Annotated in this window: 102 protein-coding genes and 4 pseudogenes (1 of these 106 running past the window's edge); 74 read left to right on the forward strand and 32 right to left on the reverse strand. The window is 66.3% G+C overall.

Annotation, left to right across the window (positions count from 1 at the left end; translation table 11 throughout):
* The first annotated feature begins 46 nt into the window (after positions 1 to 46).
* From A9W99_RS12060 to A9W99_RS12115, 13 genes and pseudogenes are all read left to right on the forward strand, one after another.
* Positions 47 to 454, forward strand: coding sequence for an antitermination protein NusB (locus A9W99_RS12060; protein ID WP_067236213.1), 408 nt, complete (start codon positions 47 to 49; stop codon positions 452 to 454).
* Positions 455 to 484: 30 nt separating this feature from the next.
* Positions 485 to 1993: a CdaR family transcriptional regulator gene (locus tag A9W99_RS12065; RefSeq protein WP_067377505.1), complete on the forward strand. Its 1509-nt coding sequence runs from the start codon at positions 485 to 487 to the stop codon at positions 1991 to 1993.
* 117 nt (positions 1994 to 2110) lie between these two features.
* Positions 2111 to 2758: a hypothetical protein gene (locus A9W99_RS12070; protein ID WP_082929965.1), complete on the forward strand. Its 648-nt coding sequence runs from the start codon at positions 2111 to 2113 to the stop codon at positions 2756 to 2758.
* A 266-nt stretch (positions 2759 to 3024) separates the two neighbouring features.
* Complete coding sequence (locus A9W99_RS12075; protein ID WP_082929966.1) at positions 3025 to 3339, forward strand: GreA/GreB family elongation factor; 315 nt, start codon at positions 3025 to 3027, stop codon at positions 3337 to 3339.
* Positions 3340 to 3694: 355 nt separating this feature from the next.
* Complete coding sequence (locus tag A9W99_RS12080) at positions 3695 to 6532, forward strand: aminotransferase class I/II-fold pyridoxal phosphate-dependent enzyme (RefSeq protein WP_067377511.1); 2838 nt, start codon at positions 3695 to 3697, stop codon at positions 6530 to 6532.
* 97 nt (positions 6533 to 6629) lie between these two features.
* Positions 6630 to 7205: pseudogene (locus A9W99_RS27760) on the forward strand (AAA family ATPase); the annotation flags it as partial.
* A 177-nt stretch (positions 7206 to 7382) separates the two neighbouring features.
* Positions 7383 to 7913: pseudogene (locus A9W99_RS27765) on the forward strand (AAA family ATPase); the annotation flags it as partial.
* 242 nt (positions 7914 to 8155) lie between these two features.
* Positions 8156 to 8833, forward strand: coding sequence for a GntR family transcriptional regulator (locus A9W99_RS12090; protein WP_371514954.1), 678 nt, complete (start codon positions 8156 to 8158; stop codon positions 8831 to 8833).
* Positions 8830 to 9057, forward strand: a complete 228-nt coding sequence (locus tag A9W99_RS12095; RefSeq protein WP_067377518.1) for a ferredoxin family protein — start codon at positions 8830 to 8832, stop codon at positions 9055 to 9057. Before A9W99_RS12090 ends, A9W99_RS12095 begins: the two co-directional genes overlap by 4 nt.
* A 25-nt stretch (positions 9058 to 9082) precedes the next feature.
* A complete protein-coding gene (locus A9W99_RS12100; RefSeq protein ID WP_067377521.1) occupies positions 9083 to 10474 on the forward strand; it encodes an ABC transporter substrate-binding protein in 1392 nt (463 codons plus the stop codon).
* On the forward strand, positions 10471 to 11328 hold the full coding sequence (locus A9W99_RS12105) for an ABC transporter permease (RefSeq protein WP_067377524.1): 858 nt from the start codon (positions 10471 to 10473) through the stop codon (positions 11326 to 11328). Before A9W99_RS12100 ends, A9W99_RS12105 begins: the two co-directional genes overlap by 4 nt.
* Complete coding sequence (locus tag A9W99_RS12110) at positions 11325 to 12065, forward strand: ABC transporter ATP-binding protein (protein WP_067377527.1); 741 nt, start codon at positions 11325 to 11327, stop codon at positions 12063 to 12065. The genes A9W99_RS12105 and A9W99_RS12110 overlap by 4 nt, the downstream gene beginning before the upstream one ends.
* Positions 12062 to 14749 (forward strand): fumarate reductase/succinate dehydrogenase flavoprotein subunit, encoded by a 2688-nt coding sequence (locus A9W99_RS12115; protein WP_067377531.1) that lies wholly within the window; start codon positions 12062 to 12064, stop codon positions 14747 to 14749. The genes A9W99_RS12110 and A9W99_RS12115 overlap by 4 nt, the downstream gene beginning before the upstream one ends.
* Positions 14750 to 14932: 183 nt before the next feature.
* Here the strand turns inward: A9W99_RS12115 and A9W99_RS12120 are convergent, their stop codons facing one another.
* Positions 14933 to 15472 (reverse strand): GNAT family N-acetyltransferase, encoded by a 540-nt coding sequence (locus tag A9W99_RS12120; RefSeq protein WP_067377535.1) that lies wholly within the window; start codon positions 15470 to 15472, stop codon positions 14933 to 14935.
* Between the two features lie 10 nt (positions 15473 to 15482).
* On the reverse strand, positions 15483 to 16688 hold the full coding sequence (locus A9W99_RS12125) for a serine hydrolase (protein ID WP_067377803.1): 1206 nt from the start codon (positions 16686 to 16688) through the stop codon (positions 15483 to 15485).
* A 389-nt stretch (positions 16689 to 17077) separates the two neighbouring features.
* Here A9W99_RS12125 and A9W99_RS12130 point away from each other — a divergent pair, with 389 nt between their 5' ends.
* The 12 genes from A9W99_RS12130 to pyrF all read left to right on the forward strand — a co-directional run bounded on the left by A9W99_RS12130 (position 17078) and on the right by pyrF (position 31649).
* On the forward strand, positions 17078 to 17941 hold the full coding sequence (locus tag A9W99_RS12130) for an LppX_LprAFG lipoprotein (RefSeq protein WP_067377538.1): 864 nt from the start codon (positions 17078 to 17080) through the stop codon (positions 17939 to 17941).
* A 124-nt stretch (positions 17942 to 18065) separates the two neighbouring features.
* Positions 18066 to 19523, forward strand: coding sequence for a cytochrome b5 domain-containing protein (locus A9W99_RS12135; protein WP_156623072.1), 1458 nt, complete (start codon positions 18066 to 18068; stop codon positions 19521 to 19523).
* Complete coding sequence (locus A9W99_RS12140; RefSeq protein ID WP_067377541.1) at positions 19520 to 20701, forward strand: type III polyketide synthase; 1182 nt, start codon at positions 19520 to 19522, stop codon at positions 20699 to 20701. Before A9W99_RS12135 ends, A9W99_RS12140 begins: the two co-directional genes overlap by 4 nt.
* Positions 20701 to 21624, forward strand: a complete 924-nt coding sequence (locus A9W99_RS12145) for a sulfotransferase domain-containing protein (RefSeq protein ID WP_067377544.1) — start codon at positions 20701 to 20703, stop codon at positions 21622 to 21624. Before A9W99_RS12140 ends, A9W99_RS12145 begins: the two co-directional genes overlap by 1 nt.
* Positions 21624 to 22640, forward strand: a complete 1017-nt coding sequence (locus A9W99_RS12150; RefSeq protein ID WP_067377547.1) for a sulfotransferase domain-containing protein — start codon at positions 21624 to 21626, stop codon at positions 22638 to 22640. Before A9W99_RS12145 ends, A9W99_RS12150 begins: the two co-directional genes overlap by 1 nt.
* Positions 22641 to 22844: 204 nt before the next feature.
* Positions 22845 to 23420, forward strand: coding sequence for a bifunctional pyr operon transcriptional regulator/uracil phosphoribosyltransferase PyrR (gene pyrR, locus A9W99_RS12155; RefSeq protein WP_067377551.1), 576 nt, complete (start codon positions 22845 to 22847; stop codon positions 23418 to 23420).
* Positions 23421 to 23424: 4 nt separating this feature from the next.
* Positions 23425 to 24396, forward strand: a complete 972-nt coding sequence (locus A9W99_RS12160) for an aspartate carbamoyltransferase catalytic subunit (protein WP_156623073.1) — start codon at positions 23425 to 23427, stop codon at positions 24394 to 24396.
* Positions 24393 to 25697, forward strand: a complete 1305-nt coding sequence (locus A9W99_RS12165; RefSeq protein WP_067377557.1) for a dihydroorotase — start codon at positions 24393 to 24395, stop codon at positions 25695 to 25697. The genes A9W99_RS12160 and A9W99_RS12165 overlap by 4 nt, the downstream gene beginning before the upstream one ends.
* Positions 25694 to 26200: a transporter gene (locus A9W99_RS12170; protein WP_067377560.1), complete on the forward strand. Its 507-nt coding sequence runs from the start codon at positions 25694 to 25696 to the stop codon at positions 26198 to 26200. Before A9W99_RS12165 ends, A9W99_RS12170 begins: the two co-directional genes overlap by 4 nt.
* A 61-nt stretch (positions 26201 to 26261) precedes the next feature.
* The gene (gene carA / locus A9W99_RS12175; protein ID WP_067377563.1) at positions 26262 to 27380 is read left to right on the forward strand and encodes a glutamine-hydrolyzing carbamoyl-phosphate synthase small subunit; all 1119 of its coding nucleotides are present in this window, start codon (positions 26262 to 26264) and stop codon (positions 27378 to 27380) included.
* Between the two features lie 82 nt (positions 27381 to 27462).
* On the forward strand, positions 27463 to 30816 hold the full coding sequence (gene carB, locus A9W99_RS12180; protein ID WP_067377566.1) for a carbamoyl-phosphate synthase large subunit: 3354 nt from the start codon (positions 27463 to 27465) through the stop codon (positions 30814 to 30816).
* On the forward strand, positions 30813 to 31649 hold the full coding sequence (pyrF, locus tag A9W99_RS12185) for an orotidine-5'-phosphate decarboxylase (protein WP_067377569.1): 837 nt from the start codon (positions 30813 to 30815) through the stop codon (positions 31647 to 31649). Before carB ends, pyrF begins: the two co-directional genes overlap by 4 nt.
* 145 nt (positions 31650 to 31794) lie before the next feature.
* On the opposite strand, the gene A9W99_RS12190 is transcribed toward pyrF, so the two are convergent.
* A complete protein-coding gene (locus A9W99_RS12190) occupies positions 31795 to 32214 on the reverse strand; it encodes a molybdopterin-binding protein (protein ID WP_067377572.1) in 420 nt (139 codons plus the stop codon).
* A 428-nt stretch (positions 32215 to 32642) separates the two neighbouring features.
* Between A9W99_RS12190 and mihF the strand changes: the two genes are divergently transcribed.
* The 5 genes from mihF (at position 32643) to metK (ending at position 36712) form a co-directional block, all read left to right on the forward strand.
* Positions 32643 to 32960 (forward strand): integration host factor, actinobacterial type, encoded by a 318-nt coding sequence (mihF, locus tag A9W99_RS12195; protein ID WP_003407240.1) that lies wholly within the window; start codon positions 32643 to 32645, stop codon positions 32958 to 32960.
* A 217-nt stretch (positions 32961 to 33177) separates the two neighbouring features.
* Entirely contained in the window at positions 33178 to 33741 is a 564-nt protein-coding gene (gene gmk / locus A9W99_RS12200) for a guanylate kinase (protein WP_067377575.1), read from the forward strand.
* 49 nt (positions 33742 to 33790) lie between these two features.
* The gene (gene rpoZ, locus A9W99_RS12205; RefSeq protein WP_067236127.1) at positions 33791 to 34123 is read left to right on the forward strand and encodes a DNA-directed RNA polymerase subunit omega; all 333 of its coding nucleotides are present in this window, start codon (positions 33791 to 33793) and stop codon (positions 34121 to 34123) included.
* Between the two features lie 18 nt (positions 34124 to 34141).
* The gene (gene coaBC, locus A9W99_RS12210; protein WP_067377578.1) at positions 34142 to 35407 is read left to right on the forward strand and encodes a bifunctional phosphopantothenoylcysteine decarboxylase/phosphopantothenate--cysteine ligase CoaBC; all 1266 of its coding nucleotides are present in this window, start codon (positions 34142 to 34144) and stop codon (positions 35405 to 35407) included.
* A 93-nt stretch (positions 35408 to 35500) separates the two neighbouring features.
* Positions 35501 to 36712: a methionine adenosyltransferase gene (gene metK / locus A9W99_RS12215; protein ID WP_067377582.1), complete on the forward strand. Its 1212-nt coding sequence runs from the start codon at positions 35501 to 35503 to the stop codon at positions 36710 to 36712.
* Positions 36713 to 36773: 61 nt separating this feature from the next.
* Here the strand turns inward: metK and A9W99_RS12220 are convergent, their stop codons facing one another.
* Together A9W99_RS12220 and A9W99_RS12225 are read right to left on the reverse strand one after the other, a co-directional pair.
* The gene (locus A9W99_RS12220) at positions 36774 to 37346 is read right to left on the reverse strand and encodes a pyridoxamine 5'-phosphate oxidase family protein (protein ID WP_067377586.1); all 573 of its coding nucleotides are present in this window, start codon (positions 37344 to 37346) and stop codon (positions 36774 to 36776) included.
* Positions 37347 to 37378: 32 nt separating this feature from the next.
* Entirely contained in the window at positions 37379 to 38515 is a 1137-nt protein-coding gene (locus A9W99_RS12225; RefSeq protein WP_067377589.1) for an alkane 1-monooxygenase, read from the reverse strand.
* A gap of 219 nt (positions 38516 to 38734) precedes the next feature.
* On the opposite strand from A9W99_RS12225, the gene A9W99_RS12230 reads away from it, so the two are divergent.
* Entirely contained in the window at positions 38735 to 40354 is a 1620-nt protein-coding gene (locus A9W99_RS12230) for a GMC oxidoreductase (protein WP_067377592.1), read from the forward strand.
* Between the two features lie 18 nt (positions 40355 to 40372).
* On the opposite strand, the gene A9W99_RS12235 is transcribed toward A9W99_RS12230, so the two are convergent.
* From A9W99_RS12235 to A9W99_RS12245, 3 genes are all read right to left on the reverse strand, one after another.
* Positions 40373 to 41860 (reverse strand): NAD(P)/FAD-dependent oxidoreductase, encoded by a 1488-nt coding sequence (locus A9W99_RS12235; RefSeq protein ID WP_067377595.1) that lies wholly within the window; start codon positions 41858 to 41860, stop codon positions 40373 to 40375.
* 72 nt (positions 41861 to 41932) lie between these two features.
* Positions 41933 to 42907: an alpha/beta hydrolase gene (locus A9W99_RS12240; protein ID WP_067377598.1), complete on the reverse strand. Its 975-nt coding sequence runs from the start codon at positions 42905 to 42907 to the stop codon at positions 41933 to 41935.
* A gap of 57 nt (positions 42908 to 42964) precedes the next feature.
* Positions 42965 to 43930, reverse strand: coding sequence for an alpha/beta hydrolase (locus A9W99_RS12245; protein ID WP_067377600.1), 966 nt, complete (start codon positions 43928 to 43930; stop codon positions 42965 to 42967).
* On the opposite strand from A9W99_RS12245, the gene A9W99_RS12250 reads away from it, so the two are divergent.
* Positions 43929 to 44687 carry a lysoplasmalogenase gene (locus A9W99_RS12250; RefSeq protein ID WP_067377603.1) on the forward strand — a complete coding sequence of 253 codons (759 nt, stop codon included), beginning with the start codon at positions 43929 to 43931 and terminating at the stop codon, positions 44685 to 44687. The genes A9W99_RS12245 and A9W99_RS12250 overlap by 2 nt on opposite strands.
* 134 nt (positions 44688 to 44821) lie before the next feature.
* Positions 44822 to 46780, forward strand: a complete 1959-nt coding sequence (locus tag A9W99_RS12255; protein WP_067377811.1) for a primosomal protein N' — start codon at positions 44822 to 44824, stop codon at positions 46778 to 46780.
* A gap of 119 nt (positions 46781 to 46899) precedes the next feature.
* Here A9W99_RS12255 and A9W99_RS12260 read toward each other — a convergent pair whose 3' ends face one another.
* Positions 46900 to 47724 (reverse strand): class I SAM-dependent methyltransferase, encoded by an 825-nt coding sequence (locus A9W99_RS12260; protein ID WP_067377607.1) that lies wholly within the window; start codon positions 47722 to 47724, stop codon positions 46900 to 46902.
* A gap of 177 nt (positions 47725 to 47901) precedes the next feature.
* Here A9W99_RS12260 and A9W99_RS12265 point away from each other — a divergent pair, with 177 nt between their 5' ends.
* Genes A9W99_RS12265 through ribD form a run of 5 tightly spaced genes read left to right on the forward strand, consistent with a single transcriptional unit; the run spans position 47902 to position 52503 of the window.
* Positions 47902 to 48384 carry a MarR family winged helix-turn-helix transcriptional regulator gene (locus A9W99_RS12265; RefSeq protein ID WP_067377610.1) on the forward strand — a complete coding sequence of 161 codons (483 nt, stop codon included), beginning with the start codon at positions 47902 to 47904 and terminating at the stop codon, positions 48382 to 48384.
* 46 nt (positions 48385 to 48430) lie between these two features.
* Complete coding sequence (gene fmt / locus A9W99_RS12270) at positions 48431 to 49360, forward strand: methionyl-tRNA formyltransferase (RefSeq protein WP_067377613.1); 930 nt, start codon at positions 48431 to 48433, stop codon at positions 49358 to 49360.
* Positions 49357 to 50754, forward strand: coding sequence for an RsmB/NOP family class I SAM-dependent RNA methyltransferase (locus tag A9W99_RS12275; RefSeq protein ID WP_067377617.1), 1398 nt, complete (start codon positions 49357 to 49359; stop codon positions 50752 to 50754). The genes fmt and A9W99_RS12275 overlap by 4 nt, the downstream gene beginning before the upstream one ends.
* Positions 50755 to 50768: 14 nt before the next feature.
* Positions 50769 to 51458 (forward strand): ribulose-phosphate 3-epimerase, encoded by a 690-nt coding sequence (gene rpe / locus A9W99_RS12280; RefSeq protein WP_067377620.1) that lies wholly within the window; start codon positions 50769 to 50771, stop codon positions 51456 to 51458.
* A 19-nt stretch (positions 51459 to 51477) separates the two neighbouring features.
* The gene (gene ribD, locus A9W99_RS12285; protein ID WP_067377622.1) at positions 51478 to 52503 is read left to right on the forward strand and encodes a bifunctional diaminohydroxyphosphoribosylaminopyrimidine deaminase/5-amino-6-(5-phosphoribosylamino)uracil reductase RibD; all 1026 of its coding nucleotides are present in this window, start codon (positions 51478 to 51480) and stop codon (positions 52501 to 52503) included.
* A gap of 10 nt (positions 52504 to 52513) precedes the next feature.
* Here ribD and A9W99_RS12290 read toward each other — a convergent pair whose 3' ends face one another.
* Both A9W99_RS12290 and A9W99_RS12295 read right to left on the reverse strand, forming a co-directional pair.
* The gene (locus A9W99_RS12290) at positions 52514 to 54070 is read right to left on the reverse strand and encodes an MFS transporter (protein WP_156623075.1); all 1557 of its coding nucleotides are present in this window, start codon (positions 54068 to 54070) and stop codon (positions 52514 to 52516) included.
* 5 nt (positions 54071 to 54075) lie between these two features.
* The gene (locus tag A9W99_RS12295; RefSeq protein ID WP_067377817.1) at positions 54076 to 54846 is read right to left on the reverse strand and encodes an LppX_LprAFG lipoprotein; all 771 of its coding nucleotides are present in this window, start codon (positions 54844 to 54846) and stop codon (positions 54076 to 54078) included.
* 246 nt (positions 54847 to 55092) lie between these two features.
* Here A9W99_RS12295 and A9W99_RS12300 point away from each other — a divergent pair, with 246 nt between their 5' ends.
* From A9W99_RS12300 to A9W99_RS12325, 6 genes are all read left to right on the forward strand, one after another.
* On the forward strand, positions 55093 to 55728 hold the full coding sequence (locus tag A9W99_RS12300; protein WP_067377624.1) for a riboflavin synthase: 636 nt from the start codon (positions 55093 to 55095) through the stop codon (positions 55726 to 55728).
* Positions 55729 to 55740: 12 nt separating this feature from the next.
* Positions 55741 to 56274, forward strand: a complete 534-nt coding sequence (locus tag A9W99_RS12305; protein WP_067377626.1) for a hypothetical protein — start codon at positions 55741 to 55743, stop codon at positions 56272 to 56274.
* Positions 56275 to 56383: 109 nt separating this feature from the next.
* Entirely contained in the window at positions 56384 to 57661 is a 1278-nt protein-coding gene (locus tag A9W99_RS12310) for a bifunctional 3,4-dihydroxy-2-butanone-4-phosphate synthase/GTP cyclohydrolase II (RefSeq protein ID WP_067236073.1), read from the forward strand.
* Positions 57662 to 57755: 94 nt separating this feature from the next.
* Positions 57756 to 58238 carry a 6,7-dimethyl-8-ribityllumazine synthase gene (ribH, locus tag A9W99_RS12315; protein ID WP_067377629.1) on the forward strand — a complete coding sequence of 161 codons (483 nt, stop codon included), beginning with the start codon at positions 57756 to 57758 and terminating at the stop codon, positions 58236 to 58238.
* A complete protein-coding gene (locus A9W99_RS12320; RefSeq protein ID WP_067377631.1) occupies positions 58235 to 58699 on the forward strand; it encodes a PH domain-containing protein in 465 nt (154 codons plus the stop codon). Before ribH ends, A9W99_RS12320 begins: the two co-directional genes overlap by 4 nt.
* Positions 58696 to 59349 carry a hypothetical protein gene (locus A9W99_RS12325; protein ID WP_067377633.1) on the forward strand — a complete coding sequence of 218 codons (654 nt, stop codon included), beginning with the start codon at positions 58696 to 58698 and terminating at the stop codon, positions 59347 to 59349. The genes A9W99_RS12320 and A9W99_RS12325 overlap by 4 nt, the downstream gene beginning before the upstream one ends.
* Positions 59350 to 59373: 24 nt before the next feature.
* Here the strand turns inward: A9W99_RS12325 and zwf (A9W99_RS12330) are convergent, their stop codons facing one another.
* Entirely contained in the window at positions 59374 to 60870 is a 1497-nt protein-coding gene (gene zwf / locus A9W99_RS12330; protein WP_067377637.1) for a glucose-6-phosphate dehydrogenase, read from the reverse strand.
* 130 nt (positions 60871 to 61000) lie between these two features.
* Here zwf (A9W99_RS12330) and uvrC point away from each other — a divergent pair, with 130 nt between their 5' ends.
* The 5 genes and pseudogenes from uvrC (at position 61001) to A9W99_RS12355 (ending at position 67398) form a co-directional block, all read left to right on the forward strand.
* The gene (gene uvrC / locus A9W99_RS12335; RefSeq protein ID WP_067377821.1) at positions 61001 to 62944 is read left to right on the forward strand and encodes an excinuclease ABC subunit UvrC; all 1944 of its coding nucleotides are present in this window, start codon (positions 61001 to 61003) and stop codon (positions 62942 to 62944) included.
* Positions 62941 to 63825 carry an RNase adapter RapZ gene (gene rapZ, locus A9W99_RS12340; RefSeq protein WP_067377640.1) on the forward strand — a complete coding sequence of 295 codons (885 nt, stop codon included), beginning with the start codon at positions 62941 to 62943 and terminating at the stop codon, positions 63823 to 63825. The genes uvrC and rapZ overlap by 4 nt, the downstream gene beginning before the upstream one ends.
* Positions 63822 to 64908 (forward strand): annotated as a pseudogene (gene yvcK / locus A9W99_RS12345) (uridine diphosphate-N-acetylglucosamine-binding protein YvcK). The gene rapZ and the pseudogene yvcK overlap by 4 nt, the downstream one beginning before the upstream one ends.
* Positions 64905 to 65882: a DNA-binding protein WhiA gene (gene whiA, locus A9W99_RS12350; protein ID WP_067377646.1), complete on the forward strand. Its 978-nt coding sequence runs from the start codon at positions 64905 to 64907 to the stop codon at positions 65880 to 65882. Before yvcK ends, whiA begins: the two are co-directional and overlap by 4 nt.
* A 121-nt stretch (positions 65883 to 66003) precedes the next feature.
* The gene (locus A9W99_RS12355) at positions 66004 to 67398 is read left to right on the forward strand and encodes a wax ester/triacylglycerol synthase family O-acyltransferase (RefSeq protein WP_067377649.1); all 1395 of its coding nucleotides are present in this window, start codon (positions 66004 to 66006) and stop codon (positions 67396 to 67398) included.
* A gap of 104 nt (positions 67399 to 67502) precedes the next feature.
* Here the strand turns inward: A9W99_RS12355 and A9W99_RS12360 are convergent, their stop codons facing one another.
* Genes A9W99_RS12360 through A9W99_RS12370 form a run of 3 tightly spaced genes read right to left on the reverse strand, consistent with a single transcriptional unit; the run spans position 67503 to position 71152 of the window.
* Positions 67503 to 68774: an alpha/beta hydrolase gene (locus tag A9W99_RS12360; protein ID WP_253869792.1), complete on the reverse strand. Its 1272-nt coding sequence runs from the start codon at positions 68772 to 68774 to the stop codon at positions 67503 to 67505.
* 11 nt (positions 68775 to 68785) lie between these two features.
* Positions 68786 to 70408 carry an acyl-CoA ligase FadD12 gene (gene fadD12, locus A9W99_RS12365; RefSeq protein ID WP_067377655.1) on the reverse strand — a complete coding sequence of 541 codons (1623 nt, stop codon included), beginning with the start codon at positions 70406 to 70408 and terminating at the stop codon, positions 68786 to 68788.
* A gap of 3 nt (positions 70409 to 70411) precedes the next feature.
* Positions 70412 to 71152 carry a lysophospholipid acyltransferase family protein gene (locus A9W99_RS12370; RefSeq protein WP_082929971.1) on the reverse strand — a complete coding sequence of 247 codons (741 nt, stop codon included), beginning with the start codon at positions 71150 to 71152 and terminating at the stop codon, positions 70412 to 70414.
* 201 nt (positions 71153 to 71353) lie between these two features.
* Between A9W99_RS12370 and A9W99_RS12375 the strand changes: the two genes are divergently transcribed.
* The 3 genes from A9W99_RS12375 (at position 71354) to A9W99_RS12385 (ending at position 74950) form a co-directional block, all read left to right on the forward strand.
* Positions 71354 to 72634 carry a CdaR family transcriptional regulator gene (locus A9W99_RS12375; protein WP_067377824.1) on the forward strand — a complete coding sequence of 427 codons (1281 nt, stop codon included), beginning with the start codon at positions 71354 to 71356 and terminating at the stop codon, positions 72632 to 72634.
* 123 nt (positions 72635 to 72757) lie between these two features.
* Positions 72758 to 73114, forward strand: coding sequence for a hypothetical protein (locus tag A9W99_RS12380; RefSeq protein WP_067377659.1), 357 nt, complete (start codon positions 72758 to 72760; stop codon positions 73112 to 73114).
* Positions 73115 to 73186: 72 nt separating this feature from the next.
* Positions 73187 to 74950, forward strand: a complete 1764-nt coding sequence (locus A9W99_RS12385; protein ID WP_067377662.1) for a DUF3556 domain-containing protein — start codon at positions 73187 to 73189, stop codon at positions 74948 to 74950.
* Here the strand turns inward: A9W99_RS12385 and A9W99_RS12390 are convergent.
* Positions 74924 to 75541, reverse strand: a complete 618-nt coding sequence (locus A9W99_RS12390) for a QsdR family transcriptional regulator (RefSeq protein ID WP_253869779.1) — start codon at positions 75539 to 75541, stop codon at positions 74924 to 74926. The two genes, A9W99_RS12385 and A9W99_RS12390, sit on opposite strands and share 27 nt — an antisense overlap.
* A 170-nt stretch (positions 75542 to 75711) precedes the next feature.
* Between A9W99_RS12390 and A9W99_RS12395 the strand changes: the two genes are divergently transcribed.
* The 7 genes from A9W99_RS12395 to tpiA all read left to right on the forward strand — a co-directional run bounded on the left by A9W99_RS12395 (position 75712) and on the right by tpiA (position 83321).
* A complete protein-coding gene (locus A9W99_RS12395) occupies positions 75712 to 76476 on the forward strand; it encodes an SDR family NAD(P)-dependent oxidoreductase (protein WP_067377831.1) in 765 nt (254 codons plus the stop codon).
* 25 nt (positions 76477 to 76501) lie between these two features.
* A complete protein-coding gene (locus tag A9W99_RS12400; protein ID WP_067377663.1) occupies positions 76502 to 78046 on the forward strand; it encodes a long-chain fatty acid--CoA ligase in 1545 nt (514 codons plus the stop codon).
* 14 nt (positions 78047 to 78060) lie between these two features.
* Entirely contained in the window at positions 78061 to 79614 is a 1554-nt protein-coding gene (locus tag A9W99_RS12405) for a wax ester/triacylglycerol synthase family O-acyltransferase (RefSeq protein WP_067377666.1), read from the forward strand.
* Positions 79615 to 79741: 127 nt separating this feature from the next.
* Positions 79742 to 80173 (forward strand): type II toxin-antitoxin system VapC family toxin, encoded by a 432-nt coding sequence (locus A9W99_RS12410; protein ID WP_067377669.1) that lies wholly within the window; start codon positions 79742 to 79744, stop codon positions 80171 to 80173.
* Between the two features lie 87 nt (positions 80174 to 80260).
* On the forward strand, positions 80261 to 81277 hold the full coding sequence (gene gap / locus A9W99_RS12415) for a type I glyceraldehyde-3-phosphate dehydrogenase (protein ID WP_067377672.1): 1017 nt from the start codon (positions 80261 to 80263) through the stop codon (positions 81275 to 81277).
* 2 nt (positions 81278 to 81279) lie between these two features.
* A complete protein-coding gene (gene pgk / locus A9W99_RS12420) occupies positions 81280 to 82539 on the forward strand; it encodes a phosphoglycerate kinase (protein ID WP_067377675.1) in 1260 nt (419 codons plus the stop codon).
* The gene (gene tpiA / locus A9W99_RS12425; RefSeq protein WP_067377678.1) at positions 82536 to 83321 is read left to right on the forward strand and encodes a triose-phosphate isomerase; all 786 of its coding nucleotides are present in this window, start codon (positions 82536 to 82538) and stop codon (positions 83319 to 83321) included. The genes pgk and tpiA overlap by 4 nt, the downstream gene beginning before the upstream one ends.
* Before the next feature lie 25 nt (positions 83322 to 83346).
* Here the strand turns inward: tpiA and A9W99_RS27225 are convergent, their stop codons facing one another.
* Complete coding sequence (locus A9W99_RS27225; RefSeq protein ID WP_253869782.1) at positions 83347 to 83964, reverse strand: hypothetical protein; 618 nt, start codon at positions 83962 to 83964, stop codon at positions 83347 to 83349.
* A 10-nt stretch (positions 83965 to 83974) separates the two neighbouring features.
* On the reverse strand, positions 83975 to 84214 hold the full coding sequence (gene secG / locus A9W99_RS12435) for a preprotein translocase subunit SecG (RefSeq protein ID WP_067236004.1): 240 nt from the start codon (positions 84212 to 84214) through the stop codon (positions 83975 to 83977).
* 178 nt (positions 84215 to 84392) lie between these two features.
* Here secG and ppc point away from each other — a divergent pair, with 178 nt between their 5' ends.
* Complete coding sequence (ppc, locus tag A9W99_RS12440) at positions 84393 to 87194, forward strand: phosphoenolpyruvate carboxylase (RefSeq protein ID WP_067377681.1); 2802 nt, start codon at positions 84393 to 84395, stop codon at positions 87192 to 87194.
* A gap of 16 nt (positions 87195 to 87210) precedes the next feature.
* On the forward strand, positions 87211 to 88023 hold the full coding sequence (locus A9W99_RS12445) for a DUF1206 domain-containing protein (protein ID WP_067377685.1): 813 nt from the start codon (positions 87211 to 87213) through the stop codon (positions 88021 to 88023).
* Between the two features lie 78 nt (positions 88024 to 88101).
* Here the strand turns inward: A9W99_RS12445 and A9W99_RS12450 are convergent, their stop codons facing one another.
* From A9W99_RS12450 to tkt, 6 genes are all read right to left on the reverse strand, one after another.
* Positions 88102 to 88500, reverse strand: coding sequence for an ATPase (locus A9W99_RS12450; RefSeq protein ID WP_067377689.1), 399 nt, complete (start codon positions 88498 to 88500; stop codon positions 88102 to 88104).
* A gap of 16 nt (positions 88501 to 88516) precedes the next feature.
* Complete coding sequence (pgl, locus tag A9W99_RS12455; protein ID WP_067377692.1) at positions 88517 to 89260, reverse strand: 6-phosphogluconolactonase; 744 nt, start codon at positions 89258 to 89260, stop codon at positions 88517 to 88519.
* On the reverse strand, positions 89257 to 90168 hold the full coding sequence (gene opcA, locus A9W99_RS12460; RefSeq protein ID WP_067377695.1) for a glucose-6-phosphate dehydrogenase assembly protein OpcA: 912 nt from the start codon (positions 90166 to 90168) through the stop codon (positions 89257 to 89259). The genes pgl and opcA overlap by 4 nt, the downstream gene beginning before the upstream one ends.
* A gap of 115 nt (positions 90169 to 90283) precedes the next feature.
* The gene (gene zwf / locus A9W99_RS12465; protein WP_067377698.1) at positions 90284 to 91825 is read right to left on the reverse strand and encodes a glucose-6-phosphate dehydrogenase; all 1542 of its coding nucleotides are present in this window, start codon (positions 91823 to 91825) and stop codon (positions 90284 to 90286) included.
* Positions 91822 to 92943, reverse strand: a complete 1122-nt coding sequence (gene tal / locus A9W99_RS12470) for a transaldolase (RefSeq protein ID WP_067377701.1) — start codon at positions 92941 to 92943, stop codon at positions 91822 to 91824. The genes zwf (A9W99_RS12465) and tal overlap by 4 nt, the downstream gene beginning before the upstream one ends.
* Positions 92944 to 92958: 15 nt before the next feature.
* Positions 92959 to 95049 (reverse strand): transketolase, encoded by a 2091-nt coding sequence (gene tkt, locus A9W99_RS12475; RefSeq protein WP_067377704.1) that lies wholly within the window; start codon positions 95047 to 95049, stop codon positions 92959 to 92961.
* Between the two features lie 269 nt (positions 95050 to 95318).
* On the opposite strand from tkt, the gene A9W99_RS12480 reads away from it, so the two are divergent.
* Positions 95319 to 96290, forward strand: coding sequence for a heme o synthase (locus A9W99_RS12480; protein WP_172828861.1), 972 nt, complete (start codon positions 95319 to 95321; stop codon positions 96288 to 96290).
* Positions 96291 to 96403: 113 nt separating this feature from the next.
* Here A9W99_RS12480 and A9W99_RS12485 read toward each other — a convergent pair whose 3' ends face one another.
* Positions 96404 to 97384: a quinone oxidoreductase gene (locus A9W99_RS12485; protein ID WP_067377709.1), complete on the reverse strand. Its 981-nt coding sequence runs from the start codon at positions 97382 to 97384 to the stop codon at positions 96404 to 96406.
* A gap of 19 nt (positions 97385 to 97403) precedes the next feature.
* Between A9W99_RS12485 and A9W99_RS12490 the strand changes: the two genes are divergently transcribed.
* Positions 97404 to 98273, forward strand: a complete 870-nt coding sequence (locus A9W99_RS12490; protein WP_067377712.1) for a hypothetical protein — start codon at positions 97404 to 97406, stop codon at positions 98271 to 98273.
* Here the strand turns inward: A9W99_RS12490 and A9W99_RS12495 are convergent.
* The 4 genes from A9W99_RS12495 to mptB form a co-directional block, all read right to left on the reverse strand.
* On the reverse strand, positions 98220 to 99188 hold the full coding sequence (locus A9W99_RS12495; protein WP_067377715.1) for a heme A synthase: 969 nt from the start codon (positions 99186 to 99188) through the stop codon (positions 98220 to 98222). The genes A9W99_RS12490 and A9W99_RS12495 overlap by 54 nt on opposite strands.
* A 110-nt stretch (positions 99189 to 99298) precedes the next feature.
* Positions 99299 to 100084, reverse strand: a complete 786-nt coding sequence (locus tag A9W99_RS12500) for an ABC transporter permease (RefSeq protein ID WP_067377718.1) — start codon at positions 100082 to 100084, stop codon at positions 99299 to 99301.
* Entirely contained in the window at positions 100081 to 101034 is a 954-nt protein-coding gene (locus A9W99_RS12505; RefSeq protein ID WP_067377720.1) for an ABC transporter ATP-binding protein, read from the reverse strand. The genes A9W99_RS12500 and A9W99_RS12505 overlap by 4 nt, the downstream gene beginning before the upstream one ends.
* Positions 101031 to 102749 (reverse strand): polyprenol phosphomannose-dependent alpha 1,6 mannosyltransferase MptB, encoded by a 1719-nt coding sequence (mptB, locus tag A9W99_RS12510; RefSeq protein WP_067377724.1) that lies wholly within the window; start codon positions 102747 to 102749, stop codon positions 101031 to 101033. Before mptB ends, A9W99_RS12505 begins: the two co-directional genes overlap by 4 nt.
* A gap of 62 nt (positions 102750 to 102811) precedes the next feature.
* Here mptB and A9W99_RS12515 point away from each other — a divergent pair.
* The 7 genes and pseudogenes from A9W99_RS12515 (at position 102812) to A9W99_RS12545 (ending at position 109167) form a co-directional block, all read left to right on the forward strand.
* A pseudogene (locus tag A9W99_RS12515) lies at positions 102812 to 103649 on the forward strand (helix-turn-helix transcriptional regulator).
* Positions 103646 to 105094, forward strand: a complete 1449-nt coding sequence (gene sufB, locus A9W99_RS12520) for a Fe-S cluster assembly protein SufB (protein ID WP_067377731.1) — start codon at positions 103646 to 103648, stop codon at positions 105092 to 105094. The pseudogene A9W99_RS12515 and the gene sufB overlap by 4 nt, the downstream one beginning before the upstream one ends.
* On the forward strand, positions 105094 to 106275 hold the full coding sequence (sufD, locus tag A9W99_RS12525) for a Fe-S cluster assembly protein SufD (protein WP_067377734.1): 1182 nt from the start codon (positions 105094 to 105096) through the stop codon (positions 106273 to 106275). Before sufB ends, sufD begins: the two co-directional genes overlap by 1 nt.
* Positions 106272 to 107105: a Fe-S cluster assembly ATPase SufC gene (gene sufC, locus A9W99_RS12530; RefSeq protein WP_253869786.1), complete on the forward strand. Its 834-nt coding sequence runs from the start codon at positions 106272 to 106274 to the stop codon at positions 107103 to 107105. The genes sufD and sufC overlap by 4 nt, the downstream gene beginning before the upstream one ends.
* Positions 107106 to 107107: 2 nt before the next feature.
* Positions 107108 to 108361: a cysteine desulfurase gene (locus A9W99_RS12535; RefSeq protein WP_067377736.1), complete on the forward strand. Its 1254-nt coding sequence runs from the start codon at positions 107108 to 107110 to the stop codon at positions 108359 to 108361.
* Between the two features lie 16 nt (positions 108362 to 108377).
* On the forward strand, positions 108378 to 108845 hold the full coding sequence (gene sufU / locus A9W99_RS12540; protein ID WP_082929972.1) for a Fe-S cluster assembly sulfur transfer protein SufU: 468 nt from the start codon (positions 108378 to 108380) through the stop codon (positions 108843 to 108845).
* Positions 108820 to 109167 (forward strand): metal-sulfur cluster assembly factor, encoded by a 348-nt coding sequence (locus A9W99_RS12545; protein WP_067377741.1) that lies wholly within the window; start codon positions 108820 to 108822, stop codon positions 109165 to 109167. The genes sufU and A9W99_RS12545 overlap by 26 nt, the downstream gene beginning before the upstream one ends.
* 11 nt (positions 109168 to 109178) lie before the next feature.
* Here the strand turns inward: A9W99_RS12545 and A9W99_RS12550 are convergent, their stop codons facing one another.
* Positions 109179 to 109961, reverse strand: a complete 783-nt coding sequence (locus tag A9W99_RS12550; protein WP_172828863.1) for a DUF5666 domain-containing protein — start codon at positions 109959 to 109961, stop codon at positions 109179 to 109181.
* Positions 109962 to 110032: 71 nt separating this feature from the next.
* The gene (locus tag A9W99_RS12560) at positions 110033 to 111862 is read right to left on the reverse strand and encodes an acyl-CoA dehydrogenase (protein ID WP_067377747.1); all 1830 of its coding nucleotides are present in this window, start codon (positions 111860 to 111862) and stop codon (positions 110033 to 110035) included.
* A gap of 180 nt (positions 111863 to 112042) precedes the next feature.
* Between A9W99_RS12560 and trxA the strand changes: the two genes are divergently transcribed.
* The 4 genes from trxA to A9W99_RS12580 all read left to right on the forward strand — a co-directional run bounded on the left by trxA (position 112043) and on the right by A9W99_RS12580 (position 115236).
* Entirely contained in the window at positions 112043 to 112402 is a 360-nt protein-coding gene (gene trxA / locus A9W99_RS12565) for a thioredoxin (protein WP_067377750.1), read from the forward strand.
* A gap of 36 nt (positions 112403 to 112438) precedes the next feature.
* Positions 112439 to 113248, forward strand: a complete 810-nt coding sequence (locus A9W99_RS12570) for an enoyl-CoA hydratase (protein WP_067377753.1) — start codon at positions 112439 to 112441, stop codon at positions 113246 to 113248.
* Between the two features lie 17 nt (positions 113249 to 113265).
* Entirely contained in the window at positions 113266 to 114894 is a 1629-nt protein-coding gene (locus A9W99_RS12575; RefSeq protein ID WP_067377755.1) for an ABC-F family ATP-binding cassette domain-containing protein, read from the forward strand.
* 105 nt (positions 114895 to 114999) lie between these two features.
* A complete protein-coding gene (locus A9W99_RS12580; RefSeq protein ID WP_067377758.1) occupies positions 115000 to 115236 on the forward strand; it encodes a helix-turn-helix domain-containing protein in 237 nt (78 codons plus the stop codon).
* Positions 115237 to 115280: 44 nt separating this feature from the next.
* Here A9W99_RS12580 and A9W99_RS12585 read toward each other — a convergent pair whose 3' ends face one another.
* Positions 115281 to 115343, reverse strand: the final stretch of a protein-coding gene (locus A9W99_RS12585; RefSeq protein ID WP_067377762.1) for a TetR/AcrR family transcriptional regulator. It continues 501 nt past the right edge of the window; the window shows 63 of its 564 coding nt (coding positions 502-564); the start codon falls outside the window, past its right edge; its stop codon occupies positions 115281 to 115283.

Below are 115343 nucleotides of genomic sequence, written 5' to 3' on the forward strand. Positions count from 1 at the left end.
GAGGTGTATACGAGACCGCCCTGGGGGGGACGGAGAACCCGAGCTGATGAACCGGCTGGAGTTGCGTGTCGTGGCCGCCGGTTTCCTGGCGGCGACGGTGGTGTTGGGTGCCGTCGTATGTGCCGCATTCGGGCAGGCCGTCGTGGCGTCGGTGCTGTCGATCTATGCGCTGGCCGTCGGCGCTTGGCTGTATCACTCGATCGAGCGGCTGCTGGTGGCACGCCGGATCAGCACGGTTCGTCAGGCCGCCAAGCCGCTGCAGCCGCTGCTGCCGGTGATGGCGGCCATCATGGGCCTGTCGCAGGCCGTGGTGCGCTCGCTGAGCGATGTCACCGAACTGCCGGCGCGTGGCCTGGAGCTGCCGATGCTGCGGTGGTTGGAGAACCCCTGGGGCAGTCGGCGCAATCAGCGGATCATCGAGAGCGACGAAAGCGACGACGAGCCGGATCGCTGATCGCTGCGGCCCGGGATTGGGAGTGGTTTCTTGATCACTTTCGACCGCTTGATCAACGTGCTGGGCGGTTACGGCGTCCGGTTGCTTTGGTCCGCGGTGCCCAGGTCGACCGAACTGCGCAGCGTGGTGATTCACGAACCGGGGGCGCCGACCGGCGACGTGTTGCTGGCCGTCGGCGCCGGCTCTGTGCAAGAAGCGCTGGGGTGGGCGGAGGCGGCGCGTGCCGTGGTGGTGTTGACGCGCCACGCGGAGCCCACGACGTTCGACCATGAGACGCAGGGCGCGGTGATGACGCTCGATGGGGCCGTCTCGTGGAGCGAGGTTGCCGCGGTAGTCTACGGACTGGTGCTGGAGGGCCGGGAGACCGAATCCGGTCGTGGCCCAACGGATTTGTTCGCGCTGGCCGACAGCCTCGCCGAGTCGACCGGTGGCGCGGTGACAATCGAGGACAAGCTGTTGCGGGTACTGGCCTATTCGCGGCTGCAGCAGCACGCCGACCCGGCGCGGGTGGCGACCATCTTGGGCCGTCAGACGCCGGAGGCGCTGCGCGCGCTGTTCGAGTCGCGCGGCGTATTCGCGCATTTGGCGGCTTCGGACGACCCGTTGTTCGTCGCGGCCGATGACGAGCACGGCATCACCGGTCGCATGGTCGTGGCCGTGCGTTCGGGGCGTGAGATCGTCGGGTCGGTGTGGGTGACCTGCGAGGCACCGCTGGCGGGCGCCGAGCGCGAGGCCCTCACGGACGGTGCGCACACGGTCGCGCTGCATCTGCTGCGGTCACGCGCCAGCGCGGATCTGGAGCGCCAGGTGGAATCCGAGCTGGTGATCCAATTGCTCGAGGGCACTCTCGATGCCATCACGCCGGCCAGCAGGCTGGGCCTCTCGCACACCGCGCTGCGGGTCATCGCGCTGCAAGCATCCATCGGGGACGAACGCGATGCCGCTCTGCTGTTGGCCTTCGACCGCGCAACCACGGGTTTCGGCTGGTCCCGGGCGGGTCGAAGCGCACTGGCGGGTAACACCGTCTACACGCTGCTGCCCAGCGCGGAAGCGGACCCGGCACGGCGCTGGGTGAATGGTCTGCGAGCCGCCCTGCCCGAGCAGGTCAGGGTGGTGGCCGGGATCAGCGCGGCGGCCGAGGTGGCTGACCTGCCCGCGGCGCGGCAGGAAGCCGACGAGTGCCTGGCGCTCTGCGATGTGTCGCCGCAGAGCGATACGCCGGCCTACGACGAGTCGTGGGACGACATCCTGTTGCAGCGGTTGCGCCGCGCGGCGCGGTCCGGGCGGACTCCGGATCGCGGACCGGTGGCCGAGTTGCGTCGCCACGACCGCGACAACGCGACAGAGTATGTGGCCACGCTGCGGGCCTGGCTGGAGGAGCAGGGCGACCCGGCGCGCGCCGGCGATCGGTTGGGCGTGCACGAGAACACCGTGCGTTACCGGCTGCGCAAGATGGCCGAGATAACCAACCTGCCGCTGGACGATCCCAAGAAGCGGCTGGCCATGACGATCGAGCTGGCGGCCACCGACACCGACTGACTGTTCGTGCTGTCCGGGTGCGACAACCCGCGCCCGCGGATTTGTCCTGCTGGGTCAACGCCGGCGGGCGCCGTCGCCACCATCATTGAAGGTGCCCCCGTGAACAGGAAACATACGATGAGCACCTCGTTGCCCGATCAACCGCCTGCCGGCCGGCGGCCGGACGGTGTTTTCTCTGACGCCGTGGACACGTTCACCGTGAACTTGCCACGAAAGACGTTGGCCCGGTTGTTCGGTCGTAACCCGCTCACGCGGCCCAGCGACCGATTGCAGGCATTGCTCCTGGTGTTCGCGGTCGCCGTGTCGCTGATCTCCGTGCCCATCGCCGCCGCTGTGGGCACGGCCGTGCACGATTCTCGCAGCCGCGTCTACGCCGAGCAGGCTGACAAGTACCGGACGGTCACTGCGACGGTGATCGGCCCCGGCAACTCCCGCCAAAACCTCGAACGCCCGACCGTCAGGGTTCCCGCCCGATGGTTTGTTGCCGGGGCCGAACACACCGGCGACGTCGTCGCGCCGCGCACCGCCGAGGTGGGCGACACGGTCGAGGTCTGGCTGGACGACCAAGGCGCGCCGGTGGACCGGCCGAGCACCACCGCCGGCGACGAGGCGGTGGCCGCCGCGTTCGCCGTCTGGCTCGGCACGACCTTGTCGGCGATCACCCTCTACCTGGTCGCCCGGACGGCGCTGGACCGGGCACGCCACGCCGCATGGCAACGGGACTTCGACGATTTGCTCGGGCACGACCTGCCCGGGCAACGGTAATTCAGGGTCTTCGGGAAACGCTCGCCTGCGCTGCGAAAGGCCGCAAAGGGCTGCAAAGGGCATTGTCGGATCCGGACAACCGGCCAATCCCCGGTTGTCGGCTTCGCGCAAGCGTCAGCGCATCCGTCCGCACCACCATGGGATCAACAGCGGAGTTTCCGCGCCTCGAACCTTCCCCCTGAGGGCGCCGAGTCGTCAGGGGCGGCTGCTCTACGCGGGCCCGCCCCTGGCGGCAACCCTCTGCCGACGAAAGGAAAACACAGAAAATGACTGACAGACGACGCATTTGGATGGCACGGCACGACCCGCACGCCGGAGACGGCCGCGGAGCCGTCCCGATCGCCCAAGCCGGCATGCTGCTCACCATCGGCTACGAGACCGGGGAGACCGAGACGTTTCTGCTGGGCAGGCGCGCCGGAAAGGACGCCGGCGTGAAGGTGTATTCGACGCTGTCGCCGCTGGGCCACGCAATTGCCGGAGCGAAGGTCGGCGAGCAGCGCGTCTATTCGATGCCGCAGGGACCAGAGCACCGGGTGACTTTGATAGACGCGGTGCCCTACACAGCGCGGCTCACCGCATGATCAACCCCGAATCATCAGCAGCGCACGCGATTACGAGTACGGTCCCGCAGCGGGCGCGATGCGCCGCCCACTGCGGGCGGAGGTGATCGCATGTTGTTCGACCTGATCGACCCCGTGGCCCTGTTGTTCCTGCTGCTGGCGGTGCTGGGACTCATGCTGGCCGTCGTCTACGGAAAGGATGGTCGCTGACGACAGCGAAGTCGTAACCTCGGGGCATGCGCAACCACCCGGCCCGGCGCGGTGGGGAATCCGGTGATAGCGGTTTTGGTCACTATTCCCGTCTCGCGCGCCATAATTGTGACTTGCACTGGCTGGGACCGTTGGGGGCAGCCCGCGCCAGAAGGCAGGTGACGATATGACGCGAGACAGTGCCCAGCAGCGGCGACTTCGGGTGTCCGCGCTGGCGGCGGTGGCCAATCCGTCGTACACGCGCATCGACACCTGGAACCAGCTCGACGATGCGTGCCGCCACCTGGCCGAGGTCGATCTGGCCGGACTGGGCATCGCCCACGACGTGGCGAGGGTGAAGCGCCTGATGGATCGCATCGGCGCCTACGAGCGGTACTGGCTGTATCCCGGTGCCGAAAACCTGGCGACTTTCCGGGCACACCTGGAGAGTCTTTCCACGGTGCGGCTCAGTGAGGAAGTGTCGCTCGCTGTACGCTTGCTGTCCGAATATGGCGACCGCACAGCGCTTTTCGACACGTCCGCGCCGCTGGCCGATCAAGAGCTGGTGGCCAAGGCCAAACAGCAGCAGTTTTACACCGTCTTGCTGGCCGACGACGCTCCGCCCACCGCGCCCGAGAGTCTCGTCGAGTGCCTGCGGGCGCTGCGCAATCCGTCCGAAGACGTGCAGTTCGAGATTCTGGTGGCTCCCAGCGTGGAAGACGCCATCACCGCGGTGGCGTTGAATGGGGAGATCCAGGCTGCGATCATCCGCCATGACCTGCCGTTGCGGTCGCGCGACCGGGTGCCGCTGATGAACACGTTGCTAGGCGCCAACGACGACATGCCGGTTTCCGATCGCGCGCACGACTCGATCGAATGCGGCGAGTGGATCCGGGAGCTGCGGCCTCATATCGATCTGTATCTGCTCACCGACGAGTCGATTGCGGCAGGCAGTGACACCGAGCCGGACCTCTACGACCGCACCTTTTATCGTCTCAACGACGTCACAGACCTGCACAGCACGGTGATCGCCGGCTTGCGAAACCGTTTCTCCACACCGTTTTTCGACGCGTTGCGGGCCTATGCGCAGGCTCCGGTCGGTCAGTTCCACGCGCTTCCCGTCGCGCGCGGCGCCAGCATCTTCAACTCGAAGTCGCTGGAGGACATGGGCGAGTTCTACGGCCGCAACATCTTCATGGCAGAGACCTCGACCACCTCGGGTGGGTTGGACTCCCTGCTGGACCCGCACGGCAACATCAAAAAGGCCATGGACAAGGCCGCCGTCACGTGGGAAGCCCAACATACCTACTTCGTCACCAACGGGACGTCCACCGCGAACAAGATCGTCGTGCAGTCACTGACCCGGCCCGGCGACATCGTTCTCATCGACCGCAACTGCCACAAGTCGCACCACTACGGCCTGGTGCTGGCCGGCGCCTACCCGCTCTACCTGGAGTCCTATGCGCTACCGCAGTTCGCGATCTACGGGGCGGTGCCGCTGCGCACCATCAAGAAGGAGCTGTTGGACCTCGAGGCGGCCGGGCAGCTGGACAAGGTCCGCATGCTGTTGCTCACCAACTGCATCTTCGACGGCGTCGTCTATAACCCCCGCCGGGTGATGGAGGAGGTGCTGGCTATCAAGCCGGACATCTGCTTCCTATGGGACGAGGCGTGGTACGCGTTTGCCACCGCCGTTCCATGGGCCCGGCAGCGCACCGCCATGGTTTCGGCGCACCGCCTCAAGCGCAGGCTCGCGTCGAAGGAGTACGCGGAGGAGTACCGGAATTGGTTGGCCTCGATGGAGGGGATCCCGCGCTCGGAGTGGGTTGACCACGAGCTGCTGCCCGACCCCAGCCAGGCGCGGGTCCGGGTGTACGCGACGCACTCCACCCACAAGTCGCTGTCCGCGTTTCGGCAGGCGTCGATGATCCACATCCGCGACCAGGATTTCAACGCCCGGGCCCGAGATGCGTTCGGTGAGGCATTCTTGACCCACACGTCGACGTCGCCGAACCAGCAGCTGCTCGCGTCGTTGGATCTAGCGCGCCGGCAGGTCGACATCGAAGGATTCCAGCTGGTCCGGCAGGTCTATGACATGGCGCTGGTATTCCGGCACCGGGTGCGCAAAGACCGGCTGATCAGCAAGTGGTTCCGCATCCTCGATGAGTCCGACCTGGTCCCAGAAGAGTTCCGGGCATCTCACGTCAGCTCCTACCGCGAAGTCAGGCAGGGTGCCCTGGATGAGTGGAACGAGGCGTGGCGATCCGATCAGTTCGTCCTGGACCCGACGCGGGTCACGCTGTTCCTCGGCAACACCGGAATGAACGGCTACGACTTCCGCGAGAAGATCCTGATGGACCGGTTCGGCATACAGATCAACAAAACGTCGATCAACAGCGTGCTGTTGATCTTCACCATCGGGGTCACCTGGTCGAGCGTGCACCATCTGCTCGACGTGCTGCGCCGGGTGGCCTACGACTTCGACAAGGAGAAGGCGGCGGCCAGCAGCGCCGACTGGGCGCTGCACCAGCGCCGTGTCGAGGAGATCACCCAGGACCTGCCGCACCTGCCGGACTTCAGCAGGTTCGATGAAGCGTTCCGTCCCAATGACGCCTGCAAGTTCGGCGACACGCGGACGGCTTTCTATGCCGGCTACGAAGAATCCGACCGTGAGTACGTGTTGATCGGCGCGGCCGGACGGCGGCTTGCCGAGGGGAAGACGCTGGTGTCGACGACGTTCGTGGTGCCCTACCCGCCGGGCTTCCCGGTCCTGGTCCCGGGGCAGGTGGTCTCCAAGGAGATCATCTGGTTCCTCGCCCAGCTCGACGTCAAGGAAATCCACGGCTACAACCCCGAACTCGGTCTGTCCGTGTTCACCCAGACCGCGCTGAAACGGATGGAGGCGCAACGGAATGCGGCGATGGCCGCGGTCGGTGATGCGGCCGCGGTGTTCGAGATCCCGGCCGATGCTTCCGGTCTCAACGGCGAGGGCTCCGTAGCGCGAGCAGACGCTAAAGCACCCTGATCGGGCCCGAATCAGGGGCTTTTGCGTCTGCTCGGCAAGCGGGCGGTACACCCAGCTCGGTGCGGTCCTGTCACCCTCCGACAGTAGTGTCGGGCCCGTGCTGCAGACGGTCGCCATCCGCGGATACCGCTCGCTGCGCGAGGTGATACTGCCACTGGGCCGGTTGACCGTGGTCACGGGGGCCAACGGCTCGGGAAAGTCGTCGCTGTACCGCGCCTTGCGGCTGTTGGCCGACTGCGGCCGCGGCGAGGTGGTCGGTTCGCTGGCTCGCGAGGGCGGACTCGAGTCGGTGCTGTGGGCCGGCCCCGAGCAGCTCGGCGGGGCGCGACGAACCGGAAAAGCCGAAGGCACCGTGCGTAATCGTCCGGTCTCACTCGAAATGGGCTTTGCCGCAGACGATTTCGGCTATCTCGTCGACCTCGGCATTCCGCAGTCCGCCGGGCCGGGGTCGGCCTTTGCCCGAGACCCGGAGATCAAGCGCGAAGCGTTGTTCGCCGGCCCGGAGCTGCGCACCGCAGCGACCCTGGTACGGCGGGTGCGAGACTTCGCCGAGGTGAGCGCCGAGTCGGGCAGTGGCTTTGACGAACTTTCCCGTTCGTTGCCGACCTACCGCAGCGTGCTGGCCGAGTATGCCCATCCACATGCACTTCCCGAACTCGCGGCGGTGCGCAGCTCCGGGCCGGCGAACAACGCTTCGCGCTTGATCTCCGGGTCTCGGGCAAAGGCCGACCCCGGCCCGGCGGACTGCGGAATGCCGAGGTCGACGAGATAGCCGAAATCGTCTGCGGCAAAGCCCATTTCGAGTGAGACCGGACGATTACGCACGGTGCCTTCGGCTTTTCCGGTTCGCCGCACCCCGGTACTCAGCGACGACGGCAGCGACCTCGCGGCTGCGATTCAGACCGTCATCGAGGCGGGTTTCGGCGACCTGGACCGCATCGTGGCCGATGCGTTCGACGGTGCCACTATCGCGGTGGCCGTCCACGACGGGCTGTTCGACCTTCAGCTTCGGCAGCGCGGCATGCTGCGTCCGTTGCGGGCGGCCGAATTGTCGGACGGTACGTTGCGGTTCCTGCTCTGGGCCGCCGCGCTGCTGAGCCCACAGGCGCCCTCGCTGATGGTGCTCAACGAACCGGAAACCTCACTGCATCCGAGCCTGGTCGAGCCGCTGGCCTCGTTGATCCGCGCCGCGGCGTCGAAAACTCAGGTGGTGGTCGTCACCCATTCGCGCCTGCTGCTGGACTCCCTTGACACGGTTCCCGTCGCCGAGACCGGCACCGACGCCGCCGTTGAGATAGAGCTGTACAAGGAATGGGGCGAGACCCGGATCAAAGGACAAGGCCTGCTGACCACGCCGCAATGGCACTGGGGCAAGCGCTGACAGGTTGCGCTCACCGGGATCGAAACTTCGGCGGCTCGTCGCAGGTGGCGCAATAGCCCGCCAAGCCGGGGTTTTGACTGGTCGCTGCGGAATCGGAACCGGCGCAATAGGTCAACCGGCTTCTCCTCGCGCCGGTCGGTCACCCAAAACACGCCCCTGAGCTGCATTAGCGTGACGGCGTGGCCGCAGCGGAGTCGTCAGTGCCGATCAACCGGGCCGACCGGGCCCGGCGGGCTGCCGACGTGCTGCGCCAGCAGATCCACGCAGGCGCCTATCCCGACGGGCTGCCCGCCGAAAATGACTTGGCGGCTGAATTCCTCGTCTCGCGAAACACCATCCGCGAAGCGCTCACCGTGCTGAAGAACGAAGGACTGATCGAGCGCGGGCCCAAAGTCGGCACCCACGTCGCGCAGCGCAAATACCACCACGGGCTGGATGCGCTGCTCGGGCTCAAGGAAACGTTCAAAGACTTCGGGGAAGTCCGCAACGAGGTGCGGGCCGCGATGCCGGTGACCGCGCCGCCCGCGGTGGCAGCTCGGCTGCAGCTGGAACCCGGCGAGCAAGCGGTGTTCATCGAAAGGCTGCGTTTTCTCGGTGACCTCCCGCTCAGTCTCGACCTGACCTACCTCACAGCCGAGATTGGAACCCAGATTCTGGACTTCCCGCTGGAAACTAACGACCTGTTCGCGCTTATCGAGCGGGTCAGCGGACACCGGCTGGGCTCGGCGTCGCTGGCGTTGGAAGCCATTCCCGCCGACGCGCACTCGGCGGCCACACTGCAGGTGCCCGACGGCGCGGCGCTGCTGATGCTGGAGCGGCTCACCAGCCTCGACGACGGCAGACCCGTAGACCTGGAGTACATCCGGATGCGCGGCGATCGAATCACCATGCGCGGCAGTCTGATTAGGAGCAACCCATGACGCTGGTAAACAACAGGGCCGACGTGCCGGTGACCATCGACGAGTCGTTGTGCATCGACGGCTGCACCCTTTGCGTCGAAATTTGTCCACTCGATGCCCTTGCCATCAACCCGGAAACCGGCAAAGCGTTCATGCACGTCGACGAATGCTGGTACTGCGGCCCCTGCGCGGCCCGCTGCCCGACCGGCGCCGTCACGGTAAACATGCCTTACCTCATACGCTGAATTACCTTACTTCCCAGGACTTTCCATGAAGCGACCCATCGCGCGGCTGGTGTCGATCGTATGCACGGCCGCCGTCACCGCCGGCTGTTCGCTGGAATCGCTGGCGCAGTCCTCCGGTGTGGTCAATGTCGTCGTCGGCTATCAGTCCAAGACCATCAACACCGTGACCGCGGGCACCTTGCTGCGGGCGCAGGGCTATCTGGAGCGCCGGCTGGCCGATATCACCGCACGCACCGGCGTCAAATACGCGGTGAGATGGCAGGATTACGACACCGGCGCCCCGATCACCGCGCAGATGCTGGCCGAGAAGATCGACATCGGCTCGATGGGGGACTACCCCATGTTGATCAACGGCTCCAAGACGCAGGCCAATCCGCGGGCCCGCACCGAAATGGTTTCGGTCACCGGCTACAACCCCAAGGGCGCACTGAACATGGTTGTGGTGACGCCGAATTCATCGGCGACCGTTTTGAGCGACCTCGCCGGCAAGAAAGTGTCCGCCAGCGTCGGCTCGGCGGGCCACGGCACGCTGGTACGTGCTCTGGACAGGGCGGGCATCGATCCCGCCGGTGTCGAAGTGCTCAACCAGCAGCCCCAGGTCGGCGCTTCCGCGCTGGAATCCGGGCAAGTGCAAGGACTTTCGCAGTTCGTCGCGTGGCCTGGGCTGTTGGTCTACCAGGGCAAGGCCAAACTGCTCTACGACGGCGCCGAGTTGAACCTGCCCACCCTGCACGGCGTGGTCGTCCGTCGCGCGTACGCGGCCAGCCACCCGGAAGTGCTAGCGGCCTTCCTGCAGGCGCAACTTGACGCGACCGACTTCCTGAACGAAAAGCCGCTGCAGGCAGCCCGTATCGTCGCCCAGGCCAGCGGGCTGCCGCAAGAAGTCGTATACCTGTACAACGGGCCGGGCGGCACCTCGTTCGACACCACGCTCAAGCCGTCCCTGGTCAGTGCGCTGAAAAGCGATGTGCCCTACCTCAAGTCGATCGGCGAGTTCGCCGACCTGGACGTCCCCGGGTTTGTGCAGGACGAACCGCTGCGCGCGGTGTACGGTGCGCGCGGTCGCGACTACAACGCGGCCCGGGCCGCCACCGCCAACCCGTCGGTACTCGGAGGCGACCCGGCCCAGGCCAGCGAGCTGTGGCTGGACGGATCCGATGCGACCCAGACGGTCGTCAGCCCCACCGCGCTGCTGCAGGCGATTCGGGACGCGAACGCTCGCGGCACCAAGGTCCGCGCGGCCTATGTCCCCGACACCGAGTTGGGCACCCGGTGGTTCGCCGACAAGGCGGTGTGGGTGCGTGAGGGCCAGACCTATCATCCGTTCGGCACCGCGGCCGGCGCACGGCGGTATATCGCCGTACACCCGGGCAGCGTTGCCGTGGATTACCAACAGGCACTGGGAGGTTCGCTATGACCGCGCAAGTAGTGGCCGGCCAAGTCTTCGAGGCGGTCTCGGCACCCGCGGCGGACCCGCCGCGCCGCCCCGCTTCGCCGTGGCGTTCGAGACTGCTGCGGCTGTCGGCCGTGGCTGTCGCGATCGGGCTTTGGCAGTTGCTCACCGCCGGCAAAGTACGGCTTTGGCTGCGCTTCGACACGCTGCCGACCGTGACCGAGATCGCGCATGCCCTGACTCAGCGGCTGGGGAAGTTCGACTACTGGCTCGACTTGGCGCAGTCATTGCTGCGCATTCTCACCGGATTCGGGCTGGCCGCGGCCGTCGGCGTCGCGACGGGTGTGCTGCTTGGCCGCTCCCGGCTGTTCGCCGACCTGTTCGGCCCGCTGGCCGAGCTGGCCCGGCCCATCCCCGCCATCGCGATGGTGCCGGTGGCGATCCTGCTGTTCCCCACCGACGAGGCCGGCATCGTGTTCATCACCTTCCTGGCGGCCTATTTCCCGATCATGGTCAGCACCCGGCATGCGGTGCGGGCACTGCCCACGCTATGGGAGGACTCCGTGCGCACGCTGGGAGGCGGCCGGTGGGTGGTGCTGAGCCAGGTGGTGCTGCCGGGCATCCTGCCCGGAGTGTTCGGCGGACTGTCGGTCGGCATGGGTGTGGCGTGGATCTGCGTGATCTCCGCGGAGATGATCTCCGGGCGCCTGGGCGTCGGGTACCGCACCTGGCAGGACTACACCGTGCTTGCCTACCCGCAGGTGTTCGTCGGGATCCTCACCATCGGCGTACTCGGATTCGCGACTTCTGCGGCGGTCGAAGTGGTGGGCCGGCGCGTCACCCACTGGCTGCCGAGAGCACAGGAGAACCTGCGATGAGCAAGGGAATGAGCCTGGCGCTGGACCGGATTCGGCTGTCCTACACCGGTATTGCGGTGATCGACGGGTTGAGCCTGACGGTGCGTCCCGAGGAGATCCTGGTGCTCACCGGGCCGTCGGGCTGCGGCAAGTCGACGGTGCTGCGCGCCCTGGCCGGACTGCTGCCTCCCGACGACGGCCGGGTGCTGGCCGACGGCGTCGAAGTCACCACCACGTCGGGGAACCGCGGGATGGTCTTCCAGGACAACGCGTTATTGCCGTGGCGCACCGTGCGGTCCAACATCGAACTGGCACTGCGGTTGCGCGGCGAACCGCGGGCCACGCGGCGCGCGCAGGCCGAGCGCTGGATAGCCGAAGTCGGGCTGACCGGCTTCGGCCACTACCTGCCCAAGAGTCTGTCCGGTGGCATGCGCCAGCGGGTTCAGTTGGCGCGGGGCCTGGCCGGGGCGCCGCGCGCGGTCATGATGGACGAGCCGTTCGGGGCCCTGGACACCCAAACCCGGGCAGCCATGCAGCGGTTGCTGATTGACACCTGGCGCGCGCATCCGACCACCATCGTCTTCGTCACGCACGACGTCGACGAGGCCCTGCTGCTGGGCGATCGCATTGCGGTGCTGGGCCGGGCCGGTCAGCCGCTGCGCGCGCTGCTCGACGTGCCCGACCCCCGGCAAGCTGTGCCGCGTGCCGAGCTGCGCGCTGAAATGATTGCCGCACTGTACCATTCGGAGGCAGCATGATGCAGATTCCCGACCGCGTCCCGGCTCGCCTGGACTGCGACGTCCTGGTCATCGGCGGCGGCACCGCGGGCACCCTGGCAGCGCTGAGCGCCGCCGAGCACGGCGCCCAGGTGCTGTTGCTGGAGAAGGCTCACGTGCGGCATTCCGGTGCGCTGGCGATGGGCATGGACGGGGTGAACAACGCCGTCATTCCCGGCAAGGCCGAACCGGAGGACTACGTCGCCGAGATCACCCGCGCCAACGACGGAATCGTCAACCAGCGCACCGTGTATCAGACCGCGACCCGAGGGTTCGCGATGGTGCAGCGGCTGGAGCGCTACGGAGTGAAGTTCGAGAAGGACGAACACGGCGAGTACGCGGTGCGCAGGGTGCACCGGTCAGGCTCCTACGTGCTGCCGATGCCAGAAGGCAAGGACGTCAAGAAGGCGCTGTACCGGGTGCTGCGGCAGCGGTCGATGCGCGAGAAGATTCAGATCGAGAACCGGCTGATGCCGGTGCGGGTGCTCGTCCAAGACGGCCGGGCCGTCGGTGCCGCCGCATTGCACACCCGCACCGGGGAATTCGTCGCCGTCGGAGCCAAGGCGGTGATCCTGGCCACCGGGGCCTGCGGGCGCCTCGGCTTGCCGGCGTCGGGGTACTTGTACGGCACCTACGAGAACCCGACCAACGCCGGAGACGGGTACTCGATGGCCTACCACGCGGGAGCCGAACTCTCCGGCATCGAATGCTTCCAAGTCAATCCGTTGATCAAGGATTACAACGGCCCGGCATGCGCCTACGTCGCCAACCCGTTCGGCGGCTACCAGGTCAACTCACACGGCGAGCGGTTCGTCGACTCCGACTACTGGTCGGGGCAGATGATGGCCGAAGTCAAAAGCGAAATCGACTCGGCCCGCGGACCGATCTATCTCAAGGTGTCGCACCTGTCCGACGAGACGCTCACCACGCTGGAGAACATCCTGCACACCACCGAGCGACCCACCCGCGGCACCTTCCATGCCAACCGCGGCCACGACTACCGCACCCACGACGTCGAGATGCACATCTCCGAAATCGGTTTGTGCAGTGGACATTCCGCCTCCGGCGTGTGGGTCGACGAGCACGCCCGCACCACGGTGCCCGGACTGTATGCGGCCGGCGACCTGGCCTGTGTGCCGCACAATTACATGATCGGCGCGTTCGTCTTCGGCGATCTCGCCGGCACCCACGCGGCATCAACCCTGGCCGAAGTTGCGGCGCCGCAAGAACTTCCGCAAGACCAGCTGGACGAGGCCCACGAGCTGATCTACCGCCCGCTGAAGCATCCCGACGGCCCGCCGCAGCCGCAGGTCGAATACAAGCTGCGACGGTTCGTCAACGACTATGTGGCGCCACCGAAGAGCGCGGCCAAGCTGTCCATCGCGGTGCGCACCTTCGACCGGATGCGCGACGAGATCGGCGGCATGGGCGCCCGAAACCCGCACGAGCTGATGCGCGCCGTGGAGGTGTCGTTCATTCGCGACTGCGCCGAGATGGCCGCCCGGTCCTCACTCACCCGAACCGAATCGCGCTGGGGCCTCTACCACGACCGGGCCGACCTGCCCGTCCGTGACGACAGCCAGTGGGGCTATCACCTGAACCTGCGCAAGGGCCCCGGCGGCGACATGCTCTTCCTGAAACGCCCGGTGGCCCCGTATTTCGTCCCGGTGCCGGAGTTGGACGGCCTGCCGCCGGCCGACCAGACGGTGCATGAGGTGGAGCAACCGCCGCTGGTCGGCGGCCAGGCCCCCGCTACCGCTCGGTCCCGGATCGCCTCGGCCACAACCGCATTCGAGCCACCCTCGCCGCGTATCGCCGCGGTGCTCGCGCTCGAGGAGCCTACGGTCGACGATTTGGTCCCGTATCTGTCCGACGCCGATCCGGTAGTGCGCCGAACCGCGGTGGCCACGCTCACCGAGCACATCCCCGACGGATACGGCCCCGCCCTGTTCGCCGCGCTGGACGACGCGGACGGCGCGGTTCGCCGCACCGGCGCCGACGGCGTCCGCGAACTCGTCGAGGTGCTGCCGGATCCGGCCGCCGCGAGAGCTTATCTGCGCTCCCGCGACACGGTGGTGCGTGCGGCGGCCATCTACGTGCTCGCCGCACGCCGGTGTGGTGATGCCGCCGAATTCCGCCGTGGGCTGCAGGATCCCGATCACCGGGTGCGGATCGAGGCGGTGCGGGCGCTGGTTTCGGTCGACGACATAGCCGGGGTGGTGTCCGCCGGCGGCGACGAGAACCGGGAGGTCCGCATTGCGGCCGCCGCCGGCCTGGCCACCCTGCGGGCCGGCGCCGATACCGTCAGCGTGCTGGTCGGCGACCCCGATCCGCTGGTACGCGCCGCCGCGCTGGCCGCGCTGGGTGAATTAGGTTGCGATGCGGTAGATTTCGCTGTCGTCGAGCGTGCGTTGCAGGCACCGGCATGGCAGGTGCGAGAGGGCGCGGCCCGTGCCATGTCGGGCGCGGCGCCCGAGCAGGCAATACCCCGGCTGGCCCAGGCGCTCGGCGACCCGCATCTCGACGTGCGCAAGGCGGCCGTGCTCAGCCTGACGCGATGGGCCGGCGAACCCGCGGCTGCGGATGCTCTGCGCATCGCGCTCAAGGACAGCGATGCCGATGTGCGGGCGTACGCGCGCCACGCGCTGGACCGCGGCGTCGCCTAATCCGGCGCGTCGAACGTGGGGGATATGGACGCAATTTGATCGCTTTTCGTCCATATCCCCCACGTTCGGCGAGTGATCCGAGCACAGGAGCGTCGAGTCTGCATCGATGGCATCGAAACTGGGCTCAGCGCTGCGTTTTTCCCCGGAACGCGCCCTCACCGCAGTCTTGGCGGACGCCAAGCGTCAGCGCAGCGCCTTGGCGTAGAGCAGGCTGTCGCACGGTTCGGGCCCGATGGTCGGATAGACGGCATGGCGCGCCAGCCGGCCCTCCAGCACGAACCCGGCACGCTCCAGCAGTCGCGCCGACCGATCGTTGTCGACGTTGCACGTGGCCCACACGCGATACACATCCGGGTCGGCTTCCAGCGCGGCGAGCAGCATCGCTAACGCCTCCGACATCAAACCCTTGCCCCACCAACGCCGGCCGATGCAGTAACCGATTTCGACGGAGTGCCGCACCGGGCGCCGGCAACTGGTCAGGCCGATCAGCTCGTCGCTATGCCGCAGCGCGATGGCCCAGGTCCGCTCGTCGTCGCCGGCGTTGAGTTTCTCGGTGATCACCCGCCGTGTCGCTGCCACGTCGGGGTGCGGGCTCCACAACAGGTATCTGGTCACCTCGGGATCGCGGGCGACGCGCTGGAACAACGCGCCGGCATCGTCGGGCACCGGCAGGCGCAGCAGCAGCCGCGCTCCGGCGATGCGGTCAGGCGGGTAGTCGGCCATCGGGTTTCCGCTACAGACCCAGCGCGCGATACGTCTCGCGGACGAAGCGCGGTTGCACCGTCCGCAGCTTGGCCAGCGACGTGTTGCCGGCCACGGCAGTGGCCGCATCGACGGAGATGTCGGGGCAATTCTGAATGAGGTACAGCAGGATCAGGTCCGCAGTCGGATCGGCCTGCCACCACGTCCCGTACGCGCCGGGCCAGCTGAACGTCCCGGCGCCGCCGGGCCCGAACAGTGGCACCGACTTCGCCGGATCGGTCACCAACGACAGGTTGAAACCGAACCCGCGCCCAATCCAGAACGGAGCGCCCAGGAAGTTGTGCCGCTTCTGCTCGTCGGTGAGCCAGTCGGTGCGCATCAGGCGCACTGACTCCGGCGAGAGCACCTGGACACCGTCGACCGAACCCTCGCCGAGCAGCATCCGCACGAACCGCAGGTAGTCGTCGGCGCTCGACCAGAGCCCGCCGCCCGCGTTGCAGAACGACGGCGGCTTGACGTGCGGCGGCCCCATCACGTCGTGGCGCAGCTGTCCCTGGTCGTCGAGGCGATACATGGTTGCGGCACGTCTTCGCGCTTCCATTGACACGAAGAATCCGGTGTCAGTCATGCCCGCCGGACCCAGGATCCGCTCGTCGAGCACCTGGTGAAACGGTTTGCCCGCGGCGCGGGCGATGATCACACCCAGCACATCGGTGGCATGGCTGTAGGTCACCCGATCACCGGGCTGATGCACCAGCGGCAGCCCGGCCAGTTCGGCCAGCCAGGTGTCGGAACCCTGGTCGAAAGGCAACCGCATGTAGGCCTGGGAGAGCGGTCCGGACACCGAGAAGCTGTAGGCCAGGCCGCTGGTGTGGGTCAGCAGGTCGGCGAGCACGATGGGGCGCCGCGCGGGATGCGTCCGGTCCAGCGAGCCCCTGGGGTCGTCGAGCACGCGAACACCGGCCAGCTCCGGCGTCCAGCGTGCGATCGGCTCGTCCAGGGCAAGCGTGCCCGCATCGACCATGCTCATCGCCGCCGCGACCGTGACCGGCTTGGTCATCGACGCGATGCGAAACAGGGTGTCCTTCTGCATCGGCAGACCCGCATCCACATCGCGGTAGCCGATCTCGTTGATCTGCAGCACTTCTCCCCGCTGCCAGACAACCGTGACCGCACCGGCGAGCAGACCGGCATCGCAGACCTCCCGAATCGAGACCTGATTGGCGTCGAGAGTCACCGGTCGAGGGTAAAGCGTCGGCGGAAGCGGCGTGCGCCGAGGCCGCAGGAACTTGCTGGCAACCCATTCTGCCGGCTGGGCGACCCGCTGGACTCGGGATTCAGCGCGTCCCGTCCGATTGCTGCTTTGCCGAAACCGCTCGTCGCGCACCCCGCAGCATGCTAATCTCGCTGCTCTCCGGCCGATGCGATCTGGTGAACAAGCTGGGAGGGCGGCGCATGTCTCGAAAGACGTTGGCGCTGCCGGTGAGCCAGGGTGCGGGTATGCAGTCACCAAGACCCGGAATCTCCGGCGAGAGCTCAGACTGTGAGGACCTCGTCCGTACTGCACGCGAGCGTAGCGAATCGCTGCTCATTCCCACCGATTAGATAACTCAGCAAAGGCTGCCAATGATGGGCTTGACCGACCAAGCGCAAACCTCGTTTCGACGAGCTGACCATCGACCTTCCCGCCCGAGATCTCTTACGATCGTGGCCGCAGTGGCACTGATCGCGGCCGTGCTGGCGGGCTGCGGGAATAAGTCGTCGACGTCTCAGACTTCCGGATCCCAAACTCCTGGTACGTCCGGGACATCCAGTGGTACATCGGGTGCGGCCTCGCCGTCCGGGGGAACGTCTGTGGCGCCGTCACCTCAAGCCGCGCAACTCGTCCAGGACGCTTCCAAGGCGACCACGGCCCTGCGTTCGCTCCACATTATCCTGGCGACCACCAACCTCACGACGCTGCCGATGGAGAGCGTCGACGCCGACGTGACCAACCAGCCCCAGGGCAACGGTCAGGCGATCGGCCACGCGAATATCCGGCTGCAACCGCAGGCGCCGGCCGTCGGCAAGGACTTCCTGGTCACCAACAAGACCATGTACACGAAGAACGAGACCGGAAAGTACACCTCGGTGGGACCGGCGGTGAAGATCTACGACCCGGGCATCATCCTGGACAAGGACAAAGGTCTGGGCAGCGCCATCGGCAAGGTCCAGAACCCGCAGATCGCCGGTAACGAGAACATCAACGGCGTGCCCACCGTCAAGGTGACCGGAACCATCGACGCGGCGGTGATCGACCCGATCATTCCGCAGATTGCCAAGGACGCGACCGCGCCCCTGCCGATCACGCTGTACATCACCGACGTGAAAGCGACGCCGGGAACCACCGCGAATCTGGTGCGGATGGTGGTGGACAAGGGCCAGGGCAACGTCAGCATCACCCTGTCGGCGTGGGGTCAGCCGGTCAACATCCCCAACCCCACGGGATAGCCGGCGACAGCCACCGCGTGAATCCAGATGTGGGAGCCGGCCCGAAATACTGGGCCGGTTTTCCCGCCCCGATACCCCTGATAACCCTGGTACCTCCACCGACGGCAGAGCTGGAGGAATGCGAATGACCAACGACCTCCCAGAAGTACGGGAGCGTGACGCTTCGCCAAGCGCCGCTGCCCCGCCGGGCGGGCCAAGGCTGTCAGACGTATGGGTTTACGACGGGCGCGCCTACGACCTGAGTGACTGGATCGCCAAGCATCCCGGCGGCGCCTTTTTCATCGGGCGGACCAAGAACCGTGACATCACCGCCATCGTCGCCGCCTACCACCGTGATCCGGCAAAGGTGGAACGAATCATGCAGCGGCGGTACGCCTTAGGCCGCGATGCCACGCCGCAGGACATCCACCCGAAGCACAATGCGCCGGCATTCCTGTTCGACGAGGAATTCAACAGCTGGCGGGACACCCCGAAGTACCGATTCGACGACGACGATCTGCTGCACAGAGTCAAAGCCCGGCTGAACGAGCCAGCCCTCGCCGCCCGGATCAAGCGTATGGACACGTATTTCAACATCGTGGCGGTGCTGCTGGTCGTCGCCTATTTCGCCGTGCAGGCGCTGCGGCTGACCGAACCTCAGTGGATGCCATTGCCGCTCTTCGTGATTGCGATGGTGTTGCTGCGCAGTTCGCTGACCGGGTTCGGTCATTACGCGCTGCACCGCGCACAGCGGGGCATGACCCGGGTCTTCGGCAACGCCTTCGACATGAACTACGTCGCGCTGTCTTTGGTCACCGCCGACGGACACACCCTGCTGCACCACCCGTACACCCAGAGCGGGGTGGACATCAAGAAGAACGTGTTCGCGATGATGATGCGGCTGCCCCGGCTGTATCGGGTGCCGGTGCACACCATCCATAAGTTCGGGCATCTGCTGACCGGCATGGCCGTCCGGATAGCCGACGTCTGGCGTATCACGTGGAAAGTCGGCGTACACGAGTCGTATGGAAGCTGGAGCCGGGCGCTCCCGCATTTCCTCGGATCCTCGGCGGTGCGGCTGCTGCTCGTCGGCGAACTGGTGGTGTTCGCCGCGGCCGGCGACTTCTGGGCCTGGGCATTGCAATTCGTCGCGACGTTGTGGATCAGCACCTTCCTTGTGGTCGCCAGCCATGATTTCGAACATGGTGGGCGCAGCGGTGAGCAGGATTGGGGACGGGATCAACTCGAGCATGCCGACGACCTGAAGGTGGTCGGGAATCGCTACGTCGACTGCTTCCTCTCGGCCGGCCTGAGCTCGCACCGCGTCCATCATGTGCTGCCGTTTCAGCGCAGCGGATTCGCCAACATCGCCACCGAGGACGTGCTGGCCGAAGAAGCGGCCAGATTCGGCATCGAGTGGGTTCCGGCGAAAAGCTTTGTCACCGATAGGCTTCCCAAGCTGTGCCGGACGTACCTGTGGGCACCCTCCCGGCAGGCAGGCGAGCTGAATTGGGGCTTCCTGCGCGAGCATTGCTCGCCCTCGGCCTTAAAAGCAAGCGCAGACTACGTGATTCAGGGCTTCGTCGGAATCGGCTCGGTATGAGCGTCTCGAAGGGCGGTGCCCCCCAACCGGAAAGCTGTGAGCAGCAAGGCCATAGCCTGGCCGAGTTGCCACCGTCCCCGCCAACCACGGTGGCGGTGATCGAAAGCATCGCGACCGGCACCCCGCAGCGGCTGGTGAATCAGTGCGAGGCGGCCGACCGGGTGGGCGGCCTGTTCAACGACCCGGTGCAGCGGGACCGAATCCGTCGCGTGTACGCGAAGACCAAGGTCGTAACCCGCCGTATGGCGGTGGACCCGCTCGATGCCGAGTTCGAGTCGTTTCGGCGGAATCCCGCGACGATCCGGGACCGCATGGACCTGTTCCACCGGCACGCGGTTCCCCTGGCCGTGGAGGTAGGCGGGCGGGCGCTGGGCGCCCTTCCCTATGCGACAGACGAAGTCGGTCTGCTGGTGTTCGTGACCAGCACCGGATTCATCGCGCCGGGGGTGGATGTCGCGATCGTCAGGGAACTCGGTCTGTCCAGGTCGGTTTCGCGGGTGGTGGTGAACTTCATGGGCTGCGCGGCCGCGATGAACGCCGTTCGCATCGCCGCCAGTTACGTTCGCGCACACCCGGACCTGAAGGCCATGGTGGTGTGCGTCGAATTGTGTTCGGTTAACGCGGTTTTCGCCGATGATGTCAACGACGTGGTGACGCACAGCCTGTTCGGCGACGGATGCGCGGCGCTGGTGATCGGCGCGAGCCAGGTGCACGAGAGACTCGAGCCGGGCAAGGTGGTGATTCGCACCAGCTTCAGCCGGCTCCTCGACGGCGCATCCGACGGCATCGTGCTCGGCGTCAACCCCAACGGCATCACTTGTGAACTGTCCGAGAGCCTGCCCGACTACATCTATGCCGGCGTTGCTCCGGTGGTGGCAGAGATGTTGGCAGACAACGGATTACAGAAGTCCGACATCGACCTGTGGGCTATTCACCCGGGTGGTCCCCGGATCATCGAGGAGTCGGTGCGCTCGCTGGCGATCCCGCCGGAGCGGGCGGCGCCTAGCTGGGATGCGCTGGCTGGGTTCGGCAACATGCTGAGCGTGTCACTGATCTTCGTGCTCGAAACGATGGTGCGGCAGCCCGAGTCGGGCAAGGAAATCTCGACTGGGGTGGCGCTGGCGTTCGCCCCCGGGGTCACGGTCGAGGGAATGCTGTTCGACATCATTCGCCGCTGATGCCGGAGCGGGTGATGTATCGCTCGTGGATGAGCGACAACCTGCGGTGGGACGCCCTGCGGCTGCGCGAGGGCGACATCGTGATCTCCGCACCACCCAAGTGCGGCACGACCTGGACGCAGCGGCTGGTGTCGTTGCTCGTGTTCGACGGGCCGCACCTGCCGGGGCCGCTGCCGCTGGTCTCGCCATGGTTCGACCTGACCGTTCAGCCGGTGGAAAAGGTCGTCGCGGCCCTCGACGCGCAGGACCACCGGCGTTTCATCAAAACCCACACGCCGCTGGACGGGCTCCTGCTCGACGACCGCGTCACCTACCTCGGGGTGGGGCGCGACCCGCGCGATGCCGCGGTTTCGATGCTGATGGACCACGACCGGATGCGCGCCCTGCGCCTTGCCGAGGGACCGCCCGGGGAGCCGTTCCCACCGATCCGCCGGGACTTCGGAGGCGAGTTCAGCCGACTGGACGTGCTGCGCGCCTGGATGGAGCAGCCCGTCGCCCCCACCGAGGGGATCGCGTCGCTGGCGACCGTCCTGCACCACTTCGACTCGGTTTGGTCCCGGCGTCACCTGCCCAACGTGGCGTTGTTCCACTATGCCGACTATCAGGCGAACCTGGTGGGCGAGCTGGTGCGGCTGGCTGCGGTCCTGGGTACCGGGCTGGATCGCGATCGTGCGGCGGAGCTGGCGCGGCACGCCACGCTGGACGCCATGCGCGCTCGCGATTCGGAGCTCGCCCCCAAGGCCACCGACGGCGGGTGGCAAAGGAACGAGCCGTTCTTCCGGGCCGGCGGGCGAGGAGAGTGGCGGGAGATCTTCACCGAAGCTGAGCACCGGCGCTATCACGAGCGCGCGGGTGAATTGGCCGGGGCGGACCTGCTGGCCTGGGCTCATGAGGGCCGCAGGGGTTGGGACCCCGATAAGTGATGGCCGGCCGAGTCGTCTACCGCTCGTGGCTGAGCGACAACCTGCGTTGGGACGCGCTGAAGCTGCGCGAGGGCGACATCGTCATCTCCGCGCCGTCGAAGTGCGGCATGACCTGGACCCAACGGCTGGTGTCACTGCTCGTCTTCGACGGACCGGAGCTGCCCGGGCCACTGTCGACGGTGTCGCCGTGGGTCGACTTGAACATCCGGCCGGTCGACGAGGTCGTCGCCGCCCTCGATGCGCAAGATCACCGTCGGTTCCTAAAGACCCACACGCCGCTGGACGGACTGGTGCTCGACGACCGCGTCACCTACCTCGGGGTCGGCCGCGATCCGCGCGACGCAGCGGTGTCGGAATTGCGGCAATGGGACAACATGAACGTCAAGCGCCTGCGGCGGCTGCAAGGCGGATCGCCGGGGCACCCGGTACCGCCGCCCCCTTCTGCCGCCGGAGTTCCCAGCCCGGTGCAGGCGTTCCGGGACTGGATGGAAGGACCGATCATGCCTCCCGAGGGGATGGGCAACCGGCCCCCGAAGGGGATGGGGTTCGTGCCGCCAGAAGGCTTCGGGCCCACCGGAATCGGGCCCAAACCCCCCGTGCAGGGCATGGGCTCGCTCGCCAACGTGCTGCACCATTTTGCGTCGTTGTGGGACCGCCGCCACCTGCCCAATGTGGCCCTCTTCCACTACGCCGACTACCAGCGGGACCTGGTCGGCGAATTCATCCACCTCGGCCTAACGCTCGGGTACCCGCTCGGGCGGGACCGAGCCGAGGAGCTGGTGGAGCATGCCACGCTGGAAGCCATGCGCGCCCGCGCCGACGAGTTCGCCCCCGACTCCACCGAAGGCGTTTGGCACAGCAACGAGCGGTTCTTCCGGGCCGGCGGCAGCGGTGAATGGCGGGACTTCTTCACCGAACACGCGTTTCGGCGCTATAACGACCGCGCCGGCCAGCTCGCGGCTCCGGACCTGCTCGCGTGGGCGCATGACGGTCGCCGCGGTCACGATCCCGGCTGAGCGGTTCACGTCAGTTCATACCAAAAGCGCCCGCCGCCAGAGGCCACTGTGGCGCATGTGACAAGAGGTTTCGCGACGATGCCGCCACGCGGCCCGCGTCCTGGCGGACGGCGCACGCAATGCTAGGCTGCCCGGCAGTCGACATCCTTTAACGATCCGTCCGGAGAGGCGGAGAAGGAGGTCTGAAAGAAAATCATGTCTCGTATGGGTGCAGCGGGTGACGCCGCCACCGGCAGGGAACTGATGTCCGCGGCCGACGTCGGTCGAACCATTTCCCGTATCGCGCATCAGATCATCGAAAAGACCGCGCTGGACAGTCCTGACGGGCCACATGTGGTGCTGCTGGGCATCCCGACCCGCGGCGTCATCCTGGCCATGCGTCTGGCCTCCCACATCCGCGAATTCAGCGGCGTCGAGGTCGGTCACGGCGCACTGGACATCACCTTGTATCGCGACGATCTGATGACCAAGCCGCCGCGGCCGCTGGAGGCGACGTCGATTCCGGCCGGGGGCGTCGACGACGCGCTGGTGATCTTCGTCGACGACGTGCTGTACTCCGGCCGTTCGGTGCGCTCGGCCCTGGACGCGCTGCGCGATGTGGGGCGCCCGCGAATCGTGCAGTTGGCTGTGCTGGTCGACCGCGGCCATCGCGAACTGCCGGTGCGCGCCGACTACGTCGGCAAGAACGTCCCTACCTCGCGCAGCGAAAGCGTGCACGTACTGCTCAGCGAGCACGACGGCCGAGACGGCGTGGTGATCGCGAGGGACCCCGAAGGATGACAGCCTGATGAGTCGCCACTTACTTGCCGCCGGTGACCTCAGCCGTGAGGATGCCACGGCGATTCTCGACGACGCGGACCGGTTCGCGCAGGCACTGGTCGGCCGTGAGATCAAGAAGCTGCCGACGCTGCGCGGACGCACGGTGGTCACGATGTTCTACGAGAACTCGACCCGCACCCGGGTGTCGTTCGAGGTGGCCGGCAAGTGGATGAGCGCCGACGTGATCAACGTCAGCGCGGCCGGCTCGTCGGTGGGCAAGGGCGAGTCCCTGCGCGACACGGCGCTGACCTTGCGCGCGGCCGGTGCGGACGCGTTGATCATCCGGCATCCGGCGTCGGGGGCGGCGCATCTGCTGGCCGAATGGACTTCGGCGGCAACGACTTCCGATGGCTCTGGCCCGTCGGTGATCAACGCCGGTGACGGCACCCACGAGCATCCGACCCAGGCGCTGCTGGACGCATTGACCATCCGGCAGCGGCTCGGCGGTATCGAAGGCCGGCGCATCGTGATCGTCGGCGACGTCCTGCACAGCCGGGTCGCCCGTTCCAACGTCATGCTGCTGCACACGCTGGGGGCGGAGGTGGTGCTGGTGGCCCCGCCCACCTTGCTGCCGGTCGGGGTGGACGGGTGGCCGGTGACCGTTTCCTTCGACTTCGACGCGGAACTGCCCGCCGCCGATGCCGTGCTGATGCTGCGAGTGCAGGCCGAGCGGATGAATGGCGGCTTCTTCCCGTCGGTGCGCGAGTACTCGGTGCGGTACGGGCTTTCCTCGCGACGTCAGGCGATGCTGCCCGGGCACGCCGTGGTGCTGCACCCGGGGCCGATGGTGCGCGGCATGGAGATCTCCTCTTCGGTAGCTGATTCGTCGCAATCAGCTGTGCTGCAACAGGTTTCCAACGGTGTGCATGTGCGCATGGCGGTGCTGTTCCACGTGCTGGTCGGAACCGAAACGCGGGAAAAAGAAGGTGCCGCATGAGTGTGCTGCTGCGCGGTGTCCGGTTGTACGGCGAGGGCGAGCGCGTCGATGTGCTCATCGGCAGCCCGGGCTACGATGGCCAGATCGCCGAGATCGGTGCCGGACTGCCTATTCCGGACACGGCCGACGTCGTGGACGCCACCGATCACGTACTCCTGCCCGGATTCGTCGACCTGCACACACACCTGCGCGAACCCGGCCGCGAATACGCCGAGGACATCGAAACCGGTTCGGCGGCAGCGGCTCTCGGCGGCTATACCGCGGTTTTCGCGATGGCCAACACTCATCCGGTGGCGGACAGCCCGGTGGTCACCGACCATGTCTGGCACCGCGGTCAGCAGGTCGGCCTGGTCGACGTGCATCCCGTCGGCGCGGTCACCGTCGGACTTGCCGGCACGGTGCTGACCGAGATGGGGATGATGGCGGCCGGAGCTGCCCAGGTGCGCATGTTCTCCGACGACGGCAACTGCGTACACGACCCGCTGGTGATGCGCCGCGCCCTGGAATACGCGACCGGTCTTGGGGTGCTGGTCGCCCAGCATGCCGAGGAGCCCAGGCTGACCGTCGGTGCCGTCGCGCACGAGGGACCCACGGCCGCCAGGCTGGGACTGTCCGGATGGCCCCGTGCCGCCGAGGAAGCGATCGTCGCGCGCGACGCACTGTTGGCCCGCGACGCCGGCGCGCGGGTGCACATCTGCCACGCCTCCACCGCGGGCACCGTCGAGATCCTGAAATGGGCCAAGCAGCAGGGCATTTCGATCACGGCCGAGGTCACGCCGCACCACCTGCTGCTTGACGACGGCAGGCTGGCCAGCTACGACGGCGTGAACCGCGTCAATCCGCCGCTACGCGAGGCGGCCGACGCGATGGCGCTGCGGCACGCGCTTGCCGAGGGCATCATCGACTGTGTGGCCACCGACCACGCGCCGCATGCCGAGCACGAGAAATGCGTCGAGTTCTCCGCAGCACGCCCCGGCATGCTGGGGTTGCAGACCGCGCTGTCGGTGGTGGTGCGGACGATGGTGCAGCCCGGCCTGTTGACGTGGCGCGAGGTCGGCCGGGTGATGAGTGAGAATCCCGCGCGCATCGTCGGGTTACCTGATCACGGCCGACCGCTGGAGGTGGGGGAGCCGGCCAACCTCACCGTCGTCGACCCCGACGCCACCTGGACCGTCACCGGGGGCGACTTGGTCAGCCGATCGGCCAACACACCGTATGAGTCGATGACGTTGCCCGCGACCGTCACCGCGACCCTGTTGCGCGGGAAGGTCACCGCACGGGATGGGAAGTGCCCCGCATGAACTCGGGCACGCTGGTCGGGTCGCTGATCTTCGCTGCGGTGCTGGTGGTGGTGATCGCCTTCGTGATCCAGCTGATGATGCGCGGCTGGCGAAGTCGCGCGCAGCGCCAGGCGGAGTTGCTGGGCGCACTGCCCGAGCTGCCCGACCGTGTCGGCTCGGCGACCATCACCACCCGCGGCCACTATTGCGGATGCACGCTCGCCCCGAACTGGAACGACCGGGTCGCCGTCGGCGATTTGGGGTACCGGACCAAGGCGGTGATGAGCCGTCACCCCGAGGGCATTCTGATCGAACGCATCCGTGCCCGCCCGATTTGGATTCCGGGGGAGGCGATTTCGGCGATCCGCACCGAACGCGGCATGGCGGGCAAGGTCGGTTCTCGGGCCGGAATATTGGCGATTCGCTGGCGGCTACCCTCGGGCGTGGAAATGGACACCGGCTTTCGCGCGAGAAGCCGCGACGATTACACCGACTGGGTCGACGGCTGGCAGGAGGCCGCGTGAGTTTCGCCGGCGACCCGACCGTGCGCCGCGTGAGCGGCGCCGATGAAGAGGGGCGGCGCTCGTGAGTAAGGCGCTATTGGTACTCGAGGACGGCCGCGTCTTCACGGGGCGACCGTTCGGCGACATCGGCCAAACGCTGGGCGAAGCCGTGTTCAGCACCGGCATGTCCGGCTATCAGGAGACGCTGACCGACCCCAGTTATCACCGGCAGATCGTCGTTGCCACCGCGCCGCAGATCGGCAACACCGGCTGGAACGACGAAGACGCCGAGAGCCGCGGCGACAAGATCTGGGTCGCCGGATACGCGGTGCGTGACCCGTCACCGCGCGCGTCCAACTGGCGTGCCAGCCGGACCCTGGAAGACGAGCTCATCCGCCAGCACATCGTTGGAATAGCTGGCATCGACACCCGGGCCGTGGTGCGCCATCTGCGCAGCCGCGGCTCGATGAAGGCGGGCATATTCTCCGGCGCCGCGTACGCCGACCCCGGTCAGCTGATCGAGCGGGTGCAGGCTCAAGAGCCGATGCTGGGCGCCGACCTCGCCGGCGAGGTCAGCACACCGGAGAACTATGTGGTGGAACCCGAGGGACAGCAACGATTTGGCGTGGTCGCGCTGGACTTGGGCATCAAGACCAACACGCCGCGCAACTTCGCCCGCCGAGGCATCCGCAGCCATGTGTTGCCGGCGTCGGCCACCTTCGAGGAGATCGCCGAAATCAAGCCGGACGGCGTTTTTCTGTCCAACGGCCCGGGGGACCCGGCCACCGCCGACCACGTGGTCGGGCTCACCCGCGAGGTGCTGGGCGCCGGAATCCCGTTGTTCGGCATCTGTTTCGGCAACCAGATCCTGGGCCGGGCGCTGGGGTTGTCCACCTACAAGATGGTCTTCGGTCATCGCGGAATCAACATCCCGGTCATCGACCACGCCACCCGGCGGGTCGCGGTGACCGCACAGAACCACGGCTTTGCTCTCGAAGGCGAGGCCGGCCAGTCCTTCGACACGCCGTTCGGCCCGGCCGTGGTCAGCCACACCTGCGCCAACGATGGCGTGGTAGAGGGCGTCAAACTCGTTGACGGGCGGGCATTTTCGGTGCAGTACCACCCGGAGGCGGCGGCCGGGCCGCACGATGCGGAGTACCTGTTCGACCAATTCGTCGACCTGATGGCGGGCCGTCGATGACCGCGAGGGTGCGCATATGTACGGCGACACGCCGTAAACGGCGTAGATTTGCGCACCCTCGCGCCCAGGAAGGAAGGCGCTAGTGCCGCGGCGGACCGACCTCAACCACGTCCTGGTCATCGGCTCGGGGCCGATCGTGATCGGGCAGGCCTGCGAGTTCGACTACTCCGGCACCCAAGCCTGCCGGGTGCTGCGGGCCGAGGGACTGCAAGTGAGCCTGGTCAATTCCAACCCGGCCACCATCATGACCGACCCCGAGTACGCCGACTTCACCTACGTCGAGCCCATCACCCCGACGTTCGTCGAACGGGTGATCGCCCAGCAGGCCCAGCGCGGCAACAAGATCGACGCGTTGCTGGCCACGCTGGGTGGGCAGACCGCGCTCAACACGGCGGTGGCGCTCTATGAGAACGGGGTGCTGGAACGCTACGGGGTCGAGCTCATCGGCGCCGACTTCGATGCCATCCAGCGCGGCGAGGACCGCCAGCGGTTCAAGGACATCGTCGCCAAAGTGGGCGGTGAATCCGCGCGCAGCCGTGTGTGTTTCACCATGGACGAAGTTCGCGAGACGGTCGAAGAAGTGAGCCTGCCGGTTGTGGTGCGGCCCAGTTTCACCATGGGCGGACTGGGCTCGGGCATGGCGCGATCGCTCGAGGAGGTCGATCGGATGGCCGGTGCTGGCCTCGCGGCCTCACCCAGCGCCAACGTGCTGATCGAGGAATCTATTTACGGCTGGAAGGAATTCGAGCTCGAGCTGATGCGCGACGGCCACGACAACGTGGTGGTGGTGTGCTCGATCGAGAACGTCGACCCGATGGGCGTGCACACCGGTGACTCGGTCACCGTCGCACCGGCCATGACCCTGACCGACCGGGAGTACCAGCGGATGCGCGACCTGGGCATCGCGATCCTGCGTGAGGTCGGCGTGGACACCGGCGGCTGCAACATCCAGTTCGCGGTCAACCCGCGCGATGGGCGGCTGATCGTGGTCGAGATGAATCCGCGAGTGTCGCGGTCCAGCGCGCTGGCGTCCAAGGCCACCGGTTTCCCGATCGCCAAGATCGCGGCCAAGCTGGCCATCGGCTACACCCTCGACGAGATCGTCAACGACATCACCAAGGAAACGCCGGCTTGCTTCGAACCGACGCTGGACTACGTGGTCGTCAAGGCGCCGCGGTTCGCTTTCGAGAAGTTCCCCGGTGCCGACCCCACCCTGACCACCACGATGAAGTCCGTCGGCGAGGCAATGTCATTGGGCCGCAACTTCATCGAAGCCCTCGGCAAGGTGATGCGGTCGCTGGAAGCGCCGCGTACCGGGTTCTGGACCAAGCCGGACGACGCCGGCGGCCTGGACGAGGTGCTGACGCGGCTGCGGACACCGACCGAAGGCCGCCTCTACGACATCGAACTGGCACTGCGCCTGGGGGCCACCGTCGAGCAGGTGGCGCAGGTTTCCGGCGTCGACCCGTGGTTCGTCGCACAGGTCGGCGAGCTGGAGGTGCTGCGCGCAGAGCTGGTCGACGCCCCCGTCCTCGACGGCGACATGCTCCGACGCGCCAAGTACAGCGGGCTGTCGGACCGCCAGATCGCCGCGCTGCGACCGGAATTGGCCGGGGAGGACGGAGTGCGGTCGCTGCGTGAGCGGCTGGGCATCCACCCGGTGTACAAAACCGTGGACACCTGTGCCGCGGAGTTCGAAGCCAAAACTCCGTACCACTACAGCAGCTACGAGCTCGACCCCGCCGCCGAGACCGAGGTGGCACCGCAGACGCAGAAGCCCAAGGTACTGATCCTGGGTTCGGGTCCGAACCGGATCGGCCAGGGCATCGAATTCGACTACAGCTGTGTGCATGCGGCAACGACGTTGTCGCAGGCGGGTTTTGAAACGGTGATGGTCAACTGCAACCCGGAGACGGTGTCCACCGACTACGACACCGCCGACCGGCTGTATTTCGAGCCGCTCACCTTCGAGGACGTCCTCGAGGTGTACCGGGCCGAATCGCAGTCCGGCGCCGGCGGTCCCGGGGTCGTCGGGGTCATCGTTCAGCTCGGTGGACAGACCCCGCTCGGCCTGGCGCAGCGGCTCGCCGATGCCGGGGTTCCGATCGTCGGCACTCCGCCCGAGGCCATCGACCTGGCCGAGGACCGCGGCGCATTCGGTGACGTGCTGAACACCGCGGGCTTGCCGGCGCCGAAGTACGGCACCGCAACCACTTTCGCGCAAGCGCGACAAATCGCGGCGGACATCGGCTATCCGGTGCTGGTGCGGCCGTCGTACGTGCTGGGCGGCCGCGGCATGGAGATCGTCTACGACGAGGAGACGCTGAAGGGTTACATCACCCGCGCCACCGAGCTTTCCCCCGAGCATCCGGTGCTCGTCGACCGGTTCCTCGAGGATGCGGTGGAGATCGACGTGGACGCGCTGTGCGACGGCAGCGAGGTCTACATCGGCGGCATCATGGAGCACATCGAGGAGGCCGGCATCCACTCCGGCGACTCGGCGTGCGCGCTACCACCGGTGACGTTGGGCCGCAGCGACATCGAGAAGGTCCGCCGTGCCACCGAGGCCATCGCACACGGCATCGGCGTGGTCGGGCTGATCAATGTGCAGTACGCGCTCAAGGACGACGTGCTCTACGTGCTGGAAGCCAACCCGCGGGCCAGCCGTACGGTGCCGTTCGTCTCGAAGGCCACGGCCATCCCGTTGGCCAAGGCGTGCGCTCGGGTCATGCTGGGCGCCAGCATTTCTCAGCTTCGCGACGAGGGGCTGTTGGCAGCTTCCGGGGACGGGGCGCACGCCGCGCAGGACGCGCCGATAGCCGTCAAAGAGGCGGTGTTGCCGTTCCACCGGTTCCGCCGCATCGACGGGGCCGCCATCGACTCCCTGCTCGGCCCGGAGATGAAGTCGACCGGCGAAGTCATGGGCATCGACCGCGACTTCGGCAGCGCCTTCGCCAAGAGCCAGACCGCCGCCTACGGATCGCTACCGGCGCGCGGAACCGTCTTTGTGTCCGTCGCCAACCGCGACAAGCGCTCGCTGGTTTTTCCGGTCAAGCGGTTGGCGGACTTGGGTTTTCGTGTTCTCGCCACCGAAGGCACCGCAGAGATGCTGCGCCGCAATGGAATCCCCTGCGACGAAGTGCGCAAACACTTCGAGGAGCCGCAGCCGGGGCGGCCCGCGACATCTGCCGTCGATGCCATCAAGGCCGGCGAGGTCGACATGGTCATCAACACGCCGTACGGCAACTCCGGTCCCCGTATCGACGGTTACGAGATCCGTTCGGCCGCAGTCGCCGTCAACATCCCGTGTGTCACCACGGTGCAGGGCGCGTCGGCAGCCGTGCAGGGCATCGAGGCCGGCATCCGCGGCGACATCGGGGTGCGGTCGCTGCAAGAACTGCACCGGAGTATCAGTCCGGGAAGCTCCGGCAAGTGACCGGTTTCGGTGCCAGGCTGGCCGAGGCCAAGGCGAATCGTGGGCCGCTGTGCCTGGGTATCGACCCGCACCCCGACCTGTTGCGGGCATGGGACCTGCCGGCCACCGCCGACGGGCTGGCCGCTTTCTGCGAGACCTGCGTAGCGGCGTTCGCCGGTTTCGCGGTCGTCAAACCACAGGTGGCGTTTTTCGAGGCCTACGGCGCTGCGGGGTACGCGGTACTGGAGCGCACCGTGGCCGCGCTGCAGGAGGACGGCGTGCTGGTGCTGGCAGACGCCAAGCGCGGCGACATCGGGACGACCATGGCGGCGTACGCGGCCGCATGGGCCGGCGATTCGCCGCTGGCCACCGACGCCGTGACGGCCTCGCCCTATCTGGGGTTCGGTTCGTTGCGGCCGCTGCTCGAAGTCGCCGCGGCGCATGACCGTGGGGTGTTCGTCCTGGCGGCGACCTCCAACCCGGAGGGCGCGACTGTGCAGCGTGCCGACGCCGACGGCCGCACGGTGGCCCAGCTGATCGTCGACCACGTCGCTAACTTCAATCGGGAGGCCAACAAGGCGATGCAGCCCGAACCCGGATCCGTCGGCGTCGTCGTCGGCGCGACGGTCCTGCAGGCGCCCGACCTCAGCGCGCTGGGCGGACCGGTGCTGGTGCCCGGTGTGGGTGCTCAGGGCGGTCGGCCCGAGGCGCTGGGCGGTCTGGGTGGGTCGGCGCCAGACCAGTTGCTGCCGGCGGTGGCGCGGGAGGTTTTGCGGGCCGGGCCGGGCGTCGCGGAGCTGCGGGCCGCGGGCGAGCGGATGCTGGACGCCGTCGCTTATCTGATGAAGGCCTAGGCGATGGTGCGCCCTCGCTGGGTGTGAATCGTTGGCGCTGGGGGTGAAGCCATGGCGGGGAAATTGTTCAGATTCTGCCGTGGTTTCACCCGGAAAGCCCAGGATTCACACCCGAAGCCGTGGTTTCACACCCAACGCCCTGGTGCTACTCCGAAGTCACCGCCTCGGGTTCGGCGGTCTCCACGATCACCGTGGTGGCCTTGACTACGGCCACCGCCACGCTGCCCGGCTGCAGGTTCAACTCCTGGGCCGCCTCGGTGCTCATCAGAGATACCACGGTGAAGGGACCGCACTGCATCTCGACCTGGGTCATCACCGTGTCGCTGACGACCTTGGTGACCAGCCCGACAAAACGGTTGCGAGCCGAGCTGCCGACGCTGAGCGGGTTGGGTGGCGGCGCCGGGGCGTTGTTGCGCGAGAACTGGGCCAGTTCCTCGCTGGCGATGACCTTGCGACCGGATGAGTCGAGACTTACCGCCAAAGTGCCGTTGTTGATCCATCGCCGGACGGTGTCGTCGCTGACCCCCAGCAACTCGGCCGCCTGACGTATCCGCAGGTTCGGCACCGATTGATCGTAGCTCTACGCGCCCGCGGGGGTCGCTTTACCGGCGGCGCGACACGCGCGACACGCGACGACAATCGGTGATTCTTCGCACTGCGCCTCGTGACAGCGCAAAAAGGGGGCGCCGCTACGTCGGCTCGTCGACCGTGCGAAATCCCGCCGACACGCTAAAACCGCTGGTAGACACGGTATCCAAACCGGTCGTGAGGGGCTGCTGCCGCCGAACGAACGTCGTGTCCGGCAGCTTTGAGAGACCCGGGGAGGGCCCGCCCTCGCCGAAACGCGCCGCGTCCACGCTGGGCATTTGTGCCCCCAACCAGGGGGGCGGGTTAGATTTCGTCAGGAAGCGTGAGTACGGTCGTTCCCGCTGGCTGGAGTACCCGGCTGAGACAAGAAAAGATCGATTGATATCGATGAGAGACGGAGGAATCGTGGCTCTTCCCCAGTTGACCGACGAGCAGCGTGCGGCCGCGTTGGAGAAGGCTGCTGCCGCACGTCGAGCGCGAGCAGAGCTCAAGGACCGGTTGAAGCGCGGCGGCACCAACCTCACGCAGGTGCTCAAGGATGCCGAGAGCGACGAAGTCTTGGGCAAGATGAAGGTTTCTGCGCTGCTCGAGGCGTTGCCGAAGGTGGGCAAGGTCAAGGCGCAGGAGATCATGACCGAGCTGGAGATCGCGCCGACCCGCCGCCTGCGTGGCCTGGGCGACCGTCAGCGCAAGGCTCTGCTGGAAAAGTTCGGCTCCGCCTGAGCCGCGCCGGCCGACGATGCAGGCCGCCAGGCTTGAGGAGGAGGCCGGCAATCAGCTCCCGACGGGAGCGCCGATGAGCGCTGGCGGGGGACCGAGCACAAGCCACCGTGGCGATCGCGAGCGCGGCGAAGCCGGGCGAAGCGGGTCGCCACCATCGAACCGTGGCGATCGCGAGCGCGGCGGAGCCGGGCGAGGCGGGTCGCCACCATCAAGCCGAGTGGTGGTGCTGTCCGGTCCCTCCGCGGTCGGCAAGTCGACCGTCGTCAAGTGTCTGCGGGAGCGGATTCCGAACCTGCACTTCAGCGTCTCGGCCACGACGCGGGAGCCCCGGCCGGGTGAGGTCGACGGCGTCGACTACCACTTCGTCAGTCCCGCCCGGTTCCAGCAGCTCATCGATGAAGGTGCGCTTTTGGAGTGGGCCGAGATACACGGCGGGCTGCACCGATCGGGCACCCTGGCCCAGCCCGTGCGGGATGCCACCGCGGCCGGTTTGCCCGTGCTCATCGAGGTTGACCTGGCCGGAGCCAGGGCGATCAAGCGGGCGATGCCGGAAGCCCTGGCCGTGTTTCTGGCGCCGCCCAGCTGGGAGGATCTGGAGTCCAGACTGGTCGGCCGCGGTACCGAAACTCCGGAGGTCATTCGGCGCCGTCTCGACACGGCCCGCACCGAATTGGCAGCTCAAGACGACTTCGACGAGGTCGTGGTGAACAGTCAATTGGAGTCCGCGTGTGCTGAATTGATATCCTTGCTGGTGGGCACCGCTCCGAACCCAAATTCTTAACCGCTTTCTGCCCGCTACGCACTTCAGCCGTCCCCAGGAGATTGACTACGTGAGTACCCCCCAGTCCGACACGTCACTGACCGCCGTCGCCGCCGTGGATCAGTTCGATCCGTCGGCAGGTGGGCAAGGCGCCTACGACACCCCCCTGGGCATCACCAACCCGCCCATCGACGAGTTGCTGGACCGCGTTTCCAGCAAATACGCGCTGGTCATCTACGCGGCGAAGCGAGCTCGTCAGATCAACGACTACTACAACCAGCTCGGTGAGGGCATCCTCGAGTACGTGGGCCCGTTGGTCGAGCCCGGACTGCAGGAAAAGCCGCTGTCCATCGCGTTGCGCGAGATCCACGCCGACCTGCTCGAGCACACCGAGGGCGAGTAACAGGGCAGGCCGGGCGCTGTGTACGACCGCAATCGGACTTCAAAACGGGTCATCGTCGGCGTCACCGGAGGGATCGCCGCATACAAGGCGTGCACCGTCGTCCGTCAGCTCGCCGAGGCCGGTCATCAGGTCCGGGTCATCCCCACCGAATCGGCATTGCGCTTCGTCGGCGCCGCGACTTTTGAGGCCCTGTCCGGTCAGCCCGTCCACACGGGCGTCTTCGACGACGTCCCCGAGGTGCCCCATGTCCAGCTCGGCAAACAGGCAGACCTGGTGGTGGTGGCTCCGGCCACCGCGGACCTGCTGGCACGTGCGGTAGCCGGCCGCGCCGACGATCTGCTGACGGCCACGCTGCTCACGGCGCGATGTCCGGTGCTGTTCGCCCCGGCCATGCACACCGAGATGTGGTTGCACCCGGCCACCGTGGACAACGTGGCCACGCTGCGCCGCCGTGGTGCGGTGGTGCTGGAACCGGCGTCGGGCCGGCTCACCGGCACCGACAGCGGGATGGGCCGCCTGCCCGAGGCCGAGGAGATCACCACTCTCGCCCAGCTGCTGCTGGAGCGTCACGACGCCCTGCCCTACGACCTGGCCGGTCGCCGGCTCCTGGTGACCGCCGGCGGCACCCGCGAACCCATCGATCCGGTGCGCTTCATCGGTAACCGCAGTTCCGGCAAGCAGGGTTATGCGGTCGCCCGGGTCGCCGCCCAGCGGGGCGCGGAGGTCACACTGATCGCCGGGCACACCGCGGGGCTGATCGACCCCGCGGGCGTCCATGTCGTGCATGTCAGCTCGGCCGAGCAGCTCGGCGACGCGGTGTCCAAGCACGCGCCCGAAGCCGACGTGCTGGTGATGGCCGCCGCGGTCGCCGACTTCCGGCCGTCGCAGGTGGCCGCCGCGAAGATCAAGAAACGCCCGGACAGTCAGGACGAAGCTCCCACGATCGAGCTTGTGCGCAACGACGACGTGCTGGCCGGCGCGGTGCGGGCGCGTGCTCATGGAGAACTGCCCAACATGCGGGCCATCGTGGGGTTTGCCGCCGAAACCGGGGACGCCAACGGCGACGTGCTTTTCCATGCCCGGCAAAAGTTGCGCCGCAAGGGCTGCGACCTGTTGGTGGTCAACGCGGTGGGCGACGGCAGGGCCTTCGAGGTGGACAGCAACGACGGCTGGCTGCTGGCCTCCGACGGCACCGAGTCGGCGCTGCAGCACGGCTCCAAGACGCTAATGGCCAGCCGTATCGTTGATGCGATCGTCGCGTTCCTGCAAGGCGAAACCGGATAACCGCCTGGCAGGCTGCCCGGCTTGGTCGGTTCAAGCAGCGGCCATTAAAATAATTTGCCTAACTAAGTTTACGAAGGACGGAAGGATGACAGGGTGAGCGAGAAGGGTCGGCTGTTTACCAGTGAGTCGGTGACCGAGGGCCATCCCGACAAGATCTGTGACGCGATCAGCGACTCCGTCCTCGACGCGCTTCTGGCGGAGGACCCCCGCTCCCGTGTCGCGGTTGAGACGCTGGTGACCACCGGGCAGGTGCACGTGGTGGGTGAGGTGACGACGACGGCCAAGACGGCGTTCGCCGACATCACCAACACGGTCCGTGAGCGCATCCTGGAGATCGGCTACGACTCGTCCGACAAGGGCTTCGACGGCGCGTCGTGCGGGGTCAACATCGGCATTGGCGCGCAGTCGCCCGACATTGCCCAGGGCGTGGACACCGCTCACGAGGCACGCGTCGAGGGCGCCGCGGACCCGCTGGATACGCAGGGCGCCGGTGACCAGGGCCTGATGTTCGGCTATGCGATCAACGACACCCCGGAATTGATGCCGCTACCGATCGCGCTGGCCCACCGGCTGTCGCGGCGGCTGACCGAGGTCCGCAAGAACGGAGTGTTGCCCTACCTGCGTCCGGACGGTAAGACGCAGGTGACCATCGCCTACGAGGACAACGTTCCAGTTCGGCTGGATACCGTCGTCGTCTCGACCCAGCACGCCGCCGACATCGACCTGGAAGGCACGCTGACTCCGGACATCCGGGAGAAGGTGCTCAACACCGTCCTCGACGATCTGTCGCACGACACGCTGGACGCTTCGTCGGTGCGGGTGCTGGTGAATCCGACCGGCAAATTCGTGCTCGGCGGCCCGATGGGTGACGCGGGGCTCACCGGCCGCAAGATCATCGTCGACACCTACGGCGGCTGGGCCCGCCACGGCGGCGGCGCGTTCTCCGGCAAGGATCCGTCCAAGGTGGACCGGTCGGCGGCGTACGCGATGCGCTGGGTGGCCAAGAACATCGTTGCGGCGGGCCTGGCCCAGCGGGTCGAGGTGCAGGTCGCCTACGCCATCGGCAAAGCCGCTCCCGTCGGCCTGTTCGTCGAGACCTTCGGCACCGAGGCGGTCGACCCGATCAAGATCGAGAAAGTGATCCCCGAAGTCTTCGATCTGCGGCCCGGGGCGATCATCCGCGATCTGGACCTGCTGCGCCCGATCTACGCGCAGACCGCCGCCTACGGGCATTTCGGCCGCACCGACATCGAATTGCCGTGGGAGCAGCTCAACAAGGTCGACGACCTCAAGCGCGCCATCTAGTTCTATTCCTGGCTCGAGTGTGCGGCCAGCCGCGCGCTCGGCGCCGAACGTGCGGCCAGACTCACGCTGGGCGCGGCGGCAGCGGGTGGTCGGGATCCAGCCCGGGCAGGCCGTCAATGCTGTGCTGGTTGCGGCCGCGCATCCGAACGTAAGCTTCCTCGGTCGCCCTCGCGTGATGCGCGTCGAGCACCGGTCGCTCGTCGACGAGCTCGTAGTAAGGCACCGCGTAGCCGCAGGCGTCGGCGATCCGGTTCACATCGACGACGACCGCCGCTCGCAGACCTGCATGCATGTTCGCGAAATACTTTCGCAGCGAGTCGAATTCGCGATCATCCGGACGGACCACCCGTCCGCTGCCGAACAGCCGCAAGATCCGCGAGTTGCGGGTGAACGAGCAGAACATGATGGTGATCCGACCGTTGTCACGCAGATGCGCGATTGTCTCGGTGCCGCTGCCGAACAGGTCGAGATAAGCGACTGTGTGGTCGTCGAGCACCGCGAATGTGTCGCGATAACCCTTGGGCGACAAATTGATTCGCCCGCCTACCGACGGTGCCGTGGCGACGAAGAACATGGCCTGGTCCTGCATGAACTTGCGGAGCGCCGCGTCGATATGCGAAAACTCTTTCGCCACCGACGTCTCCTTCTCAAGTCCGGAATCGCCAATCAGCTTAACGGGGCAAGAGAACCGGGCTTCAGCGCGGCCAGGCTGATGTCGCCGCCGTAGAAATCGAGCACCCGCGGGTCCATCAGCTTGCGCCACAGCGGCGGGAAGAGCGCCAGCAGCAGCATGGCGCTGTAGCCGCTCGGAAGCTGCGGCGCCTCATCGACATGACGCAGCACCTGATAGTTGCGCAACGGATTGGCGTGATGATCGGAATGCCGCTGCAGGTGGAAGAGCAGAATGTTGGCGATCACCGTGCTGCTGTTCCAGCTGTGGGCGGGGCGCACGCGCTCATAGCGGCCGCTGGACAGTTTCTGCCGTCGTAGTCCGTAGTGCTCCAGGTAGTTGACCGTCTCCAACAGGCAAAAGCCGATAATCGCCTGGCCGGCAAGCCATGGCAGCACGACGGGACGAAACCATACCGCAAGTACGGTAAACAGCCCGAAGGTGATGAGCCAGGCATTGACCACGTCATTGCGGAGTGACCAACGAGATCTACCAATCCCGGCCAATCGGGTGGTTTCCAGTCGCCAGGCCGAGCGCACACCACCGAGGACCGACCGCGGCAGGAAGGCATACAGGCTCTCGCCGAATCTCGCGCTCGCGGGGTCGTCGGCGGTGGCGACGCGGACATGGTGTCCGCGGTTGTGCTCGACGAAGAAGTGTCCATAGCAGGTTTGCGCGAGCGCGATCTTGCTCAAGCGTCGCTCGCGTTGTTCCCGCGTGTGGCCGAGTTCGTGCGCCGCGTTGATGGCGAGGCCGCCCATCAGTCCGACTGTCGCCATGAGACCGAGCTTGTCGACGACGGACATGGTCACCCAGCCGCCGCCGGCCCACAGCCAGCACGCGAACACCAGTGACAGGTACTGATTGGGCAGGTAGAGGTAGGTGACCCAGCGGTAGAAGGGGTCGTTTTCCAGCCACGCGATAACGCTGTCCGGCTGGTGGTCGGCGTCGCGTGCCACCACGTGGTCGAGGATCGGCAGGATCCCGAACGCCAGGATGGGACTGGTCCACCAGAACACGCCGAGACCGGTGAGCCAGACCCCGAGCCATGACCCGTAGACGAGCGCGGGGATGGCGGCCGCGATGAGCCACAGGTACCTCTTGGGTTGTCTCCAGCGCGCAACCGGTCGCACGTCGGCGACGTCAGTATCAAGTAATGGTACTTGCGTCCAATAACATTCCGAAGGTCTAGATAGAAGCGTGCGCCCTGTCATGCTTGCTGAAACTATCAGTTATCACATACTTATGGTATGGTTATTCAATAGTTATATGAATCACAGTTGGGTCAGAGCGGGCGTGATAACTTCCGCGCTGGTCTCGGCCTGAGCTCGGCGAAGTGGTGGAGGCGCCAAATGCATCTGTCGCGCAGACGGTTTCTCGGTGTGGCCGCCGGGGTTGCTGTGGGCGCTGTCGGCGCTGGGGCCGCCGAGCTCAAACGAAGCAGCGACGCAGCCGCCCTGCGACCTCATTACCGGGCCGTCGTGGTGGGTAGCGGCTATGGTGGCGGGGTCTCGGCGCTACGGCTCGGGCAAGCCGGCGTCGAGACCCTGATTCTGGAAAAGGGCAGGTGGTGGGACGCCGCCGACGCAGACGGCAAACGTTTCTCCCGGATGCTGCCCGCGGACAACCGTGCCGGCTGGTTCACCTCGGTGCCGCCCAGCCTGGTGCCGTCTTTCCGCGGCGTCTCGATGGCAGAGGTGGCCCGGCGCGCGCCGTCGCCGCAACCGGTCCAGGCCGGGATCTGCGAAAAGGTCGCCCACGGCGCGCATACCGTGTTTCGCGGAACCGCAGTCGGCGGAGGGTCGATGGTTAACGCGGCGATTGCCGCCATACCGACCCCGGGCCAGGTCCGCGCGGCCTTCCCGGACATCGACCCGGCCGTCTTCCTGGGCACCTATATCGAACGCGCGAAGGCGACGCTGCGGATCAGCTATCGCGACATGGACTGGTTCGAGCACACACCCTGGTTTCAATACGCGCGAGTGGGGCGCCGCTACGCGGAGGCAGCGGGTTACCGCGTGGACTACAACGGGAGCGCCTACTCGTTCGACTACATGAAAAGAGAAGAGGCGGGCCAGGTTCCGCGCTCGGCGTTGAACTTTGAGCAGCAGTACGGCAACAACTACGGCCGGTTTGGCAGCGTCGATCAGACCTATATCGCCGCCGCATTGGCGACCGGCAAGGTCACTCTGAAGCCACTCACCGAGGTCACCGGCATCCGGCGCGAGCGTTCGGGCCACTACATCCTGTCGATCCGCGAGATCGACCGATTCGGCAAGGAGGTGGCACGCGCCGAAGTCTCTTGTGAGCGGCTGTTTCTCAGCGCGGGAGTGCTCGGTACCACTGAGTTGCTGCTGCGGGCGCGCGAGACGGGGACCCTGCCGAACTTGAGCCGCGAGATCGGGCGCGGCTATGGAAACAACGGCGACATCATGGTTTCTCACATGCTGGCACCGGGCGATCCCGCCGGTACGCAGCAGTCTTTGATGGGAATGATCAACCTCGACGGTCGAGACGATCCGGACAACCCGGTGTACGCCAGCATGTTCTCGCTTCCACTTCCGGTCGAGACGTTTGCGTTGGGCTATTACGTGATGGTCAGAACCGGTGACCGCGCTGACATCAGCTATGACCGCGCCAAGGATGCCGTCACCATCAAATGGCCGGAAAGTCATACCGATCACCTGCGCGCGAAAGCACGGCTGGTCTTCGACAAAGTGACGCACGCCAACCGGGTGGACTACCGCGACGACCTATTCGAAGGAAACGTGTTCGCGCCCAACACGGTTCACCCGCTGGGTGGAGTTGTCCGGGGCAAAGCAACCGACGGCTACGGCAGGGTGAAAGGGTATGACAACCTCTATGTCAACGATGCCTCATTGCTCCCCGGTTACCTCGGCTGCAACCCCTTCATGGCCATCACCGCGCTGGCGGAGCGGAATATCGAGGGAATCCTCCAAGGGCGCAAATGAGTGTTCTGCTTGCGCTGATTAGCTCCCGGTGAACCGATAGTCGTCCAGATTGAATCGCCTACTGCGCCAGTAGGCTTCCACCGTCGTGGCGGGACGTAGTGGCACGTCGCCGTTCTTGTCGAAGTAGTAGCTGTTGGCCAGCTGGCAACTGTCCTGCCAGAAGATCTGGCGGTGGCGTTTGCGCATCATCTCCGCGAAGTACCGGGCATTGGCCTCCTCGGTCACCTCGATACGGGTGGCGCCGCTGCGCCGAGCCCGCTTCAGGCAGCGCACGATGTGATGGGTCTGGGTCTCGATAAGCGCGAAGTACGACGAACCGACGTAGCCGTACGGGCCGAAAACCGTGAACATGTTAGGAAACCCGGGGACGCTGACACCCTCGTAGGCCTGCAGCCGATGCTCATCCCAAAAGCGGCTCAACGACTGGCCACCACTGCCCGTGACGGCATAGGTCGGGACATTATCGGTGTCCATGACCTTGAAGCCGGTCGCCAGTATCAGCACATCGATCTCGTGGTTCTCGCCGTCCGTCGTCGCCACCGCACCGGGCGTGATCTTGTCGATCGGCTGGGTCACCAGACGCACGTTGTCGCGGTTGAACGTCGCCAGGTAGCCGTTGTGGAAGCCGGGCCGTTTACAGCCGACGGCGTATTGCGGCGTGAGTTGCTCGCGCACCGCCGGGTCCTCGACCTGCTGACGCAAGTAGCTGCGACCCGCATCGGCCATCCGTTTGGCCAGCGGAAACACCGTGAAGTACTGCGCCGAGATCGGGAAGGTCAATTCGACGAAAGCCTGGCTGACGAGTCGTTGTACGAATTTGCCGCCGGGGATCCGCATCGCCCAGCGCGCCGCGGTCGGCAGCGGGACGTCGAACTTCGGGAAGCACCAGATCGGTGTGCGCTGAAAGACGGTGAGGTGGGAGACAATTGGTGCGATCTCCGGGATCACCTGCACAGCCGAAGCACCCGTGCCGATGATTGCGACACGCTTGCCGGTCAAATCCTGACTGTGGTCCCAGCGCGCGGTGTGCATGGTGACGCCGTCGAAGGAGTCCACGCCGTCGATGTCGGGCAGATTGGGCACGGTGAGCACGCCACTGGCGCTGATCACGAACCGCGCCGTGATTTCGCCACCGGGGTCCGTTTGCAACCGCCAGATTCCGTGCTCGTCGTCGAATTCGGCAGCGAGAACCTTTGTGCCGAAACGGATTCGGGAGCGCAGCCCGTACTTTGCGACGCAGTGTTCGGCGTACGCCTGGAGTTCCCGGCCGGGCGCATAGGTCCTTGTCCAGTCCGGGCTCTGCTCGAACGAGAACTGGTAGGAGAACGACGGAATGTCAACGGCGATACCAGGGTAGGTGTTCCAGTACCAGGTGCCACCGACTCCGTCGCCGGCCTCGAGCATCAGGAAGTCGTGAAATCCCGCCCGGTCTAGCTGGATCGCGGCGCCGATGCCCGAGAAGCCAGCACCCACAATCAGCACGTGGTGGTCGGGCTGTGCAGTCATTCAGCTCTCCTTCCGACGACGTGCATGCCATCCTGGGGTAGTAGTGCCAGCCTAGCCACCCCCACGGGCGCTTTAGCCGTGCAGAGCTTTCTTCAGAGCCGCCACTCCGCGGTTTGTGGCCTCGGCGGCGGCCGGAACCACCATTGCGAAGCTGACGTAGCCGTGTACCAGGGTGGGCTCGTTGCACAACTCCACCTGCACGCCGGCCGCCCTGAGCAACTCGGCATACTGCGCCCCGTCGTCACGCAACGGGTCGTGTTCGGCGGTGCCGATGAAAGCAGGGGGCAGGCCGGACAAGTCAGCGGCGTTGGCCGGGGCCAGGGTGGCCGGCAACGTCGCGTGGTCGGTGATATCGACACCGGGGATGTACCACTGCATGAATGCGTCGATCACGTCGCGGTCCAAGATCGGTGCATCGGCATTCTCGGCGAACGACGGCAACGTCAGGTCGGCCGTGGTCGACGGGTACCACAGCAATTGGAACACCAGGGCCGGTCCGCCCTGATCAGTATTGTCGCGGGCCAGTTGCGCCATCACCGCCGCGATGTTGGCGCCCGCGGAATCGCCGGCCACAGCGATTCGATCGGGGTCGCCGCCCAGCTCGGCGGCGTGCTCGCCGACCCAGCGCAGTGCGGCCCAGCTGTCGTCGATCCCGGCAGGGAAGGGGTGCTCGGGCGCCAGCCGGTAGTCGACGGACACCACGATCGCCTCCGCACCGACCGAGTGCGCTCGCGCGACGGGGTCGTGGGTGTCCAGGTCGCCGATAGACCAGCCGCCACCGTGGTACAGGACGACGACGGGCAAACCATCCTGGGCGGCGACCGGCGGCCAATAGATCCGGACGGGTATATCGGTGAGCTCGCCGTAACCGATCGTCCGGTTCTCGATCCGCAGCTGGGGGAGCATTTCCGGGGGTGTTTGCAGCTGCTTCATCCGGGCGCGTGCGACCTCGACGCCATCGGCGGCGGAGAACGTCAGCGGAACCGCATCGAGCAGCGCTTTGAACACTGGATCGATGGGTGGCCGGGCAGTGGTCGGGTCGGTCATCCGCCTACCGTACGCAATAGTTGATTCACGTCGATTTGCGCCTGCTCTGGGCCCGCGTCAGGGCTGTAGCGCAGCCCGCAACGCGGCCAGTCCGCGGTCCATTGCATCGGTGGCGGCCGGCGCCACGCCGGCGTAGCCCAGGTAGCCGTGCACCATGGTCTCGGCGTTGTGCACCTCGACGGGAACGCCGGCGGCGGACAGCAGCTCGCCGTACCGGATGCCGTCGTCGCGTAGCGGGTCGTGGCCCGCTACGCCGATGTAGCTGCGCGGCAGATCGCCCAGATTCTTGGCCCGGCCCGGCGCTATGCCTGCCGGCGGGTCGGACAAGTCGACTTCGCCTGCGTACCAACGAGAGAACGCGCCGATTGCGGCGGTGTCGAGGATCGGCGCGTTCGCGTTCTCGGTGAAGGACGGTAGCGAAATGTCCCACAGCGTAGAGGGATACCACAACAGCTGGAACGCGACCGAGGGGCCGCCGCGATCCCGGACCAGCTGCGCGACCACCGCGGCGATGGTCCCGCCCGCCGAATCACCGGCGAGGGCGAGCCGGTCGGTGTCGGCACCGATCTCCCGGCCGTGGTCGGCAACCCATACCGTTGCGGCCCAAGCGTCTTCGACCGCGGCGGGATATGGGTGCTCGGGAGCCAGCCGGTAGTCGACCGACACCACAATCGCGCCCGCGCCCACCGCATGCTGACGACACGTACCGTCATGTGTGTCCAGATCGCCCATGACGAAGCCGCCGCCGTGGAAGAACATCACCACCGGCTGCATCACGGCAGGCGTGGAATCACTTGGCGGCCAATAGATTCGAAGCCCAAGCGGACCGCCCGGTCCCACAATGGCGCGGTCTTCCACCCGCAACTCGGGATGCAGCGCACGGCGCTTCAGATCGCGCAATCGCTGGCGGGCTGCCTCGATCCCGTCTTCGGCTGATAGCCGGAACGGAACCTTATCCAGTACCTTCATCAGGATGGGGTCGATGTCGGGTTTCTCGTCGGCGGTCTTGTCCAAGTTGGGCATGGAGGAACCGTACGCACAGCGCTTGGTGACCGGAGGGTGGGTGGTCGCCGGATGGGCCGGGATCGCCTACGGCGTGTATCTGACCGTGATCGCGTTGAGCTCGCCGCCGGGCGCCGCGCTGACCGGGCAATGGATCCTGCAGCCGCCGTTCAAGGCTTCGATGGCGGCGTTGCTGACGCTGGCTGCCGTCGCGCACCCCGTCGTCCGCGAGCGACGGTGGCTGATGCCGGCACTGCTGCTCTCGGCGGTTGGCGACTGGCTGTTGGCGGTCCCCTGGTTGGCGCAGTCGTTCGTATTCGGCCTGGGCGCATTCCTGTTGGCGCACTTGTGTTTTCTGGGCGCATTGCTACCGCTGGCGTGGCGCTCCGGCCCGTCGCGCGCTCGCCTCGTGGCCGTCGGGGTGATGGTCGTGCTGTGCGCGGCGCTATTGAGCTGGTTCTGGCCGCACCTGGGCGCGGAAAACCTGACCGTGCCGGTGACGCTGTACATCGTCGTGTTGTGCACGATGGTGTGCACGGCTTTGCTGGCGAAGCTGCCGACGATGTGGACCGCGGCGGGGGCCGTGTGTTTCGCGGTGTCGGACGCGATGATCGCCATCGGCCGGTTCATCCTGGGCAACGAGCTGTTGGCGGTGCCGATCTGGTGGTCGTACGCGGCGGCGTTGATCCTGATCACAGCCGGGTTCTTCTTCGGCAGAGAACCCCTCGACGGATCGAATGACGAAGCCGACGACGCTGTCGTTACCGCCGACGACTGAGTGTCGGTGGGCGCCGGTAACAAAGAACCATGTCGTCCAACCGTGAATCTCGCTGCGCCGGGCGGTAACCGGTGACGCGCGTCGGCACAGTTCGCACACCCCTGCAGGTAGAGCCGATCGCGCGGGTGCTGCCGATGCTGTCCGTGCCGCACCTGGACCGCGAGTTCGACTACCTGGTGTCGGCCGAGCAGTCCGACGATGCGCAGCCGGGCGTGCGAGTGCGGGTGCGGTTTCACGGGCGCCTGGTCGACGGGTTTCTGCTGGAGCGGCGCAACGACACCGACCACACCGGCAGACTGGGCTGGCTCGACCGGGTCGTCTCGCCAGAGCCCGTGCTGACCCCGGAGATTCGGCGGTTGGTCGACGCGGTCGCGGCGCGCTATGCCGGCACCCGGCCAGACGTGTTGCGACTGGCCGTGCCCGCGCGGCACGCCAGAGTGGAGCGCGAGCCCGTCGCGATCCCCGCTCGCCCGGAGATCGCGCCCGTCGACCCGGGCGGATGGGAGGTGTACGGCCGCGGCGGGCAGTTCTTGACCGCGTTGGCCGAGTCGCGCGCTGCGCGCGCCGTCTGGCAGGCGTTACCTGGCGAGCCGTGGGCCGACCGGTTCGCCGAGGCCGCCGCCCAAACCGTGCGAAGCGGCCGTTCGGTGCTGGCTGTCGTGCCCGACCAGCGCGATCTGGACGCACTGTGGCAGGCAACGACGGCGCGCATCGACGAGAACAGTGCGGTGGCGCTCTCAGCGGGCTTGGGGCCGGCGGCGCGCTACCGGCGCTGGCTGGCCGCATTGCGGGGCAGCGCCCGGCTGGTGATCGGTACCCGCAGTGCGGTGTTCGCGCCGCTGAACGACCTGGGCCTGGTCATGGTGTGGGCCGATGCCGACGACACGTTGGCCGAGCCACGGGCGCCGTATCCGCATGCCCGGGAGGTGGCGATGCTGCGCGCGCACCAGGCGCGGTGCGCGGCCCTGATCGGCGGCTATGCCCGCACCGCTGAAGCCCATGCGCTGGTGCGTAGCGGTTGGGCGCACGACATCGTCGCGGCGCGACCGGTGGTGCGGGCTCGCACTCCGCGGGTGGTTGCGCTGGACGACCGTGGATACGCCGACGAACGCGACCCGGCGGCCCGCCCCGCGCGAATCCCGTCCATCGCGCGGCGGGCCGCCCGCTCCGCGCTTGATGCTGGGGCGCCCGTGCTGGTGCAGGTGCCACGCCGCGGATACGTGCCGTCCCTGGCCTGCGGGCGTTGCCGCACGATAGCGCGCTGCCGGCATTGCACAGGCCCACTGTCGCTTCAGGATCGTGGTGCACCGGGCACTGCGTGCCGCTGGTGTGGGCGGGTGGATCCGACGCTGAAATGCACGCGCTGCGGATCGGATTCGGTGCGCGCCGTCGTCGTCGGGGCCCGGCGCACTGCCGAGGAGCTCGGCCGGGCATTCCCGGGTACGCCCGTCGTCACGTCGGCGGGGGAGGCCGTCGTTTCCGAGGTCCCTGCCCGACCGGCGGTGGTGGTGGCCACCCCGGGGGCCGAGCCCCGCGCAGCAGGCGGATACGGGTCGGCACTGCTGCTGGACACCTGGGCGTTGCTGGGCAGGCAGGACCTGCGCGCGGCCGAGGAAGCCCTGTGGCGGTGGATGACCGCTGCTGCGCTGGTGCGGCCCCGCGGCGACGGCGGTGTGGTGACCGTGGTTGCCGACGCGTCCATCCCGACGGTGCAATCTCTGATCCGATGGGATCCGGTGGGTCACGCCGAGGCCGAACTGGCGGCTCGCGCCGAAGTCGGGCTGCCGCCGAGCGTGCATCTGGCCGCCCTGGACGGCTTTGCTGACGCCGTTGCGGCGCTGCTGGACGCCGTCCGATCGCCCGACCTGGAAAGCCTCCAAGCCGACCTGCTCGGCCCGGTGGACCTGCCGCCGGGATCACGCCGCCCAGCGGGAACGCCTACCGGCGCCCTCGTCACCAGGATGTTGGTCCGGGTGCGGCGGGAGCGCGGGCTGGAGCTGGCAGCGGCGCTGCGGCGCGCCGTCAGTGTGCTCAGCACCAGAGGAACCCACGAGCCGGTCCGGGTGCAGATCGACCCACTGCACATCGGCTGACGTCGCGAGTCGATTAGGTTTCGGACAGCGAGGTCGACGCTGGCGCGCAGGCCACTCGAGCTTTTTCGCGCCAGCGTCGATCTCGACGAAAGTCACCCACGACGCTAGTTGCGGGCGGCTCATCGTTTTTTCGCGGTCAGCAGCAGATACTCCCACTCCATGACCCCACCCGCCAGGAACTCCTGGGCGAGTTCGACCAGCTGCGCATCCAGCGCGGCCGCCAGAACCGCGTTGTCGCCGATGTTCGCGAAGGCCTCGATCGTCGGGCCGTAGTGATTCCTGAAGTAGTAGTGCACATCCTCGGCACTGTCAAAGCGATTGACCGCCAACATCTCTCGGCTCGCGCTGACGTCGGTGACCCGATCTCCCAGCAGACCGCGCACGTAATCCTCGCGACCCCACAACGCCGCCGGTGGGACGGCCGCCGTAAGGCTGGGCCGGTACGGCCGGATGGTGGCCAGCATCCGGCCGAAGAACCCCGTTGGTGTCCAACTGATTACGCCGATCGTGCCGGCGGGGCGGCACACCCGCACCAATTCGTCGGCCGCACGCTGCTGATCTGGTGCGAACATCACGCCGATCGCCGAGATCACGGTGTCGAACTCGCCATCGCCGAACGGCAGGGCGTGGGCGTTGGCCTGCTGCCAGTGCAGCGTCAGACCCAGCTCTGTTGCCCTGCTTCGGGATCGGTCCAGCAGTTCCGGGGTGAGGTCGGTGGACACCACGCCGGCGCCCGTCCGGGCTGCCGGAAGCGAGATATTGCCAGAGCCGGCGGCGACGTCGAGCACCCGCTGACCGGGGCCAATCCCCGTCGCTGCAACCAGGATTGGGCCGAGCGGGGCCATGACCTCCTCGGCCATCAGGGCGTAGTCGCCCGATGCCCATACCGCGCGGTGCGTGGTCGCAAGGTGCTGGTCTTCGCGAATAGGCGTGTCGATCGTCATTGGTAACTCCTAGGGGTGCGGAGAACGGGCGGAAACGTCGTCGTCGACGGTACCAGAACAATATACATGAGCAATAATATACATTTGCTACATTCAGGCTTTGCTAGACTCACCCCGCCATAGCTTTTACGGTGATGCGGAAACGAAATAGACGGCTCGGGAAAAGGGGAACCCAGGATGCCGGCGGACAATGCTTTACCGGTCGACGACTCCCTGGACGCGATTACCGATGCGTTGCTGACCGCGTCCCGGCTGTTGGTGGCAATCTCTGCCCGCTCGATCTCTCAGGTGGACGAGAGCATCACCATCCCGCAATTCCGGACCCTAGTGATTCTGTCCAACCAGGGTCCGATCAACCTCGCGACGCTGGCCGGGCTGTTAGGCGTCAAGCCGTCGGCTACCGGTCGAATGGTCGATCGGCTGGTCAGCGCGGGCCTCATCGATCGGATGCCGCACCCCACCTCGCGCCGTGAGCTGTTGGCCGCGCTGACGCCACACGGACGCAAAATCGTCCGGCAGGTCACTGCGCACCGACGCGCCGAGATTGCCCGCATCGTCGAGCAAATGCCAGTACAGGACCGTCACGGCCTGGTACGTGCGCTCAACGCGTTCACCACCGCCGGCGGCGAGCCGGCGGCGTACCTCGACGACGAGATATAGAACTCCGTGGCGCTCGGCTGGCTCGGCCCCTTTCTAGACTGTCCCGGTGCGCCTCGTCTTCGCCGGCACCCCCGAAACCGCCTTGCCGGCGCTGCGTCGCCTCGTCGACTCGCCGCGCCATGACGTGGTGGCGGTGCTGACGCGACCGGACGCCGCCTCCGGCAGGCGAGGCAAGCCGGAGCCGTCAGCGGTGGCACGTGAGGCGCTCGATCGCGGTATTCCCGTGCTGCGACCGTCGCGGCCGAACTCGCCGGAGTTCGTCGGTGAGCTCTCGGAGCTGGCGCCGGAGTGTTGCGCGGTGGTGGCCTACGGCGCGCTGCTCGGCGACGCGCTGCTGGCGGTGCCCCCACGCGGCTGGATCAACCTGCACTTCTCGTTGCTGCCGGCCTGGCGCGGCGCGGCGCCGGTGCAGGCCGCGATCGCCGCGGGGGACACCATCACCGGGGCCACGACATTTCAGATCGAACGAAGCCTGGACTCCGGACCGGTTTACGGCGTGGTCACCGAGTCCATCCGGCCCACCGACACGGCGGGCGATCTGCTTGGGCGGCTGGCGGATTCAGGTGCCGTGCTGCTGTCGACCACCCTGGACGGCATCGCCGACGGGACACTGACGCCGCGACCGCAACCGGCCGACGGCGTCAGCCTGGCGCCGAAGATCACCGTCGAGCAGGCCCGGGTGCGCTGGGAGCTGCCTGCGCCGGTCGTAGAGCGCCGGATTCGTGCCGTCACACCAAATCCCGGCGCCTGGACGCTTATCGGAAATATGCGGGTAAAGCTCGGACCCGTACACCTCGACCAGGCTCCGGAATCCTTGTCGCCTGGTGCAATTCGGGTAGAGCGCAAGAGCGTCTGGATCGGCACCGGCTCAGATCCGGTGCGGCTGGGCCACATTCAGCCGCCCGGCAAGAAAGTCATGAACGCCGTGGACTGGGCTCGCGGCGCCCGGCTCGAACCCGACGCGCGGGCGTCATGACTGCCAAACGACGGCCGCTGGACCCGGCCCGTCGCGCGGCCTTCGACGTGCTGCGGGCGGTCAGCGAACGCAGCGCCTACGCGAACCTGGCCTTGCCCGCGCTGCTGCGTCAACGCGGCATCAGCGGGCGCGACGCCGCGTTTGCCACCGAGCTGACCTACGGCACCTGCCGCACCCTGGGTCTGCTCGATGCGGTCATCAGTGCGGCGGCCGGACGCCCGACGCGGGCGATCGATCCGGTGCTGCTCGACCTGCTGCGGCTGGGCACTTATCAGCTACTGCGCACCCGAGTCGACGCCTACGCCGCGGTGTCCACCACGGTGGAACAGGCTGGACTCGAATTCGATTCGGCGCGAGCGGGTTTCGTGAACGCTGTACTGCGTACCATCGCCGGCCGCGACGAGCGGTCCTGGGTCGAGGAGCTGGCTCCCGACCGGTCGCGAGATCCGATCGGTCACGCGGCGTTCGTGCATGCCCACCCGCGCTGGATCGCCCAGGCCTTCGCCGACGCGTTGGGCGCGGCGGCCGGAGAACTCGACGCGCTTCTGGCCAGCGACGACGAACGGCCTCAGGTGCATCTGGCGGCCCGCCCGGGAGTGCTGACCGCCGCCGAACTGGCCGCTGAATTGGGCCCTGAGGGGCGGGGCACGGTCGGACGTTATTCGCCGTATGCGGTGTACCTGCCCGGCGGCGATCCAGCGCAGCTGGAGCCGGTGCGCGACGGTAGGGCTTTGGTCCAGGACGAGGGCAGCCAACTGGTGGCCCGCGCGCTGACGCTGGCGCCGGTCGACGACGACGCAGGACGCTGGCTGGACCTGTGCGCCGGGCCGGGCGGCAAGACCGCGCTGCTGGCCGCGTTGCTGCTGAGCCAGGGCGCCGGCCCGTTGGCCCGGGTTACCGCCGTCGAGCCGTCGCCGCGTCGCGCCGACCTGGTGGCCGAGAACACCCGCGGACTGCCCGTCGAGGTGCTGCGGGTGGACGGGCGGCACACCGATCTCGAGCCGGGGTTCGACAGGGTGCTTGTCGACGTGCCGTGCACCGGGTTGGGCGCATTGCGCCGCCGGCCCGAAGCGCGCTGGCGGCGCCAACCGGCCGACGTACCCGCATTGGCCAGGCTGCAACGTGAGCTGCTGGCGGCCGCGATCGAACTCACCCGGCCGGGCGGGGTGGTGCTGTATGCGACCTGTTCGCCACATCTGGCCGAATCCACCGGCATTGTCGCCGACGCGCTGCGTCGTCATCCGGTGTGCGCCATGGACACTCGGCCGCTGTTCGAGCCTGTCCGCGAGGGCCTGGGCGACGGCCCGCAGGTGCAGCTCTGGCCGCACCGGCACGGCACCGATGCCATGTTCGCCGCCGCGCTGCGCCGGTTGCCAGGAAGCAACCGGAAGTAAGTAGTGTGGCGCACATGTCTGCCGGCAACGCGCGACCGCTGATAGCGCCGTCCATCCTGGCCGCCGATTTTGCCCGGCTCGCCGATGAGGCAGCCGCTGTGAATGGCGCCGACTGGCTGCATGTCGACGTGATGGACGCCCACTTCGTGCCCAACCTGACGATCGGGCTGCCGGTGGTGGAGAGTCTGTTGGCTGTCACCGACATCCCGATGGATTGTCATCTGATGATCGAGAACCCGGACCGGTGGGCGCCGCCGTACGCCGAAGCGGGCGCCTACAACGTCACGTTCCACGCCGAGGCCACCGACAATCCCGTCGGCGTGGCCCGCGACATCCGGGCCGCGGGCGCCAAAGCCGGGATCAGCGTGAAGCCGGGCACCCCGCTGGAGCCTTACCTGGACATCCTCCCGCACTTCGACACCTTGCTGATCATGTCGGTAGAGCCCGGCTTCGGCGGCCAGGACTTCATCCCCGACGTGCTGGGGAAGGTGCGCGTCGTGCGCAAGATGGTCGATGGGGGGGAGCTGACCATCCTGGTCGAGATAGACGGCGGCATCAACGAGGACACCATCGAGCAGGCGGCCGAGGCCGGCGTCGACTGCTTTGTCGCCGGGTCGGCGGTATACGGCGCGGATGACCCCGAGGCCGCCGTGGAGGCACTACGGCGCCAGGCCGGCGCCGCCTCGCCCCATCTGGGCCTCTGATCGGTCTTCAGAGCAGGTCATGAGCAGCGTCGAACAGGTCGACAGCATCGACGAGGCGATGCGCCTGGCGATCGAGCACTCCTGCCAGGTCAAGGGCACCACGTATCCGAACCCGCCGGTCGGGGCGGTGATCCTGGACCAGGAGTGCCGGGTGGTGGGCGTCGGCGCGACCCAGCCGGCGGGCGGCGAGCACGCCGAGGTCATCGCGCTGCGCCGGGCGGGGGCCCTGGCGGCCGGCGGCATCGCGGTGGTCACCCTCGAGCCGTGTAACCACTTCGGCAAGACTCCGCCGTGCGTGGACGCTTTGATCGAAGCGCACGTCGAGGAAGTGATTTACGCGGTCGCCGACCCCCACGAGATCGCGGCAGGTGGGGCGCAACGGTTGTCGGCGGCGGGAGTGCGGGTGCGCTCCGGTGTGCTGGCCGACCAGGTGTCCAGCGGACCGCTGCGAGAGTGGCTGCACAAGCAGCGGACCGGGCTACCGCACGTGACGTGGAAGTATGCCACCAGCATCGACGGGCGCAGCGCCGCCGCCGACGGATCCAGCCAGTGGATTACCGGTGAGGCGGCCCGCGCCGACCTGCATCGGCGTCGCGCCACCGCCGACGCGATTGTGGTCGGCACCGGCACCGTGCTGGCCGACGATCCGGCTTTGACGGCGCGGTTGCCCGACGGCTCGCTCGCCGAGCGGCAGCCGCTGCGCGTAGTGGTGGGTATGCGTGAAATACCTTCCGAGGCAAAGGTTCTCAACGACGACGCGCGCACTATGGTGATCCGAACCCATGATCCGCTGGAGGTGCTCAAGGCGCTTTCCGACCGTACCGATGTGCTGTTGGAGGGCGGTCCGACCCTCGCCGGTTCTTTCCTGCGGGCCGGGGCGATCGACCGCATTCTGGCGTATGTGGCGCCGATTCTGCTGGGCGGTCCCGTCGTCGCCGTCGACGACGTGGGGGTGCCCAGCATCTCCCGCGCGTTGCGCTGGCAATACGACAGTGTCGAACGCGTCGGCCCGGACCTGGTCCTCAGCCTGGTGTCGCGCGGCTAGGCCTGTGCGCTTACACCGTGGGGGCCGGGTCTACCACGGGCTCCGGTTCCGCGACGCCCGGTTCTTCGGCGTGCTCTTTGCGACCGCTGATCAGCAGACCCAAGAGCGCACCGACGATACAAATGAGGACCGTGGCCCGGAAGATATCGCCGTACATCTCTCCGAATGCCTGCGTGATCAGTGGCCGCTGCGCGAGCATCCGCGAAATCCCCTTGAGCTCCGGCGGTATCTGGGCCAACTTCTCCGCGAGGATGTGGTTGAACCGGTAAAAGCCCCAGGCGCTCAGCGCGGCGACACCGATCAACATGCCGGTCATCCGGGCCACCACCACCGCCGCGGAGGCGACACCGTGCTGCGCCGCCGGCACCACCCGCAGGGTGGCCGAAGAAAGGGGTCCGATCACCAGGCCCAGGCCGAGACCGGCAACCAGCAGGTCGGAGTGCACCCAGGGCACGTCGAACAACCCGAAAATGCTGTGCTGGCGGTCCAGCAAGTCTTCCCGCCAGTAGTGAATCAGCCAATAGCCACCGGCGGCGATGAGCATCCCGACGAAAGTCACCGCGCGGTCGCCGATTCTGGTGGCGATCCAGCCGCCCAGTACTGCCCCGATCGGTAGCGCAATGAGGAACCACAACAGCAGTCCGGCCGCTTCGGTCTGGCTCTTGCCCAGCACTCCCTGAGCGAACAGTTCGACGTCGACCAGCGTCACCATCAGTGCCGCGCCGGCGGTAACCGACGTGCCCAGAGCGGACAGGAACGGCCGGAAGTGCACGCCGGCGGGGTCGATCAGTCGGGTGCGCGCGTAACGCTCCCAGAGGAAGAACACCACCGCGGCGACGAGGGCGCCGATCACCAACGGCAAACCGTAGCTGGGCAGCACCTGTTTGCCGTCCGGGTTCGGGTTGTACAGCCCGATCACGGCCAGACCCAGTGTGACGGCCAGCAGCAGACCGCCGACCAGGTCGATGCGCTCCGGCTCGGCGCTGCGGTCGTGTGACGGCAAGCTGAACTGGATCATCGCCATGGCGATCAGCGTCAACGGGACGTTGATCCAGAACACGTAGCGCCAGTCGTGGAACAGCCAGACGATGAAGATTCCGTACAGCGGACCGAGCACACTACCGAGCTCCTGGGCGGCGCCGATGCCGCCGAGCACGCCGGCGCGGTTGCGCTGCGACCACAAATCGGCGCCCAGCGCCAACGTGACCGGCAGCAACGCGCCGCTGGCGATACCTTGAATCGTTCGGCCGGCGAGCAGCATGTGGAAGTCGCCGAAGTGACCGGCCAGTGCGGTCACGACCGATCCCACCATGAACGTGGCCAGGCTGACCTGCAGCAGCATCTTGCGGCCGAACCGGTCCGAGGCGCGGCCGAGCAGCGGCATCGCGGCGATGTAGCCCAGCAGGTACAGCGTGACGATCCAGGTGATCCGCTGCAGCTTGTTAATCGGAATACCGACGTCCGTCATGATGTCGCGCATGATGGTGACGACGACATAGGTGTCCAGGGCGCCCAGCAGTACTGCGAGGCTGCCCGCGCTGATTGCGACTCGGCGTCCGGCCCGCATGCTGATCAGCTCGCTGGCTTGGTGACCTGGACCGGCTGGTTCCAGTTCGACAAGGCCATCTGGATCGAATTGCCCGAACCCTTGTCGACCTTCACCTGTGCCAGCTGGTGGTCGCCGGTCTCCTGGATCCACACGGTGGTCGGCGTCGGCTGGGACACATTCAGAGGTGCCAGCTTGTTGAGGACATCCGCGCTGACTTTTCCGCTGATGCGGATGGTGCTCTGTCCGTTGATGGTGTCCCGGCCTTCGGCCTTGGGGTCGGTGAGGTTCGCCAGCACGTTGGCCAGCCCGGTGTCGGGGTTCAGAATCGACGACGGATCGTAATGGATGAGGTCGTCCACTTTCCCCATGTCGTCCCATTTGCCGGGGCTGAGCGCGGTGCTGTACAGCTCGCCGTCCAGGATCACGAAGTCGGCATCAATCTCACTGCTGCCGCCGAGCAGGACTTTGGCGTTGCCTTTCGCGGCGGTGGGTGGGGTTGCGGCCAGATCGCCGGTCAGGGATTTGAGCGGCAGCCCTTGGATCTTGCCGTTGACTGTCAGGTCCAGGTGCGCGGTTTTGACGGTCTTGGTGACATCGGCGGACTGCTTGACCAACGTCTTCGCGTCCGGAAGCGGTGCGCCGCTCTGCTTGGAACCGTGCTGAAGAATGAAGATCACTACCGCAGCCGCAACCACAACGCCAACGATCAGCAGCACGCCCAAGCCCCGCAGTAGCCGCGTCCGGGACTGCCGGACGGCTGCATCCGGTTCCACGGCGGCTGGTGGGGGTTGCATGCCGGGGTCTGCGGGTGCTGTGGGTGGATTGCCCTCGGTAGGCGTCGCCACGGGGTCTAACTCTTCACCATGCGGGTTGCCCGGACCCTGATCTGGATTCGTCATGCGTTCCATCGCCTCGGACAGTGACGCAACTGCGACCACAACCTATAAATCTGCATAGTCTGCCATCGTAGAGGGTGCGCCTGACGTGGCCGGTGAACCACGGGGGTGCCGGAGCGTCGCAACACTCATTAACCTGGTGCGATGTTCACCGGAATTGTCGAGGAACTCGGAGAGGTGACCGGCCGGGAGAGCCTCTCCGATGCCGCGCGGCTGGTGGTCCGGGGTCCGGTCGTGACCGCGGACGCCGGCCACGGAGATTCGATCGCGGTCAACGGCGTCTGCCTCACCGTCGTGGAGGTGCTGCCGGACGGTCAGTTCAGCGCCGACGTGATGGCCGAGACGCTGAAGCGGTCCAACTTGGGTGAACTGGGGGTCGGCAGCCGGGTGAACCTGGAACGCGCCGCGGCCGTCAACAGCCGGCTGGGCGGGCACATCGTGCAGGGGCACGTGGACGGCACCGGCGTGGTGGTGGCCCGCACGCCGTCCGAAAACTGGGAGGTGGTGCGGATCGAGGTGCCGGCTTCGGTGGCTCGCTACATCGTGGAGAAGGGCTCGATCACTGTCGACGGAATTTCGCTGACCGTGTCCGGTCTGGGTTCAGAACCGTGGGACTGGTTCGAAGTCTCGCTGATCCCGACCACCCGTGAGCTGACCACGCTGGGCAGCGCGCCAGTGGGCGCGCAGGTGAACCTCGAAGTCGACGTGATCGCCAAATACGTCGAGCGTTTGCTCAGCGTGAGCAGCGGAAACACTGCGAAAATAGCGGAAGCCCCGTAACAGGAGATCGTCGTGAGCGTCTTCCGATATTCACCACACCGGTTGCTGGCCCTGAATTCGGCGACGTTTCTGATGTCGACGACCCCGCCACCGGTGACCGACGTCTATCTACTGCGGCGTAGCCCCATGTTGAGTGTGTTCTGGGGGCTGCCCTACGCCGGATTGCTGCATCGGGGGTCGCCGCCGATCGCGCGCCTGGAGCTCACCGATCAGACTTTGCGTTGCACCCTCGTCGATAAGAGCGGGCATGCCGGATGGTTGGCGCGGCGACTTCACGTACCGGACCTCAAGAAGCGACTGAAGAGCGGCCAGCCGGTCACAGTCTTCGAATTCCCGCGTGACAGTTACGAGATCAGCTGGCCGGACACCAGCCTGGGCAATCTGTGTGAGATCCGCCAAGGGCCGGCCGAGCCTTGGATCATTTCATTCACACTGCCTGCCGACTACGAAGACTTCGACTTCGTCCGCTACTTCCACGTCTTCAGGGCCTTTCAGACGCGCGGTGTCCGCCAGCGATGGCGTCAGGCGCTGGAGCCGGCGACGTGAACCGTCCCGCTGGATAAACCGTGGCAATACTGCCGGGGGTGCGGTGGTTCATACTGAATGCAACACTTGGGCACTCTGTACCGGCCCTTCCGACAGCAAGGTAGTAGCGATGACGAGGTTGGACTCCGTCGAACGGGCGGTTGCCGACATCGCGGCCGGCAAGGCCGTCGTCGTCATCGATGACGAGGATCGGGAGAACGAGGGCGACCTGATCTTCGCTGCGCAAATGGCGACACCGGAGATGGTGGCCTTCATGGTCCGTTACACCTCGGGCTATCTGTGTGTCCCGCTGGACGGGGCGATCTGCGACCGGCTGGGTCTGTTACCGATGTACGCGGTGAACCAGGACAAGCACGGCACCGCATACACGGTTACCGTCGACGCCAAAAAGGGTGTGGGTACCGGGATTTCGGCCTCCGACCGGGCGACCACGATGCGGTTGCTGGCAGATCCCACTAGCGTCGCCGACGATTTCACCCGTCCCGGCCACGTTGTTCCGTTGCGCGCCAAGGACGGTGGGGTGTTGCGCCGTCCCGGTCACACCGAGGCCGCCGTCGACTTGGCTCGCATGGCGGGGTTGCACCCGGCGGGAGCGATCTGCGAGATCGTCAGCCAGAAGGACGAGGGCTCGATGGCCCAGACCGACGAGCTGCGGGTGTTCGCCGACGAGCACGGTCTGGCGATGATCACCATCGCCGATCTGATCGAGTGGCGGCGCAAACACGAGAAGCACATCGAGCGGATCGCCGAGGCCCGCATCCCGACGCGGCACGGGGAGTTTCGCGCTATCGGCTACAGCAGCATCTACGAGGATGTCGAGCACATCGCGCTGATCCGCGGCGAGATCGCCGGCCCGAACGCCGACGGCGACGACGTGCTGGTCCGGGTGCACTCCGAATGCCTGACCGGCGATGTGTTCGGTTCCCGCCGTTGCGATTGCGGACCACAGCTGGACGCCGCGATGGCGATGGTCGCGCGAGAGGGACGTGGCGTCGTGTTGTACATGCGCGGCCACGAGGGCCGGGGCATCGGCCTGATGCACAAGCTACAGGCATACCAGCTGCAGGATGCCGGCGAAGACACCGTGGAGGCCAACCTCAAGCTCGGATTACCGGCCGATGCAAGGGACTACGGGATCGGCGCTCAGATCCTGGTGGACCTGGGCGTGCGCTCGATGCGGCTGCTGACCAACAACCCGGCGAAGCGAGTCGGCCTGGACGGTTACGGGTTGCACATCATCGAGCGGGTACCGCTGCCGGTGCGGGCCAACGCCGAGAACATCCGGTATTTGATGACCAAACGCGACAAGATGGGTCACGACCTGGTCGGGCTGGACGATTTTCATGAATCTGTCCATCTGCCCGGTGAATTCGGCGGGGCGCTGTGACCGCCGGCGACGATGCAGAGACGTGCGATGAGGTGGGGGCACTCCCCTACCTTGCGGTGGGGACCCCACCCGCTTGCGGGGGAGAGCGGCGCTTGTGAGTGGTGGCGCCGGAGTGCCGGATGTTCCTGTGCTGGACGCTTCAGGTGTGCGGCTGGCCATCGTCGCCAGCACCTGGCACAGCGAAATCTGCGATGCGCTGCTGGCCGGCGCCCGCAAAGTAGCCACTGAGTCGGGCATCGACAATCCCACAGTGGTCCGTGTGCTCGGCGCGATCGAGATTCCGGTCGTCGCACAGGAACTCGCTCGCAACCACGATGCTGTCGTCGCGTTGGGTGTCGTGATTCGTGGCCAGACACCGCATTTCGACTATGTCTGTGATGCGGTGACGCAGGGCCTGACGCGGGTTTCGCTGGACGAGTCGACGCCGGTCGCCAACGGTGTGCTGACTACCAACACCGAACAGCAGGCGCTGGATCGGGCGGGGCTCCCGGACTCGGCTGAGGACAAGGGTGCCCAGGCCACGGCGGCGGCTTTGGCCACCGCGCTGACCTTGCGCGACCTGCGCGCTCGACCGTGACCCCGCCGTCTTCCGCCGACTGGGATGTCGAGCTGCGTTCCCACCTGACGCCGATATTCGCCTGCATCGCAGCGTTCCTGATCGCCGCGGCGCATATCGTCGTGGGTTTGCTGTTGAAGATCAAGTCCAGTGGAGTGATCTTCCAGACCGCGGACCAGGTAGCGATGGCAGCCCTCGGTCTGGTCATCGCCGGTGTGATCCTGCTCTTCACGCGACCGCGGCTGCGGGTTGGCCGCCCCGGGCTGTCAGTGCGTAATCTATTCGGCGACAGGCTGATCGACTGGTCAGAGGTGCTCGGTGTGTCGTTTCCTGCCGGAAGTCGCTGGGCGCGAATAGATTTGCCTGACGACGAATACATTCCGGTGATGGCGATCCAGGCCGTCGACAAGGAGCGTGCCGTGGCGGCCATGGACACCGTGCGGTCGTTGCTCGCCCAATACCGGCCGGACCTGAAACGATGACTGTGCGCGGCACATTGCGGATGGCGGCCGCATTGATCGTCGTGCTGACATTGGGTGGGTGCGCCACGCCGGTGTCCGGTAAGGCGGTTCGGGCTTCCGGTGAACCGCAGCCGCACATGATCGCGGCGCGAGATCTGTTGCTGCAGGACGGGGACACTACTCCGCTCGGGCCGGCGACGGCGGCGCCCGTAGGGACTAATTTCTTCACCAGCACCCGCCCTGAGGAGTGTTCGGCGGCAATGCTTTTCGAGGGTTCGCCGCTTCGTCCGGCCGGGTCCAGGGAGCATGCTGAATCCTCATACAAGTTCGACAGCCAGGCATTGTATGCAGAATCGATCGACGTCTACGACAATGCGTTGAATACCCACGACGTGGTTTGGAATGGTTTCAGCGCCGTGTCGAACTGTCGTGGCGACGCCATCGGCGTGTCACCGTCGGGCGACTTCGGGCCTATGAGACTCAGCTTCTTCGGCACGACCTCCGACGGTGTTCTGGTGTGGACCATGACTCGTCCGGATTGGACCTGTGACTACGGACTGGCCGTGATCCCGCGAGTGGTTCTGGTCATGTCGGTGTGCGATTCCAAGGCGGGATTTCCGATGCCGGACTGGGCGGCGAAAAGAAGGGCGCAGTTGGAGAGCAAGGCCTGAAAGCCGCAGCCGGAACAGGTGCCCTCAGCGTTTCTCGCGCCATTCCCGTTCGAACGGCAACCGCCATGCATTGGGTGCGATCAACTGATGAATTGCGTTGGGTCCCCAGGAGCCGGGCTGGTACATCTTGGCCGGCGGCGGGTCGTTGAGCAGTTGTTCTGAACGCTCCCACAGTGATTCGATGCCCTCGGCTGTGTTGAAGAGGGTGTGATCGCCACGCATCGCATCGAGGATCAGCCGTTCGTAGGCCTCGAGCACGTCGACGACGGTGTCGACCTCTTGCGTGGAGAACTGCATCGACAACTTGTCGAGCTTCATACCGGGGCCGGGCCGCTTGCCGTAGAAGGACAGCGACACCTTCGAGTTGTCAGCGAGATCGAACGTGAGGTGGTCAGGGCCTTGGGTGCCGACCCCAGACCCGGGCGGGAACATGGTTCGAGGAGCTTCCTTGAAAGCGATCGAGATGACGCGGATGCCCTCGGCCATCTTCTTGCCGGTGCGCAGATAGATCGGCACACCCGCCCAACGCCAGTTGTCGATGCCGATCTTGAGCGCGATGAACGTCTCCGTGTCGGAATCCTTTGCCACGCCTTTCTCTTGGCGGTAACCGGCGTACTGGCCCCGCACCACGTTCGCGGTCTTGACCGGCAGCATCGACCGGAACACCTTGTTCTTCTCTTCGCTGATCGCACGCGGCTCAAGGGCCGTCGGTGGCTCCATCACCACGAACGCCATCACCTGGAACAGGTGCGTCACCACCATGTCTTTGTAGGCGCCTGTGCTTTCGTAGAAGTCGGCTCGCTGATCGAGACCGAGCTCCTCGGGAATGTCGATTTGGATGTGGTCGATGAAGTTGCGGTTCCAGATCGGCTCGAACAGGCCGTTGGCGAAGCGGAACGCCAAGATGTTCTGGGCTGCCTCCTTGCCCAGGAAGTGGTCGATACGGAAAATCTGGGATTCCTCGAACGTCTCGTGCAGGAAGTCATTCAGCGACACGGCGCTGGCGAGGTCGGTGCCGAACGGCTTCTCCATCACTACCCGGGAGCGCTCCACGAGTTTGGCGTCGCGCAGCATGGTGATGACGTCGCGCGCAGCCTTGGGTGGAACCGACAGGTAGTGCAGTCGCAGAGCTTCGCCCTCCAATTTGTCTTCGGCTTGAGCGACGGCTTCGGCGAGTGCTTCGGGTCCGGCGCTCTGCGGGACGTAGGTGACAATTCGTGCGAAGTTGTCCCACTGGTCCGGCGTGAGCTTGTGCGTGCCGAACGAGTCGATGGCTTTTTTGGCGATCTCGCGGAACTGGTCGTCGTCGAAGTCTTCGAGCGACGTCGCGACGATCTGGATGTCGGGCGCCAGCTCGGACTGGTCCAGATACGCCAGACCGGGCAGCAGCTTGCGTTTAGCCAGGTCTCCCGTCGCGCCGAAGAGCACGATGACGTGGGGGTCCAGGGGTGCGGCGTCGTGGCGACGCGGACGCGCCCCTGGTGCCGGATAAGAGATCGTCTGCGGTTTCTTGTTGGCCACTCTGGCGATACTTCCACTTTTGATGCCGCGAACAGACGCAAAAGCACCTAATTCAGGCTCGAATGAGGTGCTTTTGCGTCTGCTCGGCACCCATGCCGCCACCCCTCAAGCGCCCGATAGCCTGGGATACGTGCCAGATCCCGCGACATATCGCCCCCCGGCCGGGTCCATCCCGGTCGAGCCGGGCGTATACCGATTCCGGGACCCGCACGGCCGAGTCATCTACGTCGGCAAGGCCAAGAGCCTGCGCAGCCGGCTGACGTCGTACTTCGCTGACGTTGCCGGCCTGCACCCGCGGACCCGCCAGATGGTGACCACCGCCGCCAAGGTCGAGTGGACGGTGGTCAACACCGAAGTCGAGGCGCTGCAGCTGGAATACAACTGGATCAAGGAGTTCGATCCACGCTTCAACGTCCGCTACCGGGACGACAAGTCCTATCCGGCGCTGGCCGTCACCCTCAACGAGGAGTTTCCGCGGCTGATGGTCTACCGGGGCCCGCGGCGCAAGGGCGTGCGCTACTTCGGGCCGTACTCACATGCCTGGGCGATCCGGGAAACCCTGGATCTGCTCACCCGGGTGTTTCCGGCGCGGACCTGCTCGGCCGGAGTGTTCAAGCGGCACAAGCAAATCGACCGGCCATGCCTGCTCGGCTACATCGACAAATGCTCGGCGCCGTGTATCGGGCGGGTCAGCGCCGAGCAGCATCGCCAAATTGTCATGGATTTCTGCGATTTCCTGTCCGGGAAGACCGACCGGTTCGCCCGGGACCTCGAACAGCAGATGAACGCGGCGGCCGAAAAACTCGATTTCGAACGGGCGGCGCGGCTTCGCGACGACTTGTCCGCGCTGAAGCGGGCCATGGAGAAGCAGGCCGTGGTGCTCGGCGACGGCACCGACGCCGACGTGGTCGCCTTCGCCGACGACGAACTGGAAGCGGCGGTGCAGGTGTTCCATGTCCGCGGTGGCAGGGTTCGTGGCCAGCGCGGCTGGATCGTCGAAAAGCCGGGAGACCCTGGTGAATCCGGTGAAGAACAACTCGTCGAGCAATTCCTGACCCAGTTCTACGGGGAGCAGGCCGAGCTCGATGGTGCGGCCGACGAATCCGCCAACCCGGTCCCGCGCGAGGTCCTGGTGCCGTGCCTGCCGTCCAACTCCGAGGAGCTCGCTGCTTGGCTGTCCGGGCTGCGCGGCGGACGGGTGGTTCTTAGAGTGCCGCGCCGTGGCGACAAGCGTGCATTGGCCGAAACCGTGCAGCGCAACGCGAAAGACGCTCTGCAGCAACACAAGCTGAAGCGGGCCGGCGACTTCAACGCGAGATCCGCTGCGTTGCAGAACATTCAGGAAGCGCTGGGGTTGGCTGACGCGCCGCTGCGGATTGAGTGTGTCGACGTCAGCCACGTTCAGGGCACCGACGTGGTGGGCTCACTGGTGGTTTTCGAAGACGGGCTGCCGCGCAAATCGGACTACCGCCACTTCGGCATCCGGGACGCCGCGGGGCAGGGGCGCTCCGACGACGTCGCGTCCATCGCCGAGGTGACCCGACGCCGGTTCTGGCGCCACCTGCAGGACCAGAGCGATCCGAATCTGCTTTCCCCGGAAGGCAAATCACGCCGCTTCGCCTATCCGCCCAACCTGTTCGTCGTCGACGGCGGAGCCCCTCAAGTCAATGCGGCGAGTGCGGTGCTCGACGAGCTCGGCATCACCGATGTCGCGGTTATAGGTTTGGCGAAGCGACTCGAAGAGGTGTGGGTGCCGTCGGAACCGGATCCGATCATCATGCCGCGCAACAGCGAGGGGCTGTATCTGTTGCAGCGGATCCGCGACGAGGCACACCGATTCGCGATCAACTACCATCGCAGCAAGCGTTCCAAGCGAATGACGGCATCGGTGCTGGACTCGGTGCCCGGATTGGGAGAGCATCGTCGCAAAGCGCTGGTCACCCACTTCGGATCCATAGCCCGCCTCAAGGAGGCCACCGTCGACCAGATCACCGCCGTTCCGGGTATCGGCGTGGCCACTGCCACCGCCGTGCTCGAGGCGCTGCGGCCCGAACCTTCCGGAGCGCCGGAATGACTGTGGAGGACTCGCCGGCTGATATCGACGTAGTGCTGGTGACCGGGTTGTCCGGGGCCGGGCGCGGCACCGCGGCCAAAGTGCTCGAGGACCTCGGGTGGTATGTGGCCGACAACCTACCGCCCCAGCTGATCACCCGGATGGTCGATTTCGGGCTGGCGGCCGGATCGCGGATCACCCAGCTGGCGGTGGTCATGGATGTGCGGTCGCGCGGATTCACCGGCGACCTGGATTCGGTACGCACCGAACTGGCTACCCGCCACATCACCCCCCGCGTCGTGTTCCTGGAGGCATCAGACGACATGCTGGTCCGCCGCTACGAACAGAATCGCCGCAGTCATCCGTTGCAGGGCCAGCAGACCCTGGCCGAGGGAATTGCCGCCGAACGCAGGATGCTGGCCCAGGTCCGCGCCACCGCAGACCTGATCATCGACACGTCGACACTGTCGGTGCGCGGTTTACGGGAGAGCATCGAGCGCGCCTTCGGCGGCGACGCCGGAGCGACCACCAGCGTCACCGTCGAGTCTTTCGGCTTCAAGTACGGCCTGCCGATGGACGCCGACATGGTGATGGATGTACGGTTTCTGCCGAATCCGCACTGGGTCGACGAGTTGCGGCCGCTCACCGGCCAACATCCCGCGGTGCGCGAATACGTGTTAGGCCAACCCGGCGCGGGCGACTTTCTCGACGCCTACCATCAATTGCTGTCGTTGGTGGTCGAGGGCTACCGCCGAGAGGGGAAGCGCTACATGACGGTCGCCATCGGCTGCACCGGCGGGAAGCACCGCAGCGTCGCGATCGCCGAGGCATTGATGGGACTGCTGCGGTCCGATCCGCAACTGTCGGTGCGGGTACTGCACCGGGATCTGGGTCGCGAATGACCTCACCCGTCAGCCCCGCGAACCAAAGCATCGTTGCCCTCGGTGGGGGACACGGCCTGTACGCAACATTGTCGGCCGCCCGCCGGCTGACGCCCTACGTCACCGCCGTCGTGACGGTCGCGGACGACGGGGGCTCCTCGGGTCGGCTGCGCAGCGAACTAGAGGTGGTGCCACCCGGAGATCTGCGAATGGCGTTGGCGGCGTTGGCATCCGACAGTCCGTACGGACGACTGTGGGCCACCATCCTGCAACACCGGTTCGGCGGTAGCGGTGCCCTGGCCGGACATCCGATCGGCAACCTGCTCCTGGCCGGGCTCAACGAGATGCTTGCCGACCCGGTCGCCGCCCTCGACGAGCTCGGCCGCATCCTCGGCGTCAAGGGCAGGGTGCTGCCGATGTGCCCGATCGCGCTGCAGATCGAAGCCGACGTGTCGGGCCTGGAGGCCGATCCGCGAATGTTCCGGGTGATCCGTGGCCAGGTGGCGATCGCCACCACTCCGGGGAAGGTCCGGCGGGTCCGGTTGCTACCCGCCGACCCGCCGGCGACCCGGCAGGCCATCGACGCCATCATGGCCGCCGACTTAGTGGTGCTGGGCCCCGGCTCGTGGTTCACCAGCGTGATCCCGCACGTGCTGGTGCCCGGTTTGGCCGCGGCCCTGCGCGCCACCACGGCACGACGGGCGCTGGTGCTCAACCTGGTGGCCGAACCGGGGGAGACGGCCGGCTTCTCGGTGGAGCGGCACCTGCACGTGCTGGCCCAGCATGCACCGCCCGGGTTCACCGTGCACGACATCATCATCGACGCCGAACGAGTACCAAGTGAGCGAGAACGGGATCAGCTGCGCCGCACCGCAACACTGCTGCAAGCCGAGGTCCACTTCGTAGACGTGGCCAGACCTGGTACACCTTTACATGACCCGGGCAAGCTGGCGGCGGCTTTGGATGGCGTACGCGTGGGCGATGGCCCGGCGGCGCCTGCGGTGACGGCCACCGAAGAGATCGCGATCGACGGTGAACGTTCACAGAGTGGCGTGCATGGGTCGGGTCGACAACGGACCAAGGGGTGACGACGCGTGGCGATGACGACCGAAGTCAAGGAAGAGCTCAGCCGGCTGATAGTGAAATCTGTCAGTGCACGGCGGGCAGAGGTCACGTCGCTGCTGAGGTTCGCCGGCGGATTGCACATCGTGGGCGGTCGGGTGGTCGTGGAGGCCGAGGTCGACCTGGGCGGGATCGCGCGCCGGCTGCGTAAGGACATCTTCGACTTGTACGGGTACAACGCCGTCGTGCATGTGTTGTCGGCCAGCGGGATTCGCAAGAGCACCCGTTACGTGCTGCGGGTCGCCAACGACGGCGAGGCGCTGGCCCGTCAGACCGGGCTGCTCGATCTGCGTGGGCGCCCGGTGCGCGGCCTGCCCGCCCAGGTTGTCGGCGGCAGCGTCGGCGACGCCGAGGCGGCATGGCGGGGAGCCTTTCTGGCGCACGGCTCGCTGACCGAGCCGGGACGTTCGTCGGCGCTGGAGGTCAGCTGTCCCGGTCCCGAGGCCGCGCTTGCTCTGGTGGGCGCGGCGCGCCGGCTGGGAGTCAGCGCCAAGGCCCGCGAGGTGCGTGGCGCCGACCGGGTGGTGATACGCGACGGCGAAGCAATCGGCACATTGCTGACCCGGATGGGTGCCCAGGACACCCGGGTGATCTGGGAAGAGCGCCGGTTGCGTCGCGAGGTGCGTGCGACGGCTAATCGGCTCGCCAATTTCGACGACGCCAATCTGCGCCGCTCGGCCCGGGCTGCGGTGGCGGCGGCCGCCAGAGTGGAGCGGGCGCTGGAGATCCTCGGCGACACCGTGCCTGATCACCTGGCCTCGGCCGGCAAACTGCGCGTGGAGCACCGGCAGGCGTCCCTGGAGGAGCTGGGCCGGCTCGCCGACCCGCCGATGACGAAAGACGCTGTCGCAGGCCGTATTCGACGGCTGCTGTCGATGGCCGATCGCAAGGCGAAGGTCGACGGCATCCCCGACACCGAGTCGGCGGTGACGCCCGACCTGCTCGAGGACGCCTAACGGCTTGACTCGCCGAACGTGTGTCCATAACCCACACGTTCGATGAGCTCACACGGCCGCCCGCTGTGAGATTGTCGGCGATAGCTGGGCGCGGCGGGCAGGCGAGGGCTACGGTCATCGCATGAAGCGGCTTTCGAGTGTCGATGCGGCGTTTTGGTCAGCGGAAACTGCGGGCTGGCATATGCATGTGGGTGCGCTGGCGATCTGCGATATCCAGCACGCTCCTGACTACAGCTTTCAGCGGCTCCGCGAAATGCTCATCGAGCGGTTGCCGGAGCTGCCGCAGTTACGGTGGCGGGTGACCGGCGCCCCCCTCGGATTGGACCGGCCGTGGTTCGTGGAGGACCAGGACCTCGACATCGACTTCCATCTGCGCCGCATCGGGGTGCCGGCTCCAGGCGGCCGCCGCGAGGTCGAGGAGTTGGTGGGCCGGCTGATGTCCTACAAGCTGGACCGCTCCCGACCGCTGTGGGAACTGTGGGTCATCGAAGGTGTCGAGGGCGGCCGAATCGCGACCCTCACCAAAATGCATCACGCCATCGTGGACGGCGTTTCCGGCGCCGGACTGGGCGAAATCCTGTTGGACGTCACACCGGAACCCCGCCCGCCGCAAAAGGAAACGGTGGGATCACTGGTCGGGTTCCAGCTGCCGGGCCTCGAACGCCGGGCGGTAGGGGCACTCATCAACGTGGCGGTCAAGACGCCGTTCCGCATCACCCGGCTACTCGAGCAGACCGTGCGTCAGCAGATTGCCGCGCTGGGCGTCAGCAGCAGGCCGCCGCGCTATTTCGAGGCGCCGAAGACCCGGTTCAACGCAGCGGTATCGCCGCACCGGCGGATCAGCGGTACCCGCGTCGAGCTGGTCCGGGCCAAGGCTGTCAAGGACGCGTTCGGTGTGAAGCTCAACGACGTGGTGCTCGCGATGGTGGCCGGTGCCGCGCGCGAGTACTTGCAGAAGCGTAACGAGCTGCCGCCCAAGCCGCTGATCGCGCAGATCCCGGTGTCGACCCGCACCGATGCGACCGCCAGCGACGTCGGCAACCAGATCAGCTCGATGACCGCATCACTGGCCACCGACGTCGAGGATGCGGGGAAGCGGCTCAAGGCCATCCACGAAAGTACCCGTAGCGCAAAGGAAATGGCCAAGGCGCTGTCGGCGCATCAGATCATGGGGCTCACCGAGACCACGCCGCCCGGGCTGCTGCAGCTAGCTGCGCGCGCCTACACGGCCACCGGGTTGTCACACAACCTGGCGCCTATCAACTTGGTGGTCTCCAATGTCCCGGGACCGCCCTTCCCCCTGTACATGGCCGGCGCCAAGCTGGATTCTTTGGTGCCCCTCGGGCCGCCGGTGATGGACGTCGCGCTGAACATCACCTGCTTCTCCTACCAGGAATACTTGGACTTCGGCTTCGTCACCACGCCCGAAGTGGCCAACGACATCGATGAGCTGGCAGACGCCATCGAGCCGGCGCTGGCCGAACTCGAACGCGCCGCCGAAGAGCTTGCGCAATAGTCACCGGCGTCGACGCCGAGATCGACGCTGGCGCGACATCGACTCGAACTTTTCCCCGCTACCGTCGATCTCGGTGCAACGCACGGAGACCACGGAAACCTCTGTCAGACACGCCCAATCGACGGAGGTGGATTCGTCACGTACACCCAGGACAAAAACCGGGCGACGGCATCGGCGGCCTGGTGTGCCCGCGGGGAACCGAAGATGTCGAACGCGTGCTGGGCGTAGGGCAGCTCGGCGTAGGCGACGGGGGACTTGGACACCTCACGCAGCTCTTGCACGAATTCCCGCGCCTCGGCGACGGGGATAAGCGAGTCGTCGGTTCCGTGCAGTACGAAGAACGGCGGCGCATCCGCGTGTACGTACCGGAGTGGCGAGGCGTCGAGGTAGATGTCGCGGTGGGTGCTGAATTTCTGCTTGACCACTAGCTTTTCGAGTACGTCGACGAATTGCGCACGGCCGGGCGCCTCGGTGGTGTACCACTCGTAGCGACCGTAGAACGGGACGGCTGCCACCACCGACGTGTCGGCCTCCTCGAAGCCCGGCTGGAACTTCGGGTCGTTGGGGGTCAGTGCCGCCAAGGCAGACAGGTGCCCGCCGGCCGAACCACCGCTGATCGCAACGAATTCCGGGTCCCCGCCGTAGGCGGCGATGTTCTCCTTGACCCATGCCAGCGCGCGTTTGACGTCGACGATGTGGTCGGGCCAGGTGTGCAGCGGCGCGACCCGGTAGTTCATCGACACACACACCCAACCGCGCGAAACAAGGTGGCTCATCAGTGGATACGCCTGGGGACGACGCCAACCGATCATCCATGCCCCACCGGGTACCTGCAGCAGCACCGGGGCCTTGCCGTCACGCGGCAGGTCGCGGCGACGCCAGATGTCGGCCAGATTGGCATGACCGTGCGGACCGTAGGACACGACGTTCTGCTTGTCGACGAAGCGCCGCCGGGCCACCGTGGTGCGCATCGGCAGATTACGCCGGCCGCTGCGGGTTGGCTCTGCCGGCAGCGCCTTGAGTTCCTGTTCGTAGTCGGCGCCGAGTTGATCGGTCAGCCCCGCTTCCAGTACCGGGCCGGCAGTGGTGGCGCCGCGATAGCGGATCACCCCGAGGATGCCCCAGGATGCGACGGTAAGGGCAAGCGCTGCTTTGCCTTTCGGGCCGGCGAAATCGCCTCGACGCCCCCGGCGAACCGCGTCCAGCGCGGACGCGGCGCCGTAGATGCCGGGCACCTCCGAAGCCGGCCAACCGAACCAGAACACCAGCACCGAGGCGTATGGGTTACGGCTGAGCGGACGTAAACCGTTGGCGGCGTTGATCAACTCGAGGGCGGCGCGGGTCAAAGGCCTTGGCTTCCGCAGCGTCCGGAGCAACCGTGTGCCCCTCACGAGTCGCTCGCCAGGGATTTGAGTTCGTTGCGCTGGATCTTGCCGGTGCTGCCGCGGGGAAGCTCGTCGAGGATGGCTATCTCGCGGGGCACCTTGTAGTTCGCCAGGTTCTCGCGAACGTGTTGTTTGAGGGTCTCGACGTCAGCCGAGCCACCGGGTTCGAGCACCACGAACGCCGCCAGCCGCTGCCCGTACTGCTCGTCGTCGACGCCGATCACCGCGGCCTCGGCCACCTCGGGGTGGGCCGCCAGTGTCTTCTCGACCTCGATCGGGTAGACGTTCTCGCCGCCGGAGACGATCATCTCGTCGTCGCGGCCGACGACGAATAGCCGCCCGTTCTCGTCGAGGTAGCCGACGTCGCCGGAGGACATGAAACCGGCGTGGAAATCTTTTGTGGCACCCGAGGTGTAGCCGTCGAACTGGGTGTCGTTGCGCACGTAGATGGTGCCCACCTCGCCAACGGGCAGTTCGTTGAATTCCGGGTCCAGAATCCGGATTTCGGTTCCGCCGGCCGGCCGTCCGGCGGTGTCCGGGGCGGCGCGCAAATCCTCCGGCGTGGCGGTCGCGATCATGCCGGCCTCGGTCGCGTTGTAGTTGTTGTAGATCACGTCGCCGAACTGGTCCATGAACGAGATGACGACGTCGGGCCGCATCCGCGAACCGGACGCCGCGGCGAACCGCAGCGAGCGGCCGCTGTAGCGATTGCGGACATCGTCGGGCAGATCCATGATGCGGTCGAACATCACCGGCACCACCGCCAGGCCCGTCGCCTGGTGTCGATCGATGAGGTCCAAGGTGGCCTCCGGGTCGAATTTGCGTCGGGTGACCACCGTGCACGCCATCGATGCCGCGAAGATCAGTTGCGAAAACCCCCATGCGTGGAACATCGGCGCGACGATCACCACGGTCTCCTCGGCACGCCACGGCGTGCGGTCCAAGATGGCCTTGAGCGTGCCGATTCCGGCGCCGCCGCCAGATTGCTTGGCGCCCTTTGGAGTTCCGGTGGTTCCGGAGGTGAGCAGGATGATTTTGCCCTTGTTGCCGGTGCGCTCGGGCTGTTGCCCGAGGTGCTCGGAGATCAGCCTCTCGACCGTCAGCTCGTGCGGGCCGTCGGTCCATGCCACGATGCGGGTGGCATCCGGTCGGTCGGCCAGCGCGCGGTCCACCGTCGCGGTGAACTCCTCGTCGTAGATGACGGCGTCGACACCTTCGCGGTTGACCACGTCGGCCATCGCGGGACCGGCGAACGAGGTGTTGAGCAACAAGACGTCGGAGCCGATCCGGTTCGCCGCCACCAGCGCCTCGACGAAACCGCGGTGATTGCGGCACATGATCCCGATAACGCCGGGCTGCCCGGAGGGCATCTTCTGCAATGCTGCCGCCAATGCGTTGATCCGCTCGTCGAGTTGCCGCCAGGTCAGCGTGCCCAGTTCGTCGACCAGGCCGGGGCGGTCCGGGCAGCGCTGTGCGGCGCCGGCGAAGCCCACCGTCATGGCCATGCCTTCGCGACGCATGGCGGCGGCCATCTTCAGGTAGCGGTCGGGGCGCATCGGCGCGATCATCCGGGCGCGCCGCAGGGTGCTGATTATGCCGACGGCTTGTTCGATACGAGATGCCATGACTCAGCCCAGAATCGGGAAACGGCGCTTGGCGGCGAGCTGATCCAGGCCTTGCTGCATCACCGCGCGGACGTGCTCGTCGACCTGGTCGACATCGGGGTTTTCACCGAATTCCTTGACGATGTCGATGGGTTCCAGCACCTGCGTCACGATCTTGGCGGGCAGCGGAAGATTGGGCGGAATCGGTGAGGTCAGTCCGAACGGAAAGCCGAAGGACAGCGGCAGAATCTCGCTGCGCAGCAAGCGCTTCAGCCCAAGCGTTCGGGCCAGCCAAGTGCCCCGGGTCAGGTAGAACTGGGTCTCTTGTCCGCCGATGGACACCATGGGCACGATCGGGACGCCGGCTTCGATGGCGGTACTGACGTAGCCCTTGCGGCCATTGAAGTCGATGACGTTCTCCGACATCGTCGGCCGGTACGCGTCGTAGTCGCCGCCGGGGAAGACCACCACCACGCCGCCGGTCCGCAGGGCCTTTGCCGCGTTCTCCCGATTGGCCCGGATGTAACCGGTGCGCCGGAAGAGGTCACCCGTGACGCCGGTGAACAGAATGTCGTGGCTCAGCGTGTAGACCGGGCGGTCGTAGCCGAACTTCTCGTAGAAGTCGACGCTGAGGATCGGAATGTCCATCGGGAATTGGCCACCGGAGTGGTTGGCGACCACCAGCGCCCCGCCGGGCGGGAAGTTATCCAGACCGTGCACTTCCGAGCGGAAGTACGCCTTCAAGACCGGCCGCAGCACGCTCATCAGCCGCTTGGTCAGGCCCGGGTCCCACTTGCCGTGCTCGTGGTCTTCGCCGTCAGTGCTCACATTCCTCCTTCGAGCCTCCTTCGAGCCTCCTTCGAGCCTCGTTGAAGCTCGGCCCTTGAGTGCCTCGATGGTAGCGATGGTGCTCACATCCGTTGTCAAATGGTGCCGGGGGTTCGCCCACGCAGAAGGGACATGGCAGTGGCCGACGTCGACGGCGACGCCCTTTTGACGATCGTTCGACGGATGGACAAGATCCGTGACGAATTCATCGCCGAGTTGTTCGAAATCATGAGAACCCAGATCAAGGGGCTCAACTACGACGCCAGAATGATCGAATTGTGGCGGGCCAGCGTCACCGAGAACTTCGTGGCGGCGGTCCACTACCTGGCTCGGGACGAGCCGACATCACTGCTAGAAGCCCCGGCTGCCGCCCTCGCTTATGCGCGCGCGGCCGCGCAGCGCGATATCGCTTTAGCGCCGTTGGTTCGAGCGCACCGGCTGGGGCATGCGCACTTCGTCGAGGTGGCCATGCAATACGTGTCGGAATTGCCGCCTGAGCAGCAAGTGCCGACGATGGTCGAGCTGGTGACTCGCTCGGCGCGCGTCATCGACATGGTCGCCGACCAATTGATCGTGGCCTACGAGCAGGAGCATGACCGGTGGCTGAGCCGCCGCAGTGGCCTGCAACAGCGGTGGATCAGCGAGGTGCTTGCCGGCAAGCCGATCGATGTTGCGCGCGCTGAGAAAGTGTTGCGCTATCCCTTGAACGGAACGCATATCGCGGCTGTAGTTTGCGTGGATGCCGCGGTACCCACCGCCGACGCGGTGACGATCGTCGATCAGGTGCGGTCGATATTGGCCGCGGAGCTCAGCCATGTCGGTAATACGTTGTTGGTGCCGGTTGATGAGCGTGAGGTTCGGCTGTGGTTTTCGCTGGCGCACGTAAAACACAGAGACAAAGCCACGCCCGACAACGCGCGTCTGCGCTCGGCTGTCGACTCGGCAGGATTGCGGGCACGCGTGGCGTTCGGTCGAGTCGAAAGCGGCCTGCGCGGGTTCCGGGTGTCGCTGGAACAAGCCGAGAGGGCGAAGGCGGTGATTCTTGCCGGGGAGCGGCGCCGTCCCGGCCGGGTCGTCTTCTACGGTGATGTCGCGCCGATAGCTCTGATGGCAGGCGATGTGGAAGAGCTGAGGCGCTTCGTCACCGAGGTACTGGGCGGTCTCAGTGTTGACGACGAGCGCAACGAGTGGCTGCGCGAGACTTTGCGGGAGTTCTTGGCCCGCAACCGCAGTTACGTCGCGACGGCCGACGCGATGACCCTGCATCGCAACACTATTCAGTACCGGGTGACCCAGGCGATGGACTTGTGCGGACAGAGCTTCGACGATCCCGATGCTGTTTTCCGGGTGCAGACGGCACTGGAGATCTGCCGGGCTATGGCCCCTGAGGTGCTGCGCGCGGCCAAACCGACGACTTAGCCGTTGGTGCTGCGCGCACAAAAGAAATGTCAAGCTTCAACGTCCGCGCATATGTTCGGTGCGAACTCAGCGGATTAGCGTTTGCCCAGTTCAAACGTCCAAATCCGGTTGAGAGAGACAAACATGAACCGGCCTGCTGCCCAAACCGATGAGGTCGACTCCCAGTACTTTCTGCGGCTGCTCTACCAGATCTGCCGACGGACCAACCTCCGGATCGACATGTACCAGAGGGGAATCGCGGTCGCTACTGCTCGGGGCGATGTCGGATACGCATGTGCTTTCCGGCATTTGACCCAGATCGAAGAACAGGACCGGCAAATTCTCCAGGATCTGATCGATACTTTGCAGCGGCGATTTCCCCCGAGCGATGAAATGATCCCCCCGATTCCCCGGAAAGCACGGCCTGATTCGGTGGTACCGCAAGCGTTGCCTGACGCCCACGGGCTTGGTCGGGCCGACGGGACCGACGACCCCAAATAGTCCACCTGACTCGTGATTCCGAATAGATTGTATTGACCAACTGGTCGCACAATCGGTAGGAACGAGGCCGCCATGGGATTCATGTCACCGGAGCTTCCGGACGTCGACCCCGACACGTGGCAGAACCAGTCCCGGGCCGCGCGACTGCAAGTTGTCACCCGGCACTGGGCCGAGCACGGCTTCGGCACGCCCTACGCGGTGTATCTGCTCTACCTGATCAAGATCGGCCTGTACGTCGCGATTCCCGCAGCGATCATCTCGCTGACGCCCGGCCTGGGTGGGCTGAGCCACATCGCCGACTGGTGGACCCAGCCGATCGTGTATCAGAAGGTCATCGTCTTCACCCTGCTGTTCGAGGTCATGGGCTTCGGCTGCGGATCCGGGCCGCTGACCGGGCGGTTCATGCCGCCGATCGGCGGATTCCTTTATTGGTTGCGGCCCAACACAATTCGGCTGCCTCCGTGGCCGGGCAAGGTTCCGCTCACCGGTGGGGACCGTCGCACGATTGTCGACGTCGCGCTCTACGCCATCGTGTTGGCCAGCGCGGTGTGGGCGCTGTTGTCACCCGGGCACGGCGGACCCGTCACCGGTAGCGATGTCGGATTGATCAACCCCGTCCTGGTGATCCCGACCATCGTCGCTCTGGCCCTGGTGGGCCTGCGCGACAAGACAATTTTTCTGGCCGCCCGCGGTGAGCACTATTGGCTGAAACTGTTCGTGTTCTTCTTCCCGTTCATTCCCGACCAGATCGCGGCATTCAAGATCATCATGCTGTGCCTGTGGTGGGGCGCGGCAACTTCCAAACTCAACCATCATTTCCCCTACGTCGTTGCCGTGATGACGAGTAACAACGCCCTGCTACGCAGCCGGTTGTTCAACCCGGTCAAACGCAGGCTCTACCTCGACCACGTCGACGACCTGCGCCCGTCTCGGTTGCCCAAGCTCATGGCCCATGTGGGCGGTACCACCGCCGAATTCGTGATCCCGACAATTCTGGTGTTCGTAGCCGGCGATCAACCCTGGCGGTGGTACCTCATCGGATTCATGGTGATCTTCCACCTCAACATCATTTCCAATCTCCCGATGGGAGTCCCGTTGGAGTGGAACGTCTTTTTCATCTTCTCGTTGTTCTATCTGTTCGGGCACTACGGCGCGACCAAGGCGACCGATATTCAGTCACCGCTGCTGCTGGCGCTCGTGCTGGTCGCGGCGGCCATTGCAATCGCGGGAAACCTGTTCCCCGAAAAGATTTCGTTCCTGCCTGGGATGCGGTACTACGCCGGCAACTGGGCCACCAGCGTGTGGTGCTTCCGTCCGGGCGCCGAGGACAAGATCGAAGCCAACGTCGTCAAAAGCTCTGCCCTGGTGGTCAATCAGCTGGCGCGGCTATACGGCGCGGCCACCGCCGAAGTCATGTCCGACAAGGTCGCAGCATTCCGCGCCATGCACACCCACGGACGGGCGCTCAACGGACTCTTGCCCCACGCTACGGGAGGAGAGGCCAACGAAGCCGAATACAAAGTGCGCGAAGGCGAACTCGTCGCAGGGCCGTTGGTCGGTTGGAACTTCGGTGAGGGCCATTTGCACAACGAGCAGCTCCTGGAAGCGGTGCAACGACGCTGCAACTTCGAGGAGGGCGAGGTCCGCGTCATCATCTTGGAAGGCCAGCCGATCCACGTCCAAAAGCAGTGGTATCGAATCGTCGACGCCAAGACCGGTTTGATCGAGGCGGGGTATGTCACCGTCGAGGACATGCTGACGCGTCAGCCCTGGCCCGAGCCCGGTGACGAGTTCCCCGTCCATGTAGTTTCACGTGCCACGCCCGCCGCGTCCTGACTTGCCCGGCGCGGCATCGCTTCCGAGCAATGCGGTGATGGCCAGCGCAGCCTTTGCGGTGTCGTGTTCTTCGCCGGTGATGATGTCGGCATAAAGGAAGGATTCGACGATGCGCACGATCAGGTAACCCAGGTCGTGCGGCGACAACGGCGGATGCATCGCTGAGCGCGTAATCTCCTCGCCGACAAGGGTTTCGACGGCCTTGACCAGCCGAGACTGGACCGTGCTGGCGCGCGTCGTGAGGATGCGCAGTGCGCGTTCCGGTTCTCGTCGCAGAAATTCCCGGAAAAAGTCCGCCTCGTCCAGCAACGCGACGAAACGGCCCATGATGCTGGCGATCCGTTTTCCGCCCGACCCGCGTGCTCCATCGACCGCCAGCGCCAGCGTGGGTTCGGCGAGCGACCACAGGATCTCGCCGAGCAGATCGTCACGGCTGCCGACCCAGCGGAACAGAGTCGCCCGGTTCACGCCGAGTTCGGCTGCCAGTTCCTGCATCTCAATCCGCCGGCCCGCGATGAACCACCGGCGGGCGATGCGGAAAGCCGTCAACGCATCGGGGCGGCGGTCCGTCGCCGTCAGCAGGCGAGCCAACTGTGTTTCGCCGATGTCGCACCTCCCCGGCCGGGCCGCACAAAAGTCTCGCTTCTGCGACAGAGTATCAGGCGTTGCAATAAGTGAAATAAATCGCAGATTGTTGCCTGAATGCAAGATATCACGATACGGTGCAACAATAAGTCAAACCAGCCCGCGAGCACTGCATGATGCGCATCCTCGACCGATTCCGAATTGACGATCGAGTCGCGATCGTCACCGGTGCATCCAGCGGCCTGGGCGTCGGGTTCGCTCAGGCGCTAGCCGAGGCCGGTACCGACGTAGTGCTCGGCGCGCGGCGTGTAGACCGGCTGGCCGACACCCGCGCGCTGGTCGAGTCCGCGGGCCGCAAGGCTCTCGCGGTCCGTACCGACGTGACCGACCCCGAGCACTGCCAGGACCTGGTCAACGCCGCGATCGACACGTTCGGACGGGTCGACGTCCTGGTGAACAACGCCGGCGTCGGAACCGCCGTCCCGGCCACCCGCGAGACTCCTGACGAGTTCCGGTCGGTCATCGACCTCAACCTCAACGGCTGCTACTGGATGGCCCAGGCGTGCGTACAGGTCATGCGGCCCGGTAGCTCGATCATCAACATCAGCAGCGTGCTCGGCCTTACCACGGCCGGTCTGCCGCAGGCCGCCTATGCGGCGTCCAAGGCCGGACTGATCGGGCTGACCCGCGACCTGGCCCAACAGTGGACCGGGCGCAAAGGCATCCGGGTCAACGCGCTGGCGCCCGGATTCTTCGAGACCGAGATGACCGACCAGTTCCCGGCCGGATACATCGAGAACACGGTCATCCCGCGCACTCTCATGGGCCGCGTCGGCCTGGCCGAAGAACTCAGTGCGGCGCTGGTCTTCCTCGCCAGCGATGCGAGCAGCTACGTTACCGGGATCACACTGCCCGTCGAGGGCGGCCTGCTCACCACCTGAGCGCACCGACCGGAAAGAGCAAACCATGAATGTCGGATCGCATCTGAGCAGACGAGCAGAGCTGAATCCCGAACTGGAGGCACTCGTAGACGACGCCGCCGGCCTGCGGTTCACTTTCACCGAGCTCAACGATCGGGCCAACCGGGCTGCGCAGGTACTGATCGGCTCGGGCCTCGCCAAGGGGGACCGGGTCGCGGTGCTGTTGCCCAACAATCACCAGTTCATCGAGGTCTTCTACGGCGCGGCCCGGGCCGGGCTGGTGTTCGTTCCGCTGAATTGCCGGCTGGTCGCCGACGAGCTGGCGTTCATGCTGCGCGATTCGGGGGCCGCGGTGTTGGTGTTCGACGTCGAGTTCGACTCCGTGGTCGCCGAACTGCACGAGCGCGGCGGGAACGACGAGGAAGGTACAGCGGTGACGCGCTGGTTGCGCGTCGGCCCGGACGGCCCCGGGTGGGCGCAGGACTTCGACGGCTTGGTTGAGCAGGCGCCGCCGGATCCGGTGCTGGCCCAAGCCGACGGCGACGACCCGCTGTTCATCATGTACACCTCCGGGACTATCGGGCTGCCGAAGGGCGCAGTGCACACCCACGACAGCGTGCAGTGGGCCCTGCTCACAATGTTGGCGAGCACCGACATCCGGTTCCGCGACCGCTACCTGATCTCGATGCCGATGTTTCACGTCCGGGCGCTTACTCCGATGGCGGGGTCTGTCTATCGCGGCGCGACCATCATTCTCTTGCGCAACTTCGACCCGACGCGGATCTGGGACGTGTTCCGCGACGAGCGGGTCACCACCACGCTTGCGGTGCCGGCCATGCTGAACTTCATGCTGCCGACGTATCGGCCGGAATTGCGCGAGTCGTTGCAGTTGCGCTGCTTCTTCAGCGGGGCGGCGCCGGTGCCGCCGTCGCTGATCGAGACGTACGCCGGTCTCGGTTACGAGGTCCACCAGGTATACGGCCTCACCGAGACCTGCGGTCCGGCCTGCGTGATCAGTCCCGACGACGCTATGTCGCACATCGGATCGACCGGCAAGGCGTTCTTCCATACCGAGGTACGCATCGTCGACCTGCAGGGCGACGATGTGGCTCCGGGCGTGCCCGGGGAGTTGCTGGTACGCGGCCGCCACATCATGGCCGGCTATTGGAATCGCCCGGACGCGACCGCCGAGACGATCACCGACGGCTGGTTGCACACCGGCGATGTCGCGGTCCGCGACGCCGACGGTTTCGTCTACATCCAGGACCGGATCAAGGACATGATCATCTCCGGCGGGGAGAACGTGTACCCGGCCGAGGTCGAGGATGTCCTGTTGTCGCACCCGGGCATCGCCGATGTCGCGGTGCTGGGCATGCCGTCGGCCAAGTGGGGTGAGTCGCCGCTGGCGGTGGTGGTGCGCGCGGATCCGGAACTCGACAAAGCGGCAGTGCTGGCGCACTGCACCGGCAAGCTGGCGCGCTTCAAACTGCCGAAGCGGGCGGTGTTCACCGACGTCATCCCGCGCACCCCGACCGGCAAGGCGCTGAAACGCGCTCTGCGCGAGCAGTTTTCGTTCGCGGCACCCGAATAACCTAGGAGCCAGTCGTGAAGCAGCTCACCGGCCTGGACGCCGCGTTTCTGCACATGGAAACGTCGACGACATTCGGTCATGTGACCGGCCTGATGATCTTTGAACGGCCCGGCCCGGACTACGACCCGTATGCGGCGGTGTACGAGAAATACGCGTCGCTGGTCGGCGAACTGGAGCCGATGCGGCGACGTTTGGTGGAAGTGCCGTTCGGGCTCGACCATCCCTACTGGATCTTCGATCCCAACTTCGACCTTGACTACCACATCCGCGAATTGCATTTGGCCCGACCGGGTCTCGTAGACCAGCTGGCCGATCAGGTGTGCCGGATCGTCGGTCGACCGATGGACCGCACCCGGCCGCTATGGGAGGTCTATGTCATCGACGGCCTGGCCGACGGCCGCTGGGCGCTGCTGACCAAGTACCACCACGCCACCATCGACGGGGCCTCCGGGCAGCTGATGTTGCAGATCGTCACCGACACCGAACCTGATGTGCCGCCGCCGGGCCCGGGCCCGGCCTGGGAGCCCGAAGCGCTGCCGTCGAGCGCCGAATTGCTGCGCCGCACGGTGGGCGAACTGGCTCGCAACCCGTTCCGGGCGATGCGGCTGCAGGCCCGGATCGTCGGTCAACTCGCCGACGCCGCCGGGATCCACAGCGTGAGCAGCGCTGCCGGTCGCGCCGGGGCAGCGGTCAAATGGGTGGCCCAGCTGGGCCGGGGAAACCGGCCCAACATCGCCTTGCCCACGGTCACCGCGCCGCCGACGCCGTGGAACAAATCGATCACCCCGCACCGCCGGTTCGCCATGCGCACCACGTCGCTGGAGAACGTCAAGCGGCTCAAGGACGCCACCGGCAGCACCGTCAACGACATCGTCATGGCGATCTGCGCCGGCGCCCTGCGCCAGTATTTGTTGGCCCATGACGCGCTGCCGGACCGTCCGTTGCGGGCAATGGTGCCGGTTTCGATCCGAAGTGGCGACGAGACGGACCCGTGGACTAACCGGGTATCGGCCATCGTTGCCGAGTTGCCCACCGACTGTGCGGATCCGGTCGAACGCGTTGCCCGCTGCCGCAAGGCCATGCAAGACGCCAAGCGCACGCATGAGCTGGTGCCGGCCGCCGAACTGGTCGACCTCACCCGCTACTCGCCGCCGGTGCTGTCCACCGCCGCCGTACGCCTGGCGTCGCGGCTGCGATTGGCCGACCGGGTATCGCAGCCGTTCAACCTGGTGATCTCCAACGTTCCCGGGCCGCGCCAGCCGTTGTACTTCGCCGGGGCCAAGTTGTCTCACCAGTTCCCGGTGTCGATCGTCACCGACGGGCAGGGCCTCAACATCACCGTCGTCAGCTATCTGGACCGTCTCGACTTCGGCTTCATCGCCGACCGTGACCTGATCCCCGACGTGTGGGATCTCGCCGACATGCACGTGGCCGAGATCAGCCGTTTGTTCGAGGCCACCGGCGCCGAATGGGCTCAGCCGCCGCAGCCGGCCCATCCGCGCCGCGGGCCGATGAAGCGGGCACCTAAATCGACCTCAAAAACGGGCCATGAGCTGGAAGAATCATAGCCCAGCGTCCCTATCGCACGCCCAGTCGCGACATGGGCCTGCGCGCGGGATTTGATATCGCCACGGCGCTGGCACTGGCCGGCGCCGACGAAGACGCGGAGACATTGCGCAAGCCCGCACTCCGCAAATGAAGCTGTGCGACCTGAACATCCTGGTATATGCGATGGACGAGTCGTCGTCGCGCCACCGGGGGGCACGCGCCTGGCTCGACGAGACGCTGTCCGGTTCGGACACCGTCGCTTTCGCATGGCAGGTCCTCATCGGTTTTGTGCGATTATCCACGCGGTCGGCGGTGTTTGCCCGGCCGTTGACCGCAGAGGAATCGTTTGACGTGGTTGAGCAATGGCTGCAGCAGCCGTGCGTGACCGTATTGCACCAGACCGAGCGTCATGCCAGTGTGCTGCGCGGTTTGCTCACTCCCCTTGGGACGGCGGGCAATCTGACCATTGATGCCCACCTCGCGGCTTTGGCCACCGAATACGGCGCCGAATTGTGTTCGACCGATGTCGACTTCAGTCGCTTCGCGGGTGTCCGATGGGTCGACCCACTCCCGGCGTAACCTGCGCGAACAGGGCCGTTTCGGCCTGCATCGTCGCCCGACTAGGCTAGCCCGTGCATCACATCAGCAATCAAGGAGACGAGACACGTGACGGTCCGGGTAGGCATCAACGGCTTCGGTCGAATCGGACGAAACTTCTACCGGGCGCTATTGGCTCAACAGGGAGAGGGCACGGCCGACATCGAAGTGATCGCGGTCAACGACATCACCGACAGCGGCACACTGGCGCACCTCCTCAAATTCGACTCCATCCTGGGCCGGTTGCCCCACGACATCACTGTCGAAGGCGACACGATCGTCGTCGGTCCCGCGAAAGTCAAGGTGCTGGCGGTCAGGGAAGGTCCCGCGGCATTGCCGTGGGGAGACCTCGGCGTGGACGTCGTGGTCGAATCGACCGGATTGTTCACCAGCGCGGCCAAGGCCAAAGGCCACCTGGAGGCCGGTGCCAAGAAGGTGATCATCTCCGCGCCGGCCACCGATGAGGACATCACCATCGTCCTGGGGGTCAACGACGACAAGTACGACGGCAGCCAGAACATCATCTCCAACGCGTCGTGCACAACGAACTGCCTTGCGCCGCTTGCCAAAGTCCTCGACGATGAGTTCGGCATCGTCAAGGGCCTGATGACCACCATTCACGCATACACCCAGGACCAGAACCTGCAGGACGGTCCGCACAAGGACCTGCGGCGGGCCCGTGCCGCCGCGCTGAACATCGTGCCCACGTCCACCGGCGCGGCCAAGGCTATCGGGCTGGTGATGCCGGGTCTCAAAGGCAAGCTCGACGGGTATGCGCTCCGGGTGCCGATTCCCACCGGCTCGGTCACCGACCTGACCGCCGAGCTGTCCAAGTCCGCCAGCGTCGAGGAGATCAATGCGGCGTTCAAAGCCGCTGCCGAGGGCAAGCTCAAAGGCATCCTGAAGTACTACGACGCGCCGATCGTCTCCAGCGACATCGTCACCGACCCGCACAGCTCGATCTTCGACTCCGGTCTGACCAAGGTGATCGACAACCAGGCCAAGGTGGTGTCGTGGTACGACAACGAGTGGGGCTATTCCAACCGTCTCGTTGACCTGGTCGCGCTGGTCGGCAAGTCGCTCTAGCCGTGGCAGGATCTTCGCTTCCAACTCTGAAAGACCTGCTGGCCGAGGGTGTTTCGGGTCGCGGCGTGCTGGTGCGCAGCGATCTGAACGTGCCGCTCGACGAAGACGGCACCATCACCGACCCGGGGCGGATCACCGCGTCGGCACCGACGTTGAAAGCACTGCTCGACGCCGGCGCGAAAGTCGTGGTCACCGCCCACCTGGGCCGACCCAAGGACGGCCCCGATCCGAAGCTGTCGCTGGCGCCGGTCGCCGCGGCGCTCGGCGAGCAGCTGGGCCGGCATGTGCAGTTGGCCAATGACCCCGATCGCACCCCTGTGGGCGCCGACGCGCTGGCCCGCGCCGAGGGCCTGACCGACGGCGACATCCTGCTGCTGGAGAACATCCGGTTCGACCCGCGCGAAACGAGCAAGGATGATGTCCAGCGCCTCGCGCTGGCCAAGCAGCTGGCCGAATTGGTCTCGCCGGGAGGCGCTTTCGTCTCCGACGGCTTCGGTGTGGTGCATCGCAAGCAGGCCTCCGTGTACGACGTTGCCACCCTGCTGCCGCACTACGCCGGTACGCTGGTCGCCGACGAGATCACCGTGCTGGAGCAGCTGACGCGCTCGACGAAACGCCCTTACGCGGTGGTTTTGGGCGGGTCGAAGGTCTCGGACAAACTCGGCGTCATCGAGTCGTTGGCGACCAAAGCCGACAGCATTGTGATCGGCGGTGGCATGTGCTTCACATTCCTTGCCGCACAGGGGTTTTCGGTGGGTAAGTCGTTGCTGGAAACCGAAATGGTCGAGACCTGCCGCCGGTTGCTGGACACCTACGCCGACGTCCTGAGACTGCCCCGCGACATCGTCGTGGCCGAGCAGTTTGCCGCCGACTCACCGTCGCAAACCGTGGCGTGCGACGCCATCCCGGGCGACATGATGGGGCTGGATATCGGCCCGGAATCGGTCAAGCGCTTCGCGGTGTTGCTGTCCAACGCCAGCACCGTGTTCTGGAACGGCCCGATGGGTGTGTTCGAATTTCCGGCGTTCGCCGTCGGCACCCGGGGTGTCGCCGAAGCGATCGCCGCCGCCAGCCGCAAGGGCGCGTTCAGTGTGGTGGGCGGCGGTGACTCGGCGGCCGCGGTGCGCGCGCTGGGGATCCCGGAAGGCGACTTCTCGCACATATCCACCGGCGGCGGCGCGTCGCTGGAATACCTTGAGGGCAAAGCGCTTCCAGGTATCGAAGTACTGCGGAGTGCGCAGCCGAGCAAAGGAGACTCGTGAGTCGTAAGCCACTGATAGCCGGCAACTGGAAGATGAACCTCAACCACTTCGAGGCGATCGCGCTGGTGCAAAAAGTCGCATTTGCGCTGCCGGACAAGTACTACGACAAGGTTGACGTCACGGTACTGCCGCCGTTCACCAACCTGCGCAGCGTGCAGACCCTGGTCGACGGCGACAAGCTGCGGCTGACTTATGGCGCCCAGGACCTTTCGCAACATGACTCAGGCGCCTACACCGGCGACATCAGCGGCGTCTTTCTGGCCAAGCTGGGCTGCACCTATGTTGCCGTCGGGCACTCCGAACGGCGCACCTATCACCACGAGGACGACGCACTGGTGGCCGCCAAGGCCGCAGCGGCGCTCAGAAACGAACTGACCCCGATCGTGTGTATCGGCGAGCACCTCGAGGTACGCGAGGCGGGAAACCACGTGTCCCACAACGTCGAGCAGTTGCGCGGCTCGCTGAATGGGTTGTCGGCCGAGCAGATCGGCCAGGTCGTGATCGCCTACGAACCGGTTTGGGCGATTGGAACCGGACGGGTGGCCAGTGCGTCCGATGCTCAGGAGGTGTGCGCGGCGATCCGGGAAGAGTTGGCGTCACTAGCCTCGTCGGGGATTGCAGAATCCGTGCGGGTGCTCTACGGCGGCTCGATGAACGCGAAGAACGTCGGCGATCTCGTCGCTCAGCCCGACGTCGACGGCGGCTTGGTCGGCGGGGCGTCGCTGGACGGGGAACAGTTCGCGACTCTGGCGGCTATCGCCGCCGGCGGACCGCTGCCCTAAAACTCCTCCTGGCGTCGCGCGCGCGTCACATCCTGGCCAGGATCATGAGCAGCGAGAGCGCCACCGCCAGGAACATCGACACCGCTATCACTCCGATGGTGATGCCGACGCCGTTGTAGCTTTGCGGCGGTACGCCCAGCGAACCGCGGCTGAACCCCCACACCGGCGCCTTGTATTCGAGCTCGACCAGCCTGCCGGGATGAACCTCGACCGACGTGTCTGCCGGTCCGATCTGCGGCGGCAGCCAATACGGCACATGCACGTGTACGTGATGTGGACCCGGTCGGGCCGGGACCACCGTGCGGCCCCAACCAGCCACCGGCGCTTCGTACCCGTCGACGACGATCTTCGGCTTGAACAGAGCCATCGTGAATCCGAGCGGGAAGTACTGGGTGGTCACGGCGATGCCTTCGGCCGGCTGGCCGTACCCCTGCGGACCGGGTTGCTGGATCGGGTAGGAGGGGCGGCCCTGGTACGGGCTGGGCTGCGGTGTCTGGGGATACGGCTGCGGCGGCCCGTCCGGCTGGCCGTATCGGGGCGGCTGGCCGTACTGCGGCGGATAGGGACCCGACGGTGGATACGGACCCGGCGGCCGATGCGGCGCAGGCGGGGGATAGGGCCCCGGCCCCTGTGGATAGTTCATCGGCGTGCTGTCAGTGCACGTGGTACTTGATTGCCAGCGCCACGCCGATGATGCTGACCAGCCAAATGCCGGTGATGAACAGCGTCAAGCGGTCCAGGTTCTTCTCGACGACTGTCGACCCGGAAAGGCTGGACTGCACACCACCGCCGAACAGCGTCGACAGACCGCCGCCCTTCGCGCGGTGCAGCAACACCAGCAACACCACCAGCACGCTGGTGACCACCAAAGTGATCTGCAGGGCCAAAACCATGAGGCGCAGCCTACCGAACGACGTCGGGCCCGCCAAAGGCGCCGCACCTGCGGCGGTGATAACTGAGCCTGCCGCCAAGATCCAGCCGTGGCCGCAGGCTCGATGCCATGAATGCGGACTCGTCCACGCAGACACCCGCAGCAGGCGACGCCGGCGATTCGCGTCGATACTGAGACGCATGGCTGAAACCATCGACGCCGCGCTGGAACCCATCGGTGCCGTGCACCGGACGCGGGTCGGCCGCGAGGCGACTGAGCCGATGCGCGCCGACATCAGGCTGCTGGGCACCATCCTCGGCGACACAGTTCGCGAGCAGAATGGCGACGAGGTTTTCGAGCTCGTCGAGCGTGCCCGGGTGGAAGCGTTCCGGGTGCGCCGTTCCGAGATCGACCGGGCCGAGATGTCGCGCATGTTCGACGGGATCGACATTCATCTGGCAATCCCGGTCATCCGTGCGTTCAGCCATTTCGCGCTGCTGGCCAACGTCGCTGAAGACATCCACCGGGAACGCCGCCGCGCCATTCACGTCAAAGCCGGGGAGCCGCCGCAGGACAGCAGCCTGGCCGCCACCTACGCCAAACTCGATCGCGCGGAGTTGGATTCGGCTACCGTCGCCGAGGCCCTGAAAGGTGCACTGGTTTCCCCGGTCAGCACCGCCCACCCCACCGAGACCCGGCGGCGCACCGTGTTCGTCACCCAGCACCGGATCACCGAGTTGATGCGACTGCACGCGGAGGGCCACACCGAGACCGACGACGGGCGCAACATCGAATCCGAGTTGCGGCGCCAGGTCCTGACGCTGTGGCAGACAGCGCTGGTGCGGCTGTCCCGGTTGCAGATCAGCGACGAGATCGAGGCCGGGCTGCGGTTGTACCCATCGTCGTTCTTCGCGGTGGTCCCGCAGGTCAATGCCGAAGTCCGGGAAGCGTTGCGCACTCGCTGGCCCGACGCCGACCTGCTCCCCGGGCCGATTCTGCAGCCCGGCTCCTGGATCGGTGGCGACCGCGACGGCAATCCCAATGTGACCGCCGACGTGGTGCGCCTGGCAACCGGCAGCGCCGCCTACACCGCACTGGCGCACTACCTGACCGAGCTCACCGCCCTCGAGCAGGAGCTGACGATGTCGGGGCGGCTGATCACGGTGACCTCCGAGCTGGCCGAACTGGCCGAGGGCTGCACGGAGAAGGCCCGCGCCGACGAGCCGTACCGGCGGGCGCTGCGGGTGATCCGGGGCCGGCTGACCGCAACCGCCAGCCAGATCCTGGACCGGCAGCCCCAGGATGTGCTGGACATGGGTTTGCCGCCGTATTCCACGCCGGCCGAACTGCGGACCGATCTAGACGCCATCGACTCCTCGTTGCGCACCCACGGCGCCACGCTGCTGGCCGATGACCGGCTGGCCCTGCTACGGGAAGGCGTGGGAGTCTTCGGGTTTCACCTGTGCGGCCTGGACCTGCGACAAAACTCCGACGTGCATGAAGAGGTGATCGCCGAGCTGCTGGCATGGGCCGGGGTGCATCCGGACTACAGCTCCCTGTCCGAGGACGAGCGGGTCGAACTGTTGGCGGGCGAACTGAGCACCAGACGCCCGCTGGTGGGCGACCGCGCACAATTGTCGGAACTGGCGCGCGGCGAGCTGGGTGTCGCGGCGGCCGCGGCACGCGCGGTCGAGATCTACGGTTTCGCCGCCGTGCCCAACTACGTGATCTCCATGTGCCGGTCGGTGTCGGATGTGCTGGAGGCGGCGATCCTGCTCAAGGAGGCTGGCCTGCTGGACGCTTCCGGGCCGGAATTGTATTGCCCCGTTGGCATTTCGCCGCTGTTCGAAACGATCGACGATCTGCACAACGCCGCGACCATCCTGCATTCGATGCTCGAGCTTCCGCTTTACCGCGCGCTGGTCTCCGCGCGCGGCGACTCGCAGGAGGTGATGCTGGGCTACTCGGACTCCAATAAGGACGGCGGTTATCTGGCCGCCAACTGGGCCGTCTACCGGGCCGAGCTGGCTTTGGTGGAAGTGGCCCGCAAAACCGGAATCCGGTTGCGGCTCTTCCACGGTCGCGGTGGAACCGTCGGCCGCGGCGGCGGCCCGAGCTACCAGGCCATCCTGGCGCAGCCGCCCGGAGCGGTGAGCGGGTCATTGCGGCTGACCGAGCAAGGCGAAGTGATCGCCGCCAAGTACGCCGAACCCCGCATGGCGCGACGCAACCTGGAGAGCCTTGTGGCCGCCACCCTGGAGTCAACGCTGCTGGACGTGGAGGGCTTGGGTGAGGCTGCAGAGCCCGCTTACGCGGTCCTCGGCGAGGTGGCCGGGCTGGCGCAACGCGCCTACGCCGAATTAGTCCACGACACACCGGGTTTCGTGGACTACTTCAAGGCCTCCACGCCGGTCAGTGAAATCGGGTCACTCAACATCGGCAGCAGGCCGACATCGCGCAAGCCCACCGAGTCGATCGACGACCTGCGCGCGATTCCGTGGGTGTTGGCGTGGAGCCAGTCGCGGGTCATGCTGCCCGGCTGGTACGGCACCGGTTCGGCATTCGAGCAGTGGATCGCCGCCGGCGCCGAAGCCGAGCGGGTGCAGGTACTGCGCGACCTCTATGAGCGCTGGCCGTTCTTCCGCAGCGTGCTGTCGAACCTGGCGCAGGTGCTGGCCAAAAGCGACCTGGGCCTGGCCGCCCGCTATGCCGAGCTGGTGCCCGATGAATCGTTGCGGCGCAGGGTCTTCGACAAGATCACCGATGAACACGAGCGCACCATCGCCATGCACAAGCTCATCACCGGCCAAGAGGACCTGCTCGCCGACAATGTGGCGCTGGCGCGTTCGGTGTTCAACCGCTTCCCGTATCTGGAGCCGCTGAACCACCTTCAGGTGGAGTTGCTGCGCCGCTACCGTTCGGGTGACGACGACGAACTGGTGCAGCGCGGCATCTTGTTGACGATGAACGGTTTGGCCAGCGCGTTACGCAACAGCGGATAACGGGCATTAAGCCCACATGCCTGACGACGCCTCCGTCACCCCGACGGAGCTAGCCCAGAACAGCGTCTTCGAGCGGTTGGCCCGTGCCGGGTTTGTGGTGAGCGGGTCGCTGCATCTGATCGTCGGCTACCTGGCCATCCGGATCGCGCTCGGCGCCGCCGCCACCGCCGATCAATCCGGAGCTCTGGCGGCACTGGCGGCGCAACCGGGCGGGCGGATCGGGCTCTGGATCGCGGCCGCCGCCCTGCTGATGCTGGGCCTGTGGCGGCTGGTCGAGACCGTCCTGGGCCGGGCGACCGACCGCAGGCCCGACGGGGGCACCTCGTCGGGAAGGTTGGATAGGGTCAAAGCCTTCGGTTTGGCAATCGTCTATTTCGCTTTCGCCTACTCCGCGTTCGGATTCGCCCTGGGCGCGGGGCGCTCCACGGGTGAGCGGAATTCGACCATCAGCGCGCGCCTGATGCAGACCGTCATCGGCACCGTTGCGCTCATCGCCTGCGGAATCGGCATCGTCGCGGTGGGTGTCTACCACGTTTACAAAGGGGCCAGCCGCAACTTCCTGGGCGACCTGAAAGGCAAATCGGGCAATCTGGTGCGACGCGTGGGCATGCTCGGCTACATCGGCAAAGGTGTGGTTCTCGTCGGCGCGGGCGGGCTGGTCGTCGTCGCGGCGTTGCGCTCAGAGCCGAAAAAAGCCACCGGACTCGACGGGGCCCTCAAAACACTCGGGGCTCAGCCCTACGGTGCTGCGCTCCTGATCGCCGCAGCCCTAGGCATCATCACCTACGGCCTCTACAGCTTCGCGATGGCCCGATTGACCAAGATGTAGGCGCGGCGAAGGGTGGCGAGCAGACGCAAAACCCCCTCTGACACGGCTTGTCGAGGGGGTTTTGCGTCTGCTCGCCACCTAACGCAAGCTGCGGTTGCGCAACCGATCCATCACGCCGCGCACGGCGTGCTCGGTCATCGAGAGCGGGGACACCATGGTTTCGCCCAGGCTGACGATGTAATCGATCCGCTCGACGATGGCTTCTACCGGCTCGACCAGCACGATGAGCCGCTTGGCCAGATCGTCGAGGCTGTGCAGGGTGCCCTCGAGATGATCCAGGCCGGTCTCGAGGCGTTCGACCGTCGCGTTCAGCGCCGACAGCGAGCTGTTGAGCTCGACCATCGTGCTGCTCAGGCCGTCGAGAACGTCCTCGACCTGCTCGACCGTCTTGTCCGCGTTCAGCGCCGCTTGGGTGAGGGTCTTCATCCGCTTCCGCACCGGTGTGGGACGGTCGGTCTTGTCTGTCATGACGGTCATTATCACCCGGCAGGTGTTAGCCAGGAAGCTTGGCCGCGGCTTCCTCGTCGAGCAGCCACAGGGTGGTGTGTATCCCGACGCCGCCGGCCGCCGGTACCGAGACCGGGTCCGCGCCGCCGATCGCAGCGGCCGCCGCGTCCGCTTTCGCGCCACCGGACACCATCAGCCAGACCTCGCGAGAACGCTGAACAGCGGGCAGCGTCAAGGTGATTCGCCGTGGCGGCGGTTTCGGGCAGTCTTCGACTTCGACCACCATGCGGCTGGTCTCCCGCACAGCGGGGGTGTCCGGGAACAGCGAGTTGATATGGCCTTCCGGCCCCATTCCCAACAGGTGCACATCGAAATTCGGCACCGGCTGACCGGGTTCGGCGTTGGCGGCCAGGACCTGCTCGTAGGCCAGTGCCGCGGCGGCCATATCGCTGCCGAACTCACCGTCACTGGCCGGCATCGCGTGCACATTGCTCGACGGGATGTCGATGTGATCGAGCAAGGCGCCGCGCGCCTGCTTGTCGTTGCGCTCGTCGTCGTCCTCGGGAACGTAGCGCTCATCGCCCCAGAACAGATGCACACGTCCCCAGTCGATCTGCGAACCTTGCATGCCCAGCTGGCGGAGCAATGCGATGCCGTTGCCGCCGCCGGTCAGCACAATCAGCGCGCGGCCCCTGGCCGCGACGGCCGACTCGATGGCCTCGGTCAGCCGCTTGGCCGCGGCTTCCACCAGCGTGGTGCTGTCCGGGAAGATTTCGACGGCGGTGCTCATACGTATTGAACCTTCTTGATGCCTTCGAGTGCCGATAGATAGATCTCGTCCGGATCCAGCCGCCGCAGGTCTTCGGCAAGGCATTCGCCGGTTACCCTGCGCGCCAACGGAACCAGGGCATCGGGCCGGGCCGTCCGGCTCAGGGTGGCCGTGGTGCCCTCTTGCGGACGGCTGAGCACGATGGTCTCGCTCTTGCGCACCAGCTCGACCTTGAGTTCGCCCACTTTGCGTTGCACCGGCCCGTCGATCCGGCTGGCCAGCCAGCCGGCCAGGATGTCCAGCGCCGGTTCGGTTTTCAACCCGGAGATCAACGCCGACTCGATTGGCTCGTGCGGCGGCAGGTCGACCGCGGAAGTCAACAGCGCCCGCCAGTAGGTGATGCGGGACCAGGCCAGGTCGGAATCGCCTGCCGTGTAGCCGGGCAGCCGGCTGGTGATGGCCGCCAACGGGTCGATCGCATTGGTGGCGTCGGTGATGCGGCGAATCGCCAACTTGCCCAACGGATCCTGGGCAGGCACCGCAGGAGCGATATCGGGCCACCACGCCACCACCGGAATGTCGGGAAGCAAGAACGGGATCACCACGCTCTCGGCGTGGCCGGCCAGCGGCCCGGACAGCCGCAGCACGACGACCTCTCCGGCGCCGGCGTCGCCGCCCACCCGCAATTGGGCATCAAGCCGTGGTTCGTCCGCATACGGGTCGCCTCTCATCGTGACGATGATCCGGCTGGGGTGCTCATGGCTGGCGTCATTGGCCGCCTCGATGGATTCCTCGAGCACGGCATCGCTGTCCGGCGCGATGATCAGCGTGAGCACCCGTCCCATCATGACGGCACCGATTTCTTCGCGGAGCTCGTCGAGCTTCTTGTTTACCGCCGTGGTGGTCGTTGCGGGCAGATCGACAATCATTTGCGCCGCTCTCCCCCGCAAGCGGGAGGTGCCCCCACCTCATCGCTCCGCTCTGCTGCGTCCCCCTCGCCGCTGCGCGGCTGGGGGCGCCCCCACTGCATCGTCGCGGCGCGGATCACGGCCGCCGCCATTCCCGGCCGGTCCGGCGCAGCATTTCGAACGCCGACTCCGGTCCCCAGGTGCCCGCCTCATACGGGTCGGGCTTGCCGTGCGCAGCCCAGTGGTCGAGGGCGGGATCGAGTATCTCCCAAGCCAATTCGACCTCCGCGTTGACGGGAAACAGCGACGGCTCGCCGAGGAGCACGTCGAGGATCAGTCGCTCGTAGGCCTCCGGTGATTCCTCGGCGAAGGCCGAGCCGTAGGAGAAGTCCATGTTGACGTCGCGGACCTCCATGGCGGTGCCGGGCACCTTGGAACCGAACCGCAAGGTGACGCCCTCGTCGGGTTGCACCCGGATGACCATGGCGTTGGCGCCCAGCTCGTCGGTCATGGTGGCATCGAACGGCAGATGCGGTGCGCGCTTGAAAACCAAAGCGATCTCAGTGACCCTGCGCCCCAGCCGTTTTCCGGTCCGCAGGTAGAACGGCACGCCGGCCCAGCGCCGCGTGTCGACTTCAAGCGTGATGGCGGCGAACGTCTCGGTAGTGGAGTCCTCGGAGAATCCCTCCTCGTCGAGCAGCCCGACCACCTTCTCCCCGCCCTGCCAGCCGGCGGTGTACTGTCCGCGGCTGGTGGTCTCGTCGAGCGGCTCGGCAAGCTGCGTCGCCGAAAGCACCTTGATCTTCTCGGTTTGCAGCGACGACGGGTTGAAGCTGACCGGCTCTTCCATCGCGGTCAGCGCCAGCAGCTGCGTCAGGTGATTCTGGATGACATCGCGGGCCGCGCCGATGCCATCGTAATAGCCTGCGCGACCGCCCAATCCGATGTCCTCGGCCATCGTGATCTGCACGTGGTCGACGTAGTGCGAATTCCAGATCGGGTCGAACAGCTGGTTGGCGAACCGCATCGCCAGGATGTTCTGCACCGTCTCTTTGCCGAGGTAGTGGTCGATGCGGAAGACCGCCTCCTCCGGAAAGACCGCGTTGACCGACTTGTTCAGTGCCTGTGCACTCTGCAGGTCATGACCGAACGGCTTCTCGATGACGACCCGGCTCCACCGGTCGCCCTGTGGCCGCGCCAGTCCCGACTTGTGCAGCTGCTCGCACACCACCGGGAACGACTTGGGCGGGATCGCCAGGTAGAAGGCGTGATTACCGCCGGTGCCACGCTCGGCGTCGAGCTTCTCCAGCGTCTCGGCCAGCCGCGCGAACGCCTCGTCGTCATCGAAAGACCCTGGGACGAAACGGAATCCCTCGGCCAACCGGTCCCAATTCTGCTGCCGAAACGGTGTGCGGCAGTGCTGCTTGACCGCGTTGTACACGACCTCGCCGAAATCCTGCGTGGTCCAGTCCCGGCGGGCGAATCCCACCAATGCGAACGACGGCGGCAGCAGGCCGCGGTTGGCCAGGTCATAGACGGCCGGCATCACCTTTTTGCGGGCCAGGTCACCGGTGACGCCGAAAATCACCATTCCGCATGGGCCTGCGATCCTGGGAAGCCGCTTATCCAGCTTGTCGCGCAGCGGGTTTCGCCACTGCGCGGCCTTAGCTGGGGTCATTTGTCGGCAGAGTCGAGCTGCGCCTGCGTCTCCTTGAGTAGTTCCTTCCACGAGTCCTCGAACTTCTCGACGCCCTCGTTCTCCAGCACGATGAACACGTCGTCCAGGTCGACTCCCACCGCCGACAGCTGGTCGAACACCTCCTGAGCGGCCGAAGCCATGCCGGTAACGGTGTCGCCATTGATCACGCCGTGGTCGGCGACGGCGTCAATCGTCTTCTCCGGCATGGTGTTAACGGTGTTCGGGGCCACCAGTTCGGTCACGTAGAGGGTGTCGGAGTAGTCGGGGTTCTTGACGCCCGTCGAAGCCCACAGCGGCCGCTGCACCCGGGCCCCGTCGGACAGCAGCGTCTGATAGCGGTCGCCGCCCTCGAAGACCTCCTGGTAGGCGGCGTAGGCCAGCCGGGCGTTGGCGACGCCGGCCTGTCCGCGCAGCGCGAGCGCCTCCTCGGAGTCGATCTTCTCCAGCCGCTTGTCCACCTCGGTGTCCACCCGCGAGACGAAAAACGATGCCACAGAGTGGATCTTCGACAGGTCGTGACCGGCTTCCTTCGCCTTTTCCAGCCCCGCCAGGTAGGCGTCCATCACCGCCCGGTGCCGCTCGACCGAGAAGATCAGGGTGACGTTGACCGAAACACCTTCCGCCAGAACGGCCGTGATGGCCGGAATGCCCTCCTCGGTGGCGGGGATCTTGATGAACAGGTTTGGCCGGTCGACGATCTTCCACAGCTCGACGGCCTGCTGGATGGTCTTGTCCGCGTCACGCGCCATTCGGGGGTCGACCTCGATAGACACCCGACCGTCGACCCCGTCAGAAGACTCCCACTGCGGCCTCAGCACGTCGCAGGCGTTGCGTACGTCATCGGTGGTGACCGTGCGAATCGTGGCATCGACGTCGGCTCCGCGCTCGGCCAGCTCGGTGATCTGATCGTCGTAGGTATCGCTGTCGGCCAGCGCCTTCTGGAAGATCGACGGGTTGGTAGTCACTCCCACCACACATTTGGTGTCGATCAGCTCCTGCAAATTGCCCGAACGCAGTCGCTCCCGAGACAAGTCATCCAGCCATACCGATACCCCCGCGGCACTCAACGCCGCGAGGTTGGCGTTTTGAGTGGTCATGCCAATTACCCTCTCTCAGTTGTCCACTACCTGTTCCGCGGCATCTGCGACGGCCTCCGCTGTGAAGCCGTACTCACGGAACAATGTCTTGTAATCCGCGGATTCTCCATAGTGCTCGATAGATACGATTTTTCCGGTGTCGCCCACCAGCTTGTGCCAGCACTGCGCGACACCGGCCTCGACGGCCACCCGGGCCGACACCGACGGGGGCAGCACGCTGTCGCGGTATTCGTGCGGCTGCGACTCGAACCACTCCACGCACGGCATGGACACCACCCGCGCGACGATGTCCTTGTCCGCCAACAACTTCTGCGCCGCGACCGAGATCTGGACCTCGGAGCCGGTGGCGATCAGCACGACGTCGGGTTCTTCACCTCCGTCGTCGCCGAGGATGTAACCACCCCGTTCGACACCCTCGAAGCTGGTGCCCTCCAGCACCGGGACATTCTGGCGGGTCAGGACCAGGCCGACCGGACCGCTGCCGTTACCGCGGGCCAGGATTGTCCGCCACGCGTAGGCCGTCTCGTTGGCGTCGGCCGGTCGCACCACCGACAGGTTGGGGATGGCGCGCAGCGCCGACAGGTGCTCGATCGGCTGGTGGGTCGGGCCGTCTTCGCCCAGGCCGATCGAATCGTGCGTCCACACATAGATGGTGTCGATGTCCATCAGCGACGCCAGCCGCACCGCCGGGCGCATGTAGTCGGAGAACTGCAGGAACGTGGCGCCGTAGGCCCGGGTCGGGCCATGCAGCACAATGCCGGACAGGATGGCGGCCATCGCGTGTTCACGAACGCCGAAATGCAAGGTGCGGCCATACCAGTGCGCGGTGTAGTCCTTGGTCGAAATCGAGGGTGGGCCAAAGGAATCGGCGCCCTTGATGGTGGTGTTGGTGCTGCCCGCCAGGTCGGCCGAACCGCCCCACAGCTCGGGCAGATTCGGACCCACCGCGTCGAGCACCGCGTTCGATGCTTTCCGGGTGGCGATTTCGTCGGAGCCAGGTTCCCAGTGCGGCACGTCGGCGTCCCAGCCGTCGGGCAGCTTCTCGGCCGTCAACCGGTCCAGTAGCGCCTTGCGTTCGGGCTCGCGCTGCGCCCAGGTATCGAACTCCGGTTGCCACTTCTCGTGCGCTTCCCTGCCGCGCTCGATCAGCTTGCGGGTGTGGGTGATGACGTCGTCGCGAACCTCGAAATTCTTGTCAGGGTCGAATCCGAGGATCTTCTTGACGGCGGCCACCTCGTCGTCACCGAGGGCGGCGCCATGCGCCTTGCCGGTGTTCATCAGGTTGGGCGCCGGATAGCCGATGATGGTGCGCAGCGAGATGAACGACGGCCGGTCGGTGACGGCTTGCGCGTTAGCGATCGCCTCCTCGATGGCGACGACGTTCTCGCCGCCCTCGACCTTCTGTACGTGCCAGCCGTAGGCCTCATAGCGGGCGGCGGTGTCTTCGCACAGCGCGATGTTGGTGTCATCCTCGATCGAGATCTGGTTGTGGTCGTAGAACACGATGAGGTTGCCCAGCTGCTGTACGGCCGCCAACGAGGACGCCTCTGAGGTGACGCCCTCTTCGATGTCGCCGTCGGAGGCGATCACATAGATGCGGTGGTCGAACGGGCTTTCTCCCGGTGCGGCGTCCGGGTCGAAGAGGCCGCGCTCGTAGCGCGATGCCATCGCCATCCCGACCGCTGACGCCAGGCCCTGCCCGAGCGGGCCCGTGGTGATCTCAACACCTTTGGTGTGCCGGAACTCCGGGTGTCCGGGAGTCTTGGATCCCCAGGTGCGCAGCGATTCAATGTCGGACAGTTCCAGGCCCCAGCCGCCGAGATAGAGCTGCAGATACAGGGTCAGGCTGCTGTGTCCGGCCGATAGCACGAATCGGTCACGACCCAACCAGTACGGGTCGCTGGGGTCGTGGCGCATCGTGCGCTGAAATAGCGTGTACGCCAGGGGGGCCAGGCTCATCGCCGTCCCCGGGTGGCCGTTGCCGACTTTCTGGACCGCGTCGGCGGCCAAAACGCGGATGGTGTCGACAGCGGCCGAATCGATCTCGGTCCAGTCGTCGGGCAGGTGCTGTTGAGTCAGCGTGGAGATCTCTTCGAGTGTGGTCACAGACGCAGTCCTTGGGTCATGAAGCTGATCAATCCTCACCCTAGTGCGGGAGGGCTTGCTATTGCAGGGCCGGATTTCGGGTACCCAGGGCCGGCCCCGCGAAATCCAATGTGAAAATTACGTGCCGGCCGCTTACGCTGTCCGATCAATCCGGGCGATCCGAGAAAAAGTCCGTGAATAGACCCTGCGGCGCGGCGGCGGTGGGCATGCTGTCTACCATCGTGTGTAGTAGAAGCTGCGCGCTGCTGCGACCCCGAGGAGTAAAAGCGTTGAGCGTTCGCGGGCGCGTTACGTCGAGCCGGATGCCCGGCACCGCCCGGCGCCGAGCCGGGCCGGACGCCGAAAAGGCGAGAAGCCGGGCAACCGGCGTCGTCCTGGCTTACCTGGCCCTGACCAAGCCTCGAGTAATCGAGTTGCTGTTGGTGACCGCGATACCCGCGATGCTGCTGGCCGATCGCGGCCACGTGAGCCCGCTGTTGATCCTCAACACGCTGATCGGCGGCATGATGGCCGCCGGCGGCGCCAACACGCTCAACTGCGTGGCCGACGCCGATATCGACAAGGTGATGAAGCGCACGGCGCGGCGCCCGCTGGCCCGAGAGGCGGTGCCCCGGCGAAACGCACTGGTGCTGGGCCTGGTGTTGAGCATCGGCTCGTTTTTCTGGCTGTGGTGGACGACCAACCTGCTGTCGGGTCTGCTGGCCGTGGCGACCATCGCTTTCTACGTGTTCGTCTACACCCTGCTGCTCAAGCGACGCACGTCACAGAACGTTGTCTGGGGCGGCGCGGCGGGCTGCATGCCGGTGATGATCGGCTGGTCGGCGGTGACCGGTGGCATCGGCTGGCCGGCAGTGGCGATGTTCGCGATCATCTTTTTGTGGACGCCGCCGCACACCTGGGCCCTGGCGATGCGGTACAAGGAGGACTACAAAGCGGCCGGTGTACCGATGTTGCCGGCCGTCGCCACCGAACGTCAGGTCACCAAGCAGATTCTGGTCTACACCTGGCTTACCGTGCTGGCGACGCTGGTGCTGGCGCTGGCCGCCGGATGGCTTTATGCGGCGGTCGCGGTGGTGGCCGGGGCGTGGTTCCTGGCGATGGCCCACCAGTTGTACGCCGGCGTGCGTGCGGGTGAGCCGGTGAAGCCCCTGCGGCTGTTCCTGCAGTCGAATAACTATCTGGCGCTGGTCTTCTGCGCGTTGGCGGTCGACTCGGTGATCGCGCTGCCGACATTGATCTGAGCTGCGCCGGCACGCGTGTCCCATGGGTCACTTCAGCACCGCAACGGGCTGCGTGGTCCGATTCGGATATGCGATAGGCCCGTGCTGGTGTGGCAGATGGGATTTGCTCGGGGTTATGGCAGCAGCACGATCGAGCCGGTCGTCTTGCGGCCCTGCAAATCCTCGTGCGCGCGTGCCGCATCGGACAGCGGATAACGTCCGCCCACTTCGACGGTCACGGCCCCGCTGCCGAGCACGTCGAACAGCTCCGCTGCGCGCCAGCTGAACTCCTCGCCGGTGCGGATGAAGTGCGCCAGCGAGGGCCGGGTGAGGTAGACCGAGCCGGCATAGTTGAGACGCTGCGGATCGAAGGGGGGGACGGGTCCGCTGGCGGCGCCGAACAACGCCAGCGTTCCCCGGACGGCCAGGCTGGACAGGCTGGCGTCGAACGTGCTGGCCCCGACGCCGTCGTACACCACGGCGACGCCGGCGCCCCCCGTCATCGCACGCACCTTGTCGCCGAACTCAGCCGCTTCGGTGGGGTAGGGGAGCACCTCGGCGGCGCCGGCCTGCCGCGACAGCCGCTCCTTCTCGGGAGTCGAGACGGTGGTGATCACCCGGGCGCCCAGGCGGGTGGCCCATTGCGTCAGGATCAGCCCGACCCCGCCGGCACCGGCATGTATCAACACCGTGTCGCCGCTTTGCACCGGGTACACCGACTTCAGCAGGTAGTGGGCGGTCAGGCCCTTCAGCAGCGCCGAAGCCGCCACGTCGGAACCCACCGATTCGGGCACCTTAGCAGTCAAAAGCGCTGGCGCAGTGCAGAATTCGGCGTAGCCGCCGTTAGCCGAGGGACTCACCACCCGGTCGCCCACGGCCAGGCCCACGCTGTCCGCTTGGTCTCCCAGGGCAGCGACCGTCCCGCACACCTCGGATCCGACGACGAACGGCAGCGGGCGTGCATACTGCCCCGAACGGAAATAGGTGTCGATGAAGTTGACGCCGATCGCCTCGGCCTTGATCAGTAGCTCACCCTGCCCCGGCTCGGGTCGCGGAACGTCGACGTAGCGCAGGACACCGGGGCCACCGGTTTCGGACACTTCGATCGCATGCATGTGGTTATCATGCCCGTGAATGAAGTTAGCGCGGCCAGACGTCTTCCACCCGCGCATCGTGCTGGCCGGGTGTCCGCGACAAGTCGCCGGAGACGGCGATGACGCCGGGCTGCTTGGCGCCCTGCGGCACCGCGGCCTGCACGCGCACTGGCTGTCCTGGGACGATCCCGAGATACGTCGCGCGGACCTGGTGATACTGCGGGCTGCCCACGACTACTCCGAGCGGCTCGGCGAATTCCTGGCCTGGACGCTGGAGGTGAAAAACCTGTTTAACCCGCCCGCGGCGGTGGCCTGGAACGCCGACCGGCGCTATCTTGGCAAGCTCGCGAGCCAGCAGGTTCCGACAGTGCCTGGACAGATCTTCGCGCCGGGCGATCAGGTGCGGCTGCCGCGCATGGGGCAGATCTTCGTCAGCGCGACCCTCGGGTCGGGAACGCGGCGTTGTCCCGACCGGTCGGCGGCCGCCGAGCGCGCTGCCGAACTGCAGGCGGCCGGACGCAGCGTGTTCGTGCAGCCCTGCGATTCGGCTACCGAGACCGTGCTGATCTTCTTGTGCGGCGAGCAGTCGCATGCGTTCACCCTGCGGGCCGGCGCGTTGCACCAGGCCGAACCCAATTTCGAGATCTGGGCTGTCGGAGCGGCGGCGCTGGTCGGCGCGGCGACCCAAATCGGCATCAGCACAAGCGATTTGCTTTATGCGCGCGCCCATGTGATCGGCGGCGCCGACGACCCGCGACTGCTGGAACTGCAGTTGGTCGAGCCGTCGCTGGGCTGGCTGAACCTGGATGCCGGCACCCGGGACCTGGCGCAGCGCGAGTTCGCGCTGGGTGTGGAGTCAGCGCTGGAGCGGTTGGGGCTCGGCCCGCTCTCGCGACCGTTCCCGCATTGAGGCCCATAGCGCGGCGGTGGCCGCGGTGCATGCCGCGGCGCCCGCCACGTGGATGGCGACCAACGCGGGCGGTACCCCGGTGAAGTACTGCGTGGTGCCGACGGCAGCCTGCGCGAACACCAGCGCCACCAACACGGCCAGCCGGGCCCGTACCGGCCGAGCGGCGCCGACGGCAAGCAGCCCGAAGCCCAGTCCGACTAGCAGCGCCAGGTAGGCGATCAGCAGCGACGAGTGCATGTGTACCAGTGTGGTGATCTCGACTTTCAGGCGTGGCACGGTCCGGCTGGGGCTCCTGTCACCCGCGTGCGGTCCGGCCGCGGTCACCAGCGTGCCCGTCACCAGCACAGCGGCCAGGTTCAGCGCGCTGAGCGCGGTCAGCGCGCGCAACGGCTTCGCCACCCGATGCTCGACCACACCATCGTCGGGCTCGCCGACCTTCACATAGAGCAGCACCGATAACCACACCATGGTCATCGACGCGAGCAGGTGGACGGCCACCGTCCACCACAGCAACCCGGTGCGCACGGTGATACCGCCGATCACCGCCTGCACGACCGTCGACGCCGGCATCAGCCAGGCGTAGACCACCACCTGGGTGCGCCGTCGGGCCCGGGTGACGGCCAGCACGGCCATTATCGCGGTGATGACGACCGCGATGGTGATCATCCGGTTGCCGAACTCGACCGCCTGGTGGATGCGCGGCACTTCGGCCACCGCTATCGGGACGAAGCTGCCCGGAAAGCACTGCGGCCAGGTCGGGCAGCCCAGGCCCGAGGCGGTGACCCGAACGATCGCGCCGGTGACGGCGATGCCGCCCTGACTCAGGATGACGGCGGCGGCGATCACCCGCTGGACACGCAGGCTGGGGTCGGGGAGCAGGTCCACCAACCGCAGTAGCGCTCGTCCGACGGGCATCGCCCGATCGTAACGACAACTACATCGCGTAGTAGAAGAGGCAGGCCCGGCGCCGAGCCTGCCTCGAACTTTCACGCCATGGCCGCAGACTGAATCGGCGACAAAAGGCCTTAGGTGAAGCGGAACCAGCGGCGCGCGGCCAACGCGGCGAGCGCACCCCACACCGCCAGCACGGCGAACCCGAACCAGTCCACCGACAAGCTCATGGCCTGCGACAGCGCCTCGGTGAGCGCTCCCGATGGAGTGAGCCGGGCGGCCCACTTGACCGCCGGCGGGATCATGCTGGTTTCCAGAGTCAGGGCACCGAACCCGGCGAAGACGAACCACATCAGGTTGGCGAGCGCCAGGACGATCTCGGCCCGCAAGGTGCCGCCGAGCAGCAGGCCGAGCGCCGCAAATCCCGCGGTGCCCAGCGCGATGACTGCCGCGCCCAGGGCCAGCGCGGCCAGCGCCGGCCGCCAGCCGAGCGCAAACCCGATGACGCCCAACAGAATTGCCTGCAGGAAGACGGTGAACACGACGGCCAGTGCCTTGCCGATGATGATTCCCCACACGGGCAGGGGCGTTGCTCCAAGCCGCTTCAATGCGCCGTAGCGGCGATCGAATGCAACGGCGATCGCCTGTCCGGTGAACGCGGTGGAGATGACCGCCAGCGCCATGATGGCGGGAACGAATACCGCGGCGCGGTGTGATCCGAACGAGCCCAGCGGCAGCAGCGTGAGCCCGACCAGCAGTGTGATCGGAATGAACATGGTCAACAACAACTGCTCGCCGTTGCGTAACAGCAGCTTCAGCTCCAGGCCGAACTGCGCGGCCAGCATCCGGGACACGGCGTTGGGACGCGGATCCGGGGCGAAGGTGCCGGGCGGAAACACGTCGCTTTTCTCCGTCGTCATGGCCGCAGGCTCCGCCCGGTGAGATCGAGGAACAGATCCTCGAGGCTGCGTTGCTCGACGCGCATATCGGTGGCCAGCACGTTGATCTGCGCGCACCACGCGGTGACCGTCGCCAGCACTTGCGGATCGACAGGACCTTCGACCAGATACTCGCCCGGCGTCACCTCGGTGACCTTGTAATCCTCCGGCAGCGCGGTGGCCAACAGGGACAGCTCGAGCCGCGGCGGCGCGCTGAACCGCAGTTGGTCTTTGGCGCCGGCGCGGGTCAGCTCGGTCGGCGTGCCCGCGGCGACCGTCACCCCGTTGTCGATGATGACCAGCCGGTCGGCTAGCTCCTCGGCCTCCTTGAGCTGGTGGGTGGTCAGCACCACAGTCACGCCGTCGCGGCGCAGCGCGTCGATCAGCTCCCACACCAGCAGGCGTGCGTGAGCGTCCATGCCCGCGGTGGGCTCGTCGAGAAACACCAGTTCGGGACGTCCGACCAGCGCACACGCCAGCGCGAGCCGTTGTTGCTGTCCGCCGGAAAGCCGTCGGTAGGTGGTGCGCGCCGCGTCGGTGAGGCCCAGCGTGTCCAGCAGCCACCGCGGGTCCAGCGGGTCGGCGGCGTAGGCGGCCACCAGGGCCAGCATTTCGCCGGCGCGGGCCGCGGGGTAGCCGCCGCCGCCTTGCAACATGACGCCGATGCGCGGGCGCAGCCGCGCGTTGTCGGTGATCGGGTCAAGCCCGAGCACCTCGATGGTTCCGGCGTCCGGGCGCACGAAGCCTTCGCACATCTCGACCGTCGTGGTCTTTCCGGCGCCGTTGGGCCCCAGCAGGGCCAGCACTTCGGCGGCGTGTACGTCCAGATCGAGGTCGGAGACCGCCTTGCACACGGACGCGCCCGACCCATACTGCTTGCTCACCCCACGCAGCCGAACGACCGTGTCGGGTATCAGAGGGGCCGAGGTCACGTGGAATCAGCGTAGGCGTCGGGCGCCGACTTGGAGCGAGGGGTGACCGGAGCGGCCTCGGTGGGCTCGGGCTGTGCGGGCGTCGCCGTGTGCTGATCGGGGCGGTGATGGTGGATCGGAACCGGTAGCAGTGGTCGCCACGGCAGCCGCGTATAGGTCAGTGCGATCAGCACCACGACGATGATGGTGCTGGCCACGGTGGCGTCGACGATCTGGAACAACGCGAAGCGGTCGCCGTTGGCCGTCGGGCCGAAGATGCCCACCACCAGGGTGACGACGATGGCGGCCACCCGGAAGCCGGTGCGGGTTGCCCAGGCGGCCAGCGGAATGATCGCCCACAGCACATACCAGGGCTGTACCACCGGAAACAGCAGCACTGTGACCCCCAGCGCCACGCCCAGCCCGCCGATCGGGTGCAGCCGGCCGCGAAAGACTGCCAGCAGCAGCCAGCAGACCAGCACCATGATGATCAGCACGCCGATGGCACGTGTCAGCGACAACACCGCGGTGGTGTGATCGCCCAGGCCCAGCAGAATTCCGACTTGGCCGGTGCCCAGAGCCAGCAGCGTTGGCGGTGACATCCAGCTGCGCACCACGTTGGCGGTGCCCAGCGTGAAAATCCAGCCGAATCCCAGTCCGCTGACCCAGCCCACGATGGCCATCACCGCCAGCGTCAGCCCCGACATGGCCCCACCGGCCAGTAAGAGCGCCTTCAGCGTGCCCCCGCAGCGGTAGGCCAGCGCCATGGTGACGAAGCCCAGCGCCAGCAGCGAAGGCAGCTTCACCTGCGACGACAACACGATCAGGATCGCGCCCGCGACCAGCATGCCGAGTGGTTCCCAGTCCGCGCCTATCCGCCACGAGGAGGGCATCAGTCGCTCTGAGTCCAGGCCGCGCAGGGCGAACTCCGCACCGCTCAGCATCAGCCCCAGCATCAGCGCCTCGTTGTGGATCCCGGCGACCAGATGCATGATCAGCAGCGGGTTGGCGGCGCCCAGCCACAGCGCGCTGACCTCGGCAACGCCGCACCGCCGGGCCAGCCGTGGGGTTGCCCACACGATCATGCCCACGCCGACCAACACCACCAGCCGATGGCAAAGCACGGCAGCGACGATGTTCTCGCCGGTCAGCGCCGAGATTCCGCGCCCGATCCATAAGAACAGCGGGCCGTAGGGCGCCGGAGTCTCGCGCCACAGGCTGGGAACCGACAGCGTGAAGACGTGGCCCAGGCCCAGGCCCGACGCCGGACCCACCCGGTAGGGGTCGAGTCCTTCCAGCGAGATCTGGCTCTGGGCCAGGTAGGAGTAGACGTCCTTGCTGTACATCGGCGGGGCGATCAGCAGCGGCAGCGACCACAACAGCAAGGTGCGGTCCAGCTCGCCGCGCGACATCCGCCGGTCGCCGAGGGCGAAGCGGCCGAGCATCAGCCAGGCGAGCGCCATCATCACCGCCCCGGTCGTCGTCATGGTCAGCGAAACCGTCTGGATGCGCGACGGCAGGTTGAGCAGCCGGACCCCGAACGTGGGGTCCTGTACGACGGGCCTGGCCCCGGCGCCGAGGGCGCCGATCGCCATCAGCACGGTGCCGGTGGCGCCGAACAGGCGGGTACGTTGAAGTGCGGTGATCTCGGTGTCGTTCAGCGGCGAACCCACCGCCTGCTCATCACCGTGCAGACTGGCGATCGACGAGCTCAGCGTGTGCTGGCGGGCTGCCATCCTCAGGAGCCTAGCCCTGACGACGCTGCGGGCCGCAAAGACGCAAATGTTGAGCGCGTCACGTGAGGGCACCCTTGCTGGACCGATTCCCGGAATTGCGTCACACTGGTGTTGTGAAAATCCAATCCGAGCTGGATGCTGCTGTGCCTGCGGCCGCCGCTGCGGGAACAGATGGTCACACCCGGCGCGCCATCGTGCGGTTGCTGCTGGAATCGGGATCCATCACTGCTGGTGAGATCGGTGACCGGCTGGGTCTGGCGGCCGCCGGCGTGCGGCGCCATCTCGAGGCGCTGATCGAGGCCGGCGACGCGGAGGCGGTACCGGCCGCCGCCTGGCAGCAGGTGGGACGCGGACGGCCCGCGAAGCGCTACCGGTTGACCCCGGCCGGTCGGAGCAAGCTCGAGCACTCCTACGACGACCTGGCCGTCGCCGCCATGCGGCAGCTGCGGGAGATCGGCGGTGACGACGCGGTGCGGACGTTCGCCCGGAAACGGATCGATACGATCCTGTCCGGTGTCGAAGCGGCAGGAAGCGACGACGACGCCGACGTCGAGGCTGCCGCCGAGCGCGTCGCCGACGCGCTGACCAAGGCCGGCTATGTGGCCACCACCACGGAGGTGGGCGGTCCGATCCACGGCGTGCAGATCTGTCAGCACCACTGCCCGGTGTCTCATGTCGCCGAGGAATTTCCGGAGCTGTGCGAAGCCGAGCAGCAGGCCATGGCGGAGGTACTCGGAACGCATGTGCAACGGTTGGCGACGATCGTCAACGGTGACTGCGCCTGCACCACCCACGTGCCGCTAACTCAGGCGCTTAGCAAAGCGGCCAGCAAGACCTAGCACGAAAGCGGCGCCCAGCCCGCGCCGGACACACGACGAACTCAAAGGAGCGTCCCTATGACCATGACGCCAGAGGCCAGCAAGACGGCCACCGAGCCGCTGACTCAGGCAGAGGCAATCGCCTCGCTGAGCCGCTACGGCTATGGCTGGGTGGACTCCGACGCCGCCGGCGCCAGCGCGCAGCGCGGGTTGTCCGAGGCGGTGGTCCGCGATATCTCGGCGAAGAAGAACGAGCCCGAGTGGATGCTGAACAACCGGCTCAAGGCACTGCGCATCTTCGAACGCAAGCCGATGCCGATGTGGGGATCCAATCTCGGCGGCATCGACTTCGAGAACATCAAGTACTTCGTGCGGTCGACGGAAAAGCAGGCTGCCAGTTGGGATGATTTGCCAGAGGACATCAAAAACACCTATGACCGGCTGGGAATTCCAGAAGCAGAAAAGCAAAGATTGGTTGCTGGAGTAGCGGCTCAGTACGAATCCGAGGTGGTTTACCACCAGATCAGAGAGGATTTAGAGACTCAAGGAGTCATTTTCTTAGACACTGATACTGGTTTGCGGGAACACCCCGAAATATTCAAGGAGTACTTCGGAACGGTAATTCCGGCAGGCGATAATAAGTTTTCTGCGCTGAATACAGCTGTGTGGAGTGGTGGAAGTTTTATTTACGTTCCGCCAGGTGTGCACGTCGATATCCCACTGCAGGCCTATTTCCGGATCAACACCGAGAACATGGGCCAGTTCGAGCGGACACTGATCATTGTCGATGAGAACGCTTACGTTCACTACGTGGAGGGCTGCACTGCGCCCGTTTACAAGTCGGATTCGCTGCACTCCGCGGTAGTCGAGATCATCGTAAAGCCCGGTGGCCGTTGCCGTTACACCACAATCCAGAACTGGTCGAACAACGTTTACAACCTGGTCACCAAGCGGGCCCGGGCCGAGGCCGGCGCCACCATGGAGTGGGTCGACGGCAACATCGGGTCGAAGGTGACCATGAAGTACCCGGCGGTCTGGATGACCGGTGAACACGCCAAAGGTGAGGTGCTTTCGGTGGCGTTCGCCGGCGAAGATCAGCATCAGGACACCGGCGCCAAGATGCTGCACCTGGCCCCGAACACGTCGAGCAACATCGTGTCCAAGTCGGTGGCCCGCGGCGGCGGCCGCACGTCTTACCGCGGCCTGGTACAGGTGAACAAGGGCGCGCACGGTTCCAGGTCGAGCGTGAAATGCGATGCGCTGCTGGTCGATACGATCAGCCGCAGCGACACCTACCCTTACGTCGACATCCGCGAAGACGACGTCACGATGGGCCACGAGGCCACCGTGTCGAAGGTGAGCGAGAACCAGCTCTTCTACCTGATGAGCCGCGGGCTCACCGAGGACGAGGCGATGGCGATGGTGGTGCGTGGCTTTGTCGAGCCGATCGCCAAGGAACTGCCCATGGAGTATGCGCTGGAGCTCAACCGGCTGATCGAGCTGCAGATGGAAGGCGCGGTCGGCTAGTGACGGGATTGACTGCAGCGGTTGAGGGTTCGTCACTAGCCGCTGCCAACAAGGGCGAGCTGTTCGCGTCCTTCGACGTGGACGCCTTCGAGGTTCCGCACGGCCGCGACGAGATCTGGCGGTTCACTCCGCTCAAGCGATTGCGCGGCCTGCACGACGGCTCCGCACGGGCCACCGGTAGCGCTCAGATCACTGTTAGCGAACAACCCGGCGTGCAGACCGAGACGGTGCGCCGCGGCGACGAGCGGCTGGGCCAGGCCGGTGTTCCCGCTGATCGGGTTGCTGCTCAAGCGTTTTCGTCGTTCAACTCCGCGACGCTGGTCAGTGCCACACAGGTCGCCGAGCCGGTGAACATCAGCATCACCGGGCCGGGGGAAGGCGCGGTGGCCTACGGGCATCTGCAAATCCGGGTGGAGGAACTCGGCGAGGCTGTCGTCGTCGTCGACCACCGCGGCAGCGGAACTTACGCTGACAACCTGGAATTCGTCGTCGCCGACGCTGCCCGGCTCACCGTGGTGTGGATCGCCGATTGGGCCGACGACGCGGTTCATCTCAGCGCGCACCACGCGAAGCTCGGCAAGGACTCGGTGCTGCGGCATGTCACCGTCACACTCGGCGGCGAGGTGGTGCGGATGACCGGCAACGTGCGGTTCGATGCACCCGGAGGAGACGCCGAGCTGCTGGGCCTGTATTTCGCCGACGACGGCCAGCACCTAGAGTCGCGGTTGCTGGTCGACCATGCTCAGCCCGATTGCCGATCCAATGTGCTGTACAAAGGTGCGCTGCAAGGAGATCCGGCATCGCATCTGCCCGACGCCCACACTGTGTGGGTGGGCGACGTGCTGATCCGCGCCGCAGCCACCGGCACCGACACCTTCGAGGTCAACCGCAACCTGGTCCTCACCGACGGCGCCCGCGCTGACTCGGTGCCCAACCTGGAGATCGAGACCGGCGAGATCGTGGGCGCCGGACACGCCAGCGCCACCGGACGTTTCGACGACGAGCAGTTGTTCTACCTGCGTTCCCGCGGCATCCCCGAAGAGCAGGCCCGCCGACTGGTGGTGCGTGGCTTCTTCGGCGAGATCATCTCTAAGATCGCGGTGCCCGAAGTGCGGGAACGCCTCACCGCGGCCATCGAGCACGAACTGGAACTGACCGAAAAGATGGAAAAGACCCCATGACGACTCTGGAAATCAAAGACCTGCACGTCAGCGTTGAAAATCTGAACGCTGCCGCCGATGGGGAGCGCGAGATTCCCATCCTCAACGGCGTCGACCTGACCGTGAAATCCGGTGAGACGCATGCGTTGATGGGTCCCAACGGCTCCGGCAAGTCCACGCTGTCCTACGCCATCGCCGGGCATCCCAAATATCGCGTGACCGCGGGCTCGATCACGCTGGACGGTGCCGACCTACTGGCCATGAGCGTCGACGAACGCGCGCGGGCGGGCGTGTTTCTGGCCATGCAGTACCCCGTCGAGGTGCCGGGTGTCTCGGTGTCGAACTTCCTGCGCTCGGCGGCGACGGCCATCCGGGGCGAGCCGCCGAAGTTGCGGCACTGGGTGAAGGAGGTCAAGGCCGCGATGGCCGGCCTCGACATTGACGCCGCGTTCGCCGAGCGCAACGTCAACGAGGGCTTCTCCGGTGGTGAGAAGAAGCGCCACGAGATCCTGCAGCTGGAGCTCCTCAAGCCCAAGATCGCCATTCTCGACGAGACCGACTCCGGCCTGGACGTCGACGCGCTGCGGGTGGTCAGCGAGGGCGTGAACCGCTACGCCGAAGCCGAGCACGGTGGCATCCTGCTGATCACGCACTACACCCGCATCCTGCGCTACATCCACCCCGAATACGTGCACGTGTTCGTCGGCGGACGCATCGCCGAGTCCGGCGGTCCGGAGCTGGCCGACGAACTCGAGCAGAACGGCTACGTGCGCTTTACCCAGCCTGATGGCGACGACGCAGCGGCTTCGCCGCGCTTGGGATCGCCGCGGACGGCGGCAACCAGGGCGTAACCATGAATGCCTCTGTGACGCCGCTTGACATTGCGGCGATCCGTGCCGATTTCCCGATTCTGAAGCGTGTCATGCGCGGCGGAAAACAGTTGGCTTATCTGGATTCCGGTGCGACGGCTCAGCGCCCGCTGCAGGTCCTGGACGCCGAGCGCGAGTTCCTGACGACCTCCAACGGCGGGGTACACCGCGGAGCGCATCAGTTGATGGAAGAGGCCACCGACGCCTACGAGCAGGGACGCGCCGAGATCGCGGCCTTCGTCGGCGCCGACGCAGACGAGCTGGTGTTCACCAAGAATGCCACCGAATCACTCAATGTCGTCTCGTATGTGCTGGGCGACAACCGTTTCGAGCGCGCCGTCGGACCCGGTGACGTTATCGTCACCACCGAACTCGAACACCACGCCAACCTGGTCCCGTGGCAGGAGCTGGCCCGACGCAGCGGAGCCACCTTGCGCTGGTACGGCGTCACCGACGAGGGCCGTATCGACCTGGACTCGCTGCAACTCGACGAACGCGTCAAAGTCATTGCCTTCAGCCATCATTCGAATGTGACGGGCGTGCTGGGGCCGGTGCACGAACTGGTCTCCCGCGCCAAAGAAGTTGGTGCGCTCACCGTGCTGGACGCCTGCCAGTCGGTGCCGCACCGGCCGGTCGACCTGCACGCGCTGAACGTCGACTTCGCCGCGTTCTCCGGCCATAAAATGCTGGGCCCCAACGGGATCGGGGTGCTGTACGCTCGCCGTGAACTGCTGGAAGCAATGCCGCCGTTTCTCACCGGCGGTTCCATGATCGAGACGGTCGCCATGGAAGGCTCAACCTATGCACCGCCGCCGCAACGGTTCGAGGCCGGTACCCCGATGACTTCTCAGGTCGTCGGGTTGGCCGCGGCGGCAAAATATTTGGGCGCCATCGGCATGGAGGCGGCCGAGACTCACGAACGCGAGCTGGTAACCGCTGCGCTGGCGGGCCTGTCCGGAATCGACGGTGTCCGCATCATCGGACCGGCATCCATGGAAAACCGTGGCTCGCCGGTGTCATTCGTCGTCGACGGCGTGCATGCGCACGACGTCGGGCAGGTGCTCGACGACGACGGTGTGGCCGTGCGAGTCGGGCATCACTGCGCTCTGCCGCTGCACCGCAGGTTCGGCCTGGCGGCCACCGCGCGCGCGTCGTTCGCGGTGTACAACACGCTCGACGAGGTCGACCGCCTGGTGGCAGGTGTGCGGCGTGCGCTGGACTTCTTCGGGGGGGCCTGACGTGCGCCTGGAGCAGATGTATCAGGACGTGATCCTCGATCACTACAAACATCCGCATCGTCGCGGGTTACGAGAACCGTTCGGCGTCGAGGTTTTTCACGTCAACCCGATATGCGGCGACGAGGTCACGCTGCGGGTCGCGCTGTCTGACGACGGCGCCGGCGTTGCCGACGTCTCCTACGACGGGCAGGGCTGTTCGATCAGCCAGGCCTCGACGTCGGTGCTCGCCGAGCAGGTGATCGGTCAGAGCGTGCCGGAGGCGCTGAAGACCATCGAGGCGTTCACCGAAATGGTGTCCTCGCGCGGAAACGTCCCGGGCGACGAGGCGATCCTGGGCGACGGAGTAGCGTTCGCCGGTGTAGCCAAATACCCGGCGCGGGTGAAGTGCGCGTTGCTCGGATGGATGGCTTTCAAAGATGCATTGGTCCAGGCCAGCGCGGCCCGGGAGGAGGTCAAGGATGAGCGAAGCCAGCGCACCGGATGACGAATTGCTGTTTGACCTCGAAGAGGCCATGCGCGACGTCGTCGACCCCGAGTTGGGGATCAACGTCGTCGACCTGGGACTCGTCTACGGCATGGGTGTCGAGCAGGGCGACGACGGCACCGTCGCGCTGATAGACATGACGCTGACATCGGCGGCGTGCCCGTTGACCGATGTCATCGAAGACCAGTCGCGCAGCGCGCTGGTCGGCAGCGGCCTGGTCAGCGACCTGCGGATCAACTGGGTGTGGAACCCGCCGTGGGGGCCGGACAAGATCACCGAGGACGGGCGCGAACAGCTGCGCGCCCTGGGCTTCACCGTCTGAAATCCACGCAACTAGTCGCGCCCGCATTTACCGTTGTTGGCCGGTCGCAAGTTGATCGTCGTCGCCTGCAACGCGCCGGCACTGTCCTTGGTGCCCTTGGCTGTCATGCACTTGCCCTGAGCGATCGCCTGGGTGTCGGCCGGTGCCCGCTTGGTGTATCTGGTCTTGTCGTCGACCATCACTGCGGTCTGTGAGGGATTGCCGTTCGCATCGGTGCCGGTGACGTTGATGGTGTTACCCGAAACGGAGGCAACGGTGCCGGCGACGTCCGGCTTCTTTCCAGACGGGGTAGACGGACTGGGCGTCGGCGACGGGCTGGATGGTGCAGTAGTCGTCGAATCCGGCGCAGACTCCTTGCCCGTCGGGCATTTGCCGTCAACGGCCTGGCTGACGCGCACGGTTGCCGCGGTGATCGGCTTGCCGCCATGAGACCCGTGGGCCGACCGGATGCTGACGCAGCTGCCCGGGGTGACGTCGGTCAGCGCTGCCGTGCTGACCTCGGTGACTTTGGTTGACCCGGTGAAGTTGACCGTCGCATTACCGCTTTTCTGGGTGACCTGCGCGGAGCTGCCCGACACCGACGCGATCAGCCCGCTTACCTGCGCCTCACCACTTGGCGGCGTAGCAGAGGGCGTGTTGGCACCCGAGGTCCCAGGGGAGGCCGCGGTGGTCCCTGCTGACGAGGTCGCGCTCGGTGGGTTGCTGGTCGAGCTGCAAGCCGCGAGGGAAAGCGCGGTGGCGCCGGTCACGGCGAGGATCGCGACCCGGCTCAGTCGCGCCGACATGGCAGACATCAACGTATCTCCGTTCGTGAGGTGATCTCGACGATCGGGTTTACCTCACGGACCTGTGCGCAGACTGTGTGTTAGAAGGCTTCCTCGGGCAGCCTCATGATCTCGTCGTCGATCGAATCGATGATGCCGCGCAACGACGTCAGCCTGGGCAACATGTTCTTCGCGAAGAACGCGGCGGTCGCGATCTTGCCCTGATAGAAGGCTTCGTCGCCGGCAGTGGGCCCGCCCTCCAGCGCGGCGCGCGCGATGTCGGCCTGCGCCAGCAGTCGCCAGCCGATGAGCAGGTCGGCGACTGCCAGCAGATATCGAACGGAGGCGAGGCCGACCTTGTAAATCTCGGTGGGCTGTTCGGCGGCGGACATCAGGTACCCGGTCAGCGCACCCGTCATCGCCGTCACGTCTTCGAGAGCCGTTTGCAGGAACTCGACTTGCGGCTTCAGCGACTCATGACAGTGCTCAATGGTGTGGTTGATTTGGGCGGTCACATGCTGCAGCGCCTGACCGTGGTCACGAACGATCTTGCGGAAGAAGAAGTCCAGGGCCTGGATGGCGGTGGTGCCCTCGTAGAGCGAGTCGATCTTGGAGTCGCGCAGGTACTGTTCGATCGGGTAGTCGGTCAGGAAGCCCGAGCCGCCCAGCGTCTGCAGCGATTCGGTCAGGATCTCGAAGGCCCGTTCCGAGCTCGCGCCCTTGACGATTGGCAACAGCAGATCGTCGACGCGGTGTGCCATGTCCGGGTCTGCACCCGAAACCCGTTGTGCGACTTCGTTATCCTGGTGTGCTGCCGCATACAGATACAGTGCCCGCAGACCCTCGGCGTAGGCCTTCTGCGTCATCAGGCTGCGGCGCACGTCGGGGTGGTGCATGATCGTGACGCGCGGCGCGGTCTTGTCGGTCATCTGCGTCATATCCGCGCCTTGAATCCGCTCTTTCGCATAGGCCAGGGCGTTCAAGTAGCCGGTGGACAGTGTGCCGGACGCCTTGACGCCGATGGTCATGCGGGCGCTCTCGATCACGGTGAACATCTGCGCGATTCCGTTGTGCACATCGCCCACCAGGTAGCCGACCGCCGGCACATCGGTTGCGCCAAAAGTCAATTCGCACGTCGGCGACGACTTCAGACCCATCTTGTGTTCCAGCCCGGTGACGAAAACCCCATTGCGGGAACCGAGTTGGAAGGTCTCGGGATCGAAGAGGTAGTTCGGCACGTAGAACAGGCTCAAACCTTTGGTACCCGGACCGGCGCCTTCGGGCCGGGCCAGCACCAGATGAAAGATGTTCTCGGCGGTATCGCCGACGTCTCCGCCGGAGATGAACCGTTTGACGCCCTCGATGTGCCAAGTCCCGTCGGGCTGCTGGATGGCTTTGGTCCGGCCGGCACCCACGTCGGAGCCCGCATCGGGTTCGGTGAGCACCATGGTGGCCTGCCAGCCGCGCTCCATGCCTTCGGCCGCCCAACGTTTCTGCTCCTCATTGCCCTCGATGTAGAGCGCTCGCGCCATCGGTGGGCCCAGGAGGAAGAAGCAGGCAGAGGGATTGGCGCAGTAGATCAGCTCGTTGACCGCCCAGGTCAGCGGCGGCGGAGCGGCGATGCCACCGATCTCCTCGGGCAACCCCAGTCGCCACCACCCGGCTTCTTTGATCGCCTCGACCGACTTGGCCAGCTCGGCCGGCACGCTGATGGAATGTGTGGTCGGGTCGAATACCGGTGGGTTGCGGTCGGCGTGGGCAAACGATTCGGCGATCGGTCCTTCAGCCAGGCGAGCGGCTTCCGTCAAAATTGTCCGGACGGTGTCGGCGTCCAGGTCGCTGTACTGTCCGGTGCCCAGGACAGCGCCTACGTCGAGGACCTCGAACAGGTTGAACTCGAGATCGCGGACGTTGGCGATGTAGTGGCCCAAGGCAGTTACCTCGCTGATCGGTGAAGAAGGCGTCTGATCGTGTGCTAAGTGTGTCTGACTTGGGAAAATGTACGCAACCGTAACCTGCGAGCAGCGGTGCTGAGCCGTCGCGCCAGCTGCTTCAGTTGCTCGCCCATGAGGGCCGGGAACAATAGGATCGTCGCCCTGCGTTACCGGGACGTGACTACCCAAGACCTCACTGCTGAGCAGTTCAACGAAACCATCAACAGCAACGACATCGTGCTGGTCGACTTCTGGGCATCCTGGTGCGGACCGTGCCGGGCATTCGCGCCGACATTCGAGGCGTCGTCGCGGAAGCACCCCGACGTGGTGCATGCCAAAGTCGACACCGAAGCCGAACAGCAGCTGGCCGCGGCGGCCCAGATCCGGTCCATTCCCACGCTGATGGCGTTCAAGAAGGGCAAGCTGTTGTTCAACCAGCCCGGGGCCCTGCCGCCGGCAGCGCTGGAGGACTTGGTACAGCAGGTCAAGGCTTTCGACGTGGACGCCGCAGAAGTGCAAGAACCGCGAGAAGTCTGACGCAGCGCCGTCTCAGACACGCGCTACCTTTCTAAGGTGAATTTGGTCCTCGTTGAACACCCGCGCCCCGGGGTCGCACTGATAACCCTCAACCGGCCCGAGCGGATGAACTCGATGGCGTTCGACGTCATGGTGCCACTCAAGGAGGCGCTGGAGCAGGTCACCTACGACAATTCCGTGCGGGTGGTCGTGCTGACCGGTGCGGGCCGGGGGTTCTCCTCCGGTGCCGATCACAAGTCCGCGGGGACGGTGCCCAACGTCGAAGGTCTGACCAGGCCGACGTATGCGCTGCGATCCATGGAGCTACTCGACGACGTCATCCTGGCGCTGCGCCGGCTGCACCAGCCGGTGATCGCCGCGGTCAACGGGCCGGCCATCGGCGGCGGACTGTGCCTTGCGCTGGCCGCCGACATCCGGGTGGCCTCGACCACCGCCTATTTTCGGGCCGCCGGCATCAACAACGGGCTGACCGCCAGCGAACTGGGGCTGAGCTACCTGCTGCCCAGGGCTATCGGGTCCTCACGCGCGTTCGAGATCATGCTGACCGGCCGCGACGTCAGCGCCGAGGAGGCCGAGCGGATCGGCCTGGTGTCGAATCAGGTGCCGGAGGGCCAGCTGCTCGACACCTGCTATGCGATCGCGGCGCGGATCGCGATGTTCTCCCGCCCGGGAATCGAGTTGACCAAACGCACACTGTGGAGTGGACTGGACGCCGGTAGCCTGGAAGGGCATATGCAAGCCGAAGGCTTGGGACAGCTTTTCGTCCGTCTGCTCACCGCCAACTTCGAAGAAGCGGTTGCCGCGCGCGCGGAACGACGACCGCCGGTATTCACCGACGACAAGTAACCAACGGGAGCTCGATCGTGATCACGGCTACGGACCTGGAGGTCCGCGCTGGGGCTCGTATCCTGCTCTCGCCCGACGGGCCGGCCCTGCGGGTACAGCCCGGCGACCGCATCGGATTGGTCGGCCGCAACGGCGCGGGCAAGACCACCACGCTGCGGATCCTGGCCGGTGAAACCGAACCATACGCGGGGTCAGTCACCCGAACGGGCGAAATCGGTTACCTGCCACAGGATCCCAAAGGGGGCGACCTCGACGTGCTGGCCCGCGACCGGGTATTGTCCGCCCGCGGGTTGGACGTGCTGCTGACCGACCTTGAGAAGCAGCAGGCACTGATGGCCGAGGTTGCCGACGACGACGCACGCGATCGCGCGATCCGTCGTTACGGTCAGCTCGAGGAACGTTTCGTCGCGCTCGGCGGCTACGGTGCCGAAAGCGAAGCCGGCCGCATCTGCGCCAGCCTCGGCCTGCCCGAACGGGTGCTCACGCAGCAACTGCGCACGCTGTCCGGCGGTCAGCGCCGCCGCGTCGAATTGGCGCGGATCCTGTTCGCCGCATCCGACACCGGCGCTGGATCGTCCACCACACTGCTGCTCGACGAGCCGACCAACCACCTTGACGCGGATTCGCTCGGTTGGCTTCGGGATTTCCTGCGGACCCACACTGGGGGTCTGGTGGTCATCAGCCACAACGTCGACTTGATCGCCGACGTCGTCAACCGGGTGTGGTACCTCGATGCCGTGCGCGGCGAGGTCGACATCTACAACATGGGGTGGCAGAAGTATCTCGACGCCCGGGCCACCGACGAACAGCGTCGCCGCCGGGAACGCACCAACGCCGAACGCAAGGCGGCGGCGCTGCGTACCCAGGCCGCCAAGCTGGGCGCCAAGGCCACCAAAGCCGTTGCGGCGCAAAACATGTTGCGTCGCGCGGATCGGATGATGGCCGCGCTGGACGAAGAGCGGGTCGCCGACAAGGTGGCGCGGATCAAGTTCCCGACGCCGGCCGCGTGCGGTCGCACGCCGCTGGTGGCCCGGGCCTTGAGCAAGAGTTACGGGTCACTTGAGGTGTTCACCGGTGTCGATCTGGCTATCGACCGCGGTTCGCGGGTGGTGGTGCTGGGACTCAACGGCGCCGGCAAGACCACCCTGCTGCGACTGCTGGCCGGCGTCGAGAAGCCCGACACCGGGGTGTTCGAACCCGGACACGGTTTGCGCATCGGTTATTTCGCGCAGGAGCACGACACTCTGGACAACGACGCGACCGTCTGGCAGAACATCCGGCACGCCGCACCCGAATCCGGCGAACAGGATCTGCGCGGCCTGCTCGGGGCATTCATGTTCAGCGGTCCGCAGCTGGACCAACCCGCGGGCACGCTGTCCGGTGGAGAGAAAACCCGGCTCGCGCTCGCCGGCCTGGTGGCGTCCACGGCCAACGTCTTGTTGCTCGACGAGCCGACCAACAACCTCGACCCCGCCTCCCGCGAGCAAGTGCTCGACGCGCTGCGCAGCTATCGCGGCGCGGTGGTACTGGTGACGCACGACCCCGGGGCTGCCGAGGCGCTGGACCCGCAGCGCGTCGTGCTGTTGCCCGATGGCACCGAGGGCTATTGGTCCGACGAGTACCGGGACCTCATCGAGCTGGCCTGATTAATTGCCGGGCCGCAAACAGTTTCGGCGAAACCGCCGCGCTATCGGCGACAGCTTTCTACGCTAAGTGCTTGCCGATCGTGTTGCGCCGTGGAGGGGGGCCCCGTGAGAAACCCGACCAGGAAGTCGAAGAAGACACGCGATCAGGTGTTGCACGAACTGCGCGATGCCTATGAAGGCGGGGCCAGCATCCGCAAGCTGGTGGCCACCACCGGCAGGTCATACGGATCCGTGCACAGCATGCTGCTCGAATCGGGCACCACGATGCGCGGCCGCGGCGGCCCGAACCACGTTCGCGTCGCGGCTAGGCCACCCGTGCCGAGCAGACGCAAACTTTCCTAATACCGCGGCGTGTCGGGGGATTTTGCGTCTGCTCGCGAGTGAAATCAGTGGCGCCGCACCGAGTTTTCCACCAGATCGAGGACAGCGGTGAGCCGTTGCGGGTCTTC

Source organism: Mycobacterium sp. 1164966.3 (assembly GCF_001665395.1).
In the GTDB taxonomy this organism is placed as follows: Bacteria; Actinomycetota; Actinomycetes; order Mycobacteriales; family Mycobacteriaceae; genus Mycobacterium.

Coding starts and splice junctions, on each gene's coding strand:
- A9W99_RS12170 (WP_067377560.1), top strand. CDS start 25,694: ATGAACTCGGGCACGCTGGTCGGGTCGCTGATCTTCGCTGCGGTGCTG.
- A9W99_RS12500 (WP_067377718.1), bottom strand. CDS start 100,084: ATGACGACGGAGAAAAGCGACGTGTTTCCGCCCGGCACCTTCGCCCCG.
- A9W99_RS12385 (WP_067377662.1), top strand. CDS start 73,187: ATGGGATTCATGTCACCGGAGCTTCCGGACGTCGACCCCGACACGTGG.
- sufC (WP_253869786.1), top strand. CDS start 106,272: ATGACGACTCTGGAAATCAAAGACCTGCACGTCAGCGTTGAAAATCTG.
- ppc (WP_067377681.1), top strand. CDS start 84,393: ATGGCTGAAACCATCGACGCCGCGCTGGAACCCATCGGTGCCGTGCAC.
- A9W99_RS12255 (WP_067377811.1), top strand. CDS start 44,822: ATGCTGTCCGTGCCGCACCTGGACCGCGAGTTCGACTACCTGGTGTCG.
- whiA (WP_067377646.1), top strand. CDS start 64,905: ATGACGACCGAAGTCAAGGAAGAGCTCAGCCGGCTGATAGTGAAATCT.
- A9W99_RS12310 (WP_067236073.1), top strand. CDS start 56,384: ATGACGAGGTTGGACTCCGTCGAACGGGCGGTTGCCGACATCGCGGCC.
- opcA (WP_067377695.1), bottom strand. CDS start 90,168: ATGATTGTCGATCTGCCCGCAACGACCACCACGGCGGTAAACAAGAAG.
- fadD12 (WP_067377655.1), bottom strand. CDS start 70,408: ATGGCATCTCGTATCGAACAAGCCGTCGGCATAATCAGCACCCTGCGG.
- A9W99_RS12265 (WP_067377610.1), top strand. CDS start 47,902: ATGCCGGCGGACAATGCTTTACCGGTCGACGACTCCCTGGACGCGATT.
- A9W99_RS12490 (WP_067377712.1), top strand. CDS start 97,404: ATGAAGTTAGCGCGGCCAGACGTCTTCCACCCGCGCATCGTGCTGGCC.
- A9W99_RS12380 (WP_067377659.1), top strand. CDS start 72,758: ATGAACCGGCCTGCTGCCCAAACCGATGAGGTCGACTCCCAGTACTTT.
- A9W99_RS12495 (WP_067377715.1), bottom strand. CDS start 99,188: ATGCCCGTCGGACGAGCGCTACTGCGGTTGGTGGACCTGCTCCCCGAC.
- A9W99_RS12550 (WP_172828863.1), bottom strand. CDS start 109,961: ATGTCTGCCATGTCGGCGCGACTGAGCCGGGTCGCGATCCTCGCCGTG.
- A9W99_RS12235 (WP_067377595.1), bottom strand. CDS start 41,860: ATGACTGCACAGCCCGACCACCACGTGCTGATTGTGGGTGCTGGCTTC.
- pyrR (WP_067377551.1), top strand. CDS start 22,845: ATGGGTGCAGCGGGTGACGCCGCCACCGGCAGGGAACTGATGTCCGCG.
- A9W99_RS12105 (WP_067377524.1), top strand. CDS start 10,471: ATGACCGCGCAAGTAGTGGCCGGCCAAGTCTTCGAGGCGGTCTCGGCA.
- A9W99_RS12095 (WP_067377518.1), top strand. CDS start 8,830: ATGACGCTGGTAAACAACAGGGCCGACGTGCCGGTGACCATCGACGAG.
- A9W99_RS12295 (WP_067377817.1), bottom strand. CDS start 54,846: ATGCAACCCCCACCAGCCGCCGTGGAACCGGATGCAGCCGTCCGGCAG.
- zwf (WP_067377698.1), bottom strand. CDS start 91,825: ATGACCCCAGCTAAGGCCGCGCAGTGGCGAAACCCGCTGCGCGACAAG.
- A9W99_RS12355 (WP_067377649.1), top strand. CDS start 66,004: ATGAAGCGGCTTTCGAGTGTCGATGCGGCGTTTTGGTCAGCGGAAACT.
- A9W99_RS12100 (WP_067377521.1), top strand. CDS start 9,083: ATGAAGCGACCCATCGCGCGGCTGGTGTCGATCGTATGCACGGCCGCC.
- A9W99_RS12410 (WP_067377669.1), top strand. CDS start 79,742: ATGAAGCTGTGCGACCTGAACATCCTGGTATATGCGATGGACGAGTCG.
- sufB (WP_067377731.1), top strand. CDS start 103,646: ATGACCATGACGCCAGAGGCCAGCAAGACGGCCACCGAGCCGCTGACT.
- A9W99_RS12130 (WP_067377538.1), top strand. CDS start 17,078: ATGATGGGCTTGACCGACCAAGCGCAAACCTCGTTTCGACGAGCTGAC.
- A9W99_RS12290 (WP_156623075.1), bottom strand. CDS start 54,070: ATGCGGGCCGGACGCCGAGTCGCAATCAGCGCGGGCAGCCTCGCAGTA.
- A9W99_RS12260 (WP_067377607.1), bottom strand. CDS start 47,724: ATGACGATCGACACGCCTATTCGCGAAGACCAGCACCTTGCGACCACG.
- A9W99_RS12250 (WP_067377603.1), top strand. CDS start 43,929: ATGGAGGAACCGTACGCACAGCGCTTGGTGACCGGAGGGTGGGTGGTC.
- A9W99_RS12400 (WP_067377663.1), top strand. CDS start 76,502: ATGAATGTCGGATCGCATCTGAGCAGACGAGCAGAGCTGAATCCCGAA.
- sufU (WP_082929972.1), top strand. CDS start 108,378: ATGTATCAGGACGTGATCCTCGATCACTACAAACATCCGCATCGTCGC.
- mptB (WP_067377724.1), bottom strand. CDS start 102,749: ATGGCAGCCCGCCAGCACACGCTGAGCTCGTCGATCGCCAGTCTGCAC.
- A9W99_RS12370 (WP_082929971.1), bottom strand. CDS start 71,152: ATGAGCGTGCTGCGGCCGGTCTTGAAGGCGTACTTCCGCTCGGAAGTG.
- A9W99_RS12240 (WP_067377598.1), bottom strand. CDS start 42,907: ATGACCGACCCGACCACTGCCCGGCCACCCATCGATCCAGTGTTCAAA.
- A9W99_RS12075 (WP_082929966.1), top strand. CDS start 3,025: ATGACTGACAGACGACGCATTTGGATGGCACGGCACGACCCGCACGCC.
- A9W99_RS12445 (WP_067377685.1), top strand. CDS start 87,211: ATGCCTGACGACGCCTCCGTCACCCCGACGGAGCTAGCCCAGAACAGC.
- A9W99_RS12275 (WP_067377617.1), top strand. CDS start 49,357: ATGACTGCCAAACGACGGCCGCTGGACCCGGCCCGTCGCGCGGCCTTC.
- A9W99_RS12485 (WP_067377709.1), bottom strand. CDS start 97,384: ATGCATGCGATCGAAGTGTCCGAAACCGGTGGCCCCGGTGTCCTGCGC.
- A9W99_RS12120 (WP_067377535.1), bottom strand. CDS start 15,472: ATGGCCGACTACCCGCCTGACCGCATCGCCGGAGCGCGGCTGCTGCTG.
- secG (WP_067236004.1), bottom strand. CDS start 84,214: ATGGTTTTGGCCCTGCAGATCACTTTGGTGGTCACCAGCGTGCTGGTG.
- A9W99_RS12300 (WP_067377624.1), top strand. CDS start 55,093: ATGTTCACCGGAATTGTCGAGGAACTCGGAGAGGTGACCGGCCGGGAG.
- A9W99_RS12165 (WP_067377557.1), top strand. CDS start 24,393: ATGAGTGTGCTGCTGCGCGGTGTCCGGTTGTACGGCGAGGGCGAGCGC.
- A9W99_RS12145 (WP_067377544.1), top strand. CDS start 20,701: ATGCCGGAGCGGGTGATGTATCGCTCGTGGATGAGCGACAACCTGCGG.
- ribD (WP_067377622.1), top strand. CDS start 51,478: ATGAGCAGCGTCGAACAGGTCGACAGCATCGACGAGGCGATGCGCCTG.
- A9W99_RS12230 (WP_067377592.1), top strand. CDS start 38,735: ATGCATCTGTCGCGCAGACGGTTTCTCGGTGTGGCCGCCGGGGTTGCT.
- A9W99_RS12110 (WP_067377527.1), top strand. CDS start 11,325: ATGAGCAAGGGAATGAGCCTGGCGCTGGACCGGATTCGGCTGTCCTAC.
- A9W99_RS12535 (WP_067377736.1), top strand. CDS start 107,108: ATGAATGCCTCTGTGACGCCGCTTGACATTGCGGCGATCCGTGCCGAT.
- A9W99_RS12140 (WP_067377541.1), top strand. CDS start 19,520: ATGAGCGTCTCGAAGGGCGGTGCCCCCCAACCGGAAAGCTGTGAGCAG.
- rapZ (WP_067377640.1), top strand. CDS start 62,941: ATGACTGTGGAGGACTCGCCGGCTGATATCGACGTAGTGCTGGTGACC.
- pgl (WP_067377692.1), bottom strand. CDS start 89,260: ATGAGCACCGCCGTCGAAATCTTCCCGGACAGCACCACGCTGGTGGAA.
- A9W99_RS12115 (WP_067377531.1), top strand. CDS start 12,062: ATGATGCAGATTCCCGACCGCGTCCCGGCTCGCCTGGACTGCGACGTC.
- tal (WP_067377701.1), bottom strand. CDS start 92,943: ATGACCACTCAAAACGCCAACCTCGCGGCGTTGAGTGCCGCGGGGGTA.
- A9W99_RS12450 (WP_067377689.1), bottom strand. CDS start 88,500: ATGACCGTCATGACAGACAAGACCGACCGTCCCACACCGGTGCGGAAG.
- A9W99_RS12245 (WP_067377600.1), bottom strand. CDS start 43,930: ATGCCCAACTTGGACAAGACCGCCGACGAGAAACCCGACATCGACCCC.
- A9W99_RS12150 (WP_067377547.1), top strand. CDS start 21,624: ATGGCCGGCCGAGTCGTCTACCGCTCGTGGCTGAGCGACAACCTGCGT.
- A9W99_RS12135 (WP_156623072.1), top strand. CDS start 18,066: ATGACCAACGACCTCCCAGAAGTACGGGAGCGTGACGCTTCGCCAAGC.
- A9W99_RS27225 (WP_253869782.1), bottom strand. CDS start 83,964: ATGAACTATCCACAGGGGCCGGGGCCCTATCCCCCGCCTGCGCCGCAT.
- A9W99_RS12545 (WP_067377741.1), top strand. CDS start 108,820: ATGAGCGAAGCCAGCGCACCGGATGACGAATTGCTGTTTGACCTCGAA.
- A9W99_RS12070 (WP_082929965.1), top strand. CDS start 2,111: ATGAGCACCTCGTTGCCCGATCAACCGCCTGCCGGCCGGCGGCCGGAC.
- A9W99_RS12080 (WP_067377511.1), top strand. CDS start 3,695: ATGACGCGAGACAGTGCCCAGCAGCGGCGACTTCGGGTGTCCGCGCTG.
- rpe (WP_067377620.1), top strand. CDS start 50,769: ATGTCTGCCGGCAACGCGCGACCGCTGATAGCGCCGTCCATCCTGGCC.
- A9W99_RS12325 (WP_067377633.1), top strand. CDS start 58,696: ATGACTGTGCGCGGCACATTGCGGATGGCGGCCGCATTGATCGTCGTG.
- A9W99_RS12060 (WP_067236213.1), top strand. CDS start 47: ATGAACCGGCTGGAGTTGCGTGTCGTGGCCGCCGGTTTCCTGGCGGCG.
- A9W99_RS12395 (WP_067377831.1), top strand. CDS start 75,712: ATGCGCATCCTCGACCGATTCCGAATTGACGATCGAGTCGCGATCGTC.